The organism is Pyruvatibacter mobilis, assembly GCF_012848855.1.
Taxonomy (GTDB): domain Bacteria; phylum Pseudomonadota; class Alphaproteobacteria; order CGMCC-115125; family CGMCC-115125; genus Pyruvatibacter; species Pyruvatibacter mobilis.
Genome location: NZ_CP051630.1, coordinates 1648893 through 1764235, shown reverse-complemented (window position 1 = coordinate 1764235; position 115343 = coordinate 1648893). Strand labels below are relative to the sequence as shown.

Sequence of the window (115343 nt, the reverse complement as noted above, 5' to 3'; positions counted from 1 at the left end):
ATCATGTTGGCCAGCGTCATGATCAGCCACAGGCTCGCCGCCATGGCCGGCACGAAACTGGCGATCCCCGCCAGGAACGCCCGCGGGCTGATGTCGAAGCCGCGTGCGTCCAGCACCCGCCCAAGCTCGCCCGTATCAACAATGCCCGTATTGATCATCTGCATGATCGCTCCGCGCAGGCCGTTCTCGGTCACCGTCATCGACAGGATCGAGATCAGCAGCAGCGAGGCGGCAATCGCCGTCGTCCACACCACCAGCAGGCCCGGCGGATACCAGGTCACCTCGGGCTCGGGCAGGTCGTCCGGCGGCCCGTCGATCTCACCGGCAGCCACCGCCCGGTGATGCGCTTCCCGCGCCCGTGCCGCCCGCGCAGCCGCCGAGGCACCGCGGCCGCCCACGGCCCGCGAAGTCAGCGCCAGCCGCATCAGCCACAGGGGGGCTGCCACTTCCACGGCGAGATAGACCACGCCGCTTGAAATGCCGTTGAACAGGGAGGTGAGGACCAGGCCCGTGCCCCCGGCGATCAGCGCCATCAGGGAGCCCCAGCCGAGGCCTGCGATGAAAATGGGGAGCGGCGACAGGTAGAGAAGAACGATCGCCGGCGTCGCGCCGCCGGACGCAGCCGCATAGAGCGTGCTGCTGGCAAGGCCCGCCAGCACGCCGATGACCCAGGGTGGGATGTTTCCCATGCGCAAGGTAGCGGTCTCAGCCAGTGAACGGAAAAAGGGCCCGCGCGGTAAATGATCCGGCGGGCCCTCAAACGTCGTGTGTCTTAGTCGACCACGTAAGGCAGCAGCGCCATGAAGCGGGCGCGCTTGATGGCGCGGGCCAGCTCACGCTGCTTCTTGGCGGACACGGCCGTGATGCGGCTCGGCACGATCTTGCCGCGCTCGGAAACGTAGCGCTGCAGGAGACGGGTGTCCTTGTAGTCGATCTTCGGAGCGTTGGCGCCGGAGAACGGGCAGGTCTTGCGGCGGCGGAAGAACGGCCGGCGGGCTGCGTCGGAAGGAATTACCTTCATGCGTCTGCTCCTTCTTTCTTGGCTTCTGCCTCTTTGCGGGCCTCAGGGGCGCTGCGGTCACCACCGCGATCGCCACGGTCGCCACCACGGTCACCGCGATCACCACGGCCACCACGATCACCACCCCGGCCACCACGATCACCGCCACGACCGCCGCGGCGGTCGTCACGGCCGCGCGCCTGCATCATGGCCGACGGGCCTTCCTCGTGCTCATCCACCCGCAGGGTGATGAAGCGCAGGATGTCGTCATGCAGGCCCATCTGGCGTTCCATCTCGGCAACCGCGGCGTGCGGGGCGTCGATGTTCAGCAGGGTGTAGTGGCCCTTGCGGTTCTTCTTGATCTTGTAGGCAAGCGTCTTGATGCCCCAGTACTCGGCCTTGGCAACCGAGCCACCATTGCTCTCAAGCACGGTCTTGAACTCTTCGGTCAGAGTCTCGACCTGCTGCGCGGACACATCCTGCCGCGCAATAAACACGTGTTCGTAAAGCGCCATTGGAAATGGGCTCCCTTGAAGTCAGCCGGTCCGGGCGCGAAGCCCCGTTCTTCGTCCGGAAAAGGGAGGTTCTCCGTTAGACGAACCGGGCGGGAACACCAGGACCGTTGTACGATTTCACGTAAGCGCTAAAGCGCCGTCCCTTCAGCTCCCGGCTCCGGACCTTGAGCGAAGCGGGGAGATACGAGAAAACGCGCCCAAGCGCAAGGGCTTAGGCGCACTTTGCATCCGTCATGCGCGCTACCGGGGCAGCGGTGGCCGCCCCGGTGGGCTTGAAATCGATCATCACCTGTTGTCCAGCCGCGCCCGCACATGGGTCAGGCCCTTGCGGGAGATGCGGTAGGGCGAGCCGTTTTCCGAGAAAATGAGCCGTTTCCGGCGCAGCTTGTCGAAAATCGGCAGGGTGCAGTGGCTCAACAGCCAGCCGTCGCGGGTCATGCATTCGATATGGGTGATCTTCTGGCGTCGGCCGGAAGGCGAGATGGCCCTGAAATGGCGGATATAGCCGCCCTGCGCCAGGGCGTGCAGCACGCGCTGCTCGTCGCGGGAGAGGTTCATTGTGAGATGTGCCGTCAAACTAAGTCTGAAGGCACCGGCCGGCAGGTCGGCGGACGCGTCACGCCATCCGCCCACCGCACGCGCGAAGGCGCGCACGATCACGCGCCCGCAGCCGGTGCGGGTTCGTTGCAACGGGGTCTGATGGGGCAGGGGCCGCACGCCTCGGTCGAGGGAGGGCCACCCAAATCAGCGCCCGTTAGCCGAGCACAATCTCACTAGACATAAAGTCTCCAACTTTGACCGCTTCAAAGTCGGTCCGGATGCCCGCAAATGCAAGGGGCAATGGTGTCCGATGTCTTGACTCAACGCCTGCGGCCAGTGTCTTTCCGCATGAACGCCCCCAAGCGTGGCGAGTCGACAACACCGGACCCGGCTGCCCCGGTGGGCAGCAGGACAGCAGGCAGAGGTGACACAAGTGAGCGATACCCCGATCCGTGCTTTCACATTCCCCGGCCAGGGCGCCCAGAGCGTCGGCATGGGCAAGGACCTCGCCGATGCCTTCCCGCAGGCCAAGGCCGTCTTCGATGAAGTGGATCAGGCGCTTGGTCTCAAGCTCACCGACATTATGTGGAACGGTCCGGAAGAAGACCTGACCCTCACCATGAACACCCAGCCCGCGCTGATGGCCGTCTCGATGGCGGTGGTGCGTGTGCTGGAAGCCGAAGCAGGCCTCGACCTCGCAAAGCACGCCAAATTCGTCGCCGGTCACTCACTCGGTGAATATGCCGCCCTCTGTGCCGCCGGCGCCTTCGACATCGCCACCGCCGCGCGCCTCCTGCGCCTGCGCGGCGAGGCCATGCAGCGCGCCGTGCCGGTGGGGGCGGGCGCCATGGCCGCCACCCTCGGCCTTGAAAACGACAAGGTGAATGACGCCGCCGAACAGGCAGCCTCTGAAACCGGCGAGCCCGTCGGCGTCGCCAACGACAATGCCAACGGCCAGGTGGTCATCTCCGGCTCCAAGGCGGGCGTCGACCGGGCCTGCGAGATCGCCAAGGAAATGGGCGCCAAGCGCGCCATGCCGCTGGCGGTCTCAGCGCCGTTCCATTCAGCCCTCATGCAGCCCGCCGCCGACGAGATGGCAGGTGCCTTGAAGGACACCGCCATCAACGCACCCGTCGTGCCCGTCGTCGCCAATGTGCGGGCCGAAGCCGTCACCGATCCCGACATCATCCGCACACTGCTCGTCGAGCAGGTGACCGGCCGCGTCCGCTGGCGTGAAAGCGTCATCTATATGCGCGATCAGGGGGTCGAGGAGTTGGTCGAATGCGGCTCCGGCAAGGTGCTCACCGGCCTCACCAAGTGGATCGACAAATCCATCAAGGGCCAGACCATCAATTCCGCCGAGGCCGTGCGCGGCCTGATCGACACCGGCCTCTAGCATCTACATGTGATCCGCAAACGATCCGTACACCGCACAAGATCAACTGAGACACAGCAGCAGGGAGCTCCCCATGTTTGACCTCACCGGCAAGACCGCGCTTGTCACCGGCGCCACCGGCGGCATCGGCGGCGCCATCGCCAAGGCCCTTCATGCGCAGGGCGCAACCGTCGCCCTGTCCGGCACCCGTGAAAACGTGCTGGCCGACGTGGCTGGCGAGCTGGGCGAACGCACCCATGTGCTGCCCTGTAATCTCAGCGATCTCGACGCGGTGGACGCCCTGCCCAAGCAGGCCGAGGAGGCCATGGGCCAGCTCGACATTCTCGTCAACAATGCCGGCATCACCCGCGACAACATCTTTATGCGGATGAAAGACGACGAGTGGGACCAGGTCCTTGCCGTCAACCTCACCGCTGCCTTCCGCCTGTCGCGCGGCGTCATGCGCGGCATGATGAAGCGCCGCTGGGGCCGCATCATCGGCATCACCTCGGTGGTCGGTGTCATGGGCAATCCCGGCCAGGCCAACTACGCCGCCGCCAAGGCCGGCATGATCGGCATGACCAAGTCGATCGCCCAGGAAGTCGCCAGCCGCAACATCACCGTCAATTGCGTGGCCCCCGGCTTCATCAAGACCGCGATGACCGATGTGCTGGATGATGGCCAGAAAGAGACCATTTCAACGCGCATCCCGGCGGGCCGTCTCGGCACGTCTGAGGAGATCGCAGCCGCAGCGCTCTACCTCGCCAGCGAGGAAGCAGCCTACGTCACTGGCCAAACCCTGCATGTGAACGGCGGCATGGCCATGATTTGACCGCATTGTTACCCGGAGGGATGCTTCTAAAAGCCCGGAATACTTGAGTTTTTCAGAAGGATTGCCCTCGGGCTGACAATCTGGTCAAAGGAATATGATTGTGTTACCAAGCGACCGCTTTTCGGGACATGAGCAGGCGCTGGCTACCGGTAACACTGCAAATTTGTCCTTTCCGCCCTTGCCGCATTGAAGTCAGGATGGTGACATCCGGGTGAGTTGCGCGAGGCGGGACGTTGAGCCCCAGATCAAGACCGGTTATCCGGCTGATTGCACACTACGAGCTGAGAGAAAAAAGCATGAGTGACATCGCAGAGAGCGTGAAGAAGATCGTCGTCGAGCACCTTGGCGTCGAACCTGAAAAGGTCACGGAAAATGCCAGCTTCATCGATGATCTGGGCGCAGACAGCCTGGACACCGTCGAGCTGGTCATGGCCTTCGAGGAAGAATTCGAAGTCGAGATCCCCGATGATGCCGCCGAGACCATCCTGACGGTCGGCGATGCCATCAAGTTCATCAAGGAAAACGCCAGCAGCTAAGCTGCCCCGGCACATGCCTTGAATAATACAAAACAGTTTTGCGGACGGGTGTGCAGGGCGCATATCCGTCCGTATTACTATCTGGACGAAGAATCGAAAGAAGATCGGGCGCAGGGCCGTCCGGGCGAGTAACGCATCTGGGAGAGTTCGATGCCGATGATTGAGCTGAGACGCGCAGTGGTCACGGGTCTGGGTCTTGTGACCCCGCTTGGCACCGGTGTGGACACCACCTGGCAGCGCCTGCTGGAAGGCCAGTCCGGCGCCGGCCCCATCACCAGGTTCGATGCGGACGGCTATCCCTGCCGCATCGCCTGTGAAGTAAAGCGCGGCGACGGCTCCGACGGCACCTTCAACCCCGATGACTGGGTGGACCCCAAGGAACAGAAGCGCATGGATGACTTCATCATCTATTCGCTCGCAGCCTCAGCCCAGGCGCTCGACGATGCCGGCTGGCACCCCGAGACCTATGAAGACCAGTGCCGCACCGGCACCATCATCGGCTCCGGCATCGGCGGCCTGCCCGGCATCGAGGAAGGCGCGCTGACCCTCCACAATAAGGGCCTGCGCCGCCTGTCGCCCTTCTTCATTCCCGGCCGCCTCATCAACCTCACCTCGGGCTATGCGTCCATCCGCTGGGGTCTCAAGGGGCCGAACCATTCCGTCGTCACCGCGTGCTCGACCGGCGCTCACGCCATCGGTGACGCCGCCCGCATGATCGCCATGGGCGACGCGGACGTGATGCTCGCAGGCGGTGCCGAAGCGGCCATCTCGCCGCTGGGCATTGGCGGCTTCTGCGCCTGCCGCGCGCTCACCACCGGCTTCAACGACACCCCTGAAAAAGCCTCGCGCCCGTATGACAAGGACCGTGACGGCTTCCTCATGGGCGAGGGCGCCGGCGTTGTCGTGGTTGAGGAATACGAACACGCCAAGGCCCGCGGCGCGAAGATCTATGCCGAGGTTGTCGGCTATGGTCTGTCGGGTGACGCCTATCACATCACCGCCCCGGCGGAGGATGGCGACGGCGGCTACCGGGCCATGCGCATGGCCATCGAGCGCGCCGGCATCCAGCCGGAAGACATCGATTATGTGAACGCCCACGGCACCTCGACCCCGCTGGGCGACGAGATCGAGCTGCGGGCGGTCGAACGCCTGTTCGGCAATGAGCAGCCGGACGTCTCCATGTCCTCCACCAAATCCGCGGTGGGCCACCTGCTCGGCGCCGCCGGTGCCATCGAGAGCATCTTCTCCATGCTGGCGATCCGCGACAACGTGGTGCCGCCGACCATCAATCTCGACAACCCGTCGGTGGAGACCGCGATCGACCTCGTGCCCAACGTCAAGAAGGAGAAGGAGGTCAACGTGGCGCTCTCCAATTCCTTCGGCTTCGGCGGCACCAATGCTTCACTGGTCTTTAAGGCGGTCGAGGCATAAACAGGGGCTGACCCGACCCGTCTCCTGGCCCATCCGCCGCGTGAGGATTGCCCCATGGACCAGACGCCGCCAACTGACGACACGCCTGCGGCCCCGGTGCAGGGGCGCAAGCGCCGCGCGGCGCGCCGGGTGCTCTGGCTGCTGACGGCGCTGGTCATTCTGGCTGTCATCGTCGGCACACCCGCCTGGCTCGCTTGGCGCGGCTTCACCGGCCCCAGCGCCATCCCGGAGCGGACGACCGTTCTTATTGAAGAAGGCTCCGGCCTCGGCCGGATCGCCCGCCAGCTTGAGCGCGAGGGGCTGGTCGCCGACGCGCTGATGTTCCGCCTCGGCGTCCAGGCTTTCGGTGAGGCGTCGAGCCTCAAGGCCGGCGAATATGAAATCCCCCGCCACGCCAGCATGCGCCAGATCATGCGCATCCTGGTGGACGGCAAGCCCATCCTCCATCCCATCACCCTGTTCGAGGGCATGACCTCGTGGGAAGTGGTCGAGCATCTGAAGCTCCAGCCGGTGCTCACCGGCACGGTCCCCATCGTGCCCGCCGAAGGCACGCTGCTGCCGGAGACCTATCTCGTCACCCGCGGCACCTCCCGCCAGGAGGTGATCGACCGCATGCAGCGCGCCCAAGCGAAGCTGATTGATGATCTGTGGGACGAACGCGCCGAGGGTCTGCCCTTCACCACGATTGCCGAAGCCCTGGTGCTCGCTTCCATCGTCGAGAAGGAAACCGGCAAGGGCGATGAGCGTGACAAGGCCGCCAGCGTTTTCATCAACCGGCTCGAGCGCGGCATGCGCCTGCAGTCCGACCCCACCATCATCTACGGCATCACCAAGGGGCAGGGGCCGCTCGGCCGCCGCATCCGCCGCTCGGAGATCGACCGCGCCACCCCGTGGAACACCTACCAGGTGGACGGCCTGCCGCCGACGCCGATCTGCAACCCGGGTGCCGCTGCCATCGAAGCCGTCCTCAACCCGGCGGAGACCGAGTATCTGTTCTTCGTCGCCGACGGCACCGGCGGCCACGCCTTCGCCAGAACCAACCGCGAGCACGAGCGCAATGTGCGCAAGTGGCGCCGCATCCAGCGCGAGCGCGGCCTCCGCTAGGGGCGTCTGCCAGGAGCCTTGCCCGCGCTCAGAATCCGGTAGAATGAACCATGACCCTCAAGAGCATGACGGGATTCGGCCGCGCCGACGGATCTCATGATGATTGGCGCTGGCACTGGGAACTGAAGACCGTGAATGCCCGCGGGCTGGATGTGCGCATGCGCATGCCTCAGGGCTTCGAGGCCATTGAGCAGGATCTCCGCAAGGCGCTGCAGGCCCGGCTCAAGCGCGGTGCCGTCCAGATCTTCATCAATGTGGACCGCGACCGCGCAGGCGCCGACATCCACATCAATTCCGAGCTCGCCACCCACCTGATGAGCGAGCTGGACCGGCTGGCCGACGACATGGGCGTCGAGCCCCCGAGCCTCGACACTGTGCTCGGCATGCGCGGCGTCGTTGAAACCGCCGACACCTCTGAAACCGACGAGGAGGCCGAAGCCCGCCTCACGGCGGTGACCGCCAGCTTCATGGAGGCACTCGACAGTCTCGTCGCCGCGCGGGCGGAGGAGGGCGCCAAGCTCTTCACCATCCTTGAAAGCGTGCTGCTTGAAATTGAAACCCTCGTCACCCGTGCAGGCGACATTGCCGCCACCGCGCCCGAAAATCTCCGCGCCCGCCTCGAAGAGCAGGTGAAGGAGCTTCTCGCCAACCGCGCCGACATGCCTGAAGAGCGCATCGTGCAGGAAGTCGCGCTCCTGGCCGGCAAGGCCGATGTGCGCGAGGAGCTGGACCGCCTCAAGGCCCACATCACCCAGGCCCGCGAGCTTCTGGCCAAGGGCGAGGCGGTGGGCCGCAAGCTCGATTTCCTGGCCCAGGAGTTCAACCGCGAGGCCAACACCCTGTGCTCCAAGTCGTCGGACACCGAGCTCACCCGCATCGGCCTCGATCTCAAGGCCGCCATCGAACAGCTCCGCGAGCAGGTGCAGAACGTTGAATGAGATTTCCATCAAACGCCGCGGCCTGATGTTCGTCATGTCCTCGCCGTCCGGTGCCGGCAAGACGACCCTGTCCCGCGGCCTTCTGGATACGGACGAGGAGATCGTCATGTCGGTCTCCGCCACCACCCGCAACCCGCGCCCCGGCGAGGTGGACGGCAAGGACTATTACTTCGTCAGCGTTGAAGATTTCGGCTTGATGGTGAACCGCGGTGAATTCCTCGAGCACGCCAAGGTGTTCGACAATTACTACGGCACCCCGCGCGGGCCGGTGGAAGAGGCCCTGTCGGGCGGCAAGGACGTGCTGTTCGACATCGACTGGCAGGGCACCCAGCAGCTGAAGGAAAACGCCCGCGAGGACGTGGTCAGCATCTTCATCCTGCCGCCCTCGACCCAGGAGCTGGAACGCCGCCTGCACACCCGCGCCCAGGACAGCGCCGAAATCGTCGCCAAACGCATGGCCAAGGCTGCGGATGAAATGAGCCACTGGGCTGAATACGACTACATCATCGTCAACCAGGACCTCGACAAGAGCCGCACCCAGATTCGCGCCATCCTCGACGCCGAACGCCTCAAACGCCCCCGCCAGACAGGCCTCGGCGGCTTCGTCAAAGGCCTCCGCGAAGGCCTCTAGCCACACAGCTGCGCCATCGCCTCGCCACGCGCGGAGCCCTGCCGGGAGAGATCCTCCGGTCAAGCCGGAGGATAAGCGGTTGTTTTTCCCGCTATCCCTCCGGCTTGACCGGAGGGTCTCCCCGCACCGCTCCCCAATGTCACCCTCCCCTCAGATGGGGAGGGTCGGCGGCGCAGCCGCCGGGGTGGGGTGATAGCGCTGGCGATGTCAGACCGCCCGCACCCCGCAACGAAAAGGGGAGAAGCCCGCAAAGGCTCCTCCCCAATTCAAACCCGTCAGCAGGCGGAGCGCGTTACGGCGCCAGCACCACGCGGCCCAGCACCGAGCCGGTGCGCAGGTCATCGAGCGACTTGCTGGCCGCGTCCAGCGGTCGTTCCTCGACCGGGATCGGGTCCACCTTGCCGGCCCGCACCAGCTCCATCATGTCCGCGGCCTCCTGCGGCGAGCCCACATAGGAGCCGCCGATGGTGATCGCGCGCATGGGGAACATCGGGATCGGCATCGAGAAGCCGCCACCGAACAGGCCGACGACCACCACCTGGCCGCCCTTGCGGACAACCGACGTGGCGAAGGCCATCGACGCTTCCGAGCCCACGAAGTCGATCGCCGCATAGGCGCCACCGCCCGTGTCAGCCATCAGCTGCTTGATCGCGTTCTCGTCCTTGGGGTTGTAGACGGCGTCGGCCCCGGCACCCTTGGCTGCCTGCAGCTTGCCTTCATCCACATCCGCAGCCAGCGGCGCGGACGGCAGCAGCGCGCGGGCAAACTGGATGCCCATCATGCCCACGCCGCCGCAGCCGACGATCACCACCTTGTCCTCCGGCCCCGGATTGCCCAGCTTCTTGAGCGCCGAATAGGCCGTCAGGCCCGAGCACATATAGGTGGCCGCAAGACCGTCCGGCACACCGGTGCGGTCGAGCAGGTATTTCTGGTCCGGCACCATCACATGGGTGGCGTAACCGCCGGCCACATTGATGCCGAGAGCGCGCGGGCGCAGGCACAGATGCTCGTCGCCGCGCTCGCAGATGGCACACTCGCCGCAGCCGATCCACGGATAGACCACGTAATGGTCGCCCGGCTTGATGCCGTCCACATCCGGGCCCACGGCTTCCACCACGCCTTCGATCTCGTGGCCGAGCGTGAACGGAAGCTGGCGGCCGCCGCGCACGTCCAGCTTGTTGCCGCCGCCCATATCGAAATAGCCGTCATGCAGGTGCACGTCGGAATGGCAGACACCGCAATGGGACACCTTCACCAGCACTTCCTTGCCCTGGGGGGCCGGCGTGTCGGTGGTGGTTTCTTCCAGCGCTTCGCCGTAGGTAACAATCGCCTGGCTTTTCACGGGAATACTCGCTCCTTGAAATTGAACTTGGGGGATTTTCCGGGGCCCGTCGACAGCGTCCGGCCTCAGCCGATCGCCATTTCGAACAGGGTTTCGTAGTCCTTGGCTTCCAGCGGCCGCGGATTGGTGAAGGTGCACACATCCGTCGTCGCATTCTCGACAATGCCCGGCGTGTCCATGGAGATGCCCATCTCGCCGAGATTGGCCGGCAGGCCCAGCCGCTGGTTCAGCGCTTCGATGGCTTCGGCAAGGTCCGCACCGGCCGCAAGGCCCATGGCGTCGCGGATGCGGTCATATTTGTCGCCCACGAAATCGGCGTTATAGCGCAGCACCGCCGGCAGGATGACGGCGTTGAGCGTGCCGTGATGCAGGCGCAGCTCCTTGATACGGCCACAGGCATGGCTCATGGAATGCACCGCGCCCAGCCCCTTCACGAACGCCATGGCACCTTCAGACGCCGCCATCATCATGTTGTAGCGCGCGTCCTTGTCCTGGCCGTCAGCAACCGCCTTCTCCAGGTGGCCGAGCTGCACCGCGCGGCGCAGGCCATCGAGCCCAACGGCTTCGGCGGGCGGATTGTCCATCGGCGAGATCACCGCTTCGATGCAGTGGGTCACGGCGTCCATGCCCGTGGCCGCCGTCAGCCGCGCGGGCAGGCCCATGGTCAGGTCCGGGTCGCACAGCGCCACTTTCGGCAGCAGGTTGGGGCTGGCGAAAATCAGCTTGCGGCCGTCCTTGGTGATGATCACCGAGCCCACCGACACTTCCGAGCCCGTGCCCGCCGTCGTCGGCATGGCGATATGCGGGGCCACGTCGCCGATCAGCGCGCCGCCACCCTCAATTGCCGCGAACTTGGTCAGGTCACCCTCATGGGTGGCCAGCAGCGCCAGGCCCTTGGCAAGGTCCATGGAGGAGCCGCCGCCCAGGCTGATGATGCCGTCGCAGCCCGCATCCTTGTATTTGGCGAGTGCCGCCAGCGTCGCTTCCTCGGTCGGGTTTTCCGGCGTGTCGTCGAAGATCTCCGGCGAGAACTCGTTGCCCATCGCCTCGCGCACATTGTCGAGAATGCCCGCGGCCACGATGCCCTTGTCGGTCACGATCATCGGCCGCGTAATGCCAAGCTGCTTCATGGTGTCGGCCACCATGTTGCGCGAGCCGAAATCGATATGGGTGGTGTTAAGATAGTTGAGCGTTGCCATGGAACGGATCCTTCCCTGTAGGCGTCTCCGGCTGTCAGGGGAGGCCGGAGAGCGATGCCGACAATATGTCAGTCGTTGTTGGGCGTTACTTTGCCACCCGCTGCGCCGCGCTACAACATGCAAGCGGCACCACGACGCAGGCTAGCCCGCCCCGGCGTCCAGCAGCCGTGCCAGCGCAAGGAAGGCCGGCACATCCAGCCGCTCCGCCCGCTCCGTCGGGGCGATGCCGGCACTGGCGCAGGCGCCTTCCGGGTCCGCGAAAACCTGCTTCAGCGAGGCGCGCAGCATCTTGCGCCGCTGGCCGAACGCTGCCGCCGTCACCCGCTCGACGGATCGGAGCGTCGGGTCGTCCCCCGTCATCGCCCGCGGCGTCATGTGCACGATGCTCGACACCACCTTGGGCGGCGGCGTGAAGGCCCGCGCCCCCACATCGAAGGCAATGAAGGCCTCGCACCGCCATTGCGAGATCACCGACAGCCGCCCATAGGCCTTGGAGCCCGGCGCGGCGACGATCCGCTCCGCCACTTCCTTCTGGAACATCAGCGTCATCGACATGAGCCATGCGGGCCATGGCTCGATGCTCAGCCATTTGAGCAGCAGGGCGGTTGAAATGTTGTAGGGCAGGTTCGCCACGATGCGCGCCGGGCCGCTGATGTGATCGGCCTCGTCCACCTCCAGCGCATCCGCCTGCACAAGCTCGAGTTTGCCCGGATAGGCCGCCTGCACTTCCGCCAGCGCCGCAGCGGCGCGGTCATCGCGCTCGACCGCAATTATCCGCCTGGCGCCTTCCATCAAGAGCGCCCGCGTCAGCCCGCCGGGGCCGGGACCGATCTCGATCACGTCCTGCGAGCCGATGTCGCCCGCCGCCCGCGCGATCCGCCGGGTCAGATTGAGATCGAGCAGGAAATGCTGGCCGAGGGATTTTTTCGCCGCCAGCCCGTGCGCCGCAATCACCTCGCGCAGCGGCGGCAGCCCGTCTTCGCTTCCCTCGGCCGCACTCATTGGTCTGCCGCCATGCGGTTGTCCGCGCAGATGGCCGCAAGCTTCATCGCTTCAATCAGGCTCGTCGGATTGGCAATGCCCTGGCCCGCAATGTCCAGCGCCGTGCCGTGGTCGGGCGAACTGCGCACGATGGGCAGGCCCAGGGTCATGTTCACGCCGCGGTCGAAATCCAGCGTCTTGATGGGGATCAGTGCCTGGTCATGGAACATGCACAGCACCACGTCATAGGTCCGCCGCGCGGCCTCGTGAAACAGCGTGTCGCCGGGCAGGGGCCCCCGCACCTGGATGCCGTCCGCCCGCAGCGTGTCGATGGCGGGCTGGATGATGGTCTGTTCTTCCGTCCCGATGGTGCCGCCTTCCCCCGCATGCGGGTTCAGCCCGGCAATGGCCAGCCGCGGCTGGCGGATGTTGAAGTCGCGCCGCAGCGCCTCCGCCGCCACCCGGCCCGCATGGATGATCGCCTGCGTCGTCAGCAATTCCGGCACTTGCGCAACCGGCACGTGGATGGTCACCGGAATGACCTTGAGCTGGGGCGAGGCCAGCATCATCACCGGCCCGCCGGCGGCCCCCGTCAGCGCCGCCAGATATTCCGTATGCCCCGGATAGCGGAACCCCGCCTCATAAAGGCTCTGTTTCTGGATCGGGTTGGTCACAACGGCCCGCGCCTGGCCTTCGAACACCCATTGAACGGCGTTCTCGATGGAGCCGATAACAGCCTCCCCATGCGCCACGTTCGGCGTGCCCGGTGTCACGGGCGGGTCCAGCGGTTCATCAAGGGCCGCCACGGGCAGGGCGGTGGCAAAGGCCGTCGCCGCTTCCGCCCCGGTGCTGACCTGCCTGATCGGCACATCAACGCCCAGCGCCTCTGCCACGGCATGAAGCCGCGCCGGGTCATCGATCACCACGAAGGGCGGCAGGCTCTCGCTCACCCGGGCCTGCCATGCCTTCAGCAGGATTTCCCCGCCGATCCCGGCAGGTTCACCCATGGTCACCGCAAGCGGCAGCTCGGTCAAAGGATCTGTCCCGTCCGGCCGGCTCAGCGCATTTCCACCACGGCATTGCGCCGCAGGTCACGCAGATAGCGCCGCGACATCATCGCAAGCTCCTGGTTGAAGAGCTGGTTCTCGATGTCGTCACGGTCCGGCAGCTGGCGCTCCACGAACTTGCGGTCGCACAGCACCACGATTTCAAGCCCTTCCGGCGTGCGCTGGGGCTGGCCCCATTCGCCGGGCTTCATCTCCAGCAGCGCCGGGCGCGCCGGCACGGGGAAGGAGCGCATCGACCGGTCTTCCATCCGGCTGAACCGGCTTTCCGGGTCAATGCGCTGGCCCAGCGCTTCCACCTGGCCGCAGGCGATGGGGCGCGTCAGCGCTTCCTGCACGGCCTGGCCGGTCCGCGCCAGCCGCTCGCGCGGCATGTCTTCGGAATAGGGAATGTTCACTGCCTCGATGGTGATGACCGCGTCCATCGGGTCCTGCTGGTCACTGCTCAGGCGGCGGTCGCGCAGTTGCAGAATGTGATAGCCGGAAATGGTGCGGATCGGGTCGGAGGTATCGCCCACCTGCATCCGGCGCAGGGCAGTGTTGAGCGCGTCCGACAACTGCCCGTCAATGATCCAGCCGGCGTCACCGCCATTGGCCGCCGTCGGTGCCTGGCTGAACTGGTTGGCGATGGCGCGGATGTCGCCGCCCTGGCGCAGCTGCGCCACAAGCTGGCCTGCTGCGTCGCGCGCGCGGGCCTCGTCATCCGGCGTCTCCACCGGGATCAGCACTTCCGACACCAGGTAGGACGCCTGCTCGGACTGGTCGATGATGCGCTGGAGCACGGTGTCGATTTCCGTGTCCGTCACGCTCACGCGGGCACCGAAGCGGTTCTGCACCAGCTCGTTCCAGGCAAGCTCCGCATAGACCTGGTTGCGCAGCGTATCGATGTTCACATTCACCGACCGCAGGAAGGCTTCGATCTGCGGCATCGACATGCCGTTGCGCTGGCCCAGCCGCTCGATCGCCTGGTTCACCTGCTCTTCATTGATCTCGATATTGTTTTCCGACGCTTCCTGGATCTGCAGCCGCTCATCCACCAGCGCCCGCAGGATCTGCGGCCGGATGCGCTCGAGATTCTCGGGCGTCGGCGGCACACCGGCGGTGGCAACCACCAGCCCCAGCCGCTGCTCCAGGTCATAGGCAGAGATCACGCTGTCATTCACCACCGCGGCGATGCGCTGAACCATCTGCGCTGCGGCAGGCACGGCGGCGAGGGCCGCTGCCGCTGTCAGCATCAGCCCGCAGGCCATGGCGCGGGAACGCACAAATCGGCCGGGCTGCCGGCGCGGGTCGGAAATCTTCTTCATGGTCATAGACAACAATTCCAAGGGATCGTGCAGCAAGCCGTCACGTGAATTCAAAGGTGGGCCGTCCGCCGCACCCCCGCATCACGCAGGTTCAACAACACCCCCAGCCGCAAGCCGGACAATATCGCACCTGCCCGCCCGATAAAAGCGGCAGCATTCCTGCAATACAACGGAAGCAGAAGGTGGGCCGGGAAGTGGACGAGGGTCTAGTTGGGCTCCGGGCTCGACACATTCGTTGTGCCGGCGAACTCACCCAGTGTCACGAGCTGGATGCGGAAGGCCAGCGAGTTGGTCGGTTCGATGTCGCGATCACGGATGAAGCTCTGCTCGAAGGCCAGCGTGAACAGGAAGCATTCATCCTGATAGGTCACGCCCAGCGCGTCCGACACCATGGCCCCGCGCCGTAGATCGCGCCGCGCATTGCCGTGCAGCCACCAATTATCGGTGAAATTGTAGGAGAAGCCGCCATTGACTTCCTCGCCCTCGCGGTTGGTTGCCGTGTTGATGGATTCATCCAGGAACACATAATCCGCATAAAGCGCGAAAGGCCGGTCCTCGAAGACATTGAAGTTGGAGCGCAGCGATACCTCGTTGCGCAGCAGGGAGCCGTCGGACGGGTCGATGCGGAACCGGCTGATCGCGTTGAGATAGCCGCCGGGATTGATCTGCACACGGCCCACAATGTCGGATTCGCTCGACTGCAACCCGCTGCCCACCGGGAAGGCGGCGCTGTCCTCAAGCCGGTAGGACTGGCCCAGCAGCACGCTGCCTTCCGCCCCGTCATCGCCCACATAGGAATATTGCAGCCCGTAATTCACCCGCGCGCCGTCCTCGAAGCGGTCAAGGCCCGGATAACGGTTGCGGTCGAACAGATGCGTCGTGTCAAAGTCGATGGACGTGCTGTCGTCGTTCGGGATGTCACGCGGGTTCGAATTGCTGGGCGAATAGATCGCCTGCACGATCGGCTCGATCACGTGGGAGGCGTTCTCGCTGGTTGAAATCCACGGCCAGCGATATTCAAGCCCCACCGTCGGCAGCAGCCGTGTTTCCGTCGAGGTCTTGTTCTCGCCGATCCCGTTGGTCACGTCCTCATCCACGATGAAGACATCCCCGCGCACCTCGGCAAATGCGCCAAACACCTCGCCGGACGACGCGATGCGCCGCAGGTCCCAGCCGACATCGCCGGAGAAGCGCTGGAAGCTCGTGCCCTCCACCCGCTGCAGGTTGAGGGAGTTGAAGCCCGCCTTCACCTGCCCGCCGGCGATGAGGTCATCGAAGTAATATTCCGCGTCGATCAGCGGCGCGATATAGGGAATGCTCGCCTGGTCGTCCGTCGTCAGCAGGCCCTGGAAATAGAACGCTTCAGCGCGGGCGTAATTCCGCCCGTCGATGGTCTCCACATAGACATTCGAGATCAGGTCGTTCTCGTTGAAGATGTCATAGCGGCGCAGATAGGTCTCATCGGTGGCCAGCTGCACATCGAAGCCCGCCGCCGTCTTTTTGGTGATATCGAACTCGCCATTGGCAAACACATGCCCGCGGAACGGCTCGACGATATTGCCGGAGCGCTGGTCCTCGTCCGGCCATGTGGCCGATGCCTCGATCATGTATTCGCCGAAGCCCACATTGTGCCGGAACTCGCCCGCATAGACGTGCCCCACCTGGGTCTGCCAGCGCGGCCGGAAGGTAAAATCCGCGTTCGGCGCGATGTTCCAGAAAAACGGCGTGCGCACCGAGGTGCCGAAATCCTCCGACACCGCAATCGTCGGCGTCAGAAAGCCCGTCAGCCGCTTCACGCTCGGGTCCGGATGGCTGAAATAGGGCGTGTAGAACACCGGCACGCCGAAGAACTCGATAAACGCGTCCTCATATTCAACGCGCTGCTTTTCCTTGTCGTGGATGACCTTGAAGGACCGGATCTGCCACAGCGGCGGCGCATTCGGGTCCTCTTCACAGACATCGCAAACCGTATAGACGGCCTTGTTCAGCTCCGTCCGGTTGGCAGCGCTGCGGGTGCCTGAATTGGCTGCCACGCGCGCATTTTCTTCCAGCAGCAGCCGCACCGTCTCCGCCACACCGTCAGCGAAGTCATCCGACAGCAGCATGGAATCAGCGAACAGCACCTGGCCGTCGGGCTGCAGCAGGCTCACATTGCCGTTCGCCGTCACTGTCTTGGTTGTGCGGTCATAGACGATTGAGTCGGCCAGCAGCACCCGGCTGTCGGAGGTCACTTCCACATTGCCGGTGGCAGTCACCACATCCGCCTGCCGGTCGTGCACCATCTCGTCCGCCTCGATCAGCACATTGCCGTCGAGGGCTTCGCTCTGAGATCCGGCACTCTGGGCAAGGGCCGGGGCGGGCAGGGTGGCTCCCACAACGGACAGCGTGAGGCCGAGCACCAGCGACCCCGCAGCCACAAGGGCCGCTGCGGAAGAAATCCCGCGCGGGCCCGTGGTCAGGGGAGCGCCAAGGCTCCAAGGCGAATGGAAAGAGACCCCCGTGTCCCCCGTCGGCACCTAGCCGTCCTCCTGATGAAAGATCAACGCCCCGCCGAGCATGGCACTGATAAAGGCCGGTGACCACGCCGCCAGAACCACAGGCATAACCCCCCGGGCGCCAAGTGCAAGCGTCACATCCGTGAAAAAGTACAAAAAGAAGCCGCTCACGATGCCGGCCACGATGAGTTGACCGATACCCCCCAGCCGGGTCAGCCGCAGGCTGAAGCACGCCGCGATCAGCACCATCGCCGCCATCAGGAAGGGCCGCGACGCCAGCTGGTGCCAGTGAAGCTGATAGCGCAGTGCCGAGAACCCGGCCTCCTGTGCCGTGCGGATGAAGTCCGGCAGCTCCCAGAAAGACAGCGTATCCGGGGAGGCAAAGCTCTCCTGCACCCGCTCGAAGGTCAGCGTCGTCGGCAGGGAATAGGTCGGATGAAGCTCGCGCAGCTGGCCGGGCACCGTCACCTGGGCATTGGTCAGCGACCACTCGCCCTCCTTCAGCACCGCCTGGTCAGCATCGATCCGGCCCTTGAACTCCTGCTCCGTGCTGTAGAGGAAGATAATGACGTCCCGCAGCTCCACGCCCTGGTTCGTCACCCCCAGCGCATGGATCACCGACTGCCCCAGATCATCCGCCTGGCGCAGCCACAGCCCTGATTCGGACACCGCCAGCAGGCTGGCCCGCCCGCGGATGAACTTCGATTCCAGCGCTTCAAAGCGCGACACCATGGCCGCGGCCAGCGGGTTGTAGACCGTCACCGCACCCCCGCCGATCAGCAGCGCCAGGATGATGGACGGGGCGAGGAACTGCCACGCGGACACGCCGGAGGCCCGCGCCACGACGAATTCATTGGTCCGCGACAATTGCAGGAACGCCCACATGGAGCCGAACAGCACCGCGAAGGGCATCATCTTTTCCGAGATGCTCGGCAGCCGCAGCAGCCCCATGGACAGGACCGTGGTGAACGGTACCTCACGCGAGCCCGTGCGCCGCAGAAGCTCCACGAAGTCGATCACGAAGGCCAGCGCCATGCAGATGATGAACGACGCCGCAATCGCCAGCAGCGCCCGCCGCCCGAAATAAAGATACATCGTCCAGGGCAGCCGCATCAGCGTGTCCCCCCGGAGAGCGGTGCCGTCTGGGTGTTCCCCGCCACGCGCTTCAGCATCGCAACGGGCTTCCACCCGCCGATGATCGCGCACGCAATGGCAAAGGCCACAAGCGGGATCAGATATTGCACCGAGATCAGCATCGGCGTCCGCGTTGCCCAGCCCACGGCGGCAAGATCCAGCAGGCGCACCCCCAGCCCCAGCGCGATGGTGAGCACGATGCGCTGGCCATAGCCCCGGCGGCTGAACTCGTTTGGCAAGAGCCCCGCCATGGCAATCGCTGCGAAGATGAGGGCGTAAAGCGGCGAGGTGATGCGCGCATGGCCCTCTGCAATCAGCTCGTTGGCATATTGATTGTCATAGGCCAGCGTCCGGTCCGGCCACAGAAGCTCCGGCAGGTAGCGCTCATAGGCCTTGAAGTAGCGCTCCTCCGCCGGGTTCTCGAATTGGCTGAGATCGAAGGTGTATTTGTCGAAATACAGGAAGTCGGTCTTCTTCTTGGCGTCGCGGCGCTGGATATTGCCGTTCAGCATCACCAGCCGCGGGCCTTCCGGCGTGTCGATCAGCTGGCCGCGGTCGGCGATGTAGCTCACCGGCTTGTCCTTGTCGCGGTTGTCATGCACCAGCAGGCCCTCGAGGTCCCCGCCGGGCTTGCGCACTTCCACGAACACCGTCAGCCCCGGCGCCGGGGTGGTGAATTCGCCGGCCTGCAAAAGCGACGACGCAAATTCCGTCCGCATCTGCAGCAGCAGGTCGCGCATGTCGCGCATCGCCATCGGCAGCAGCAGCATGTTCACGAGATAGGCCAGCAGCATCACCCCGGCCGCGCACCCGAAGATCGCCCGCGCCACCTGCCAGCGACTCATCCCCGCCGCATACATCACCACCAGCTCGCTGTCGGTGCGCAAACGGTAGAGGCAATAGACCACCGCGAAGAACAGGCCGATCGGCAGCACGATCACCAGGATCGAAGGGATCACCAGCACCGACAGATAGAGGAACACACCCACATTCTGCCCCTGCTCGATCACGTCATTGAGCAGTTCCAGCGACTGGGTCAGCCACACCACGCCGGTCAGGATGAGCATGAAAACGAAAAACGGCCCCGTCACCAGCCGGGCGATATAGGCGTCAATCTTGAACACCTGGGAGCCGGCCGCGCTGGCACGGCTCATCCGCGCCTCGCCGTCCCGTGTTCCGGTGTCACTCGCCATGGGCCGCTCTGGTCCGGTTCCTGTTGACGCTGCCGGGCACGCGCAAGGGGCGGGCAGGCAGGCTTGGGAAGAGGTCCGCGCGGCAGCGCCGTCAGGCGCACCGGCTGCTCTCCCGGATTTCGAAATCCCATTCTAGGAAAAAACACCCGCGCAATGGTTAACGCGTGGATACCATTTCCCAAGGGGCCCCCAACCCCGCATCAGCAGGGGATTAACCTATTTTGGTGGTTTGGCGAAGACCTTTGGGCCATGTTAAGCGGCAAAAAGCGTCTTTTTGAGCGGCACCGGCGGGGCACGGCCCGGCAGCCGGGTCCCACATGTCCCCAACCGCTCGCCCCAAACCGCACATCTGACAGGAAACCCAGAGAACCATGCCGATGAATGTGACGATCGCCACCGCCACCCTGCCCAAGACCGGTGCCCTTATCCTGCCGGCCGTGGAGGGCACCTCGCTCCTGCCCACCGCCGAAGCCGTGGACAAGGCCATGTCCGGTGGCCTGAAGCGCGCCATGAAGGCCGCCGACTTCAAGGGCAAGGCCGGGCAGGTGCTGGATGTGGTGGCACCGGAGGGCGTCGGCGTCAGCCGTCTTTACATGGTCGGTCTCGGCGCGGCCCGCTCGGTCAAGCAGGCCGGTCTCGAGACCGCCGCCGGCACCATGGTCGCCCGCCTCAATGCGGCGCGCGTCAAGCAGGCCTCCATCGCCGCAGATCCCATCGCCGATGCTGACCTGTCCGACGCTGACATCGCCGCCCATCTCGCCATGGGCGCGCAGCTCGCTGCCTATCGCTTCGATGGCTACTTCACCAAGCAGAAGCCGGATCAGAAGCCGACCCTCACCAAGGTCTCGGTGATGACGAAGGCTCAGGCCCGCGCCAAAAAGGCCTGGGAGATCCAGTCCGCCATCGCCCAGGGTGTCTATCTCGCCCGCGACCTCGTCAACGAACCGCCGAACATTCTGTACCCGGAGAGCTTCGCCAAGAAGTGCAAGGCGCTCACCTCCCACGGCCTCAAGGTGGAAGTGCTTGGCGAAAAGCAGATGGAAAAGCTCGGCATGGGCTCTCTGCTAGGCGTGGGGCAGGGCTCCGTGCGCGAAAGCCAGCTCGTCGTCATGCGCTGGGAAGGCGGCGCGCAGAACGCCAAGCCCGTCGCCTTTGTCGGCAAGGGCGTGACGTTTGATACCGGCGGCATCTCGCTCAAGCCCGGCGCCGGCATGGAAGACATGAAGGGCGACATGGGCGGTGCCGCCGCTGTCACCGGCACCATGCTGGCGCTCGCGGCCCGCAAGGCCAAGGTCAACGCCGTGGGCGTCCTCGGCCTTGTCGAGAACATGCCCGATGCAGGCGCCCAGCGCCCCGGCGACATTGTCACCTCCATGTCCGGCCAGACCATCGAAATCCAGAACACCGATGCCGAAGGCCGCCTCGTGCTGGCCGATGCCCTCTGGTACACCCAGGACCGCTTCAAGCCGCGCATCATGATCGATTTGGCCACCCTCACCGGTGCCATCCTCGTGGCGTTGGGGGAGGAACATGCGGGCCTCTTCTCCGACAACGACAAGCTGTCCGAACAGCTCGCCGAAGCCGGCAAGGCCTCCGGCGAAACCGTCTGGCGTCTGCCGATGGGCGATGCCTATGACAAGCTGATCAAGTCGAAATTCGCCGACATGCGCAATATCGGCGGCCGCAATGCGGGCTCCATCACCGCCGCCCAGTTCCTCAACCGCTTCACCAATGGCGTGCCCTGGGCGCATCTGGATATCGCCGGCACCGCCTGGCAGTCCGGCGCCAAGCCCACGTCTCCGTCCTGGGGCACCGGCTGGGGCGTGCGCCTGCTCAACCGTCTGGTTGCGGACAATTTCGAGTAAGCCCTGATGGCCGAACTGCTGTTCTACCACCTCGAGCGCTCAACGCTGGAAGCCGTGCTGCCGCAGCTTCTTGAAAAGACGCTCGAGCGTGGCTGGACGGCAGTGGTCCGCGCGGGCTCGCCGGAACGTGTGAAAGCGCTCGATGCCCATCTGTGGACCTACCGCGACGACGCCTTCCTGCCCCATGGCGCGGAAGGCGAGGGCTATGAAGACATCCAGCCCGTCCTCCTGACCACCGGCACGGACAATCCGTCCGGTGCCAATGTCCTCTTTGCGGTGGATGGCGCGGATATCACCGGCGTTGAAACCTACCAGCGCTGCGTCCTGATGTTTGACGGAGCCGACCCCGCAGCCGTCGCCCGCGCCCGCGAGCACTGGAAAACCGTCAAGGCCGACGGCCACGACGCCACCTACTGGCAGCAAAGCGAGCAGGGCCGCTGGGAGAAAAAGGCCTAGGCGTCTTCCGCTGCAAGGCCCGCTTTCTCAACCGCGTCCTCATAGGCCACATGACAGGCTTCCCAGGCGGCTTCGGCCTTTTCGAGCTGGGTGCCGAGTTCGCCGCGCGCGCGGGCGATGAGGTCGGCCTTGGCGGGATCGCGCTCGAACAGGCTGCCATCGGCCAGCACAGCATCCAGCTTGGTGATCTTTTCCTCGATCTCGATGATTTTCATCTCCGCGGCATCCGCCTTCTTTTTCAGCGGCGCGATGGAGGCCCGTGCCTTGGCCGCTTCCTTGCGCGCCGCCTTGCCGCGCGCCTCGTCCTCGGCGGTCGGGGCAGGGGCACGGTCGGGGGCAGAGGCTTTCACAGCCGGGCGGTCGTCGCTTTGCGCGCCGGGGCGGCCGCGCTGGCTCAGCAGCAGGCGGCGGTAATCATCCATGTCCCCGTCAAAGGCCTCGACCCGGCCCCCATGCACCAGCCACAGCCGGTCGGCGCAGGAATCGATCAGGTGCTGGTCATGGCTGATCAGGATGACCGCGCCCGGATAATTGTTGATCGCATCCACCAGCTGGTCGCGCCCCTGCATGTCCAGATGGTTGGTCGGTTCGTCGAGCACCAGCATGTGCGGCTTGTCGAAGGTGGCAAGCGCCAGCAGCAGCCGCGCCTTCTCGCCGCCCGACAGGTCGCGCACCTTGACGTCCGCCCGCTTGCCGGAAAAGCCGATGGCGCCGACGCGGGTACGCACCTGCGCATCCGTCACTTCACCGAACTTCTCCATCCGCTGCCGCATGGTCTGATATGGCGTCAGCCCCTCCGGCAGCTCGTCCACCTGGTGCTGCGCGAAATAGCCGATGCGCAGCTTCGGCGAGCGCCGCACCTTGCCGTCCATCTGCTTCAGCCGCGCGGTAATGAGCTTGGCGAAGGTGGATTTGCCGTTGCCGTTGGCGCCCAGCAGCGCAATCCGGTCGTCCTGGTCGATGCGCAGGGTCATCCGCGACAGGATGGCTTTTTCGTCATAGCCGACGGATGCATCTTCCATGGTGATGATCGGCGGCGGCAGCAGGTCCTCCGGACCCTGAAGACTGATCGGCGCCGATTGCTCGTCCGCCAGCACCGTCGGCAGTTCCAGCTTCGACAGCGCCTTCATCCGGCTCTGCGCCTGCCGCGCCTTCGACGCCTTGGCGCGGAAGCGCTCCACGAAGGCGCTCATATGCTTGCGCTTGGCATCCAGCTTCTTGCGCAGGGCAATGTCGTGTTCCGCCTGCTCCGCCTTCAGCTTCTGGAAGCGAGCGAAATTGCCCGAGTAGAAAGACAGCCGCTGGTGCTCCAGATGCAGGATGCCCGTCGCCACCTGGTCCAGCAGGTCGCGGTCATGGCTGACGATCAGCAGCGTGCGCGGATATTTACGCAGGAAGTCCACCAGCCAGATCGTGCCTTCGAGGTCGAGATAGTTGGTCGGCTCATCGAGCAGCAGCAGGTCCGGCTGGGTAAACAGCAGGGCCGCCAGCGCCACGCGCATGCGCCAGCCGCCGGAAAAATCCTTTGTCGGCCGCGCTTGGTCCGCCTCATCGAAACCGAGACCCGCCAGGATGCTCGCCGCCCGCGCCGGGGCGCTGTGCGCATCAATGTCCGCCAGCCGCGTATGAATGTCCGCAATCCGGTGCGGATCGGTGGCGGTCTCCGCCTCCGTCAGAAGCGCCAGCCGCTCCGTGTCAGCCGCCAGCACGGTTTCCAAGAGGCTGATATCCGTCGCCGGCGCTTCCTGCTCCACCCCGCCGATACGCCAGTTCTTCGGCACCGAGATCGAGCCCGTCTCAGACGGGATCTCGTTGCGGATCAGACTGAACAGGGTCGACTTGCCGACCCCGTTGCGGCCCACCACGCCCACATGCTTGCCCTCGGGCACGCCTGCGGTGGCACCCTGCAGCAGCACCCGGTCACCGATCCGGTAGGTAATATCGTTGATTTGCAGCATGGCGTGCGGCTTTGCCTGATCCGGCGTGGAAAGGTTAAGGGCAGGGCGCAGCCTGGGGGTGCTTGCAGGGAAGCTGGCAGCGCGGCTATAACGCGCGCGACTTCACCTGAGCCTTATCCAAGGCCCTCTTGAAACCGCATTTCTAAGCGTCTCCCGTCAGATGTCCACCATGCTCTCGCGCATAGGCGCATTGCATGGTCTCTCCTCCCGCGGCACAGGCGGCAGCGCGACCTGCCAAGCTCCATAGGAAAGGCACACACCATGGCCCTCGAGCGCACCTTCTCCATCGTCAAGCCCGACGCCACCAAGCGCAACATCACCGGCAAGGTCATCGACCGTCTGGAATCCGCCGGCCTGCGCGTCATCGCTTCCAAGCGCATCCACATGACCAAGGAGCAGGCCGAAGGCTTCTACGCGGTCCATAAGGAGCGCCCCTTCTTCGGTGAACTGGTGTCCTTCATGACCTCCGGCCCGGTCATCGTGCAGGTGCTGGAAGGCGAAAACGCCATCGCCAAGAACCGCGAAGTTATGGGTGCCACCAACCCGGCCGACGCCGCCCCCGGCACCATCCGCGCCGATTTCGCCGAGAGCATCGAAGCCAATTCCGTGCACGGCTCCGACGCCCCGGAAACCGCAGCCGAAGAGATCAAGTTCTTCTTCTCCGACGACGAAATCGTCGGCTGAAGCCTCTCGCAAAACTGATCGAAAAAGGCGGATGCTCTGGCATCCGCCTTTTTTGTGCGCGAGTCTGTGCCCTGACCTTATCGGAGGAGAGGCTCAACCGGCTCTTCAGTTAGACCCGTCAGGCGCGAAAAGGCGAGGATGAACCTCGAGAATGACCCCAAGGTCTGTGTTGTCAGCGATCAGGTCGTCGGACATACGGGCAACCATTCCCGGTGTGACAAAGGCAAGTGACGGCACAAGGCGGCCCAGCATGACAGCGGCCTGAAACACGCCAAGTGGCAGCGGCAAGAGCCGGGGGGAGCGGTCCAGACTGTGGAAAATCGACCGCACGAATTCCGCATAGGTGAGGACCGATCCGCCTCCGATCTCAAAAGCCCTGTTCAACGCCCCCGGTTGGCTGATTGCTGCCACGCAGGCCGCAGCCAGGTCTTCTGCGTGAACCGGCTGGCGGAGGCCATGGGCGCCAGCAACGATTGGAAAAAATCCCACCCGTTTAATGACATCGGCGATGAAAGAGACGTTTCTGTCCTGTCCAGCGCCATAGATCATAGTGGGCCGCAAGATCGTCCAGGCTGCTCCTGCCGCCGCGGCTTTGTTCTGGACAATGTCCTCGCAGCGCGCGAGCTCGGCTGCGAATGCACGGTCAGCCGCATTTGGGGCATTTTCCTTGCTGATCCGGCTCATGCTGCTCACGACAATCACGTGACCGGGGCGCAACGTGTCTACGAGTCGGCAAAGGTCGTCGGTGATTGTGATGGGGGCCGTCGAAATCAGGGTATCAACAGGCGAAGGTGGCAGGCGGCGTCCGTCCGTGCCGGGTGTCGAGGCGTAGGTTGCGAAGCCATGGGCGGTTGAGGCACTGCGCGCAATCGGAAGTACCCGATGCCCGTTCTCTGCAAGACGGGGCAGGATAAACTTGGAAATCTGGCTGGTAGCACCGATGACGGCCACTGATTTCATATGCACGGCCTCCCTGCCGATGCCCGCAATCGTCAGCCCTGAAACAGAAACCGCTGTGGCGTCGCGCCTTCTGCCGTCACTACCCGACCGTCCTCAAAGCGCACCTCGCCGGTGACGATCATCCGCACCGCTTGTGGATAGAGCTGGTGCTCGGCTTTCAGGATGCGTGCTGACAGCGTGTCCGCGTCATCCCCCGGCAGCACCGGCACCGCCGCCTGGGCGATGATCGGCCCACTGTCCAGCGCCGGGGTTATGTAATGCACCGTGCAGCCGGAAATGGTCACGCCCGCATCCAGCGCCTGCTGCTGCACATTCAGCCCCTTGAAGGCGGGCAGGAGGGACGGGTGGATATTCACCATCCGGCCTTCCCATTTGGCGGCGAACTCATCGGTCAGGATGCGCATGAAGCCCGCATAGCAGACAAGCTCGGCGCCCGCGGCCTCCAGCGCGTCCCCTAGCGCCGCATCAAATGCGGCCCGGCTGTCGAACACTGTGTGGTCGATGATCTTCGTGGGAATGCCCGCCTCGGCGGCGATCGCAAGACCCTTGGCCTTCGGCCGGTTGGAAATCACGCACACGATCTCGGCCGGGAAATCCGGTGCCGCAACGGCATCGATCAGCCGCTGCATGTTGCTGCCGCGGCCTGAAATCAGGATGGCGATCTTCATGCGTCTTGGATCGTCCCGATGGCCCGCGTGTCGATCCCCAGGCCCGACAGATGCGCCGTCACGGCGTCCGCGTCATCCCCCGGTGACACCACGGCCACCATGCCGATGCCGCAATTAAACGTGCGGTGCAGTTCCGCATCCGTCATGCCGCCCAGCCCCTGCAGCCAGCGGAACACCGGCGGCAGCTCCCAACTCGTATAGTCAATGTCGGCGGCCAGCGTCTTCGGCAGCACGCGGGGAATGTTCTCAGAGAAGCCGCCGCCCGTGATATGCGCCAGCGCCTTGATGCGCCCGTCGCGGATCGGCTCCAGCAGCGGCGTCACATAAAGCCGCGTCGGCGTCAGCAGCGCCTCGCCCAGCGTCGCAGCGTTGGTGTCAAACGGCGCAGGCGCATCCAGCTTGGCGCCCGCATCGGCAATCAGCTTGCGCACCAGCGAAAAGCCGTTCGAGTGAAGGCCCGAGGACGCAAACCCCAGGATGATGTCACCGGCAGCGATATCCTGCCGCGGCAGCAGCGTCCCCCGCTCGGCCGCGCCCACGGCAAAGCCCGCGAGATCGAAATCATCGCCCTGATACATGCCCGGCATCTCGGCGGTTTCCCCGCCGATCAGCGCGCAGCCCGACTGCGAACAGCCCTCCGCGATGCCGGAGACAACCTGCGCCGCGGCTGCCACGTCGAGGTGCCCCGTGGCGAAGTAATCGAGGAAGAACAGCGGCTCGGCCCCCTGCACGATGAGGTCGTTCACGCACATGGCCACAAGGTCGATGCCGACAGTGTCCAGAATGCCCGTGTCGATCGCCAGCCGCAGCTTGGTGCCCACCCCGTCATTGGCCGCCACCAGGATGGGGTCGGTGAAGCCCGCGGCCTTCAGGTCAAACAGCCCGCCGAAGCCGCCGAGATCGCTGTCCGCGCCCGCCCGGCGTGTCGCCTTGGCCATGGGCGCGATCAGCTTCACCAGGGCATTGCCCGCATCGATGTCCACGCCCGCATCCGCATAGGTGATGCCGTTGGATTTGTCCGGTGAAGCGGGTGCCGCCATCAAATGCCTCTTCGCGCAGATCGGTGGTCGTTAAGTCAGCTTTTCGCCCAATTTGCCGGGCCACATGGTCCCCGGATCAGCCTCCTCGGCTTGCCTCGGGGCCAGCGAGCGCCTAAACGAGCCCAAAGCCCTCCCGAATGCAAGTGCATGGCGGTGCAAGGCAGGGCTGCCGGGGCGGAAATGCTGGCCCGGCAGAGAGTTAGGCACGGTCAGCAGGCAGGGGCAGGGCGCTTTTGCCGCACGGCCTGCGGCGGGGTGATATAGTCCCGCCGCCGCGCCGTCATAGGACGGTCACGGATATGTGGCGAGTGACAGAGTTTGGGGGCTTCGGATGCGGGAGATGACGGGTTTGCTTGAAACAGGAATGCACCGGCGCGTGACGGGATCAGCGGCACTGTCCGCAACTGGGTCCGCAGCACGGCGCGGGGCTGCGCTGCTGCGCGCTGCTACCCTCGCGCTCACCGTCGCCGTGGCGCTCGCCACCGGCCTCGGCGCACCCGCGCCCGCCGCGGCCCAGTCCTCCAGCGACATCTACACCGTCACCGGCATCCCCATCGACGCCACCGGCACTGACGCCTCTCAGGCCCGCGAAGCCGCTTTGGTCCAGGGCCGTATAAAGGCCGCCGATGAAGTGCTGCGCCGGTTCACGCTCTATGCGGACTGGCCGCGCCTGCCGGAAGTGGATGCGGTCACCGCTGATGCCATGGTCACCGGCATCGGTGTCGCCAATGAGCGCACCTCCGGCACCCGCTATCTCGGCGAAGTGACCGCCCGCCTTGATCCGGGCCGTGTCCGCAGCTTCCTGCGGCAATCAGGTGTCCGCTTCACCGAAAGCCAGGCGGCCCCCGTGCTGCTGCTGCCCGTGCTCGACACCCCCGGCGTCCGCGTCCTGTTCGATGAGCCCAACCCCTGGCGCGCGGCATGGGAATCAATCGGCCTGTCCAATTCACTGGTGCCCATCCGGCTCGCCCTCGGCGACCTCGAAGACTTCGCCGCCATCGACGCAGGCACTGCCATCGGCGCTGACTGGGCGGCGGTGGAAGCCATCGCCGGCCGTTATGGTGTGGATCAAGTGCTCGTCGCCCATGCGAAGGCGGACGAGGGTGCATCCTTCGATGTCACACTCTACCGGGTCACCCCGCGGGGTACGGAAGAAACCACCCGCAGCTTCCAGGGCGCCACGGTGGAGGACGCCTCCGCGACGGCGGCGCAGGAAATCCGCAATTCCATGATCGCCAACTGGAAGACGCAGAACGCCGTGGCCTTCGGTCTGGAACAGACCTTCCCGGCCTCGGTGGAGTTCGCCTCCCTCGGCGAATGGGCTGCCATCCGCAAGCGGCTTGAGTCGGTCTCCATTGTGCAGAGCTATGACGTGGTCGCCCTGTCGGCCCGGGGCGCTGAACTGAAGATCCGCGTTGCCGGCCCCATCGAGGCGCTGGCCGCCAACCTGTCCCAGCGCCAGGTGCGTCTGATTGACGAAGGCGGCTACTGGACCATGGCCCTTGCCCCCAGCGCCGCCCCGGCACCGGCCCCCTCGCTGGCGGACCCTGCCACCCTTGAGCCGGCACCCGCATCAGCCCCCACATCCACGCAGCCGCAGGCCGGTGCATCCGGCCTGCCCGAAGACGAGGCCATCGCCGACCGTCTGACCCGCCAGAACGCGGGCAGCCCCGCACCGTGAGCGCTGCATCGTGAGTTTTGTCCCCAACCTGATAACGCTCGGGCGGCTGATCCTCGTCCCGGTCATTATCTATCTGATCGGCCATCAGGAATTCGAGGCAGCCTTCTGGGTCTTCGTCGCCGCCGGTGTGTCCGACGGGGTGGACGGCTTCATCGCACGCCGCTTCAACGTCAAGACCACCCTGGGTGCCTGGCTCGACCCGGTGGCCGACAAGGCGTTGCTTGTCTCCATCTTCGTGTCACTCGGCATGCAGGATCTCATCCCCAACTGGCTGGTGATCCTGGTGGTCAGCCGCGATGTGCTCATTGTCGGCGCGGTGCTGATTTCATGGCTGATCGGCTTTTCCATCACCATGCGCCCCTTGATGGTGAGCAAGATCAACACCACTGTGCAGATAGCCTATGCGGCGGGCGTGCTGGCCGTGCTTGGCTTCGGGCTGGAAGCCTCGCTTGCCTCGGCGCTGGTGCTCGGCACCTATCTCACCGGCATGACAACGGTCGTGTCCGGCGCCAGCTATCTGGTGGACTGGGTGCGGGATGTCAGCGCTTGGGAAACCGATGAGGCGGAAAAGCAGCACACCGCGTCAGACAACTGACGCGCAAAGGCGGATTGGCGCGTCATACCGCTGACGCACCGGCAGGATCAACCAACCCGAAACGGGGCAGAACAGATGAGCGTTGGCAGACAGGCGGCAATCTGGGCAGCGGTGGCGCTGGCCTTCGGCCTCACCCTGCATTTCCTCAGCGGCATCATGCTGCCCTTCGTGGCCGGCATGGCCATCGCCTATTTCCTCGACCCGGTGGCCGACAGGCTGGAAGCAGCGGGTTTCAGCCGCATGGCCGCCACCACCGTCATCTCCATCATCGCCGTGCTGCTGCTCATCCTCGGCATCGTGCTGCTGCTGCCCGTGCTGCAGGACCAGTTCATCGCCTTCGCCAACCGGGTGCCCGGCTATCTCGAGCAGCTCCAGGCGCTCGTCGACCGCGTGATGGATGGCCGCCTGGCCCAGTTCATCTCGACCCTTGATACCGATTTCGAAGCCGCCTTCGGGGACCTCGCCAAGACGGCGGTGGGCTGGGTCGGCGGCGTCTTTGAGCGCGCCATCTCCGGCAGTCTCGCTTTCGTCGGCTTCCTGTCGCTGGTCTTCGTCACGCCGGTCGTCGCCTTCTACCTGCTGTTGGACTGGGACCGCATGGTGGCCCAGGTCGATAGCTGGCTGCCGCGCGACCACGCCGACACCATTCGCGGCCTCGCCCGCGAGATGAACGAGATGCTGTCGGGCTTTGTCCGCGGCCAGGTCACGGTCTGCCTCGTGCTCGGCACCTTCTATGCCACCGGCCTGTCGCTGGTGGGCCTCGAATTCGGCCTTGTGGTCGGCGTCATTGCCGGCATCGTCAGCTTCATTCCCTATCTGGGGGCGGCCACGGGCCTTGTCCTGTCGGTCGGTCTCGCCCTCGTCCAGTTCTGGCCGGACCCGGTGATGATCGGCGCCGTCGCGCTGGTTTTCTGGATCGGGCAGGCGATCGAAGGCAACATCCTCACCCCCTGGCTTGTCGGCTCACGGGTCAAGCTGCACCCGGTCTGGGTCATCTTCGCCCTGTTCGCCTTCGGCACCATGTTCGGCTTTGTCGGTGTGCTGCTGGCTCTGCCGCTCGCCGCCGTCATCGGCGTCCTCGCCCGCTTCGGCGTGTCGGAATATCTCAAGAGCGATCTGTATCGCGGCAGCGGCAGATATCTCAGTCCCGCGGCGGATGCACCGCCCACGGATGATCCCGGAAAAGACGAAGAACCTGCGAAGGGAGGGGAGGCGTGAGCGCACCCGGCCCCCAGCTGCCCCTGCCGCTTGCCCATCGCGCCGCCCAGGGACGCGAGGACTTTCTGGTGAGCGACAGCAATGCCGTCGCTGTAACCTGGATCGACCGCTGGCCGGACTGGCCCCAGCCCGTCGCCGTGCTGGTGGGCCCCGCGGGCAGCGGCAAGTCGCATCTGGCTGATGTGTGGCGCAGCAAGGCCCGCGCCTTGCCCTGCGAGGCACAGGCCCTGCGCAAGGAAGATGTGCCCGAGCTTCTGGCCACCAAGGCGCTGGTGGTGGAAAACCTGCACCAGCTACGTGACCCGGAGGCGCTGTTCCACCTGCTCAATTTCGCGCGGGAGACCGGTGCCTTTCTGCTGCTCACCAGCGCTGAAAGCCCCGCAGCCCTGCACTTCCCCCTGCCTGACCTCATGTCCCGACTCAACGCTGCCCCCACAGTGCAGCTGCACGCGCCGGACGAGATGCTTCTGCTCCAGCTCATCGCCAAGCATTTCGCTGACCGCGGGGTCCACGCCACGCCCACAATGCTGGAATATATTTCCAACCGCATCGACCGCTCGGCGCACGCCGCCCGCGACGTGGTGCAGCGCATCGACATGCATGCCCTCAGCCACGGCAAACGCCTCAATATGAGCGTGATTCGCGATGTGCTGAACGCTCCCGCCGACGCGGGCTGACAGACCCGTTTTCCCCGCCGCGCTGGAAGCTGTCACGCATCCGTCATAACTTGGTGCGATGCCTGCGCTAACTTGATGTTCGCGCTGCCCGATGGTGTCTCCGATGGATGCCGCCGCTTAAGGGCGCCATGATTTCCGGAACAGGTGTATCCATGACGCTAGAAGCCGAGAATACGGTCCAGACCAAGGCTACGACCCTGGACGACATTGCCGGCCAGTTCGCCGGAATCACGCTTGAATCGAACGACCGCTTCATCAACCGCGAGCTGTCCTGGCTGTCTTTCAACGGCCGCGTGCTGGAGGAAGCCGACAATACCAGCCACCCGCTGCTGGAGCGCCTGCGCTTCCTGTCGATCTCGGCCTCCAATCTCGACGAGTTCTACATGGTCCGCGTGGCGGGCCTGCACGGTCAGGTCCAGGCGGGCGTCGATACGCTCAGCCAGGAAGGGCTGACCCCGGCCCAGCAGCTTGAGCAGGTCAATGCCGCCGCCGGCATCCTCATGCGCGACCAGCAGGTCACCTGGCGCAAGCTGCGCGAGCTTCTCACCGGCGAAGGCATTGAGGTGGTGAAGCCCGCAGCCCTCACGCCCTCCGACATGGACTGGCTGGAAACCTTCTTCCTCGAAGATGTGTTCCCGGTGCTCACGCCGCTCGCCATCGACCCGGCGCACCCGTTCCCCTTCATTCCCAATCTCGGCATCTGCATGGCGCTTGATCTGCGCCGCATGTCGGACGGCCAGCCCATGTCCGCTTTGCTGCCGATCCCCAGCCAGGTGAAGCGCTTCGTCCGCCTGCCCAACGCCCAGGCCGACGGCGGCGAAATCATCCGCTTCATCACGCTTGAAAACGCCATCGGCCTGTTCACCAGCCGCCTGTTCCCCGGCTACGAGGTCAAGGGCTCCGGCGTCTTCCGCATCATCCGCGACAGCGACCTCGAAATCGAGGAAGAGGCCGAAGACCTGGTGCGGCTGTTTGAAAGCGCCCTAAAGCGCCGCCGCCGCGGCAGCGTGGTGCGCCTCAAGATCGCCAAGGACATGCCGGAGAAGCTGCGCAAGCTGGTCATCTCCGAACTCGAAGTGAGCCCCCGCGACGTGATCCTGGTGGATGGCCTCGTCGGCCTCGCCTCAACGTCCCAGCTCATCGTCGATGACCGCCCGGACCTCAAATTCACCCCCTACAACGCCCGCTTCCCCGAGCGTATCCGCGACCATGGCGGCGATTGCTTTGCCGCCATCCGTGAAAAGGACATCCTCGTCCACCACCCCTATGAGAGCTTCGACGTGGTGGTGCAGTTCGTCCGCCAGGCGGCCAACGACCCGGACGTGGTGGCCATCAAGCAGACGCTCTACCGCACCTCCGTTGACAGCCCCATCGTCCGTGCCCTGATCGAAGCAGCCGAGGCGGGCAAGTCGGTGACCGCGCTGGTGGAGCTCAAGGCGCGCTTTGATGAAGCTGCCAACATCAAGCTGGCGCGTGATCTCGAGCGCGCCGGGGTGCAGGTCGTCTATGGCTTCATCGAGTTCAAGACCCACGCCAAGATGTCCATGGTTGTCAGGCGCGAGGGCGGGGAGCTGCGCACCTATTGCCATTTCGGCACCGGCAACTATCACCCCATCACCGCCAAGATCTACACCGACCTGTCGCTCTTCACGGTCGATCCGGTGCTTGGCCGTGATGCTGCGCGCGCCTTCAACTACATCACCGGCTATGCCGAACCGGCGGACCTTGAAAAGCTCGCCCTGTCGCCGATGACCCTGCGCAACCTGCTGATCGATTACATCGAAAAGGAAATCGAGCACGTGCAGCAGGGCCGCCAGGGCGCCGTCTGGGCGAAAATGAATTCGCTGGTGGACGCTTCCGTCATCGACGCGCTCTACCGCGCCAGCCAGGCCGGCGTGAAGGTGGAACTGGTGATCCGCGGCATCTGCTGCCTGCGCCCCGGCGTGCCCGGCCTGTCCGAGAACATCGCCGTCAAGAGCATCGTCGGCCGCTTCCTCGAGCATTCGCGCATCGTCTGCTTCGGCAACGGCCACGCGCTGCCCAACCCCGGCGCCAAAATCTACATCTCCTCCGCCGACTGGATGCCGCGAAACCTCTACCGCCGTGTCGAGACGCTGGTGCCGGTCGAAAATGCCACCGTGCACGAACAGATCCTCGACCAGATCATGGTCGCCAATCTCGAGGACAACGAGCAGAGCTGGGACCTGATGCCCGACGGCTCCTATATGCGCACCGAGCTCGGCCCCGACGCCAAGCCCTTCAACGCGCATCAGTACTTCATGACCAACCCCAGCCTCTCAGGCCGCGGCAAGGCGCTGGAAGAAAGCCTGCCCAAGCAATTCCGTTTCCGTACTGCCACCGATTGATTTGGTGTATGACTGACAGCTGACTCGGCGTGCGTACCGGCGTAATCGGCCGCACCGGGTCAGCCTGTCACCTGAGTGGGAAGCGCGTATGCCCACGGCACTTCAATTGCGGCACACCTCCGACCTCAGCAAAGGGGTCGGCATCATCGACATCGGCTCCAACTCCGTGCGCCTGGTGGTCTATGCCGACCGTGGCCGCACCCTGCAGCCGATCTTCAACGAAAAGGTCCTGTGCGGCCTCGGCCGCAGCGTCGCCAGCACCGGCGAGCTGGATACCGAGGCGGTGGACCGTGCGCTTACCGCGCTCGCCCGCTTCCGCGGCCTCACCAGCGCGCTTGGCATCAGCGATCTTCAGGCTGTCGCCACCGCTGCCGTGCGCGAAGCCTCCAATGGTGACTATTTCATCGAGCGCGCCGAGCATCTGTGCGGCGGCCCAATCTCCATCCTCTCCGGCCATGACGAAGCGCGCTTTGCCGCTGAAGGCGTGATCGCCGGCTTTCCGGATGCGGACGGCGTGGTGGGGGATCTCGGCGGCGGCAGCCTCGAACTGGTGGATGTCGCCAATGGCCGCTACGGCGAGGGCATCACCCTGCCGGTCGGCCCCCTGCGGCTGATCGACATGTCCGGCAACAACATTGCCCGCGCCCGCGAGATCGTGGCCGAGGCTTTCGCGCAGGCGGACTGGACCACCGGCCGCCCGTGCGAGAATTTCTACGCGGTGGGCGGCAACTGGCGGAACCTCGCCAAGCTGCACATGTATGCCGAGGAATACCCCCTGCGCGTGCTGCAGGCCTACACCGTGCGCAAGCGCGAGGCGATTGACGTGTCCCGCCTGATCGCCGGCCAGAGCCCCAAATCCCTTGAGCGCATCCCCGATGTTTCCCGCAAGCGCCTGGACACCTTGCCCTTCGCGGCTCTCGTCATGGAAAAGGTGCTGGAAGTCACGGGTGCCGCGCGCCTCGTCATCTCCGCCTATGGCGTGCGCGAAGGTCTGCTTTATGCCCGCCTCGCCGAGCAGGACCGCCGGGCCGACCCGCTGCTCGCCTGGGCCACCGGGGTAGGGGAGCGGCTGGGCCGTTTCGCCGAACATGGGGAGGAGCTTGTGCGCTTCACAGCGCCCCTGTTCCAGTCAGGCCAGCTCATGGCGGCGGATGCGGGCGAGCGCCGCCTGTACCATGCCGCCTGCCACTTGAGCGACATGGCCTGGCGCATCCATCCCGACTATCGCTCCCAGCACGTGCTGACCGAAATCCTGCGCGCGCCTGTGGCCGGCATCGACCATCCCGGCCGTGTCTATCTGGCGATCGCCGTTGCCAACCGCTACCGCAAGGGCACCAATGGCGACCATGACGGCGCGCTGTCGCTGCTGGATGAAGACCGCGCCCGCCGCGCCGAAGCCCTCGGCCTCGCCCTGCGCCTGGGGCACATCATCTCCGCCGGGGCTCCACGCCTCGTCACGGGCTTCCGCCTTCAGCCGGAGGCCGACAAGCTGACGCTCATCGTGCCCTCGGCCCGCAAGGATCTGTTGGGGGAATCGGTTGCCAAGCGGCTCAACAATCTGGCCCGCGCGCTGGGCACCGAGCCGGACATCCGCATTTCAGACGCCTGAGAGGAATTTTCGCCGGGGACGCCTATTCGGCAGCCCGCTGCGGCATCTTCACCGGTTTGATGACCTGGTTCTCGATCGCCAGGCATAGCTGGCCGTTTTTCAGCGCCAGCGCGTCCTCGCCGAAAATCTCGCGCCGCCAGCCGCGCAGGGCTGACACATCCGCATTGTCGTCCGCCGCGATGCGTTCGAGGTCGGCCACGTTGCAGATCAGCTTCTGCGCCACGTCATGCGCTTCGCATTTGTATTTCAGCAGCACCTTCAGCAATTCCACCGTCGGGCCGATGCCCTGGGGCAGCTGTTCCGGCGCTTCCGGCATCATCACCTCGGAGGAGGGACGGTTGAGCCCGCGCGTCACTGCTTCCAGCAGGCTCTTGGCCCCCCGGCTCTGGGCAAAGCCCCGCGGCACCGCGCGCAGATTGCCCAGCGCGTCCGCCGTCGTCGGCGCCTGGGTGGCGATTTCCTGGATCGCATCGTCCTTCAGGATGCGCCCGCGCGGAATATTGCGGATCTGCGCTTCCTGCTCGCGCCAGGCAGCCGCCTCCTGTAGCACCGCCACGGCCTTGCGTGTGCGGTTGCGCAGCTTCAGCCGTTTCCAGGCGTCTTCCGGCTTCACTTCATAAGTGTCCGGGTCCTGCAGGATGGCCATTTCCTCGGCCACCCATTCCGCCCGGCCGGACTTGGTGATCCGCCGCGCCAGATGTTCATAGACCTGCCGCAGATGGGTCACGTCCGCCGCCGCATAGCGCAGCTGCTTGTCGGTCAGCGGCCGCCGGCTCCAGTCGGTAAAGCGCGAGGACTTGTCCACCTGGGCGCCCGTCACCCGTTTGACGATGTTCTCATAGCCGATCGAATCGCCGAAGCCGCACACCATCGCCGCCACCTGCGTGTCGAACAGCGGGTCGGGCAGGGTCTTCGCCTCATGCCAGAAGATCTCGATGTCCTGGCGGGCGGCATGAAACACCTTGATGACCGACCGGTTCGCCATCAGCGCGTAGAAGGAGGAAAGGTCGATCCCCTCCGCCATCGGGTCGATGAGCAGCGCATCCCCCTTCGGCGCGGCAACCTGGATCAGGCACAGGATCGGCCAATAGGTCGAGTCCCGCAGAAACTCCGTATCCACGGTCACATAGGTTTCGGTCGAAAGGCCGGTGCAGGCGGCCTCGAGGGCCTCGGTCGTCGTGATAATATCCATCTTGCGCATGCTATAGCCGAAGCCGCGCCCTTTGTCGCTAGTCCTTGCATGTCCTGATACCGCCCATCTCCTTGATTGGGGGGCGGAATCTTGACAAGACGGGCCCGCCCATGCGCTTCTCCGCCGCAACTCCCGCGCGCCCGCGGCCATCGGCCCCGCGCTATCCCGTAAGACCCCAAAGACCCAAGGCTTTTTACCGCCATGACCCGTTATCGCTCCCATACCTGCGGCCAACTTCGTGCGGAGGACGTCGGCAAGACCGTGCGCCTCTCCGGCTGGGTCAACCGCGTGCGCGACCATGGCGGCCTGCTGTTCGTGGATTTGCGCGACCATTACGGCCTCACCCAGTGCGTGGCCGACCCCGACAGCCCGGCCTTTGCCGCCGTTGATACCCTGCGCGCGGAATGGGTGGTGACCATCGACGGTGAAGTTGTGGCCCGGTCGGACGAGACGGTGAACGACAAGCTGCCCACCGGCGCGGTTGAAGTCCGCATCAAGTCCATCGAGATCCAGTCCGAAGCGCAGGAACTGCCTCTGCCGGTCTTCGGTGATCTCGACTACCCGGAAGAAACCCGCCTGCGCTACCGCTTCCTCGATCTGCGCCGCGAGCGCCTGCACGAGAACATCGTCCTGCGTTCGCGCATCATTGCAGACCTGCGCCGCCGGATGACCGAAGCGGGCTTCATGGAATTCCAGACGCCGATCCTGACCGCTTCCTCGCCGGAAGGTGCGCGCGACTTCCTGGTGCCCAGCCGCCTGCATCCGGGCCAGTTCTACGCCCTGCCGCAGGCCCCGCAGCAGTTCAAGCAGCTCATCATGGTCGCGGGCTTCGACCGCTATTTCCAGATCGCCCCCTGCTTCCGCGACGAAGACGCCCGCGCTGACCGCTCGCCGGGCGAGTTCTATCAGCTCGACATCGAGATGAGCTTCGTCGAGCAGGAAGACATTTTCCAGGCCGTCGAACCCATCCTGCGCGATGTCTTCGTCGCGTTCGGCAACGGCAAGAGCGTGACCGAGAAATTCCCGCGCATTCCCTTCGCCGAAGCCATGCGTAAATATGGCTCCGACAAGCCGGACCTGCGCAACCCGATCGAGATGTCGGACGCCACCGACACCTTCCGCGATTCCGGCTTCAAGGTGTTTGCCGGGCAGATTGCCGCTGACGACAAGGTCCGCGTCTGGGCCATCCCGGCACCGGGCGGCGGCAGCCGTGCCTTCTGTGACCGGATGAATTCCTGGGCCCAGAAGGAAGGCCAGCCCGGCCTTGGCTACATCTTCTTCCGCGAGGAAGAAGGCGAGCTCGTAGGCGCAGGCCCCCTTGCCAAGAATATCGGCCCGGAGCGCACCGAGGCCCTGCGCCAGCAGCTCGACCTCAAGGCGGGCGACGCGGTGTTCTTCACCTGCGGCATCCCCTCAAAGTTTGTCGACTTTGCAGGCCAGGCCCGCCAGCAGATCGGCCGCGAGCTGAACCTGATTGACGACAACAAGTTCGAGTTCTGCTGGATCGTCGACTTCCCCATGTATGAGTGGGACGAAACCGAACAGAAGATCGACTTCTCGCACAACCCCTTCTCCATGCCCCAGGGCGGGCTGGAAGCGCTTGAGACGAAGGACCCGCTGGAGATCAACGGCTACCAGTATGACATCGTCTGCAACGGCATCGAGCTGTCCTCCGGCGCCATCCGTAATCACAAGCCCGAAATCATGATGAAGGCGTTCGAGATTGCGGGCTACGGGCCGGAAGTGGTGGAAGAGAAGTTCGGCGGCATGCTGAACGCCTTCCGCTATGGCGCCCCGCCCCATGGCGGCATCGCCCCGGGCGTGGACCGCATCGTCATGCTGCTCGCCGACGAAGAAAACCTGCGCGAAGTCACCATGTTCCCGATGAACCAGCAGGCCCAGGACCTGATGATGGGCGCCCCCGCCGAGGCCAACGCCCACCAGCTCCGCGAACTTCACATCCGCACGGTTGTGCCCAAGGACTGATCCGTTTCCGGATCATCCCCACAGGCAATCAGCGCCAAGAGAAAAGGGCTCCTCGAAAGAGGAGCCCTTTAGTTCATCTTGGGGGTAATTGTTTGTGGGAAACCGCGCTTGGGGGGCTTGGTTTCCGCGCCTTCTTGTAGGTGGGCTATTCCTCCCGGTCCCGGCCGGAAACGCTGGGGGGCGAGTAGGCCGGGTCGCCGAAAGAGGGGGAGGGCGGCACCGGCCCGTCAGCCGGTGACACCACAATGTCGTAGGCGCCCTTCACAGCGCCGGTATCAAGAATGCCCGAGGCCGGACCCGCGATTGTCCCGTCCTCGTTCGAATTATCTGTATCAGTCGCCATATCAGCAGTCGTCGCTGGCAGGCGCGCCCCACCGGGCGTGCTGCGTGCAGGCTGCTGCCCCGCATGGCCGTGCTGCGCACCGTCCTGTGTCAGCGGGTCATAGCTCTCCGCCACACCGCCTGTCCGCGGCCGGGCCAGGAAACCTGATGCCATCTCGCGGATTGCGGCGCGCATGCCGGCGTCATCCATATCGACACCGATCTCCGCCAGTGCCTTCTCATAGGCTGAAAGCGGCACACCATTGGCAAGCCCCACCGACACCAGCGTCGCCAGCAGTGGCGGCATATCACCCGCGGAGGGCATGCCATCCGCCTGCGGATCAAACGCCATGTCGCTTTCAACAGCTCGCACCTGCACTGCCGCTTCGATGTCCCCGGCGGGCACGTCGCCGCTATCCAGCAGATCGTCATAATCCAGCGGGTCGCACAGGCTGGCCGCGTCCCGGTTGAGCCGCAGCCGCCGCAGGCCCAGCGTCAGCGCCTCGCCGTAAAGCGCCGCGATCTCGTCCGCGTCGCTGTCCGGCGGCAGTGTCACATCCAGCGCCACCGGCCCGGTCACAAACGACTGCACCGCCTGTGCCATCAGCAGCCGGTCGCGCGCCGCCACCTGCCGGGTGCCGATCTGCCCCAGCGGGGCTGCGCAGTCGAATACCTCGAGCTGTTCCACCGGCAGGTCGCGCGCGCCTTCCAGCGTCTGCGCGCCGCAGCAATAGAAATTGGCGTGCTCCACGTCCCAGTCCGAAAAACCCAGCCGCGAGAGAATGTCCGTGCTGCCCAGAATGGCGTCGTCCCACCCCAGCACATAGGGCGTGAACACCGCGCGGATGGTGGCGGCGGTGGCAAGGGCTGCCTCCGTCACGTCCATGTCGTCGTCGGTGAAGCCGCGCTCGCGCAGCAGGTCGTAATTGACGCCCGGCGCGCCCTCCAGCGTGCCGCGGCCTACCACGTGGTCCAGCAGCGCTTCGATGCTCGCATCGTCATGATGCAGCGCCCGCAGCGCGGCGGGCACCGAAGGGGAAATCGTCTTGTAGATGGCGTCCGGGTCGAGATCCGGCGTCAGGCGGCGGAAATGCACCAGCCGCGCCATGGGAGCGATGCCGGCTGATTCCGCCGACATCATCCGCGCGGCATCCTCGTCGGCGGGCAGGGCGGTCAGCGCGCCATTGCGCAGGCCCGTCACCGCCGCGCGGTCCAGCGCCTTGCCCATCAGCAGGCGGGCCCGGTCCAGCACCCGTGCCTGCTCCGCCGTATAGGGGAACAGCGGCATCGGCAGCATGGCGCCGCCATCCGGCGCATGGCCCAGCAGCGCCCGCTGCATGGCCGCAAGATCATCCGTCAGGTGCTGTGCGTCGCACGGCTTCTGCTGTTCAGCCAGCAGCGTGCTCGTGGCTGCCGTTGCGGCGGTCACCAGCGCGGACACCGTCGCCGCCAGCGCCCGGCCTTCGTCCGACCCATAGGCCATGCCCCGGCTCATCACGAGGCTTGCCAGGTTCATCGGCGCAACGGCAATCGGGCGGCCGGTGCGGCACGGAGCATCATCCCCGCCGCACGCCATCACCTCATGGGCCAGGTCCAGCGCCACCGCCAGCACATGCACCGCATGGCACAGCCCGTCCACATCCAGGCTGCCGCCCCGCGACGGCGCATCGAATTTCAGAACGTCCACGTGACCGCACGGCACATGCGCCCCGTCTGCAGATACATCCGCATCCGTCAGCACCAGCACCAGCTCCGGCGCCCGGCCCAGATAGCTGGCAGCCACCAGCTCATCCATCGGCGTGTCGCCTGTCAGCCGGGCAGGGGCGTCGCTGTCCTGCGGGGTGCCTAGCAGATCCCAGATATCGGAATCGAAATCCAGATGCGCGTCCCCGGCTGCAAGCGGCTCAACGCCCGCCGCGTGCTCATCCATCAGCCGCCGCGCAGCGGTCGCCGGCAGGCCCAGCTCCTCCGCCCGGCGCAACACCATGCGCAAGGCCCTGGTGGACGCATCGTCTTCAAGGGCGGATGCCATGTCCTCCGAGAGCTCATCCAGCAAAGCCCGGCCGAGCGCCAGTGCCGCCGCATCCCGGTCGCGCCCGCGCGATGCCCGCAGGCGCGCCGTCAGGTCATCGGCCTCCGTGCGCCTGTCACCGTCAGGCGCAGCAGCAGATGCGGGCGGCGCCCCGTAGGCCCAGTGTGCGCCGATGCCCTGCCACAGGGCAGGGGCCAGGGTAATCCGCCGCGACAGCAGGCAGGCTTCTAGCTCATCCCGGAAAGCAAGCGCGTCCTCGGCGCGGCGGAACAGCCGCGTCTCCATCCCCGCCCGCGCCAGCGCGCCGGCCACCCGGCTCACTGCGCTGCGGATATCGGTCTCCGCGCCGGTCGTCTCCCGGCTCGGCACCTCAAGCGGAGTGCAGGCCTGCAGCTCCGGCGGCACACCTGCCTCCGCCAGCCTCTGGCGGGCATGGGGCACGCCGGAGGGCAGCAGCCCATGCCGGGCAAAGGCTTCTACGGCCCCCAGCTCCCAGTCCGCCGGTGCCGTGACCTCGAACCCGGTCGCAGCCCCATTTTCGGCCGCCAGCGTCACCCGCACGCGCCGGAAGAAGCCCGGCCGCGCGGCGGCGGACCTGTCTGCTGAGAAATAGCGCTGGATCTGCATGGTCGCCCCCCAAACCGGACCATTGATGATCTGAACGCCCCGTCACGGCTGAATCGACGCCGCACGCAGGGCTACATCTTGTGCGCATGCAAAAATAGTTAACAAAATATGGGGTAGTTAACGGCGGCCGGTCAAGCGTTCTCTATGCTTTTCGTCCTGCCGGAACGGGGAAATTGGCCGGAAATCCGCCAATTCGGTCCGCGATTAAGCAATCATAAGGCGATTCGGGCCAGACTGGCGAAGCGTCGCACGGCCCATGTGGGGGCTGGCGCGGCCGGCCGATTCTCCGTCGCCGCGATGGCGGGACGGATCTCCGGCCCAGCGTGGGGAAACGGGCACGATGCCGTCGGAACAACACCGGAAAGCAGCCATTCTCAGCGGAATGCGCATTCTGGTCATCGATGACAGCGCCAATGCACGCCGGCTCCTCAAGAGCCTGCTGATGGCGTTCGGCGTCGGCGGCGATGAGGTGATCATGGTGGGCGATGCCCCCAGCGGCCTCGAGCTTCTCCACACCATTGAGCCCGACCTCATCATCTGCGACTGGAACATGCAGCCGATGGACGGCATCCAGTTCCTCCGCACCCTGCGCCTGCGCGACACGCCCGGCGCCTGCACCCCCACAATCATGCTCACCGCCCATACCAATCCGGAACTGGTCAAGGCGGCCATGGAGGCCGGGGCCAACCATTTCGTCGCCAAGCCCGTGGTGCCCGCCAATCTGCTCAAGCGCATCCAGTGGGTGCGGGCTGACAAGCGGGTCTATCTGCTCGAGGGCGATCACTATGTGCTGAAGGACCCCGGCGGCATCGCCCCGCCGCCGCCCAACGGCCCCTCCCGCCGCGCCCGTCCCGGGCAGGGCGGAACCATCTGGGAAGTCTAGGGAAAGTGTGCGCCCTCAGCTCCCCTGCTAGTCTCCTTGTTGGCCCGCTATTGGCCTTGGGATTCCCTGCGGCCACGCGATCTGTCGGCCCATTCAAAGGGTGGACGCTCCCCGGCGCGCAATGCCATATTGCGGCAACTTTTGGCGGTGACTCTCCCGACGGAGAAAGCGCCCCCTCCCGGCACGTATCAAGAGGTCGAGCGGCAAGTCCGATGATGTGGTTCAGACAGATTTTCACCTGGTGGAACGGCCAGACCTATGGCACCCGCCTGCTCACCTGGAGCCGCGGCGAACTCGTCGGCGAGGACAGCCAGGGCAACAAGTATTACCAGAGCCGCAAGGACCCGCAGCACCGCTGGGTCATCTATAACGGCCTTGCTGAAGCCTCTCGCATTCCGCCGGAATGGCATGGCTGGATGCATAAGACCGTGGACACCCCGCCGGCCAGCGCCGCCTACAAGCCGCGCGCCTGGGAAAAGCCGCACATGCCGAACCTGACCGGCTCCGAACATGCCTACCGCCCGGCCGGTTCGCTCGTCACCGGCACCCCGCGCGCCAGCACTGCAGGCGATTACGAGGCCTGGAAGCCCGAGTAAGCGCCTGACGCAACCACCATTCAAACAAGGGCAAGGGTCCGGTCGGACTGGAACGGCCTGCCAGGCTATCGAGGAAGCTAGGATGCAATCATCTGTCGTTGAGACCCTGACCGGCGCTGCGGTGATCGTGATCGCCGGCGTGTTCCTGTTCTTTGCCTACACCGCCACCGATACGGGCGGCGGCACGGGCTATGATCTCACCATCGATTTCGACCGCGTGGACGGTCTGGCCCCCGGTGCCGATGTGCGCCTGTCCGGCATCAAGGTAGGCACGGTCACCAATCAGGCCCTCGACGCGGCCACCTATGCGGCCCGCGTCACCATCTCGGTGAGCAATGACGTGCCGCTGCCGGAAGACACCTCCGCCAAGATCACGTCCGAAGGTCTCCTCGGTGGTTCCTACATCGCGCTCACCCCCGGCGGCAGCGAAACCATGCTGGAAGAGGGTGACGAGATCATGTTCGCCCAGGGCTCGATTGACCTGATCGGCCTCGTCAGCCAGGCGGTGTTCAGCGCCGGCGGCAGCGATTCAGGCGAGTGAGGCAGGGGCCCATGCATCGTCTTCTCAAGCGCAGCGCCCTGACAGCCGGCCTGCTGGCGGTAAGCCTGCTGCCGGTTCAGGCGCAAGACGCAGCTGAAGGCGAAGCCCCCGCGCCGGCGGAACAGGCCGCCCCGCCCGTGCCTGACACGGCCCATCTCATGGGCCTCAACAAGATCACCGCCCGCACCCATCCCATGCGCGTCGGCCTTGATGCGCCGCTGCGCTTCGGCACGCTTGGCATCATCGTGCGCGCCTGCGAGAAGGCACGGCCTGAAGACCCGCCCAAGACCATCGCCTTCCTCGAGATCCGCGAATACCCGGTGAACGAAAATCTGGAAGAAGAGCCGGAGCCGATCTTCTCCGGCTGGATGCTGGCATCCTCGCCGGGCCTCAACGCCCTCGAGCATCCCGTCTACGACGTCTGGCTCACCGACTGCAGCACGTCCGAAGGCTGAGCATCCAGCGGCAGCGCGAAGAAGTCCGACGGTTGCTCAATCGCCGCTGCCAGCATCTCCTTGTAGTCCGCACGCGGAATTTCCGTCGCGCCGAACTGTGACAGGTGGTCGGTGACGAACTGCGTGTCCAGCAGCCTGAAGCCGCCTGCCTTCAGCCGCGCCACGAGATAGGTCAGCGCCACCTTGCTGGCATCGGTCGCCCGCGAGAACATGCTCTCCCCGAAGAACGCAGCCCCCAGCGACACGCCGTAAAGCCCGCCCACAAGACGGCCCTCCAGCCAGCATTCAACCGAATGCGCATAGCCGCGCTCGAACAATTCGCAATAAAGATCGACGATCCGGTCATTGATCCACGTGCCCTCGCGCCCCGGCGCCGGTGTCGCGCAGGCCACCATGGTGGCGCGGAAGGCCGTGTCCACCGTCACGTCAAAAGGCTGCTGCCGGATCGTCCGCTTCAGTTTGCGCGGCACGTGAAAGCCGTCGAGCGGCAGGATGCCGCGCTCCAGCGGGTCCACCCAGTACAGCGACGGGTCGTCCCGCGACTCGCCCATGGGAAACACCCCATAGGCATAAGCCCGCAGCAGGATATCCGCCGTGATGTCGTGGCTGTCATCCACCATGGGCGATGCCAAGGCTATTTGAGACCCAGGAACTCTTCCAGCCAGTGGATGTTGTAATTGCCTGTCTGGATATCTTCTTCTTCCAGCAGCTTGCCGAACAGCGGGATCGTCGTGTTGACGCCGCCGACGACAAACTCCCTCAGCGACCGCTTGAGCCGCATCAGGCATTCCTGCCGGTCATCACCATAAACGATCAGCTTGCCGATCATGCTGTCGTAATAGGGCGGGATCTTGTAGCCGGAATAGGCCGCGGAATCGATGCGCACCCCCAGCCCGCCGGGCGGGTGGAAGTCGGTGATCGTGCCCGGCGACGGGGTGAAGGTCTCCGGGTGCTCCGCATTGATGCGGCACTCGATGGCATGACCCGTCATCGTCAGGTCTTCCTGCTTGAAGCTGATCGGCTGACCGGCGGCGATGCGGATCTGCTCGCGCACGAGATCAACCCCGGTCACCATCTCGGTCACCGGATGCTCCACCTGGAGGCGGGTGTTCATCTCGATGAAGAAGAACTCGCCGTTCTCGTACAGGAACTCGATGGTGCCCGCGCCAAGATAGCCAAGGTCGCGGATCGCGGTCGCGCAGGTCTCGCCGATGCGGTCGCGCTCTTCCTGAGTGATGACGGGGGAGGGGGATTCCTCCAGCACCTTCTGGTGGCGCCGCTGTAGCGAGCAGTCGCGCTCACCCAGATGCACCGCATTGCCGTGGCTGTCGCCCAGCACCTGGATTTCGATGTGCCGCGGCTCGCCCAGATAGCGCTCCATGTAAAGCGCGTCATCGCCGAAGGCTGCCTTGGATTCAGATCGCGCTGTGGACACCGCGTGGTCCAGCTCGCCGCGCGTGCGCGCCACCTTCATGCCGCGCCCGCCGCCGCCGGCAGCGGCCTTGATCAGCACCGGATAGCCGATCTCGTCGGCAACCTTGGCAGCCGCAGAGGCATCGGTGATCGCCCCGTCCGAACCGGGCACCACGGGAATGCCCAGCTTCTTCACCGTCTGCTTGGCGGCGATCTTGTCGCCCATCACGCGGATATGCTCAGCCTTCGGACCAATGAAGGTGATGCCGTGCTCTTCCACGATGGAAACGAAATTGGCGTTTTCCGACAGAAAGCCGTAGCCGGGATGGATCGCGTCCGCGCCGGTGATCTCGGCAGCGGAAATGATCGCGGGAACGTTCAGGTAGCTGTCGGCCGCAGCCGGCGGCCCGATGCACACGCTTTCATCCGCCAGCCGCACATGCATGGCGTCGGCATCCGCCGTGGAGTGCACCGCCACCGTGGCGATCCCCAGCTCCTTGCAGGCCCGCTGCACGCGCAGGGCAATTTCCCCGCGATTGGCAATCAGAACTTTTTCAAACATCCGGCCCGTTCCTGGATTTCGTGTGTGCCGTCTCTGCCAAAGGGCAGGGCGGCTTATTCGATGACGATCAGCACTTCGCCGAACTCAACCGGCTGGGCATCCTGGACGAGGATCTGCTTCACGGTGCCGCTCTTCGGCGCCGGGATCGGGTTCATGGTCTTCATCGCTTCAACGATCAGCAGCGTGTCGCCCTGGCTGACCTTCGCGCCTTCCTGAACGAAGGCGGCAGCGCCGGGCTCCGGCGCCACATAGACCGTGCCCACCATCGGCGAGGTCACGGCACCCGGATGGCTCGACAGATCACCACCGGCAGCTGCGGGCGCTTCGGCCGCAGCCGGGGCCGCTGCTGCGGGCGCAGGTGCCGCTGCGGCAGGTGCGGTGAAGGAGACGGCGGCTCCGCCGCCGCGGGCCACGCGGATCTTGAACTCTTCGGTCTCGACCTCGATCTCGTTGAGCTCGGTCTCCTTGAGAAGGTCCGCAAGCTCGCGGATCATGTCCTTGTTGACCGGGCTTGCGCCCTTCTTCGAGTCGCTCATCAGGGTCTCCGTATCGGCGGTACGCAAGGGGCAGGCCGCCCCAATGCGGATAGGGTTGGTCGGGCAGCGGCCTCAGCTACGGGGGCTGCTGCAAATCTCGGCAAGCGCATCAAGCGCCAGGTCATATCCCTTGGCCCCGAGGCCGCAGATCACGCCGCGCGCGACATCTGAGATGAAGGAATGATGGCGGAAGTCTTCACGCGCGAAAGGATTCGAAAGATGGACTTCGATAACAGGTTTTTCGCAGGCAAGCACGGCGTCTCTTATGGCCACCGACGTATGCGTGTAGCCCGCCGCGTTGAGGATCACGCCTGACGCTGCGTCACGCGCTTCCTGCAGCCAGGTCACAAGCTCGCCTTCATGGTTCGACTGGCGGAAATCAATTGCCAGACCCAGCTCAGCCGCGCGCGCAGCGCAGCGCTTTTCCACGTCGCCCAGCGTATCGGCGCCATAGATCTCCGGCTCCCGCAGCCCCAGCAGATTGAGGTTGGGGCCGTTCAGAATGAAAATCGGAGCCGTTGTCGTCGATGCGCTCATCGCGGCCTGCAGCCTTCCTGTTCCGTCCCGGCGGGCGTTTTGACGCAAAATGCCTGTGAAACAGGCCCGTTTGCGCCGTTTTGGTGTGACTTCTTATACGTGAGCAATCCCCAGCCGCAAAGGCAGGGCACCCCCATATCCGCCTGTTTCAGGTGATGCGCCGCGGATGCGGGCAAAATGTGGCAGTCACTCTGGCGCCGCAACATTGCAAAGCCGTTGACCGGATTGCTCCAATCCCGGATGACCGGCCTCCCCAATTGCGGGCAGACGTTGAAAAGCCGCGGACGCCACACCATTATCGCGCCCATGAGCACAGCCACCACATCCCAGGCGCCCGCATCCGGCGGCACCATCACCGTCACCGTCAATGGCGAGGCGCGCACCCTGCCGTCCGGCGCCACGCTGGACGCACTGCTCCAGCATCTCGGCCTTGAGCCGAAAAAGATGGCTATTGAGCGCAATCTCGAGATCGTGCCCAAATCGCTTTATGGCGAGACGGTGCTGGATGAGGGCGACCGCATCGAGATCGTGCAGTTCGTCGGCGGCGGCTAGGCGCCTGTTCAAGCCTCAGCCCCGTATCCCCGGCGGCCCTGCCGTCACACTATTTCCTCCCGCTTGCCCGTAACGGAGTATTCCCATGTCCGACGCCGCCCCCAGCCCTTCCGCAAGCATCGCCACGCCCGCCGATGCGCCGCTGGTGGTGGCCGGCAAGGAATACAAATCGCGCCTCATCATCGGCACCGGCAAATATGAGAGCTACGCCCTCAACGCCGAAGCCGCGCGCGCATCCGGTGCCGAGATCGTCACCGTCGCCGTGCGCCGGGTGAACCTCACCGACCCCAGCCAGCCGAAGCTCACGGATTTTCTGGACCCGGAGGAATTCACCTATCTGCCCAATACCGCCGGCTGCTTCACCGCCGAAGACGCGGTCCGCACCCTGCGTCTGGCGCGCGAGGCGGGCGGCTGGAAGCTGGTGAAGCTCGAAGTGCTGGGTGACCAGAAGACGCTCTACCCGGACATGCGCGAGACCCTGCGCGCGGCAGAGCTGCTCATCTCCGAGGGCTTCGAGATCATGGTCTATTGCAGTGATGACCCGATCATGGCCCGCGAGCTGGAGCAGATCGGCTGCTGCGCCATCATGCCCCTGGGCGCGCCCATCGGCTCCGGGCTGGGCATCCAGAACCCGGTCGGCATCCGCATCATCAAGGAAAACGCCAACGTGCCCGTCATCGTCGATGCGGGCGTCGGCACGGCCTCAGACGCGGCCATCGCCATGGAACTCGGCTGCGACGGTGTGCTGATGAACACCGCCATCGCCGAAGCGCGCGACCCCGTGCGCATGGCCCGCGCCATGAAGCATGCCGTCGAAGCCGGCCGCGACGCCTATCTGGCAGGCCGTATGCCGAAAAAGCGCTACGCCGACCCCAGCTCGCCGCTGGCCGGTCTCATCTGACCTGAAAAGAAGGCAAGGGCGGTTCAGCCCGCCTTGGCAGCGTCCCGCACCGCCTGGATACGCGCCTCGATCTCCTCGATGGACGCTGCCCCCGGGATAAGGCTGTCACCGATCACGAAGGCCGGTGTGCCGCGCACGCCGATCTCGCGGGCCAGATCGTGGTTGGTGTCGATGATCCGGTCCACCCGCGCGCTTTCCATGTCGCGCGCCAGCTTGTCCGTATCGAGCCCTTCCGCCTCGGCGATTTCCATCACCTTGGCCCGGTCAAGCGTGCCTTTGGATTCCAGCAGCGCGAAGTGGAAGTCGAGATACTTGCCCTGCGGAATAGCCGCGATGGCGGCTTCGGACGCGATGGTGGAGTTCGGCCCGAGGATCGGGAATTCCTTCAGCACCAGGCGCACATCGTCATGGCGCTCGATGAGCTTCGTCATGTCGTCGGCCACCTGCTTGCAGTAGGGGCAGCGATAGTCAAAGAACTCGACCACCGTGATTGCCCCGTCCGGATTACCGGCGACGAAGGAAAAACCGTCCTGCTCCAGCCCCTCGCGGTTGGCGGCAATGGCGGCGGCCTGCTGCTTGGCTTCCGCCTCGCTCTCATAGGCCTCCAGCGCGTCCATCACTTCCAGCATCAGCTGCGGGTTTTCAAGAAGATAGTCCCGCACCACCTCGCCGATCGCAGCCTTCTCCGCCTCGCTGAAGGTCTTTCCCCCCTCCTGCGCCAGCGCAGTCATAGGTGCCAGCGGCAGCAGCGCGGCAAGGCCGAGCGCAACAAAAGAGGCGCGTGCGGGGCGGAGGACGAAGGCAAGCGAAGACATCAGCATGGGACTATCCGGATATTCAGGTCGGGGTACTGGGTTAGGCAGGCTTACAGGCGCGGTTTTTCGATGCGGGAGATATCGTCGGCCCGCTGCCAGGCCGGGCTGCCTTGTGGCAGTTCCCGCTTGGCGCGCTCGGCCCACTGCTTGGCTTCAGGCAGCCTGCCGCCCGCGGCATATTGCTCGGAGGTGGACAGCGCCGCCATGGCGGTATTGCCCTCATCCGCATAGGCCTGCGCCAGTAGGCGGAAGGCGGTGGGGTAGTCGCGTTCAATCTGCGTGGCCCGCTCCAGCGTGGCGCGGGCTTCGGACACCTTGGCCTTTTCGCCGGTGCCCAGCAGCGCCTGGCCGAGCCCCACCAGAATGAGCGGCTGGTTGGGCAGCAGCCGTTCCGCCGCCGCATAGGCATCAGCCGCTTCCGCGGCGCGGCCTGATTCAAACAGGATCTGGCCCTTGAACTCGTGGAAATAGGCGTTGTCCGGATAATCCGCGATCAGCGCATTCATTTCCTGCACCGCCCGGTCCGTATTCGGAATCTTGTAGTACGCAATGGCGCGGGCATAGCGCGCGGGCTTGGAGGTGTCGGTCTCCGGGTAGCGCCGGAACGTCACCGCCGGCCGGTCGATGAAGCCGTGCAGCTTGGCTTTCACCAGCTCCAGCCGCTCCTGCCACTCCTTGGGGTCCTGCGCATCCTTGAAGGGCGACAGCGACACGCGGTTTTCCAGCGCCGCGATACGTTCGCGCGACAGGGGGTGAGTGCGCACATAGGGGTCCTGCGAGCGCTCCGACAGCGCTTCCTGGTCCGCAAGCTTGTCGAAGAAGGACACCAGCCCCTGGCCGCTCTGCCCCGTGCGCTCGAGGAAATCGAGCGCTGCCTGGTCGGCAGAGGCCTCCTGGGTGCGCGAGTAGGAAAGGAAGGTCCGCTGCGCCAGCGTCTGCCCGCCGGTAATCAGCGCAAGGCCAGCGTCACCCGCACCGGCAAACAGCGCGCCAATGCCCAGCAGATAGCCGATGATCGCCGGCGCTGTCGCCGTTGCCACCGCTTCCTGCGAGCGCGACAGGTGGCCGCCGGTGATGTGCCCGGTTTCATGCGCCATCACACCAATGATCTCGTTCGGCGTTTCCGCCTGCTGGATCGTGCCCGTATGCATGAACACGTTCTGGCCGCCGGTTACGAAGGCGTTGATGGACGACGCGTTGACGATATAGGTGTTCACCGCCTGCGGATTGAGCCCCGCCGCCACGAAGACGGGCTCGGAAATGTCACGCAGGAAGGTCTCGGTCTCCGCGTCGCGAATCAGTGAAATGGCCAGCGCCTGCTGCACCGGCAGCACCACGGCCAGCAGCACGGCGATCATCATCCGGGCCAGCCGCATGGGCCGCACGCCCCGCGATCCCCGCCGCCGGGCAGGCACGGGCGCCGTGGAAGTGGTGGCGGAATGGTGCATCGTCTGTTGCATGGTCAGTCCCCGGGGCCCGGATCTACGCCTCAATCATGGTCGTCGCGGTCAACGCTGCGGGCCCGGCTGAGGTTCGGCTGCGTAAGCCAGCCATGCATGATCCCCCGGGTCCCGCACTGATATGCGTCATGGTTAAACGACGCCCAATAAGGCTAGGGAGTAAGGCAGGGGAGAATGCCGACTTGCATCTCACGGTAGGCAGGGCGAAATTGCCCGTCAATCTAACGACAGCGAAGCTCGCGTGGTGTTGAACGAGATGACAGAACTACTCCGTCGCCATGGCCGGAAAAAGGCAAGCCTGACCGAAGGGGAGGGGACCGCAGGCGGTCATTCCCTGCGCCATTTGGCCACCATGGCGGCAACTGCCGCACTGACGCTCGGCCTCGCCGCCTGTTCCTCCGGCGCGGATGGCGGGCGCGATCTCGAGACCGCCAGCTTCCAGGCCGGCGCGGTGGATGATTTCGGCCTCCAACTCGCCGATCTGCCCGACCAGAGCGATTTTGTCGGTGCTATCGTGGCGGATGAGCCGCGCGCCGCCCTTGCCGCCCGCGAGGTGCTGGAAAATGGCGGCACGGCGGTGGATGCCATCACCGCGCTCTATTTCCAGCTCTCGGTCACCATGCCGCATGCAGCGGGCCTCGGCGGCGGCGGTCTCTGCCTCGTGCACGACCCCGACAGCCGCGAAGTGACGAGCTACAATTTCCTCGCCCGCCGCTCCCGCGCAGGTGGCCCCGTCGCCATTCCGGGCAATGTGCGCGGCTTCGCGCTCATGCATGCCGTCCATGGCAGCGCCCAGTGGTCGAGCCTTGTCACCCCGGCGGAAGTGCTGGCCGCCCAGGGCCATGAGGTCTCCCGCGCTTTCGCCCGTGAACTCGCGCCGCTCGCCCCCGCCCTGCGCACCCGCCCGGCGCTCGCCGGCATCTATCTGAAACCGACCGGTGCTCCGCTGCAGGAAGGCGACATGCTGGTGCAGCCGGAACTCGCCGCCGCCCTTGGCCAGGTCCGCGCCAATGGCGCCCGCGGCATCTATGCCGGCAACATGGCCGAGGCCTTTGCCGCCGAAGCCCGCCTGCTCGGCACCGCCATGTCGGTGGAAGAGCTGCGGGCCTACCGGCCGAGCTCCGAGCCCGCCCAGGCCATCAAGGTCGGCAACCAAACCCTGTCGCTGCCCGCCGCCAATACCGGCGCGGGCCGCTACATGGCGTCACTCTGGCCCGCCGCCCAGTCGTCTGACGGCGCAAGCCTCCTTCAGGCCGCCCGGAACGCGCTGGCCCAGGCAGGCGCTGAAACCAATCTCCCCGCCATATTCGGGTCCACTGCCTTCGTGGTCGCCACGGCAGGCGGTGATGCGGCCGCCTGCGCCGTCACCATGAACGGCCCCTTCGGCACCGGCCGCGTCGTACCCGGCTCCGGCATCGTGCCGGCCCGCGCGCCGGATGCCCCAGGCTTCGGCCTCGCCGGCGCCTTCCTCGCTCCCGCCCTCATCACCAACGACTTCAACGGCACCTTCTTCTATGCCGGTGCCGGTGCGGGCGGCCCTCAGGCCCCCGCCGCCGTGCTGGACCTGGCCGACAGCCTCATCGTCCGTTCCGCTGACATCAAGGCGGCGCAGGCGGCCACGGTCTCTGACGCACAGGGCAAGGTGAATGTGGTGGCCTGCCCGGACGGGGCCCCGCGTGACAATGCGGCCTGCGTCTTCGGCGCGGATCCGAACGGCGCGGGCCTCGGCGTGCTTGGCTTCCCGCCGGGCAGCTGACCGGTCCATGGAAAGCTCGAAGCGGGGGCAGGTCGCCCCCTTCATCGTCATGGATGTCATGCGCGCAGCCAATGAGCGCGAAGCGCAGGGCCACAAGGTCATCCACATGGAAGTGGGCCAGCCCGGCACGCCCGCGCCCGCGCTGGTGCGCGAAGCCGCAGTCCACGCGCTGGCGTCCGACAAGCTCGGCTATGCCGAAGCGCTCGGCCTTCCGGCCCTGCGCGCCCGCATCGCCCGCCATTATGAAGAGGCCTACGGGGTGGATGTGTCCCCCAGCCAGGTGGTCGTTACCTCCGGCAGCTCCGGCGGTTTCCAGCTCGCGTTCCTCGCGGCGTTTGATGCAGGTGCCCGCATTGCGCTCGCCATGCCCGCCTATCCGGCCTACCGCAACATCCTCAAGGCGCTCGATCTCGAACCGGTGCCGATCCGCACCGATGCGGAGACAGGCTACCAGCTCACCGCGACCGCCCTTGAGGAGGCAGCCTCCGGCGGCCAGCTCGACGGCGTGCTGATCGCCAGCCCCGCCAACCCCACCGGTGCCATGATCCCGCCCGCGGAGCTCAAGGCCATCGGCCGCGTGGCGCAGACGCGCAACCTGGTGCTCATCAGCGACGAGATCTATCACCGCCTCACCTATGGCACGGTGGACGAGGCAACGGCGCTTGCCGCCAGCCCCGACGCCATCGTCGTCAACAGCTTCTCGAAATATTACTCGATGACCGGCTGGCGCATCGGCTGGATGGTGGTGCCCGAACCCATGGTCCGGCCCATCGAGCGGCTGGCGCAGAACCTGTTCATCTCGGTGCCGACCTTAAGCCAGCTGGCCGCCATCCACGCCTTCGATGCGGCGGATGAACTCGACCGCAATCTCGACGTCTATCGCGCCAACCGCGCGCTGCTGCTCGACGGCCTGCCGCAGGCGGGCTTCGACAGGCTCGCACCGTCGGATGGCGCCTTTTACATCTATGCCGATGTCAGCGGCCTGACCGATGACAGCGAGGCTCTGTGCCAGCGCCTGCTGATGGAAGCGGACATCGCCGTCACGCCGGGCACGGATTTCGACCCCGAAGCCGGGCGCACCACCTTGCGTTTCTCCTTCGCCGGGCCGACCGACCACATGCGCGAGGCCGTGGCTCGTCTCAAGGCACTCAATCTCCGCAAGGGCTAGGGCAGGGCCACAGGTGCTCTTTCCACAATAGAGCAGGACCCAGACAAAAGGGGCGCTGGCCAAACCGGCCCGCGCCCCTCTGTATTTCCGACTGTGGATGCGGCTATTTGCGCCGCTGCCACCAGCCCCGCTTGGCGGGCTTCGACGATTCCGGTGCCGCATCCGCCGTTTCAAGAACCGGCTCAGGCTCTGGCTCCGGCTCGGATTCAGCTTCAGCTTCGGTTTCGCTCTCGGCCGTCTCTGCCTCGGGCTCTTCGGCCGCCTCGTCGGTTTCTGCTTCCGCTTCCGGCTCGGCGTCAGCCTGCGTCTCGGTTGTCTCCTCGGCAGCGGCAGGCTGGGCCACCACCACCGGATCTTCAGCATTGGAGGAATAGGCCACCAGGATCGGGGCCTCCTCGTCATCCGTGTCAGCGCCGCTTACATCAGAAGCATCATCCGCCGACGTGCCGGCAGTGGTGTCCTCTATGTCTTCGCTGTCGCTGTCAGCAGAGGCGTCGTTGCCGTCGGCATCATCGCCCTCGCCGGACGCAGCAGTGCGGCGGTGGCGGCGGCCACCCCGGCGGCCCCGGCGGCGGCGCTTGCGCGGCTTGTCGTCGCCATCCTCGTCCCCGTCGTCGGAGGTCTCGGCAGCAGAAGAAGCGTCATCACCTTCGTCCGACGCATCCGCGCCATCCTGGGTGTCCGCCTTGGTGTCGTTGCCATCGGCATCCTCGCCGTCGCCAGAAGGCTTGCGGCGGCGGCGGCGGCGGCGCTTGGGCTTCTGGCCGGCCTCGTCGTCCGATGTCTCGGCGCGCTCTTCGCGTTCCGCATCCCGGCGCTCGGCTTCCGCAGCACGGGCTTCGGCTTCCGCGTCCAGCGCGGCGTCCTCGTCCTCGTCGAAAGCGCTTTCCATGCTCAGCGCGTCCGTGTCGCTGCTGATCTCCGGCGTCCGGTCATCGGTGCGCTTGATCTGGTAGTCCGGCGCGATCATGCCTTGGTCCGCCACCAGGTAGATCGACACCCGGCACCGCTTCTCGATATCCAGCAGCGAAGTGCGCTTCTGGTTGAGAATGAACACGGCGATCTCCACCGGCACCATCACGTCCAGCGCCTTGGCGCGGCCCTTCAGCGCTTCGGCTTCCACCGCGCGCAGCACCTGCAGGGCGGCGGATTCCGTCGAGCGGATCATGCCCGTGCCCTTACAGTGCGGACACACTTCCGTCGAGCCTTCCAGCACGCCGGACCGCATGCGCTGGCGCGACATTTCCAGCAGGCCGAAGGAGGAGATGCGACCCACCTGGATGCGCGCGCGGTCCTGCTTCAGGCTGTCCTTCAGCTTGCGTTCCACCGCGCGGTTGTTGCGCGGCTCGTCCATGTCGATGAAATCGATGACGATGAGACCGGCCATGTCGCGCAGGCGCAGCTGCCGGGCAATTTCCTCGGCGGCTTCCATGTTGGTGGAAAGCGCCGTCGCCTCGATGTTGTGTTCCTTGGTGGACTTGCCGGAGTTGACGTCGATCGACACCAGCGCTTCCGTCGGGTTGATGACGATATAGCCGCCGGATTTGAGCGTCACCGTCGGCTCCAGCAGCGAGTCCAGCTCGCCCTGCACGCCATAGCGCTGCAGCAGCGCCTCGCGCTCCTTGTAGCGCTTCACGTTCTTCGCATGGCTCGGCATGAGCATGCGCATGAAGTCCTTGGCGTCCTTGTAGGCCTGGTCGCCGTCAACGATGATCTCGTCGATATCCTTCGTGTACTGATCGCGGATCGACCGCTTGATCAGGTCGCCTTCCTCGTAGATGAGGCAGGGGGCCGAGGACTTGAGCGTCAGGTCGCGGATGTTCTCCCACAGCCGCAGCAGGTAATCGAAGTCGCGCTTGATCTCGACCTTGGTGCGGTTGGCGCCTGCGGTGCGGACGATCAGGCCCATGCCTTCCGACACGTCCATCTCGCTCATCGCTTCCTTCAGGCGGCGGCGGTCGCTGGCATTGGTGATCTTGCGGGAGATGCCGCCGCCACGGGCGGTGTTGGGCATCAGCACGCAATAGCGCCCGGCCAGCGACAGATAGGTCGTCAGCGCAGCACCCTTGTTGCCGCGCTCCTCCTTGACCACCTGCACCAGCAGGATCTGGCGGCGCTTGATGACTTCCTGGATCTTGTAGTGGCGGCTGGCGCTGCGGCGCGAGGGGCGGCGGTCACCGCCACCGCGGCGTCCGTCACGGCCCCGGCCATTGCTGCGGCCCCGGCCGCGCCCGCGGCCCTTGCCGCGGCGATTGTCCGGGCGGTCCTTGCCGTCGGCCTTGGTCTCTTCGTCGCCATCCTCGGCATCGTCTTCAGAGTCGTCGTCATCATCCGACGCATCATCATCCGCATCCGCCGCGCTGGCTTCGGTGTCCCCATCGTCAGAGTCGTCATCGTCCGATGCATCATCATCAGCGTCGGTCTCGACCGCTTCGCTGATGCTCTCCGCCTCGGCGGCTGACGCGGCAATGCTGCCGGACGGCTCTTCATCGTCGGACGTAGCGTCGTCGGACGCGTCTTCCGCCTCCGCCGTCACATCCCCCAGGTCGTTTTCAGAATCGTCCTCAGAGTCTTCGTCGGTGTCGTCTTCAGCGTCGCCCTCGGCATCAGCGTCAAAGGCATTGAGGCCGATGTCATAGGCTTCGCCCGTATCGTCCTCATCATCGTCGCTGTCGTCGTCGTCACTGTCAGCAGCAGCCTCGATGTCGTCGTCGTCCTCGTCGTCGAGGTCGACATCGTCATCATCATAGGCCTCGGCTTCGGCAGCTTCCTCCGCCAGCAGCCGTTCACGGTCGGCCACAGGGATCTGGTAGTAATCCGGATGGATTTCGCTGAAGGCGAGGAAGCCGTGCCGGTTGCCGCCATACTCGATGAAGGCGGCCTGCAGGGACGGTTCTACGCGGGTGACTTTGGCGAGGTAGATATTGCCGCGAAGCGGACGCTTGGCTTCGGATTCGAAATCGAAATTCTCAACCCGGTTGCCCGAGACGATGGCCACGCGGGTCTCTTCCCGGTGGGCCGCGTCGATCAGCATTTTCTTGCCCATAGGCGTATTCTCCAGGCGCGCCGGCGCTGGCCGGTATGGGCCCGAGGATCAACTGCCGTCGGGCGGTCCGGGCGGGCTCGAAAGCCGCGCGGCGCGCAAATAGGGATAAGGGGGAGCCGCAGGACATCCGGGCGCAGGACTGCGCGCGTGCAGCCGCGGCGCGCAATGAAGCGTGCTGGCGGCTGGCGGTGGATGTCGAAACGGTCATCGGTTCAGTTTTCAACTTGGGCCGTGTGGGGCGAAAGGCCGCCACCGGTCCGGTACGTCTTCTCGATCCCAGGCATTGCCATCTCTGTGAGGGAGGCCAGCCTGAAACGGTCAAAATTCATGCTTTCGGCAGACCCGCTCACTTGCGGCCGTGCGGCCATCCCCTGCGAGTCATTCGAAATCGGGGCGTGCGGGTGGTTGAAACCGCAGGAAATCGGGGAAAATCTGCCCGGAACGCGGCCTTGGCGACCATCTGCACGACCTATGTTGTAGCCGGGGCGTTGCACAAAGCGCAAGCGGGACGATTGCCGCCGTAAACGCTTCAGGATTTCCCCTCGCAACGGGAGCTTGCGGCCCGGATGGTTTATGACCGGTTAATCAATTGGGGATTAAAGTGCCTCTCCGCCAGACCCGTCCCTTGCGAGGCCAGTGCCGCCGCCGGAGGGCAGGGGAGTGGTTGTCATCGGTCTAGGTGCCTGAACCAGAAGAGTTTTTGGAAACGATGCGTGTCTTCTCCGTCATCTCCCGCAGCCGGTATGTGAGCGGCCGTGGCCGGTCCGCGGGCCTGGTGGCGGCAGTGACGGCCCTGCTGGCCCTCATCCTCCTGCCCGCGATTGCCCAGGCTGCCGCCCCGTCGGTGCTGGATGTGCGCCTTGGGCGCAGCGGTGAAACCACCCGCTTCGTGCTTGAACTGAGCGGCAAGGTGGATGCCAAGGCCTTCACCCTGGCCGACCCGCACCGCCTCATCATCGACCTGCCGGCCCTTGACTGGGAACTCGGCTCTGATTTCGTGCCCACCGGCAAGGGCCTCATCGGCTCCTTCCGCTACGGCCTGTTCCGCCCCGGCAATGCCCGCGTGGTGATCGATCTCACGGGCCCCGCCGCCATCTCGCGCAGCTTCGTGCTGCCGCCGGACCCGGCCAGCAACCGCCAGTGGCGCATCGTGTTTGATCTCGTCGGCACCAGCGACCAGGCCTTCCGCGCCGCCGCGGGCTGGCCGGATGCGCAGCCCGCGGCGGCCCCCGCGCCCAAACTGCCGGACGTGCCGTCCCCGCAGCCCGCATCCAAGGCCCGCAAGGTGGTGGTGATTGATGCCGGCCACGGCGGCGTTGATCCCGGTGCCCTCGGGGCCCGCGGCACCCGCGAAAAGAACGTGACCCTTGCCTTCGCCAAGGCGCTGGGGGAGGCCATCCGCGCCACCGGCAAATATGATGTCCACCTCACCCGCGACACGGACATCTTCATCGAGTTGCGTGAGCGCGTGAACATCGCCCGCCGTCACGGGGCTGATCTCTTCATTTCGGTCCACGCGGATTCGATCGAGCGGCGCGAGGTGCGCGGCGCATCAGTTTACACCCTGTCCGAGAAGGCGTCGGACTCCGAAGCCGCCCGCCTGGCCCGCAAGGAGAACGCCGCCGACATCATTGCCGGTGTCAATCTCGGCGGCGACAGCGACGATGTGCGCGACATCCTGATCGACCTCGCCCAGCGCGAAACCAAGAACCTGTCGGTCCGCTTCGCCCAGACCGTCATCCCCAAGATGTCGAAGGTCACCCGCGTGCTGCGCAACACCCACCGCTTTGCGGGCTTCCGGGTGCTCAAGGCGCCGGACGTGCCCTCGGTCCTCATCGAGCTCGGCTTCCTCACCAATGCCGAGGATGAAAAGAACCTCACCTCCGCAAGCTGGCGCCGCGACACCGCGGCAGCCATCGCCCGGGGCGTCGATGCCTATTTCGCCGAGCGGACGGCGGAGGCCGCCGCCCAGTAAATCCATGATTGCTGGCACATCATCTGCACATGCAGGACGTGATTGGGTAAACCAGTCACGGACGTGCCACAATTGACCACTAATCCCGTCCATGGGTGCTTTCATGGGGGATGATGGCCCGCCTGGAGACAGGCCGGGCTGACGGCTTCGTGCCGACGAGGCGGCCAAACCGGCCAGCTTCGGCGCGCGGGGCGACTGATCGGGGACAGATTTGACCAGATGATGAGAATTCTTGCATACCTGGGCGTGGCGGGCGTGGTGCTTGTTGCCGGGGCCGCCCTGGGTGTCGCCTTCCTGCTGTGGAGCTACTCCCGCGATCTGCCGCCGCATGACCAGCTGGCCCATTACGAGCCGCCGGTGATGACGCGCGTGCATGCGGGCGACGGCCGGCTGATCGCGGAATTCGCCCGTGAGCGCCGCCTCTACGTCCCCATCAGCGCCATCCCCAAGGATCTGATCAACGCCTTCCTCTCCGCCGAGGACAAGAATTTCTATGACCACGAAGGTGTCGATCTCGTCGGCATCATGCGCGCGGTCATCGCCAACATTCAGAACGTCATCAACGACCGCCGCCTTGAAGGCGCCTCGACCATCACCCAGCAGGTGGCCAAGAACTTCCTGCTCACCAACGAGGTCTCCTTCGAGCGCAAGATCAAGGAAGCGCTGCTGGCCCGCCGCATTGAGCAGGCCTATTCCAAGGACCGCATCCTCGAGCTTTATCTCAACGAGATCTATCTCGGCATGGGCTCCTACGGCGTCGCCGCTGCCGCCCTCAATTTCTACGGCAAGTCTCTGGATGAGCTGACCCTGGGCGAGATGGCCTATCTGGCGGCACTGCCCAAGGCCCCAAATAATTACCACCCGTTCCGCCAGCGCGAGCGCGCCGTCGCCCGCCGCAACTGGGTGCTGTCGCGCATGAGCGACAACGGCTTCATCACGCCGTTTGAGGCATCCGTCGCCCGCGCCGAGCCATTCAACGTGACCCCGCGCACCGGCGGCACGCAGATCGTCGAGACCCAGTTCTTCGTCGAGGAAGTCCGCCGCCAGACAATTTCCATGTATGGCGAGGACCAGACCTATGACGGTGGCCTGTCGATCCGCACCACGCTGGATACAAGCCTTCAGGCCCTGATCCGCCGCGAACTGCGCGACGGCCTCGTTGCCTATGACCAGCGCCATGGCTGGCGCGGTCCCCATGCCCGCCTCGACAGCACCGGTGATTGGCCGACGGCCCTCGTGGCCCTCGACACCGCCCGCGATCTGGCGCCCTGGCGCGTCGCCGTGGTGCTTGAGGTCACCAACGACGGCGCCACCATCGGCCTGCGTCCGGACCTCGATGAAGCCGGCAACATGATCAACCCGGGCGAGACCGGCTATGTGCCGCTCTCCGAAATGACCTGGGCGCGCGATTCCAAGGACAACCGCAAGGTCGGCCCCGAGATCACCAAAGCCGGTGACCGGCTTGCCGTGGGCGACGTCATCTGGGTCGCCCCCGTCGCGGCGGAAGACGGCCAGGGCAGTGCCGCCCAGGGGCAATATGCCCTGCGCCAGATACCGGAAGTGAACGGCGCCGTGGTCGCCATCGACCCCCATACGGGCCGCGTCCGCGCACTTGTGGGCGGCTTCAGCTACCAGCTCTCCGAGTTCAACCGCGCCACCCAGGCACTGCGCCAGCCGGGGTCGTCCTTCAAGCCCTTCGTCTACGCGGCAGCGCTCGACAGCGGCTACACGCCATCGAGCCTCGTGCTTGATGCCCCCTTTGTCATCGAGCAGGGCCCGGGCCTTGCGCTGTGGAAGCCGGAAAACTATTCGCGCACCTTCTATGGCCCCTCCACCCTGCGGCTGGGCCTCGAGAAATCGCGCAACGTCATGACCGTGCGCCTGGCCCAGGCCATCGGCATGGACAAGGTCAGCGCCTATGCCCGCCGCTTCGGCATCATGGACGACATGATGCCCGTGCTCGCCATGTCGCTTGGCGCCGGCGAAACGACCCTGCTCAAGATGACCAATGCCTATGCCATGCTGGTCAATGGCGGCAAGAAGATCGAACCCGTGCTGATCGACCGCGTGCAGGACCGCTATGGCCGCACCGTCTTCCGCCATGACGTGCGTGAATGTGCAGCCTGCGCCGCCGACGAATGGACCGGTCAGGCCGCGCCGGAGATTTCCGACACCCGGGAAAATGTGATCGATCCGCGTACGGCCTACCAGGTGGTCTCCATGCTCAAGGGCGTGGTGGACCGCGGCACCGGCCGCACCATTGCGTCTGTCGGCAAGCCGCTGGCCGGCAAGACCGGCACCACCAACCGCGAGCAGGATGCGTGGTTCGTCGGCTTTTCGCCGGACCTCGCGCTGGGCGTCTTCATCGGCTTCGATGATCCAAAGCCCATGGGCCGCGGGGAAACCGGCGGCGGTCTGGCCGCGCCCGTCTTCCGCGACGTGATGAAGGATGCCCTGGCAGATCAGCCCGCCCTGCCGTTCCGCATGCCGCCGGGCGTGACCCTCGTGCGGGTGGATGCCAAGACGGGCCTCGTCGCAGCACCCGGCAGCGAAGGCACCATCCTCGAGGCCTTCAAGGCAGGCACCGAGCCGCGCGCGCCGAGCCAGGTTCTGCGCGGCACCACCACCGATGATTTCTCGCAGGATGTATCCGGCCCCGTGCGCCCGGTGCCCAGTCTGGGAACCGGCACCGGCGGGCTTTACTGATCCGCCCATCGGGCCTAGGTTCCGGCTCTCATATTTCCGTCACACGCGCACGCGGTCAGTCCTCCGGCTCCGTCGGAGGAAGGGGGAGCATCGCACTGCGCGGGCCGGACATCAGGAGTAGTGAAATGCGTGCCGAGATCCGTGATCTCGTCGATGAACTCCAGCAGTCGCTTGCACTGCTGAGGAGGCATCTTTGACCCCGCTTCCACGGAAGCCGAACTTGAAAAACTGAACGCCCGCGCGGAGGACTCAAGCCTCTGGGATGATCCCCAGAAGGCCCAGGACGTGATGCGTGAGCGCACCCGCCTTGAAACCGCGCTCAAGAACTATCGCGATCTCGAAGCTGCATTGAACGACAATGTGGAACTGATCGAGATGGGCGAGGCGGAAGGCGACGACGAAGTCGTGGCGGAGGCCGAAGAGGCCCTCAAGGCCGCCCGCGACCTCGCGGCCGAACGCGAGCTCGAGACCCTGCTGTCGGGCGAAGCGGATTCCAACGACACCTATCTGGAAATTCATGCAGGCGCCGGCGGCACTGAGTCCAATGACTGGGCGCAGATGCTGCTGCGCATGTATATGCGCTGGGCAGAGCAGAAAGGCTATTCGGTGTCACTCGTGGCCGAGACGCCGGGCGAAGAAGCGGGTATCAAATCCGCGACCCTGGAGATCAAGGGTCACAACGCCTATGGCTGGCTGCGCACGGAATCCGGCGTCCACCGGCTGGTGCGCATCTCGCCCTATGACAGCCAGGCCCGCCGCCATACCAGCTTCGCCAGCGTCTGGGTGTTCCCCATCGTGGATGACTCGATCGAGATCGAGATCCCGGAGTCAGACGTGCGCATCGACACCTACCGCGCCTCCGGCGCCGGTGGTCAGCACGTGAACACCACCGACAGCGCGGTGCGCATCACCCATATCCCCACCAATATCGTGGTGCAGTGCCAGAACGAGCGCTCCCAGCACAAGAACCGGGCTACCGCCTGGACCATGCTGCGCGCCCGCCTCTACGAGGCCGAGCTGCAGCGCCGCGAGGAGGAAGCCCAGGCCGAGGCCGCCAACAAGACGGAAATCGGCTGGGGCCACCAGATCCGCTCTTACGTGCTGCAGCCCTACCAGCTGGTGAAGGACCTGCGCACCAACGTGGAAATCGGCAACCCCCAGGCCGTGCTGGATGGCGGCATCGACCCGTTCCTCGCCGCGGCCCTTGCCAACAAGGTGGAAGCCAAGGCCGACGCTGAAGAAGCCGAGGCGGTGGAGTAGGGCAGCGCCCGCGCTCTTGCCACAAGCAACAACGAAAAAGGCCCGCCGGAGTGACCGGCGGGCCTTTTGTTTTCGGATGTCTTGAAAGGCTTACTGCGCGGCCGGGCGGCGCACCACGACGGCGCCATCCTTCACCACGACGCCGCCCTTGTCGTCTTCTGACGACTTGGCGTTGCCGACGGGCTTTGCCGGGCTGGCGGAAGCCGGGGCCTTGCTGTCAGACGAGGACGCAGACGCCTGGGCATCGGCGATCTTCAGGGACGCAGGCTCGGAGACCGGGGCCTTGGTCGGCAGGTCTTCACCCAGCGGGTCGTCGGAATGGCGGCAATTGCCTTCGAAGAAGGCGCCGGTTTCAACGGCGAGCGCTTCGTGCAGGATGTCGCCTTCCACATGGCAGGTGGTGGCCAGCTGCACGCGGCGGGCGCGGATCGAGCCGACGATGCGGCCGCGCACCACGATGTCATCCGCCATCACTTCACCGGTGATGGTGGCGTGTTCGCCGACGGTCAGCGACTGGCTGCGCACGTCACCTTCTACGGTGCCGTCAATCTGGATGTCGCCGGTGGCGATGAGGTTGCCGTGGACGACAAGGTCATCCGAGATGATCGACGGCGCGGAACGGCCGCGACGCGGCGCCGGTGCCGGGGCGGCCTTGGGTGCGCCGCCACTATCCTTCTTCGAGAACATACTGACCTGCCTTCAGAAATTTGGCGGGGTTGGTGACCTTGCCGTCGACCCAGACCTCGTAATGGAGGTGCGGGCCTGTCGAGCGGCCGGACGAACCTATCTTGCCAAGGGTTTCACGAAACTCAACAACATCACCGACTTTGACGTTAATGCTGGCGAGGTGAGCGTAACGGGTCTTGATGCCGTTTCCATGATCGAGTTCCACAAAACGGCCATAGGCACCGCGCCAGCCCGCATAGACGACCTTGCCGGCCATCGGGGCGTGGATCTTGGTGCCGTAGGGTCCGGCGAAGTCGATGCCGGAGTGGAAGGCCAGCTTGCGGTTGAACGGGTCAACGCGCGCGCCGAAATTGCTGGTGGTCTCGATACCGTAGACGGGCTTGGCCAGCGGCAGCTGGCGCAGGGCGTGGTTGAGAACCGAGATGCGGTCCAGATTGGTGGCCACGCGGAAAATCTGGCGATCGAAGCCTTCGCTGCTGTCGCCGTCCGGCGCCATGCTCTCAGCGAAGTTGATGAACGGGCCGCCTTCCGCCACGGCCGCCGCGCTCAGATCCTTGGTCATCTGATCCGGGTCGAAGCCCGTCATCCGGATGATGCTCTCGATCTCCTTGATTTCAAGATCGGTCTCTTCCTCGATGCGGTTCACCAGCTGCTGCTGGACGAGGTCGAGATTTTCGAGGCGGTGGTCCATGAAGGCCACCTTTTCCTCGTGGCGCATGCCGTCCGCGGCCTGGGCGATGGCGGTGAACGCGCCGCCGCGATTGCTCAGGTGACCATGCAGGTCAGGCGGGGAGACATCCACCCGGCTTTCCCGGAACGCACCTTCCACCGGCGCCGGACGCAGCATGATGCGCGTTTCCCCATCCGCCTTGTTGCGGCGGGTGCCCGGCAGGCCCGCGATCTTCTTGCGCATGTCATCAAGCTGGCTGCGCACTTCGCGGGAATGGTTGAGAAGGTCGGCGAGCAGGCCGTGCTTGGCTTCCAGCTCGGTCGTCTGGTCCAGGAAGCGCGACTGGGCGAGGACCATTTCGGTCGACACTTCGTCATAGGCCGCCTGCATTTCCGCGATGCGCTGCTCATAGGCGGACTGCATGCGGATGAATTTGCGATCCTTGGCCGCAATGATCTGGTCCTGGAAGACCACGTTCACCGAGGTGAAACCGACCCAGCCGAGGAAAAAGATAGCGCCCAGCGCCAGCACTGCCTGCGTCCAGCCGGACAGGGCCATGAACTGAACCTGACCGTGGCTTCGCAGATAAAACTGGCGTTCTGTGAACAGCCGGCGGATCCCCCGAACCACCGAACCCGAAAAATCGGAGCTTGTTGACACTTTACCCCTCTAAGCGCCTGTTACCCCCCAAGAGGGAGAAATAGAAACGTATTGCTGAAGCGATTTCAACCGGTTGGGGTTAATATTCCCTGACCTGGTTAATCGCCGGGACCGCCGGAACGTCTCAAAGCAGCACATCGCCGCCCTGTTGCCGTACCGCTTCAGTCAAGAGTGGTCCGATTCCGTCGCGTGCCCAAACAATTTGCAGAAAATTGTGCACGTCATGTGCCAGCCATCAGCTGTGCAAAACCGGCCTGGGCCCGGGCGTCTTCGTTGAACGGGCCCTTGAGGGTGCCGGTGTGATGGGTTTCGACCAGGGAGTCAAACAGCACCTTGGGCAAAACCTTGCGGCGGCTCGCCGCAGCCTCGAACCAGCGCACGCCCGCGGCCACATGGCCGATCTCATCCTGGTAGATCACGTCCAGTATCTGCGCGCTTTTTTCGTCACCCGCCCGGGTCAGCGCCGCCACGGTCTGCGGTGTCACGTCCAGCCCGCGGGCTTCATGCACCAGCGGCACGATGGCCAGCCGCGCCGCCAGGTCGTGCGCCGTCGCCTCCGCCGCCTGCCACAGCCCGTCATGGGCGGGCAGATCGCCATAGGCGGCACCAAGCTCCCCGAGCCGGGCCTGCAGCATCAGGAAGTGTTTTCCTTCTTCATCCGCCACCCTCACCCAGTCGTTAGCGAAGGCGCGGGGCAGGGGTGCGCCCTCATCGTCCGGGAAGCGCGCCAGCAGGTCACAGGCAAGGTCGATGGCATTGAGTTCGATATGCGCCAGGGCATGCAGCAGCGCCACCCGGCCCGCGAGACTGCCGGGACCGCGCCGCTTCATGGCGCGCGGGGGCAGGAGGTCAGGCTTTTCCGGCCGCGCTGGCCGGTCCGGCACCTCGACGCCATTGGACGGCCCCTCACCGGCAGCGCCGGGCCAGGCCAGCAGCCCCGCCCGCCAGTCCGCCGCCAACTGCCGCGCTGCCAGTGCCTTGTCCTCCGGCGGCGCGGTCAGCAGCACGCCGACCGCGCGCGTCCGGAGACTGTCTGGCGTGTGGCTCAAAGCGCCTTCACCGCGTCCAGCACCTCATCCACATGGCCGGGCACCTTCACCTTGCGCCACACCTGGGCGATCTTGCCTTTGCCGTCGATCAGGAAGGTGGAGCGCTCGATGCCCATATATTTGCGGCCATACATGCTCTTTTCGACCCACACGCCGTAAGCCTCCGTCACCGCGCCTTCCTCGTCGGAGCCCAGGGTGATGGTCAGGTCGTGCTTGTCCTTGAACTTGTCGTGCTTCTTCACCGGGTCGCGCGAGACGCCCAGGATGGCCGCCCCGGCCTTCTCGAAATCCTTGAGCCGCTCCGAAAAGCCGATCGCCTGTTTGGTGCAGCCGGATGTGTCGTCCTTCGGATAGAAATAGAGCACCAGGGGCTGGCCCTTGTAGTCCTTCAGCGCGGCGGTGCCGTCACCATCAGTGGGCATGGAAAAGGCAGGGGCCTTGTCGCCGGCGGCAGGTCCCGGTGCGTCCTTGGTGGCCATGGATCAATTCTCCTTCTGGGCGGTTGTGGGCATGGCGGTCATTGGGCAGGCAGGTGCCTGTCTATATCGTCTGAAAGCCATATTTCACCAATATGGTGCAAGTGGTGGCGGTGACAGGCTTTTCCATCGGTTATTTGCCGACGGTATTTGCCATTATGAACGTTGATTCGTCAGGGCCGCCGCCATTTTCCCTGGTGCCCGCCGGCCGCCTCCGCCCCGGTCCCCAATTCGCGCAAGAGACTGACCCCGCTTGATCCGCCCCGCCACCAAGATTGCCCTCGAAGTCGTCGCCGGCCTGCTTGCCGTCGCGTTGCTTCTGGTGGGGGCTGCGGCCTGGCGGCTGTCCGAAGGCCCGCTGCCGGTCAGCTTCCTGACGCCCCTGGTCAACCAGGTGGCAAATGACAGCCTGCCTGACAATGACGTGCGGATCAGCGACATGGTCATCGCCTGGACGGACGCCAAGGGCGGGCTCGAACTGCAGGCGGTGGATGTCACCATTCTTGATGCCGAAGGCGGACAGGTGGTCACCATTCCGCGGCTGGCGGTGGATTTCAGCCTGCGCTCGGCGCTGGCCGGACGCCTCGTGCCCAAGAAGCTGGCGGTCGCCGGTGCATCGCTCACCCTTGTGCGCCAGCGCGACGGCGGCATCAGCTTCGGCCTCAATGACGCGGGCCTCGGCACAAGACCACTGCCGGCGCCTGAACCCCAGGTCTCCGAGCAGAGCGATGCCCTCATCGCCACGCTGCTGGATGCGATCTCGGCGCCCGAGGAAGGCAGCGAGGACAGCGGCCGCAGTCTGCAGGGCCTCTCCATCCGCGATGCCGCCATCACCGTGTTCGACCAGCGGTCGGGCGGGCTGTGGCTCGCTTCCGGCGTCAGCCTCGAATTCCGCAACACACCCATGGGCATGGCCGGCGTCATCAACGCCCATGTGCTGTCACCCGGCGGCGAATGGGACCTGATCGGCACCATCCGCGCCAACGGCCCCGAAGACCCGGTGGTGATCGTTGCCAATGTCAACGAGATCCGCCTGCCTGATTTCGCCCGCACCATGGTGGCGCTGGAGCCCTTGGCGCTGATCGATGCTGCCGTCAGCGGCCGTGTCATCGCCAAGCTCAACCGGGATGGCCTCACCATCTCCGAAATGGAAGTGAACCTGGACGCGGGCGAGGGCAGGCTGACCCTGCCGGTCAACGAGCCGGAACCCTTCTACCCGCCCAAGCCCCTTGGCTATGACGGCAAGCCGCAGCCGGAAGACCCCAAGCCGCCCTATACGCCGCGCCCCTGGTCCTATGAAATCGACAGCGCCCACATCCAGGGCCGTCTCACCTGGCCTGAAGGCAAGGTGCACCTCACCGATTTCGCCGTGAAGGGGGACGCCATCGACCTTGCCGTCTCCGGCAGCGGCCGCATCATGGTGGATGAGGCGGGCGACGTGTCCGCCGTGCGCGTGGACCTCAAGAGCGGGCCGCTCGCCATCAACGTCCCGAAGGTCACCGTCGGCCTCTCGCGCATCGACGGGCTGGAAACCGCTCTCGACTACGACATTGCCGAAGGCCGCCTCGCCATCGAAAAGGCCGCGGTCACCCTCGGCGAAGGCCAGGTCAGCCTCTCCGGCGACATCGCGGACCTTGCAGGCGATGCCCCGGCAGTCAGCCTTGACGGCGAGATTACCGACATCCTGTTCAATGACCTGATGCAGGTGTGGCCGCCCCGCGTGGGTCATGGCGCGCGGGAATGGGTGAAAGACAATATCTCCAGCGGTCTCTTCTATACCGGCACGCTCACCATGCGCGCGGGCCCCGGCGACCTGTCGCAGACCCCGCTGCCGGATGACGCCATCAAGGCGGAACTGGCCTTCTCGGACGTTACCGGCCGCTACCTCAAGGAGCTGTCGCCGATCCGGGACGGCCGCGGGAAGATGCACCTCACCGGCAACAGCTTCCGCGCCGACATCACCGGCGGCTTCATCGAACCGGCGGCAGGCGGCCGCATCGAAATCATCGACGGCGGCTTTGCCACGAAGGATTTCCACATCCGCGGCAACAATGCCGACATCTTCGTCAATGCCCAGGCCTCCATGACCGCCATGCTGGCGCTGCTGGACGAGGAGCCGCTTGGCTATACCAGCGATTTCGGTCTCGACCCGCGCGACGTCGATGGCACGGCCAAGGTGCGTATCAGCACTGTCCTGCCCATGCGCAGCCTGCTCCAGTTCGAGGATGTGACCTTCCGCGCCGAGGGCAGGGCGCAGTCCCTGTCCATGCCGGACCTTGCCGAGGGCGTCACCCTCGACAGCGGCGACATGGCCTTTGACGTCAACAACACCCGCCTGCGCAGCAACGGCACCATGCGCCTTGCCGGCACGCCTGTGGCGCTGAGCTGGGTCGAGGATTTCAATGCCAATGGCGGCCCGAGCAGCACCTTCGAGATCGCAGGCACCGTGGATGAAGCCACGCGCGCCCGCCTTGGTTTCCTGCTTGCCCGCAACATCAACGGCGCGCTGCCGGTGGAAGCAACCCTCAAGGGCAGCGGCCCGGACATCTCGTCGGCCCGCTTCGCAATTGATCTTGGCCCCGTCACCGTCATGGAACCGCTCATCGGCTGGCGCAAGGAAGCGGGCATCCCCGCCACCCTGTCCGGCAGTTTCGATCAGGCGGGCGACGGCGCCGTTTCCCTGTCCGGCCTCAATCTGTCCGGCCAGGGCGTGCAGCTCCAGGGCAACGTCATGTTCGCGCCCGACGGGGCGCTCGCCCGCGCCTCCCTGTCACGCCTGCTGCTGGCCAACGGCACCGACCTGACAGCCACCGCCACCCGCTCGCCGGAAGACGGCATCCTCCGCGTGGATGTCAACGGTGCCACCTTCGATGCCCGTGACTTCCTCGACGGCCTGTTCGACGGCGATGACACGTCCGAGGATGACGGCACCGAAGAAGCCGCCCAGATCATCATCGCCAATGCCACTGTGGACCGGGTCATCCTCCACAATGGCGAAGAGCTGTCGCGCACAGCAGCGCATCTGGAACTCAAGGGCGGCAGCATGCGCCAATTGTCCGTGGACGGCGCATTCGCCACCGGCGGGGCACTGACCCTTGAAATGAAGCCCACCACCTATGGCACCCGCACGGTCACCGCCAGCTCCGGCAATGCGGGCGCGGTGCTGCGCGGGCTCGACCTCTACAACAATGTGGACGGGGGAGACGTGGATTTCGACGCCGAGATCGACGACCGCCAGGCCGGCAGCCCGCTTGAGGGTGAGCTTACCGGTGAGAACATCCGCATCCGCAACGCGCCCGTGCTGGCCAGCATCCTGACGCTCGGCTCTCTCACCGGCATCCGCGACACGCTGCAGGGCGACGGCATCCTGTTTACCCGGCTCGAAGCGCCCGTACGCGTCAACCAGCGCGCCATCGACCTCAAGGACGCGATCTTTTCCGGCCCCGCCATCGGCGCCACCATCAAGGGGCATGTCAATCGGGACACGGACGAGATTGATCTCGGCGGCACCATCGTGCCCGCCTATACGATCAACAGCTTCCTCGGAAACATCCCGGTGCTGGGCGATATTCTCGTCGGCCGTGAAGGCGAGGGACTGTTCGGCGTCACCTACCGCATTTCCGGCGTGCAGAGTGATCCGGAAGTAACGGTGAACCCGCTCGCAGCGCTGGTGCCCGGCATCTTCCGCCGCCTGTTCGAAATGGGCGGTGCACCAAGCGACGGTGGAGCCCAGCGCAGCGAGGCTGATACGTCAGATGCAGGTGCTACGGCAGACACGGGTGAAACGGAAAGCGCCGGAGCCCCGAGATTCCCCGTGCCCCGGCCCATCCCATCGCCCGCAGCGCCTGCCGCGGAAGGCAGCGCCGGCGACGAAGGCTGACGCAGCCCGCGCCAGTCAGCCCTTGCGGATCAGCACGTGCCGCTTCTTGCCGGCAGACAGCTTGGCCGCCCCGTCCTTGAGGTCGGCATCGCTCAGGGTCGCCCGCCAGTCCGAGACAGCTTCATCATTGATCCGCACACCGCCGCCCTGCACCAGCCGCCGGGCTTCGCCGGTGGATTTGCTCAGCCCCGCTTCCACCAGCGCCGTCAGCACGCCGAGACCCTCAGCCCACTGATCAGCGGCGATGTCGACGCTCGGCAGGTCCGATGCAGCAACGCCTTCCTCGAAGGTCTTGCGTGCGGTCTCTTCGGCGGCCTCCGCCGCCTCGCGCCCATGCGCCATGGCGGTAGCTTCTGTTGCCAGCACCTTCTTGGCGTCGTTCAGTTCGGCACCGTCCAGCGCTTCCAGCCGGGCAATCTCATCAAGCGGCAGATCGGTGAACAGGCGCAGGAGCTTGCCGATGTCGGCGTCTTCGCAATTGCGCCAGTACTGCCAGTAATCATAGGCCGACAGCATGTCTTCGTTGAGCCACACGGCCCCGTCCGCCGTCTTGCCCATCTTGGCACCAGAAGCCGTCGTCAGCAGTGGCGAGGTGAGGCCCACAAGCGCGGCGTCATCCATGCGGCGGCCGAGATCGATGCCGTTGACGATATTGCCCCACTGGTCCGAGCCGCCCATCTGCAGCGTGCAGTCATAGCGGCGGGCCAGTTCGGCAAAGTCATAGGCCTGGATGATCATGTAGTTGAATTCCAGGAAGGACAGGTTCTGCTCGCGTTCCAGCCGCGTCTTCACGCTGTCGAAGGAGAGCATGCGGTTGACCGAGAAGTGCCGGCCAACGTCGCGCAGGAAATCCACATACTGAAGATCATCCAGCCATTCCCGGTTATCGACCATGATCGCGCCCGTCGGGCCGTCATCGAAGGACAGGAACTTGGAGAACACCTTCTTGATGCCTTCCTTGTTCCTGGCAATCGCCGCGTCATCCAGCAGCGGCCGCGCGGAATCCCGGAACGACGGATCACCGATGCGCGTGGTGCCGCCGCCCAGCACGACGAGCGGGCGGTGGCCTGCCTTCTGCAGGGCACGCAGCATCATGATCTGCACCAGCGAGCCCGCGTGCAGGCTCGGCGCCGTGCAGTCAAAGCCGATATAGCCCGTCACCACACCGTTGCTCAGGCTTTCGTCCAGCGCGTCGAAGTCCGAGCACTGGGCGATGAAGCCGCGGTCGTTGAGGTGGTTCAGGAAGTCGGATTTGTAGGTGGCCATGATCCGGTCGCTTGCTGGCTTGAAAGGAAGGGCAAAACTGTTGCCCGCGGAGCATTGGTTCCGCGGATGCGGGGGATTAGCATGTTGGTCCGCGCGCCGCAAAGGACCTGCACCGGCAGCCAGGACGGCGCGCCTGAAACCGCGTGCCGATCCCGATCCGCCTCATGGTAAGGAGCCAGACTGCCCATGGCCGAGCGACAGCGTATCCACACGGCCATCGGCCTGATGAGTGGCACCTCCATGGACGGGGTGGATGCCTCCCTCCTGCGGACCGACGGCCACACGCTGGTGGAGCCTGGGCCGTCCCTCGCCATTCCCTATCCCCGCGCCCTGCGCGACCAGGTGGCTGCCGAGCTTCCCGGCGCCATGGCGCTGACTGCGCCGCGCCCCCTGCCGCCGTCGCTGGTCGAGCTTGAGCGTGAGATCACCCACATGCAGGCGGATGTGGTGCTGCAACTGCTCGAGGAGGCGGACATTGCGGCAAGCGAGGTGGATGTGATCGGCTTTCACGGCCAGACAGTCGCCCACCGGCCGGACGCAGGCTGGACCCTCCAGCTCGGCGACGGGCGGCTGATGGCGGCAGAGACGGGCATCGATGTCGTCAACGACTTCCGCTCCGCTGACATGGCGGCTGGCGGCGAGGGCGCGCCTCTGGCGCCGCTCTATCACCTGGCCCTGACGCATGAGATGGAAGGCCACCCCATCGCCGTGCTCAATCTCGGCGGCATCGGCAACGTCACCTATATCGCAGGGGGCGATGCACCGCCGCTGGCTTTCGACACCGGCCCCGCCAATGCCCTCATCGACGAATGGGCGCTGGCCCGCGTCGGCGAACCGTTTGACCGCAATGGCGCGCTGGCGCGCTCAGGCACTGTCGATGAGACCGTGCTGTCAGCGCTGATGGACAATCCCTATTTCACCCGCACCCCGCCCAAATCGCTGGACCGGCTGGACTTCTCCTATGCCCCGGCTGATCACCTGCCGGACGCGGATGGCGCGGCCACGCTGGTGGCCTTCACGGTGGAAAGCATCGCGCGCGCCATCGACCATCTGCCGCAGGCACCGCGCCTGTGGATCGTCGTCGGCGGCGGTCGGCGTAATCCGGTGCTGATGGGGGAGTTGCAGCGCCGCCTGAGTGTGCGTGTGATCGCCGCTGAAGAAGCAGGCTGGCGGGGCGATACGCTGGAGGCGGAGGCCTTCGCCTATCTCGCCGTGCGCAGCCTCATGGGACTGCCCCTGTCGCTGCCCACCACCACCGGCGTCGGCACGCCCACGCCCGGCGGCACCCGCCACCGGGCTGGGGCACAGGCAGCCTGAAGCCGCCTGAAGCAGCCAACAGCAAAAGGTGGCCTGGGCGTCAGTCCTTGGGGGTGACGATATTGTCTTCGGCGAGGCGGCGGTCGAGATAGGCCGCGGCCAGTTCCAGCATTTCCTTGCTGCCGGTCTCGAAGAAATGGTTGGCACCCTTCACCACTTCCTGGTCGATGGTGATGCCCTTCTGCGCGCGCAGGCGCTCCACCAGCTTCTCCACATCTTCCACCGGTGACACCTGGTCCTGGTCGCCGGAGACGAACAGGCCCGAGGACGGGCAGGGGGCCAGGAAGGAGAAGTCGTAGGAATTGGCGGGCGGGGCCACCGAGATAAAGCCGTCGATCTCGGGCCGGCGCATCAAGAGCTGCATGCCGATCCACGCCCCGAACGAGAACCCGGCCACCCAGCAGGTGCGCGCATCCACATTATAGGTCTGCAGCCAGTCGAGTGCCGCTGCGGCATCCGACAATTCGCCCACGCCGCCGTCAAAGCCGCCCTGGCTGCGCCCCACACCGCGGAAATTGAACCGCAGCACCGAGAACCCACGATTGGCAAACATGTAGAACAGCTCATAGACGAGCGCGTTGTTCATGGTGCCGCCGAACTGCGGATGCGGGTGCAGGATCAGCGCGATGGGGGAATTCGGTTTTCCCTGGTGATGGTAGCGGCCTTCGATTCGGCCCGCCGGGCCGTTGAAAATCACGTCGGGCATGGATTGGTGATAGACGGGAAGCTGCGCCTGCCGGGCCCTGTTTCCGAGTGGATTGATTGGAAATCAGCCATCCATCCGCCGAAAACGCCCGATTAGCAGGCTTTTCCCGCATCCCTTTCTTGACTAAAACACTCGGGTTTATTACTTCTGACAGCAACAGCGTCAGATCTGCGCCTCTCTTAGCACAAGCGCAGGACGCGATTGCAAGCATTCCATGCCGGGGCAGGGCCAGGTCAGGGCCCGAATGTCCCGCAGGCGCGGAAAACCACCCGGAATACGGTCTCTCATGACCAGTCCGGTGAGGCCGCCCGGGAATGCAGGCGGGCACCGGTGCGGGAGGCACCGGCAAAGACCGTGGCAGGCCGGGTGACCCGGCTGCTGCGCATGACGTCATCAGGGGGTCAGACAGCGCCGCGCGGGCCGGAGGGGTCTTGCGTCAGGCGCAACAAGCAGGTCCGGCAACGTCCCATGGCGATCCATGGGCAGGCCGGCGATGGAGAGACCTTATGAAGCTGAGCACCAAAGGCCGCTACGCCGTCATGGCCATGGCCGATCTGGCGCGGTTCGGCGGCAAGAAGCCGGTATCCCTGGGCGAAATCGCCGGGCGCCAGGAAATCTCGCTGTCCTATCTCGAGCAGCTCTTCGCCAAGCTGCGCAAGGCCGGCATCGTCAAGAGCGTGCGCGGGCCGGGCGGCGGCTACCATCTGGCGCGCGACCCGGACGATATCCTGATTTCCGACATCATCCTGTCGGTGGACGAGCCCATCAAGGCCACCCGCTGCCGTCCCGGGGCGGGCGAGGGCTGCCTGGGCAACGGCACGCGCTGCATCACCCATGATTTGTGGGATGAGCTGAGCCGCCAGATTCACCTGTTCCTGAGCGCGGTCACCCTGGGCGACGTGATCAACCGCCGCGTCCTCGGCCGCAGCGGCGTGTTCGGCGACATGACGCCGGAAATCGCCGGCCGAGACGGGGCGGATGCGCCGGTCTCCGGCAAGCGGCCTGCCGCACTGGCGACCGGCATCGCCGCCGCCGGCGAATAGCTCCGGGAGACGACAGACCCCGTGCCCCAGGCCGCCACATATCTCGATTACAACGCGACGGCGCCCCTGCGCCCGCAGGCGCGTGACGCCATGCATGCGGCCATGGACGTGCTGGCGGGCGGCGGCAACCCGTCCTCGGTCCACCGTGCCGGGCGCATGGCGCACCGGCTGGTCGAGGATGCGCGCCGCGACGTCGCCGCCCTGGCGCTCGCCGTGCCGGATGAGGTGGTGTTCACCTCCGGCGGCACCGAGGCCAACAGCCTCGCGATCCTCGGCACGCTTGCTTCTGGTGCCTGCGACCGGCTCATTGTCGGGGCGACGGAGCACCCAAGCGTGCTCGACACCGCAAAGGCTGCGGGCGTGGACCTGACGATCCTGCCGGTGGATGCCGATGGCGTTGTGAGCCTTGAGGCACTGGATGACACCCTGTCGGCGGACCCGCGCCCGGCGCTGGTCTGCGTCATGGCGTCCAACAACGAGACCGGCACCGTCCAGCCATTGCCGCAGATCATTGAGCGGGTGAGCGAGGCAGGCGGGCGTGTCCATGTGGATGCGATCCAGCACGCGGGCAAGATGGGTCTGTCTCCCCTCATCGGTGCCCACACCATGGCGCTCTCCGCCCACAAGATCGGCGGGCCGCAGGGCACAGGGGCGCTTATCATCCGCGGCAAGGGGCAGGTTGACCCGCTGCTGCGCGGCGGCGGGCAGGAGCTGCGCCGCCGGGCCGGTACTGAGAATGTGATCGGAATTGCCGGGTTCGGAGCCGCTGCAAGGGTTGCAGCCGACGACGTGCCGCGCCATCTGTCGCTAGCGCCGCTGCGGGATGATCTGGAGGCGCGCAGCCTTGCCATTGCGGCAGCCACAGGCCATGCAGCTGCGGTGATCTGCCCTGCCGCCGACAGGTTGCCAAACACCGCCTGCCTTGCATTTCATGGGGTGAAGGCGGAAACCCTGCTGATGGCGCTGGACCTGTCCGGCATCTGCGTCAGTTCTGGCTCCGCCTGCTCCTCCGGCAAGGTGGCCCAGAGCCACGTTCTTGCCGCCATGGGCGTCCGCGACGGCCTTGCCGCCGGCGCGATCCGCGTCTCCATGGGGTGGCACACCGAGGCTGAGGATGTGGACAGGTTTTGTGCGGGCCTAGAGCAGGCCCTGAAGAGAATTCGCCCGAATGAACCGGGTGCGACAGCCACGGGCAGCGATGCGGCCGCCCGGGCGGAACGATAGCCAAGAGGCAAAGAGTAAGATGGCAGCGGTTCAGGAAACAGTGCGCGACGTCGAGAATATCGGCCAGGGCGACAAGTACAAATATGGTTTCTACACGGACATTGAATCCGAGAAGGCTCCCAAGGGCCTGAACGAGGATACGGTCCGTTTCATCTCCGCCAAGAAGGGCGAGCCCGAATGGATGCTGGAATGGCGTCTTGAGGCCTTCCGCCGTTGGCTGGAGATGGAAGAACCCGATTGGGCCAAGGTCAATTACCCGAAGATCGACTATCAGGACGCGTATTACTATTCAGCGCCCAAGAGCCAGGCCGACAAGCCCAAGAGCCTGGACGAAGTCGATCCGGAATTGCTGAAGACCTATGAGAAGCTGGGCATCCCGCTCAACGAGCAGAAGATGCTGGCCGGCGTCGCGGTGGATGCCGTGTTCGACAGCGTGTCTGTCGTCACCACCTTCAAGGAAAAGCTGGCGGAAGCCGGCGTCATCTTCTGCCCCATCTCCGAGGCGCTGCACTCGCACCCGGAGCTGGTGAAGGAATATCTCGGCAGCGTTGTGCCGGTGACGGATAATTACTTCGCAGCCCTCAACGCCGCGGTGTTCTCGGACGGATCGTTCGTCTACATCCCCAAGGGCGTCCGCTGCCCCATGGAGCTGTCGACCTACTTCCGCATCAATGAGCGTGACACGGGCCAGTTCGAGCGCACACTGATCATCGCGGATGAGGGCTCCTATGTGAGCTACCTCGAAGGCTGCACCGCGCCCCAGCGGGATGAGCATCAGCTCCACGCCGCTGTCGTTGAGCTCGTCACCCACAAGGATGCCGAGATCAAATATTCGACAGTGCAGAACTGGTATCCCGGCGATGAGAACGGCAAGGGCGGCATCTTCAATTTCGTCACCAAGCGTGGTGATTGCCGCGGCGACAATTCGAAGATCTCGTGGACCCAGGTCGAGACCGGCTCCGCCATCACCTGGAAATATCCAAGCTGCATCCTGCGCGGCGATAATTCGTCGGGCGAATTCTACTCGATCGCCATTTCCAATGGCGCGCAGCAGGTCGATTCCGGCACTAAGATGATCCATCTGGGCAAAAACACGAAGAGCCGCATCATCTCCAAGGGCATTTCGGCGGGCAAGTCGTCCAATGCCTATCGCGGCCTCGTCAGCGTCTATCCGTCTGCGGAGAATGCGCGCAACTTCACCCAGTGCGACAGCCTGCTGATCGGCGACCGCTGCTCGGCGCATACGGTGCCCTATATCGAAAGCCGCAACCCGTCAGCCGTGCTGGAGCACGAGGCGACTACCTCCAAGCTGTCGGAAGATCAGCTTTTCTACTGCCAGGCCCGCGGCCTGCCGGAGGAGGAAGCCGTGGCGCTGCTCGTCAACGGGTTCTGCCGCGAAGTGCTGCAGCAGCTGCCAATGGAATTCGCCGTCGAAGCGCAGAAGCTCGTCGGCATCTCCCTTGAAGGCAGTGTGGGGTAACGCGATGTCGGAAGAGGTCATCACGCTTTTTCGGCCGGTCGGAAAGAACGAGCTTAAGCTCATCGAGGACATGAACTTTCGTGGCTTTCCCCCTCGTTTGCCGGAGCAGCCGATTTTCTATCCGGTCACCAATGAGGCTTATGCAACTCAGATCGCGCGCGACTGGAACGCAAAGAAGCCCGGTGACCACGGATATGTCACGCGCTTCAAGGTGCGGAAGGCCTATCTCGATGGGTTCGAGAAGCAGGTGGTCGGTGGCCGCATGCACGAAGAATACTGGATTCCGGCGGAAGACCTGCCCGAGTTCAACGACAATATCCTTGAGCCTATCGAAGTCATTGCCGAATTTGCCGGGCCGAGCCAGTAACGGTCAGTACGAGAGAAGACAGAAATGCTTGAGATTAAAGACCTGCATGTGGAAGTCGGCGGCAAGGAGATCCTGAAAGGGATCAACCTCGTGATCCAGCCGGGCGAAGTGCACGCGGTGATGGGCCCCAACGGCTCGGGCAAATCCACCCTGTCCTATGTGCTGGCAGGCCGGCCCGGCTATGAGGTCACCGGCGGGTCCATCCTTTACAAGGGCAAGGATCTGACCAAGCTGGAACCCAATGAGCGGACCGCCGCCGGCGTTTTCCTCGCCTTCCAGTATCCGACCGAAGTGCCGGGCGTCACCACCATGACCTTCCTCAAGACGGCGCTGAATGCTGTGCGCGTGGCACGCGGGGAAGACGAGCTGGACGCCGTCCGCTTCCTCAAGCTGGTGCGCGGCAAGGCCAAGGATCTGAACATTACCGACGACATGCTGAAGCGGCCGCTCAATGTCGGCTTCTCCGGCGGTGAGAAGAAGCGCGCCGAGACCCTGCAGATGGCGCTGCTCGAACCCTCGCTCGCCGTGCTCGATGAAACCGATTCCGGCCTCGACGTGGACGCCATGCGCGTGGTGGCTGAAGGCGTTAACGCCCTGCGCTCGCCGGAGCGCTCCATGCTGGTCATCACCCACTATCAGCGGCTGCTCGACCACATCGTGCCCGACCATGTGCACATTCTGGCCGGTGGCCGCATCGTCAAGTCCGGCCCCAAGGAGCTGGCGCGCGAGGTGGAAGAAACCGGCTATGCCGATATCAAGACGGATGCAGCGTAACCATGGCCCGACCCGCACCAGAGCGTCTGGAGGTTGAAACCGGCTTCGTGACCGGCCATGCCACAGCGCGCGACAGCCTGCCGGGCACAGCCCGGCTGGGCGAGGCGCGTGATGTCGCCATCAAGGCCTTTGCCGAAGACGGCCTGCCCCATCGGCGTGTCGAGGACTATCGCTATTTCGACCTGCGCCAGATGCTGGGCAAGACAGGCCCGCTGGCGCTGGCCCCGCAAACCTCCGCATCCGGACTGGCCGCAGCAGATGACCCTTTCGCCGGTGTGGACCGCATCCGCGTGGTGCTGGTCAATGGCCGCATTGATCGGGATGCGTCCACGCTCGACAGCCTGCCCGAAGGCGTGGAGCTTCTGAGCTTTGCCGACGCCGCAGAGCAGGGCACCCAATGGCTGGATGATGCCCTGGCAGATCAGGACGGCACCCGTGATGCGGTGGCCGCGCTGAACCTGGCCTACGCGTCGGACGGCGTCGCCTTGCGCGTTGCCAAGGGCGTGACCGTCAACCGGCCCATCGAGCTGGCCTGGCGCTCCACCGGTGAGACCAACACCCATTACCATGCCCGCAGCGTGGTCGTGCTGGAGGAGGGCGCGTCTCTCACCCTGCTCGAGACCCGCAGCGATGATACGGCAACGCCCGTCTTCGCGACCCAGTCCATGACGCTCAAGGTGGCGGACAAGGCGCGCCTCACCCACACGGCCATCTATGCCGATGGCGGGCCCGCCGTGCGCGTGGCCAACAAGCGCGTGACGCTGGGCGCCGGCACCACCTACAAGACCCTCGGTCTTGCCATCGGCGAGGGCCGTGCCCGCACCAGCGAGCGCGTGCACTTCAATGGTGAAGAGACGAAGGCCAGCATCAACGGGCTGACCCTGCTCAAGGGCAAGGCTGTGATGGACAACACCCTGTTCGTCGATCACGCCGTGCCCAATTGCAACAGCGAAGAGACCTATCGCTACGTGCTGGACGAAACTGCCCGCGGTGTCTTCCAGGGGTCGATCCTGGTGCGCGAACACGCCCAGAAGATCGACAGCCAGATGCAGGCCCGCGCGCTTCTGATGTCACGCAAGGCCGAGATGGATGCCAAGCCGATGCTTGAGATCTATGCGGATGATGTGCAATGCGCGCACGGCTCGGCCATCGGCGAGCCCGATCAGGACGCGATCTTCTATCTCATGAGCCGCGGCATCGACGAACCCACGGCCCGTGCCCTGCTGATCGCGGGTTTCCTCGATGACGTGGTCGATGGTTTCGACGACGGCGACGTGGCGGCAGCCCTCAAGCACCTGTTGGCCCAGCGCCTCGGCGCGCCGGACCCGGCGGAGGATGCAATCGGGGAGGACGCCTCATGAGCGACGCAGCCATCCTGACCCAGGACGCACACGCAACCTTCGACGTGGAGCGCATCCGCGCCGACTTCCCCATCCTGTCGAGGGAAGTCTATGGCAAGCCGCTGGTCTATCTCGACAATGCGGCGTCTGCGCAGAAGCCCGTGCAGGTGCTCGACGCCATCCGCGACGCCTACGCCCATGACTACGCCAATGTGCATCGCGGTCTGCACTTCCTTGCCAACGCCTCGACGGAAGCGTTTGAAGGCGCGCGCGAAAAGGTGCGTGCCCTGATCAACGCGCCGACCGTTGAAGAAGTGATCTTCACCAAGGGCGGCACAGAGGCGATGAACCTGGTGGCGCAGGGCTATCTCGAGCCGATCATCCAGCCGGGTGACGAGATCATCCTGTCGGTGATGGAACACCATTCCAATATCGTGCCCTGGCATTTCCTGCGCGAGCGCTATGGCGCGGTCCTCAAATGGATCCCGGTGCTGGAAGACGGCGCGCTGGACATGGACGCCTTTGAGGCGGCCCTCGGCCCGAAGACCAAATTCGTGACCCTCACCCACATGTCCAACGTGCTGGGCAGCGTGGTGGATGCCAAGACGATCTGCGACAAGGCGCACGCGGTTGGCGCCAAGGTGCTGATCGATGGCTGCCAGGGCGCCGTTCATCTGGACGTGGATGTCGAGGCCATGGGCTGCGATTTCTACGTCATGACCGGCCACAAGCTCTATGGCCCCACCGGCATCGGAGCGCTCTATGGCCGTGCGGAATTGCTGGCGGAGATGCGGCCCTATCAGGGCGGCGGCGAGATGATCCGCGAAGTTCGCATGGACGAGATCACCTATGGCGACGCGCCCCACAAGTTCGAGGCGGGCACGCCCCCCATCGTGCAGGCCATTGGCCTGGGGGCTGCGATTGATTATGTGAACGGCATCGGCCGCGCCGCCGCGCGGGCACATGAGGAAGACCTCATCACCTATGCCACCCAGCGCGTGCGCGACCTCAACTGGATCACCATCCACGGCACCCAGAAGGGCAAGGGCGCGATCATGTCCTTCTCCATGGAAGGCGCGCATCCCCATGATGTGGCCACCATCGTGGACCGTTCCGGCATCGCCATCCGCGCCGGCCAGCATTGCGCCGAGCCGCTGATGACACACCTCAACGTGCCGGGGACTGCACGCGCCTCATTTGCGATGTACAATACGCGCAGCGACGTGGACGCCTTTATCGCGGCGCTGGAAAAAGCCCGCGAGTTTCTCGGGTAGTGGACGCAAGATGACCGAAGAGATGACAAACGGACCCGCCGACGATCCGGGCGCTGCCGAAGCAGCCGCCCCGGCCGACGCTGTGACCCAGACCTCCGCCATTCCGCAGGCGGAGCTGGATATGCTGACCGATGACCTCATCGGCGCGATCAAGACCGTCTACGACCCGGAGATCCCGGTCGACATCTATGAACTCGGCCTCATCTACAAGATCGACGTGTCCGATGACCGCGACATCGACATCGACATGACCCTGACCGCCCCCGGCTGCCCGGTTGCCGGTGAAATGCCCCAATGGGTCAGCGATGCGGTAAGTTCGGTGGACGGCGTCGGTGACGTGAAGGTGAACCTTGTCTTCGACCCGCCCTGGACGCCGGAGCGCATGTCGGACGAGGCCAAGGTCGCCCTCAATATGTTCTAGGGGCCTTTGGCCGCGCCCTTAACGGAGGTTGAACCCCGCCCGGGTCATCCTCATCTAAGATACTGAACCCTTTAGGAACTTCGCGAGCACACCATGCCAGGAAACGTCATCACGCTGACAGACAAGGCGGCAGACCGGATCAAGGCGATCATCGCCAACTCCGACAATCCGATCCTCGGCGTGCGCCTGGGGCTCGAAAACGCGGGCTGCGCCGGCATGGCCTACAAGCTGGACTATGCCGAGGAAAAGGCGCCGCTGGACGAAGTGGTGACCGACAAGGGCGTCACCATCCTCGTGGACCCGAAGGCCATCCTGTTCCTGCTCGGCACCGAGATGGATTACGAGGAAACCAAGCTGCGCTCGGGCTTCGTGTTCAACAACCCGAATGAGACCGACGCCTGCGGCTGCGGCGAAAGCGTGACCCTGAAGGCCGCCGAAATGCCGGTGACAGAGCAGCCCCCGCGCTAGGCCACTCGATTTTGCGGGCGTAATGCGGCAGGCTCGCCGCCATGCCTGTCTCCGCCGACTACACCGATTTCCTGATTGAGATGCTGGCACCCCTGGGGCCGGTCACGAGCCGCCGCATGTTCGGCGGGGCGGGCCTGTTCGCCGACGGGCTGATGTTCGGCCTCATCGTCGATGATGTGCTCTACTTCAAGGTGGACGGCGAAAACCGCGCAGCTTTCGAGGAGGAGGGCATGGAAATCTTCTCCTATGCCCGCAGCGGCAAACAGGCCTCGCTCTCCTACTGGCGCGTGCCGGAACGCCTGTTCGACGAGCCTGATGAGTTTGTAAACTGGGCGCGTGATGCCATGAGCGTGGCGCTGCGGGCTGATGCCGCAAAGCCGCCGAGCCAGCGCAAGAAACACTCAGCATAGGGGCACACCATGAGCACACCTGCCCATTGCCGGATGATGGCCCGTTACAACCGGCTCGCCAATCAACGCCTCTATGAGGCTTGCGCGGCTTTGAGCGACGAAGAGCGCAAGGCCGACAGGCACGCCTTCTTCCGCTCGATCCATGGGACACTCAACCACATCATGGTCGGCGACCGCGTGTGGATGGCACGCTTTGAGGGCGGCAGCGCGCCGCTTGGCGGATTGGATGCCATTCTCTACGAGGATTTTGATGAGCTGCGGGCGGCGCGGGACGCCGAAGACGCCCGCATCGACGCCTATGCGGCCGCCATCACACAGCCAGAGCTGGACGCCGATTTTGCCAGCGTCAGTTCAGCCGGTGTCCGGTTCGTCGATCCGCTGAACCAGCTCGTGACCCACATGTTCAACCACCAGATCCACCATCGCGGCCAGGTGCACCACATGCTGTCGGACGCGGGCCTCGATCCGCCCAGCCTCGACATGCACCGCATCCTGAACCCGACCCCGGCAGCATAAAGCCGCCGCCCCGTCAGGCGGAGCGGCGGCTTTGCGTCGTGTGCGGAGGAATGCGAAGTGGTTATTCGCCCTTGAACTGGGCAGGGCGCTTTTCAAGAAACGCCTTCACGCCTTCCTTGAAATCTTCCGTGCGGCCCGCTTCACGCTGTAGCCAGCGCTCCTTGTCGAGCTGCTCTTCATAGGTGTTGTCGAAGCTGTCCGCATAGGCTTCGCGGATCAGGCCGAGGGTGCGGGTCGGGCCGGCGGCGAGCTCCGCCGCCAGCGTCTTCGCTTCACCCATCAGCGCATCGTCCTCATAGACGCGGTTGATGAGGCCCCATTCAAGCGCTGTTTCCGCCGGCAACTTCTCGCCCATCAGCGACAGCTCCTTGGCGCGCGCCATGCCCACAAGCCGCGGCAGCAGCCAGGTGGAGCCGCCATCCGGCACCAGGCCGATGCGGCGGAACGCCTGCAGGAAGTAGGACGACTTCGCCGCCAGCACCATGTCGCCCATCAGGGCAAAGCTCATGCCCACGCCTGCCGCCGGGCCGTTCACCGCCGTGATGAACGGCATCTTCAGCTTGCGGATCTTGCGCAGGATCGGGTGGTACTTGGTCTCCAGCGCCTGACCCGCATCCGGCAGCGCGTTGGCCCGCGCCTCACCGGGGCGCTCGCCTGGACGGCCGCCCGCGAGGTTGGCACCGGCGCAGAAGCCGCGGCCTTCACCCGTCATGATGACGCAGCGCACGCCATTGGCCGGCGTGTCGATCCATTCCAGCGCCTCGGCCAGGCCTTCCAGCATGTCCGGCGAAACGGCGTTAAGCGCGGCGGGGTCGTTTAGGCGCAGGGTGGCGACATCGCCATCCATGTCGACCGTGACCTTGTTGAATTCCATTGGGTGTCTCCTCGTTGATCGTGTCGGGTCGTCAGCGGACGAAATTAGGCGCGCGCTTCTGCAGGAACGCGCTGACCCCTTCCGCGAAATTCGGGTGGTTGCCGCGCTTGCGCTGGGTTTCCTTTTCAAGGTCCAGCTGGGCGGCAAGATCATTGTCGAGCGACGCATCAAGCACCGCCTTGATGTCGCCGAAGGCTTCAGTCGGCCCTGAGGCAAGCTTCTCGGCATAGGCCATCGCCTCGTCCATCAGCTTGTCGTCATCGACGCAGGCCCAGATCAGCCCCCAGTCGGCGGCCTGCTCGGCGGACAGCTTGTCGCCGCTCATCGCCAGCGCACGGGTGCGGGCCATGCCGATCAGGCGCGGCATGAAATAGGTGACACCGCAATCCGGCACCAGCGCCAGCTTCGGGCCGAATACCTGAACGAAGCTTGCGGACTTCGCCGCGAACACCACGTCGCCCGCCAGTGCAAGGCCAACGCCGCCGCCCGCAGCGATGCCGTTGACCGCGCACACCACCGGCTTCGGCAGTTCGGCGATCTCGCGCACCATCGGGTTGAAACCGATCTCCATGCCATGCGCCACGCCGTCGCCGACGGTAGACGCATCAGGTGCCTTGAAGCCGGCCGCGAGGTCCGCGCCCGCGCAGAAGCCGCGCCCTGCGCCGGTCAGCAGCACCGCGCCGACCTTGCTGTCATCGCGCGCCATGCGGATGGCGGCGCGGACATCGTCCAGCAGTTGCGGGTTCATGCTGTTGAGCACATCGGGCCGGTTCAGCGTGATGACGGCCACGCCGCTGTCGCGCGTCTCGTAGGTGATGGTATCCATGGAAAGTCGCCTCGCTCGGGAATGCTTTGCGAGCGACAATACCGGCGCCAAGCCCCCCGTCAAACGCTGTGACAGGGCAAAAAGACAGGTGATTTGCGCAAGGCTGCATGCCCGCCGCGGTTGACGTAGGGGCGGGGGCGCATAAAGCGGTGTCGGGGAGACATCCGGCCTGGGACGAGCCAGGAAAGGAAAGGGAAGGGTGAGCGCTGCGGCTAGCTCGCCATCTTGCGCACGTCTTCGGAAATCTCGCTGCGCACCTGATTGCGGCCGTGCCGCTTGGCCGTATAGAGGCAGGCATCCGCGCGCTTGATGAGGTCGCGGATGGTTTCACCCGGCTCGAACAAGGCTGCGCCGAAGGACATGGTGACCGCCCCGAGATTTTCACCGGTGGACTTCTTCACCAGCTCCTTGCTCTCGATCATCCGGCGCACCTGATCGGCAATGCGCACCCCGGCCTCGAGATCGGTAAACGGCAGGATCAGGGCAAACTCTTCACCGCCATAGCGCGCCGGTGTCAGCGGGTCGCGCACATGGTGGCGCATGCACTGGGCCACCAGCTTCAGCACCTGGTCACCGGTCTGGTGGCCATAGGTGTCGTTGAACTTCTTGAAATGGTCGATGTCGCCGAGGATCAGCGTGAACGGGGTTTCGTTGTCTTCGGCTGACTTCATGCAGGCCGCGACCGTGTCGTCGAACTTGCGCCGGTTGGCCAGCCCCGTCAGCTGGTCGGTCATGGCCTCGGTGCGGATCTCTTCCATGTTGCGCCGAAGCTGGGTGACCTCTTCCTTGCTTTCCTCCAGCCGCTGTTCCAGCTGCTTGCTGCGGCCTTCCATGGTGCGGGTGGCGGCCACCAGCGTTTCCATTAGCACGCGCAGTTCCGCCGGCGAGCGTTCCGCGTCCAGCGCGGCGGTCACATTGTTCAGGCTGTCGCCATAGGCACCGGTGTCCTTGGAGGCTGTTTCCAGCATCTGCATGACGCCGGCCAGTTCCTTTTCGAGCCTGCCACCCACATCCAGCATCGCGCTGTCTTTGTCGGCCTGGGTGATGTAGCGCTCGCGCAGGGTGTTGATCTGCCCGGCATCCTTGACCTTGCCGTTCTGGGTAAGAAGGTCCACCTCGCGGCTGAGGTCCGGATTGGTGCCGGACAGGTGGGTGAACCAGAATTCGTAATTGTCGGGCGTGGGCGCGACCCCGTGCGTCTCCATCTCCTTGATGGCCATCTCGGCCACGAGATTGGGATCAGTCATGGTACTCGCATTGCTCACGGCTTCTGCCTCTAAGCTCGCCCGGAACCCGGGTATCTCCCAAATGATCGAGATAGGGGGCCGGTATGCCAGCCTGCCGCAACGTCGCTCTCAATCCCTGCATGACCGGTGTAGCCCGCAGGCGCTTAAGGCAGAGTTAAACGCCGTACTACTTTTCCGCGAACCCAGCGCGAAAAATCGCGCAATGCTGCGAAAAATCAATCCGCCTCGCGTGGACGTGAAGGGATGGCTATACTGCTGGTCACATTAAGATTTGAGCAGGCCGCGATGGGCGCGGTCCTGCATAAAAAGATCAACCCGGCCGCCGGTTTACGGACCAACAGGTCCCCAAGCGGACCCATGCCGGCAACAGCGAGGAGAACATCATGAGCGTTGTGGAAACGTCCCCCGAAGCCACGAACGCCGACGCCATTTCCGATGGCATCCGCGCCATTCTCGACAAGCAGAAAAAGGCGCATATCGACGAGGGCCCGGCCAGCGTCAAGCGCCGCAAGGACTGGATCGACCGCTCGATCGCCCTTTTGGTCGACAACAAGGATGAAATCGTCGAAGCGCTGATGTCGGATTTCGGCAACCGCGCCCCGGTCGCGTCGCTGATGACAGACGTCATGGGCTCCGTCGGCCCCCTCGAGCACGCCAAGAAGAACATGGAAAAGTGGATGCGCCCGGAAAAGCGCAAGCTGCAATTCCCCCTCGGCCTGCTCGGTGCCAAGGCGCATGTGGAATACCAGCCGCTCGGCACCATCGGCATCATCAGCCCGTGGAACTTCCCGTTCAACCTCACCTTTGCACCGCTTGCAGGCGTCTTCGCCGCCGGCAACCGCGCCATGATCAAGCCGTCGGAATTCACCCCGGCCTGCTCCGAGCTCATGGCCAAGATGTTCCGCGCAGCCTATGACGAGACCGAAGTGGCCGTGGTCACCGGCGGCCCCGCCGTGGGTGAAGCCTTCTCCAAGCAGCCCTTCGATCACCTGCTGTTCACCGGGGCCGGGTCCATCGCCAAGCATGTGATGCGCGCGGCATCGGAAAATCTGGTGCCCGTGACGCTCGAACTCGGCGGCAAGTCTCCGGTGATCGTCAGCCGCTCCGCCGACATGGAGGATGTCGCCGCCCGCGTGATGACCGGCAAGACCCTCAATGCGGGTCAGATCTGCCTGGCACCCGATTATGTGATGGTGCCGGAAGAAAAGGCCGACGACTTCGTGGCCGGTGCCCAGAAGGCGGTGACCAAGATGTTCCCGACCATGAAGGACAACCCGGACTACACCTCCATCATCAACGACCGCCACTATGACCGCATCACCGGCTATATCGAGGATGCCAAGGCCAAGGGCGCCGAGATCGTGGAGATTAATCCGGCCAATGAGGACTTCTCCCAGCAGCCCTACAACAAGATCCCGCCGACCATCATCAAGAACCCGACCGAGGACATGAAGGTCCTGCAGGACGAGATCTTCGGCCCGGTGCTGCCGATGAAGACCTACAAGGATGTGTCCGAGACCCTGGACTACGTGAACGCAAACGACCGTCCGCTCGGCCTCTATTATTTCGGCCAGGACGATGCCGAGGAACGCCGGGTGCTGGACCACACCACCTCCGGCGGTGTCACGGTCAATGACGTGATCATGCATGTGTCGATGGAAGACCTACCCTTCGGTGGCGTCGGCCCGTCCGGCATGGGCTCCTATCACGGCATCGACGGCTTCCGCACCTTCAGCCACGCCAAGGCGGTCTACCACCAGGCCAAGGCCCAGATGGTGGCAGAGATGTTCCGTCCGCCCTACGACGCCAAGAAGCGCAAGCGCGTGCTGTCGATGATCAAGAAGTAGGCGGCGCCAGTCGCAACGCGATAGAAGGGCGGCACCTGCGTGCCGCCCTTTTTTGTTTGAGGCGATGATGGATATAAGGCTCGAAACCGACCGGCTGATCCTGCGGCGGTACCGTGAGGATGACTTTGACGTCTATGCCGCCATGCAGGGTGACCCGGAGGTGGCGCGCTTCCTCGGTGGCGTCAGGGACCTGGCCGGCGCGCGTGAGCACTTTGACAAGGCGCAGGCGCACTGGCGCAGCAAGGGGTACGGCAAGTTTGCCGTCGAGGAGAAGGTGAGCGGCCTCATGGTCGGCCGCGTTGGCCCGACCCTCCATGGCGATGAGCCGGAAATCGAACTCGGCTGGACCATGGCGCGCGCCGCATGGGGCAGGGGCTATGCGACCGAAGCGGCCCGCCTTTGCGCCGCATGGATGTTCAGGGCACTTGGCCTCAACGAGGTCGTGTCGTTTATCGACCCGGCCAACACGGCCTCGATCCGCGTGGCTGAGAAGCTGGGCCAGATCCATACCCGCGACATGCTCTATGACGGTGAGCCGCTTCGCGTGTATGCCGTTTCCCGGTCCGACTTTATCGGTGTGTAAAAAAGAGCCGCCATCCCCCGAACATCGTTCGGGGGACCCATGGGACAGGGTGGACTGACGGTACCCCCATGGGCTGGCCTGCATTCTGCGGCCAATGGCGGCGTGGGGAAGGGCGAACGGGAGCCCTAGCGGCCCAGCGTGCGGATTGTCTGCGGCGTGTAACGGCGTTCCTCAAGGTGGTCCGCATAGAAATTGACCGGCTCTTCCTCGTTGATCAGCCCCACGGCGATGTAGCGCCCATTGGTGAAATCATAGGCAGCACCCATGCTCGAGCCGCACACCGGCACCTCGTAGAAGGTCACCGGATATTGCTCCTGCACGCGCCACAGTTCCCCGCGTGCGTCATAGAGCTCGGCCGAAACGATGCCCCAGCTGTCCTCGTCCTGATAGAAGACGCGCCGCGAATAGACATGCCGCGTGGACGGCTTGAGATTGGCCTCAAGCTGCCAGACCCGGTGCAGCTCGTAACGCACATGATCCGTATTCAGATGACGCGGACGGATGACGTCATCATAGGTCAGCTTGTCTGAATACAGCTCGTAATTGTTGTAGGGAATGTAGGCTTCCTGCCTGCCCTTGAGCGTCCAGGTGTAGCGGTCCGGCGCGCCGTTGAAGCCGCCGAAGGAATCCGACGTGGTGGCGCCGTCGGAATTCGTGCCCGGATTGTCATAGGCAATGTTCGGTGCCCGGCGCACGCGCCGCGTGCCGGGCGAATACTGCCAGGCCTTGCGCGGGTCGGAGAGGCGGTTGAGCGTCTCATGCACCAGGATCACATTGCCCGACACGCGCGTCGGTTCCAGCGTGTGCAGGATGTAGAGCGCCATGATGTTGTCGAGTTCGGCCGCTGTCTTGATGGCCGGATCATTCCACCGGATGATCGCGTCATCACGCGCGGAATATTTGGTGTAGTCGCCCGATGCCGTGGGGATCACCGCTGCGAACTGACGCTGCAGCTTGTGATTGCCGAAGCCCAGCAAATGGTTCCACAGCACTTCGTAGCCGGAATTGGGAACGGGGAACGGCTTGCCCATGATGGCCTGGTCCACCCCGTTGCCCTCATCGGTGATGATGCCCGTCAGCGCGTTCTTGCGGTTCGCCTCATAGACGAAGTCCGGCTGCGCGCAGCTGCGGTGCGACGGATAGACATTCATCTTGAAGGTGTCGCCGTAGTTCTCCAGCAGCGCCTTCTGCGCGCCGGTCAGACGGTCCGCATACTGGCCCATATTGTCGCGCGTGATGGTGAAGAGCGACTGGTCCGCCGAGTAGGGATTGGGGTGGTGCATGCCCCGCTGATAGCCGAGCCCCGCGGGCGGCGACTGCAATCCGCCCGTCCAGGCGGGGATCGTCCCGTCTTCATTGCCGGCCCGCTCCGAGCCGAGCGGCGTCAGGTCCGTGTCCAGACGTGCAGCCATGTCGGCAGGCACGGCGGCCTGCGCTGCGCCGGCGGCCAGAAGGGGAAGGGTGGAATAAGCCAGCGCGGCCAGAGCGCGCCGAAGACCGGAACTCACCAAGACATCAACTCCCTGCAATACGGGGCATCGGGCCGCGCCCGGCCCTTGCCTCACTCTTGTTGCGAGGGATCGTAAGGCAGACTTACCAAATCCGTCCAGTGAAGATTTGGTTAGGTTTCAAGCCAGTTGATGTGGCCTGATCAGCCGGATCAGGCTGCGTCGCTTTCCTGCGCGGTGTCGTCGGCGGAGGCGTCGGATGATGTTGCCTGACCATCGGTCTGGGCATCCGCGGGCTTCGCCTGGCTGCGGCGGATGGGGCGGAGAATGAAGGCAGGGACGTGGTCGCCCATGCCAATCACCCGGTCGTTGTCACCGCCATTGCGGCCCCCGTCGCGGCCCTTGTTGCGGCCGCCACGGCCACGGCCGCGCTTCTCACCCGACTTGCCGTCACCCGGCTTGCCATCGCCGGCCTTGCTCTCGGACTTGTCCTGGCGGGCAGGGCGGCTGTCGGATGTATCGTCTTCGGCGTCCGCGGCGACGGCATCCTGACCGGCATCGTCTGCCTCGGCATCCATCTCCGCGTCATCGCTCTTGCGGCTGCGGCCACGGCCCCGGCCGCCACGGCGGCGGCGGCGGCGCTTCGGCTGCTCATCGTCGGAGCCGTCCTCGGTTCCGGCGTCAGATGCCTTGGTTTCGGTGGCGTCAGTGGCTTCGGAAACTTCCGTGGCGTCAGCAGCCTCGCCATCTGCCGTGGCTGCAGCGGTGTCGTCTGTTTCGGTGGCGTCTGCCTCGTCGGCAGCCTTGGCCGGCTTGGCGGCATCATCCGCATCCGGCTTGGTGTCACCGTCCAGCGTGGCGCGCTCGATCTTCATGTCGATGAGCTTTTCCACCGCGTCCAGATACTTGCCGTCATCCGGCGTTGCCAGGGTGAAGGAGAAGCCCTTGCGGCCCGCGCGGCCGGTGCGGCCGATACGGTGCACATAGTCTTCGGCATGGGTCGGCACGTCGTAATTGAATACGTGGCTGACTTCGGGAATGTCGAGGCCGCGGGCGGCCACGTCGCTGGCCACCAGCACCTTCAGCTCGCCATCCTTGAACGCGCCAAGCGTCCGCGTACGGACGGACTGGTCGAGATCACCATGGATGGGGGAGGCGTCGATGCCGCTCTTCTTCAGGGCCTTGGCCACGCTGTCCACATCGCGCTTGCGGTTGCAGAACACGATGGCGTTCTGGATGTCTTCGCGGCGGATCAGCTCGGTCAGCGTCTTGCGCTTCTCACGGCTGCCGCAGGTCATCAGCCGCTGGGTGATGTTGGCATTGGTGGTCGAGGCGCGGGCCACTTCGATGCGGGCCGGGGCCTGCATGAAATTGTTGGCCAGGTTCTCGATTTCCGGCGGCATGGTGGCCGAGAACAGCATCGTCTGCCGGGTGAACGGGATCAGCTTGCAGATGCGCTCGATGTCCGGGATGAAGCCCATGTCCAGCATGCGGTCGGCTTCGTCGATCACCAGCGTCTGCACGCCCGTGAGCATCAGCTTGCCGCGCTCGACGTGGTCAAGCAGGCGGCCCGGCGTGGCGATCAGCACATCGACGCCGCGGTCGATCTTCTTGTCCTGGTCGCCGAAGGAGACGCCGCCGATCAGGAGCGCCATGGAGAGCTTGTGATACTTGCCGTATTTCTCGAAATTGTCCGCCACCTGAGCGGCCAGTTCGCGCGTCGGCTCAAGAATGAGAGAGCGCGGCATGCGGGCCTTGGCGCGGCCCTTGGACAGGCGCTCGATCATCGGCAGGGTGAAGGAGGCAGTCTTGCCGGTGCCCGTCTGGGCGATGCCAAGCACGTCGCGGTCAGCAAGCGCCTTGGGGATGGCCTGCGCCTGGATGGGCGTGGGCTCGGAATAGCCAGCTTCGTTGATGGCTTTCATCAGGTCGGCGTTAAGGCCGAAATCGTCAAAGGTCATGAAGTCTCGTTTTTTAAAGGACGGTCGGTTCGCAAATGGCGAAGCCGCTGGCGTCGGTCAGAGGTCCGGAGGGATGGCCGGGGCCCATTCCCCGGGACAGACCGCCGGACGGTCCAAATCAGCGCCGCGCTTCGGTTGCGGCGCGCGAACACAGGTCACCGGACCCAATCCGATACCTGAGAAACAGAAGCCGGCGCGCGAGAGGCCTCATGCCCCACCGACTGTCCGGGCGCGGGGCCAAGTTGCGGCGGCCGCAGCCAGACAGGCTTCTATTTGCGCTGCAACATAAGAAAAAGCGCTTGAAAGTCAACGAAGTGCAGCCCTGCGCAGGGGCATGGCAACGCGCTCTCACGCCGTTTTCGGCGCAATCCGGCGGGATTGTCGCAAAAAAAGCACATGGCTCGTGGGGGATTCCGGGCCGGCGCAGCGGCGCGTCCGGCTGCCTAGATGTCCAGATCGGTCGCGAAGGCGGCGTTTTCCTGGATGAAGCGGAATCGCAGTTCGGGCTTGGTGCCCATCAGTTCGCTCACCCGCTTCCTCGTCTCGTCCTGGTCCTCGTCCGGCACCATGATCTGCATCAGCGTCCGGTGACCGGGGCGCATGGTGGTCTCCTTGAGCTGCGCCGGCAGCATCTCGCCCAGACCCTTGAAGCGGCTGATCTCGACCTTGCGGGTGCCCTTGAAGTCGCTCTCCATCAGCGCGTCCTTATGGGCATCATCCACCGCATACATGGTCTTGCCCCCCTGGGCGAGACGGTAGAGCGGCGGCACCGCGAGATAGAGATGGCCGTTGCGGATCAGCTCCGGCATCTCCTGGTAGAAGAAAGTGATGAGCAGCGTTGCGATGTGAGCGCCGTCCACGTCGGCGTCGGTCATGATGATGACCTTCTCATACCGCAGGTCCTCGTCGCGGTAGCGCGTGCCCGTCTGCACGCCCAGCGCCAGGATGAGATCGGAGATCTGCTGGTTCTGCGCCTGCTTGGCGCTGGTGGCGCTGGCCACGTTGAGGATCTTGCCGCGCAGGGGCAGCACGGCCTGCGTCTTGCGGTCCCGCGCCTGCTTGGCGGAGCCACCGGCCGAGTCGCCCTCCACGATGAACAGCTCGGAACCCGAAGCGCTTGAATTGGTGCAGTCGGCCAGCTTGCCCGGAAGCCGCAGCTTGCGCGTCGCAGCCTTGCGGCTCACTTCCTTTTCCTGGCGGCGGCGCAACCGCTCATCCGCCCGGTCGATCACCCATTCAAGCAGCCGGTTGGCCTGCTGCGGCTTGGATGCAAGCCAGGTGTCGAAATGGTCGCGCAAGGTGGATTCCACCAGCTTCTGCGCCGACGGAGAGGAGAGCTTCTCTTTCGTCTGGCCGACGAACTCCGGTTCGCGGATGAACACGGACAGCATGATGCAGGCGGTGCCCATCACATCTTCGGCGGTAATCGAGGCGGCCTTCTTGACGTTGGTGAGTTCGCCATAGGCCTTGAGCGACTTCGACAGCGCCGCCCGCAGGCCCGCCTCATGGGTGCCGCCCTCGGGCGTCGGGATCGTGTTGCAGTAGGAATTGCAGAACCCGTCCGCATTGCCGAGCCAGGCGATCGCCCACTCCACCGTGCCGGCCGAGCCCTTGGCCTTCAGCTTGCCGGAGAAGGTCTCCGCCGTAACGGTCTCCTTGCCGTCGATCGTGGTGGCGAGATAGTCCGCAAGCCCGCCGGGGAAGTGCAGCACATCTTCCGCCGGGACAGTGCCGTTGCCGTCCAGCAGTTCAGGCGCGCATTTCCATTCGATCTTCACGCCGCCGAACAGGTAGGCCTTCGACCGCGCCATGCGGTAGAGCCGCGCCGGCTTGAAGGTCGCCCCCTTGCCGAAAATCTCCGCGTCCGGATGAAAAGTCACCGTCGTGCCGCGCCGGTTGGGTGCCTTGCCGACGGTTTCAAGCTTGCTTACCGGGTGACCGCGCTCGAAGCGCTGGCGATAGAGCTGCTTGTCGCGCGCGACTTCCACTTCCAGGAACTCCGACAGCGCGTTCACCACTGACACGCCAACGCCGTGCAGGCCGCCGGAAGTCTCATACACCTTGTCGGAGAACTTGCCGCCCGCATGCAGCGTGGTGAGGATTACTTCAAGGGCGGACTTGTCCTTGAACTTGGGGTGCGGGTCCACGGGAATGCCGCGCCCATTGTCCGACACCGACAGCGACCCGTCGGCTGCAAGCGATACCTCGATGCGCGTGGCGTGACCCGCCACGGCCTCGTCCATGGAGTTGTCCAGCACTTCGGCAAACAGATGGTGCAGGGCGCGGTCATCCGTGCCGCCGATATACATGCCCGGTCGCCGCCGCACCGGCTCCAGCCCTTCCAGCACCTCGATGTCGCTGGCCGAATAGCCGCTGCCATCTTTCGGCGCCGCCGCACCCGATGACTTTGCCGCGCTCTTGCGCGCGGGCTTCACAGCGCCCCTGGCGGCTGCCGGTTTCGGGGCGGAAGCCCCGCTGAACAGGTCGGGCGTGTCGGAGGAGGAGGTCTTGGTGGCGCGGGCCATGGAAATCCGGAACAGCTAGGGAACGAAGCGGGCAGCCTTGTTAGGCCACATCGCCCCGCGACGGAAGATGGACGTCGGGATGAAGTGTCTGATTCGCACCAAGTTTACACGCCGGAACGGCAAAATTGCGCCCCGCCGCGACAGCCGCCCGCTGCGGCCGCTTCCGCCATTGGGCAAAGCGCCTTGAATGTGCGGCTGACTGTGGTTAGCTGAATTGAACGGCAGTCATTTCCGACGGCCTGACTCATTCGTTTTTGCATGCTGGCAAAGAGGGGGCTTGCCACGGGCCTCCCGTCTGCGCCGGAATTCGCAGTCCACTCAGGAGGCCGACGCAGCCATGTCCGACACCACCATCAATTCGCCGCTGACCCTGCCATGCGGCGCCACCCTCAAGAACCGCATCGCCAAGGGCGCGATGACCGAGGGGCTGGCTGACCCGCAAAACCGCGCCACCGCGCGCCATGTGCGCCTGTATGAGCGCTGGGCGGATGGCGGCAGCGGCATGCTGCTCACCGGCAATGTGCAGGTGGACCGCCGCTACCTTGAGCGGCCGGGCAATGTGGTGATCGAAGGTCCCCAGTCCAACGAGCAGCGGGCCGCCCTTGCCGCCTATGCCGAGGCGGGCACCCGCAACGGCACCCATCTATGGATGCAATTGTCCCATGCCGGCCGCCAGACCCCGGCAGCCGTCACCCAGGAGCCGGTGGCCCCCTCCGCCATCGAGGTGGAAATGCCGGGCGGCCAGTTCGGCAAGCCCCGCGCGCTGACCGGTGACGAGATCGAGGACATCATCCAGCGCTTCGCCCATGCCGCCGGCATCGCCCGCGAAACCGGCTTCACCGGCGTGCAGATCCACGGCGCCCATGGCTACCTGATTTCGGAATTCCTCAATCCGCGCGTCAACCAGCGCACCGATGAATGGGGCGGCAGCCTCGAGAACCGCGCCCGCCTGCTGATGGAAACCGTCAAGGCCGTGCGCGCCAGGGTGGGGGCTGATTTCCCCATCTCGGTGAAGCTCAACTCATCCGACTTCCAGAAGGGCGGCTTCAGCCACCAGGATTCGATCCAGGTCGCCAAATGGCTCGACGATGCGGGCCTCGACCTGCTGGAGGTTTCCGGCGGCAATTACGAGCAGCCGGTGATGATGGACACCGAGGGCTTTGAGCCCGTCTACGAGGAAAAGGTCCGCTCCTCCACCCGCAAGCGTGAGGCTTACTTCCTTGAATATGCCAGCGACATCTCCAAGGCCGTCGGCAAGACGCCGCTGATGGTCACCGGCGGCTTCCGCACGATCGCTGCCATGAACGAGGCGCTGGCCTCCGGCGATACGGATGTGGTCGGCATCGCCCGCCCGCTCTGCGTCGATGCGGCCCTGCCCAACAAGCTGCTGGACGGGTCCGTCAGCGAAGTGCGCAAATGGGAAAAGGAACTGCGCCTCGGCCCGACGCGCATCTTCGGCCCCAACAGCCCCATCGACCTCATTCGCGGCCTCAATGCCTGGGGTGTGCAGGGCTGGTACTGCCTGCAGATCATGCGCATGGGCGACGGCCAGAACCCGGACACCCGCATGAGTGTGTTCAAGGCCCTGCGCAGCTACATGTCCAACGAGCAGAAAGCCGCAAAGGCTATGGCAAAGGCCGCCTGACCGCACCGGCTTCCAGCCACACGGAAACGACCAAACACAAACGGGAACATACAAAAAGCGACGGCCCCGCCTTGGTGGATGCAGCGCATCTCGCGGGGCCGTCTTTTTTCGGGAGTTTCAGCTCCCCGCCCTCAGCCTATGGGCCGGGCTTCTTTGGGTGTGGATCAACAGGGGCCGGTGCAGGGCGTCCGTCCGGGCCGCAACCGCGATGCGGGTGATGCATCGCCGGGGCGAGGGGCCGGTGGTTTACGCTGCGCATCAGGGGGGCGCCTTTCAGTCCATCCGGCTGCAGGCAATCGCGTCTCGGGCGGGCCTGCCAAACTGCACTTTGATCCTGTCTTTCCGTCTTCCAGTCCTGCGGGTGAAATCCCCCGCGCGGATTTTATGTATCCCCGGCACGGTGCCGGAGAGGTGAGGGTCTGCCGTATGCCGGCGGGTCCCGTGATGCGGAGGTGCCTCCTTGATCAGCCGATCGTGGTTCGCTGATCGTGGCGAGGCGATGGAGGGACGTCCCGGAACCTGGCCCGCCAGGGGCTGGATCGATCGTCCGGGATGACATCCGGAGGCGGGTGCTCCTCTCAAGGTAATCCGCCTGCGGATTATGTCTTTCTGCCGGTCTTTGCGGAAGCGGATGCCGCCACGCCTTCAGCGCTGTCTTGTGCATGGGTTAGCGATAAGTCGCGAGAGCGCACGTGGTAACGCACCGTTTCCTTGAGGGTCGTCAGAAAGTCCGTCCGGGTCATGCAGTGTTGCACTGCATGAAAGGCCCTGGGTCATGCGTCGGGTAGCTCTGCAAAGGGCCTTTGCCGCATCTTTTTCGAGACAAGCCGTCTCAGGCCGTAGTGCCCTGCGTCGGTGGGGTCATCTTCCAAACCTCCCTTTGTTATGGTCAAAGCTTGAATCTCTTTGCAGTGCAGCATCAAGCACAATCGAGTCAGCTTTGCTGACCAATAGATGTGCCAGAAACTCCGTAAACGGAAGATAACCCTAACCGCCCTGCGCCGCTGCGGGCGAAAGGTCCCGGTAGACATCCTCAACAGCGGGGATGACTGACACGAGGTCAAAATAGGGATGCGCGAAAATTTCGCTGTCGCGCAGATGGTCCATCAGCCGGCGATGGTCATCAAGGCGCGGTGTCTCCACCACCAGCACATCGCTGCACTGGGCGGTGAAGGCCTCCGCATCGAAATAGCGCACGGTCATGCCGTCAAAGCGCCGGGCAAAGGCGGCCCGGCCGATCGCCGCCCGCTCCGCATGGCTGAGCTTCAGCCACGCGGTCCGCGCCCGCAGCAGGATGAAGATCGTATAGACGTCGCCCATGGCACGGCCCTCCTACAGCGTGACGGCGGAGTGCGCCGGCCACCGGTCCGCCCAGGGCAAGGCGTCTTCAAGCGCATAGGCCATTTCCAGCAGCGTGTCCTCGCGGCCCATGGCGGCGGAAAACTGGATCCCGATCGGCAGCCCGCCGGTGCTTTGATAGAGCGGCACCGACATGGCCGGAGTCCCGGCAGCATTCTGCCAGGGCGTATAGGCGGCAAAGGTCATCACCCGCTCATGCAGAACATCGAAGGCAACCGTCGGCGCCATGTGGCCGATGGCAGGCGCGGGCTCGCTCTGGGCCGGGGTCAGAAGCAGGTCATAATCCTCGAAGAACCCGGCCATGGCCTCGGCCACATGGCGGAAATTCTCGAACGCGGCCGCAGCCCCCGCCTCGCCGCGCGGGCCGTATTCGGCTGCCAGACCCAGCGTCCAGGGTTCCAGCACCGTCGACAGGTCTGCGTCAGGGCCCAGCGCCGCCCGTGCCCTGGCCGCAATCGCCGCAGCCCCCAGCCCCCACAGGGTCAGGAAGTGATCCACGAAGGCCGGGCCGTCAAACGGCCAGGCCACCTCCTCCACCTCATGCCCCATCGCACGGCACAGCTCAGCCGTCGCCATCACAGCGTCCGCGGTGTCGGTATCCGGCAGGCTGCCCGTATAGCTTGCCACGGTGACGCCGATGCGCAGCTTGCGCGTGCCCGGCGCGGTGATGAGGGGCAGGGGGGTGAGCGGTGCGTCCGGCCCGCGCTGCTGCGTCTGGTGCAGGAACGCTGCGCTGTCGCGCACGGACCGCGAGAAACAGTTCTCCACGCCGATGGGGCTCGGCTCCCGGCGCGCCTCCACATTGCGTCCGCGGCTGGGCTTCAGCCCGAACACCCCGCAGCAGGCCGCCGGAAAGCGGATCGACCCGCCGCCATCACTCGCATGGGCAATGGGCACCATGCCGGAGGCGACCGCTGCCGCCGCGCCGCCGCTTGAGCCACCGGCAATGCGGTCCGTATCCCACGGGTTGCGGGTGGCCCCGGTCAGCAGCGGCTCCGTCGTCGGCAGAAGGCCGAACTCCGGCGTCGTGGTGGTGCCGAGCACCACCAGCCCGGCCTCCTTGACGCGGGCGCCGTAAGGGGACGCGAAGCTGCCCACATTCGACGCCATCAGCCGCGAGCCCGCCATATGCGGCAGCGGCGGAAACTCGATCAGGTCCTTGATGAGAAACGGCACACCGCTGAACACTCCGGCGGGCGGTCCGGAGCGGGCCAGGGCGCGCCCCGCCTCAAAGCCCTTGCTGGCAATCGCGTTTAGGGCCGGGTTCAGCGCCTCGATCCGGGCGATGGCAGCCTCCGCGAGATCGGACGCGGTCACGTCACCTGCGCGCACCAGCGCCGCCTGGGCGGTGGCATCAAGCCGGGCAAGATCCCGCGCTATGGCGGGCAGCTTTGCGCGCAGGGGTGTCGGCAGGGCGGCGAGGGCCGTGCCCGCCAGCGAAGTCTGGATGAAGGTGCGCCGGGATATGCCGGTTTCGGAGAGCGGTGCCATGTCATTTCCTCCCGCATGCTGGCCAGTGATCTGGTCCCGCAAAGCTAGGCATGGCAGCATGTTTGGAAAATACGGATAAAGCCGAAGATCATATTCGGATAATCAGAACAGGCCATGCATCCCAATTTTCTCGACCAGATCATCGTGTTCCAGGCGGTGGCGGAGCTCGGCAGCTACGCGGAGGCTGCCCGCAGGCTCAATCGCCAGGTCTCAGCCATCAGCTACGCCATCACCAATCTGGAGACCCATCTGGGCCTGACCCTGGTGGATCGCGGTGGCTACCGCGCCGGCCTGACGGAGGAGGGGCAGGCGCTGCTGGGCGAGGTGAGCGTGCTGCTGCGGCGCGTGGAGCGGCTGGAGGGCAAGGCCGCGGCCATGCGGGAGGCCAGCGAGACAACCCTGTCGCTGGCGGTGGAGCATTCCCTGCCGCCTGCGGTGTTGGCACACGGCCTTGCGCGGCTGGCTGACGCGCATCCCGAAGTGGCGGTCGATCTCAGCTACCTCACCGGCGGCGATGTCATTGCCCGGCTCACCGGCGGCGAGGTGCAGCTGGGCATCACTGCGCTGGAGCGCGGGCTGGCCTGGCAGGACCTCGATGGCCGGCAGGTGCTGGCGGAGGAAATGCCCGTGGTGATCGGCGCGCGCCACGCCCTTGCCGCCCGTAACGCGCCTGTGCCGCTCGAAACGCTGGAGCATCACCGGCAGATCTACCTGCCCTCGGGCCTTCCGCCCACGGATGAAAACACCCGCCCCGATTACCGGCAGCACAGGACCGATCTCTGGCATGTCAACGATCTCGCGACCCAGATCGCCCTGATCGCGGGCGGAGCCGGATGGGGGTTCGTCCCGGCAAGTGCCGCCGCCGAAGCCGTTGCGCAGGGACGGCTCGCCTATCTTGCCTGCGACGGCATCGCCCAGCTGCCCCTGCGCCGCTTCGCCGCTCTCTGGCGCACCCGAACGCCCCCGGGCCCGGCGGCCCGGTTCCTGATGCAAATGCTGGAAGCAGGTGGTAACGGCACCCTTGAAGCACCCTGACGCAAAGCTGCGCCCACGAAAAAGGCCGGGGACATGCCCCGGCCTTTTCCTTGTGTCTTGCGGCCGGCCGTTAGACCGAGAAGTACATGTCGTACTCGACCGGATGCGGGGTCATTTCGAAGCGCTCGACTTCTTCCCACTTCAGTTCGGCATAGGCGTCGATCTGCGCATCGGTGAACACGCCGCCCTTCTTCAGGAAGTCGCGGTCTTCGTCCAGCGCCACAAGCGCTTCGCGCAGCGAGCCGGCCACCGTCGGCACGTTGGCCAGTTCTTCCGGCGGCAGGGCGTAGAGATCCTTGTCCATCGGGTCGCCCGGATGGATCTTGTTCTCGATGCCGTCGAGGCCGGCCATCAGCATGGCGGTGAAGGCCAGATACGGGTTGGCGGTCGGATCCGGGAAGCGGATCTCGATGCGCTTTGCCTTCGGGCTTGTACCGTGCGGGATACGGCAGGAGGCCGAACGGTTGCGGGCCGAATAGGCCAGCAGCACCGGTGCCTCATAGCCCGGCACCAGACGCTTGTAGGAGTTGGTGGACGGGTTGGTGAAGGCGTTGATGGCCTTGGCATGCTTCAGAACACCGCCGATGTAGTACAGGCAGGTTTCCGACAGGTCCGCATAGCCCGACCCGGCGAACAGCGGGTTGCCGTCCTTCCAGATCGACTGGTGGCAGTGCATGCCCGTGCCGTTGTCGCCGAACACCGGCTTCGGCATGAAGGTGGCCGTCTTGCCGTAAGCGTGGGCCACGTTGTGCACCACATACTTGTAGATCTGCATCTTGTCGGCCACGCGGACGAGCGTGTCGAACTTGATGCCCAGCTCATGCTGCGCCGCCGCCACTTCGTGGTGGTGCTTCTCGGTGTCGACGTTCATTTCCTTGAGAACGGAAAGCATTTCCGAGCGCAGGTCCTGCGCGCTGTCGATCGGGTTCACCGGGAAGTAGCCGCCCTTGGTGCGCGGACGGTGACCGAGGTTGCCGATCTCGTATTCGGTGCTGGTGTTGGTCGGCAGCTCGACGGAGTCGACGCGGAAGCCCGTGTTGTACGGGTCTGCGGAGAACTGCACGTCGTCGAACACGAAGAACTCGGCTTCCGGGCCGAAGAACGCGGTGTCGCCGATGCCGGTCTGCTGCAGATAGGCCAGGGCCTTCTTGGCGGTCGTGCGCGGGTCGCGGTCATAGGCCTCGCCCGTGGACGGCTCCAGGATGTCGCACATGATGGCGAGCGTGGTCTGGGCGTAGAACGGGTCGATCACGGCGGTCTCGGGGTCCGGCATCAGAACCATGTCGGACTCGTTGATCGCCTTCCAGCCGGCGATGGAGGAACCGTCGAACATCGTGCCTTCGCTGAACAGTTCTTCGTCCACGAGGTCGATGTCGAAGGTGACGTGCTGCATCTTGCCACGCGGATCGGTGAAGCGGAGGTCGACGTACTTGACGTCCTTCTCCTTGATCATCGCCAAGATTGAAGCGGCATCGGACATAGGCGTCATTCCTTTCCTTGTGGTCTTAACGCTCAAGGGACCCTTGGGCCCCGTTTTCCTTTTGACGGATCGCAGGCAGCCGGGGGGCCGCATGCGGGTATCGAATTCTGTTGTCAGCCGGCGCGGCAGGCGCGCCGTGGCTTATTGGGCGCGCAAGGCGCTCCGGGGCGGCCGGTCAGACCGCGTCTTCGCCGGTCTCACCGGTACGGATTCGCACGACTTCTTCAACATTGGTGATGAAGATCTTGCCGTCGCCAATGCGTCCGGTGCGCGCAGCGTTCTGGATGGCTTCAAGCGCCGGCTCAACCCGGTCCTCGCTCAGCACCACCTCGATCTTCACCTTGGGCAGGAAGTCCACCACATATTCGGCACCGCGATAAAGCTCCGTGTGGCCCTTCTGACGGCCAAAGCCCTTGGCCTCGGTCACGGTGATGCCCTGCAGGCCAACCTCGTTGAGCGCTTCCTTCACTTCATCCAGCTTGAACGGCTTGATGATCGCTTCGATTTTTTTCATGCCCCTAAAGGTCTCCACACTGTCCTGCCGGTCATCCGCCCGGGATGGTCTGGCCCGCGAAGGGCCCGGGGATCGGGCAGCGGCACCGGCCGGATACCGCACATTCTGTTGCCCCGGCCATAGCACGCCTCATGCCAGTCCGAGACCCGTCTGAAAGCGCTTTGGATTCAAGCACTTCGTTAACCCGGCACCGAATTGCCCGGCCCAGCAGCACAGTCATTGCACAAAAAAGCGTCAGCAAGGTGAAAAAACAGGCAGCAATCATGCCTGTTGTTTGGTCAGTTTTATGCGCTCGGAAGAGCCGGGACCAGGCAAGAGGCGGGAATGGGTGGGGCAGGGTGGCGGAATTCAGGGGCGGGCCCGGGCCTGCGCCCGGAAATTGAGCACGGAACGGGACGTGCGGACCCTGCGCCAAAAAGGTAAACAGGATGCCGCTCAAAAGAGGGATAGCACGATGAAAGCCCCGAACCCGGTCTATGGCGCCCAGGGCACCACCATTTTCACCATCATGTCGGCTCTGGCAGCGGAGGCCGGGGCCATCAATCTCGGCCAGGGCTTTCCCGATGACGAGGGGCCGGATGATGTGCGCGCGGCGGCAGCGGACGCGATCATCAACGGGCCGAACCAATATCCGCCCATGATGGGCCTGCCGGATCTGCGCCGGGCCGTGGCTGCCCATGCCCAGCGCTTCTACGGCATGATGCTGGACTGGCAGAGCCAGGTGCTGATCACCTCAGGCGCCACCGAGGCGCTGGCCGCCTCCCTGTCCGCCCTGCTCAAGCCGGGGGATGAGGCAATCCTCATCGAGCCGTTCTTCGATACCTATCTGCCGGTGATCGAGGCGGCCGGCGCCAAGGCCGTCTGCGTGCCCCTGCATCCGCCCGCCTGGTCGCTGGACCATGATGAGCTCGCGGCGGCCTTCAGCGACCGCACCAAGCTGATCCTGCTCAACACGCCGCACAATCCCCTCGGCCGCGTCTTCGGTGACGAGGATCTCGACGCCATCGCCCGCCTGTGCCGGATGCATGACGTGGTGGCGGTATGCGACGAGGTCTATGAGCACATGGTGTTTGACGGCGCGGCACACCGCCCGCTCATGACCCTGCCGGACATGGCAGCCCGCACGGTGCGCATTCAATCCGCCGGCAAGATCTTCTCCCTCACCGGCTGGAAGGTGGGCTTTGTATCGGGCGCGGCTGATCTTGTGAGTCTCATCTCCAAGGCGCACCAGAACCTTGTTTTCACCACCCCGCCGGGCCTGCAGCTGGGCGTGGCCTATGGGCTGGGCAAGGAGGAAAGCTTCTTCCGCGACCAGGCCGCCGATCTCGCCGGGCGGCGCGACCTGCTGCGCGCGGGATTGGAGGCCGCGGGCTTCGCCATCAGCCCTTGCGAGGGCACCTATTTCCTGACTGCCGATATCCGCCCCGTCGCCGGAGATGAGCCGGATACGGAGTTTTGCCGCCGCATCACCACGGACGCGAAAGTCGCAGCCGTGCCGATCAGCGCCTTTTACGCGCCGGGCTCACCCAGCCGCGCCACCAATTTCATCCGCTTCTGCTTCTGCAAGCAGCCGACCTTACTGGAAGAGGCGGTCGCCTGCCTCTCCCGCTATCTGCAGCGATGATGAAACGCGTCCTCAGGGGAAGCGGATCGTTTTCAGATTATTGCGGCCCGCATTGCGGCCGCACATGGTGAAGTTCGTGCTATAGCCGGTGACGACCCATCCGGGCGGTATCGCGCTGCGCGTGCAGACGACCGCCGTCTGCCCGGGCGACGCGCCATTGAGTTCGATAAGGTGCCACTTGCTATCCCAGCCGCCGCCGCAGGCTGTGAAATCCGTGCTCACATTGTAAATCGCCCAGCCCGGAAGGCTCTGGCCAGCGCATACGGTGATGCGTCGCCCGAACCGCGGCGTGACATCACGCAGAGCTTCCAACTCCTCATATTCAAACGGCGCGGCGCCGATCTCGTCCGGCGTGTCTGCGGTGACGCCGGACAGGTCCGGGTCTGTTTCCGCAACGGCCGTCTGGGAAAATGCCGTGACAGCCAGAAAGGCCGCTGCCGCGGCAAGCGGCATGAGTAAGGTGGCGCCGGTTGAAGGGCCGCGCCGATGCCCTGTTGTGTCATTTGTCATGATGGTCCCTCCCGCAGCCATTGTGGACCGATGCGACATCAAATCAACCGTCAAGGGTGACAGGTTGTCGGGTGACAAGGCGCAGCGCTTCGTGCATCTATCCGGGCAACAAAATCCAAGGATACCTGCGAGGAGACCCGATGCCTGAAGCCAATACCCCCATTCTCGTCGGCGGCGGCCAGTTCACCCAGAAGGGCGTGGCGATCGCCGATCTGCTGTCGCCCATGCAGATCATGGCCGAGGCCGCCAAGCGGGCACTGGCCGACGCAAAGGGCGGGGACGCGCTGGCAAAGGCGCTCGATACGGTCGCGGTGGTCCGCTTCACGGCAGACAGCCCCGAAGCAGGCGGCCTGCCGAAGAACCAGTATCCCAACGCCCCGCGCACGCTTGCCAATGCCATCGGCGCCAAGCCCGCGCGCGAGCTTTACACCGCCACCGGCGGCAACACCCCGCAATGGCTGGTGAACCGCACCGCCGAAGAAATCGCCAATGGCGAGACGGACTGTGCGCTGCTGGCAGGCTCCGAAGCGCTGGGCGGTCTGCTGGCCGCCGTCACCCAGGGCCAGGTGCCGGACTGGGGTGACAATCCCGGCGGCGAGCCGACGCAGATCGGTGTTGAAAAACCCGGTGTGAACGAGATGGAGCATCGCCACGCGATGTATTTCCCCGTCAACACCTATCCGCTGTTCGAGAACGCGATCCGCGGCGAGCTTGGCCGCAGCGTGAAGGATCACCAGCTCGAACTCGGCAAGCTGTTCTCGCGCTTCACCGAGGTGGCGGCAACCAACCCCTATGCGTGGTTCCCCACCTTCCGCTCGCCGGAAGAAATCGCCACCGAGACGGACAAGAACCGTTATGTCGGCTTTCCGTACACGAAGTATCTCAACTCCATTATCCGCGTTGACCAGGCCGCCGCCCTCATCATGATGAGTGTCGGCAAGGCGCGTGAACTCGGCATCCCCGAGGACCGTTGGGTCTATCTGCATGGCTGCGGCGACGCCAACGACCTGTGGTACGTGTCAGAGCGGGTCAACTTCCACTCGTCGCCGGCCATCCGCACCATGGGCCGCAAGGCATTCGACATGGCCGGCATGTCGGTCTCCGACATCGACTATTTCGATCTGTATTCCTGCTTCCCGTCCGCCGTCGAAATCGGCGCGCAGGAACTGGGCCTCGCGCTGGATGATCCGCGCGGCTTCACGGTCACGGGCGGGCTTCCCTATTTCGGCGGGCCCGGCAACAACTACGTGATGCACTCCATCGCCACCATGCTCGACAAGCTGCGTGCCAAGCCGGGCACCAAGGGCCTGTGCACCGCCAATGGCTGGTTCGTCACCAAGCACTCCATCGGCATCTATTCGACCGAGCCGAAGGAAGGCGCCTGGGAGCGCGAGAACCCGGCCACCTACCAGGCCGAGCTCAACGCCATGGATCACCCGGTGGTGGACGACCTGCCGGAAGGCGAGGGCAAGATCGAGACCTACACCGTGGTGCATGGCCGCCAGGGCGCGCAGTTTGGACTCGTGGTCGGCCGCAAGACCGATACGGGCCACCGTTTCGTGGCGCATGTGCCGAACGACCCGGCCCTGTTCGAGACCATGAAGCAGCAGGAAATGCTCGGTGTCGTCGGCACGGTGGAACCGGGCAAGCCCAACGAAAAGGGCGCGCTCGGCCCCAATATCTTCACCCCGAAGATCTGACCGGATGTGCAGGCGGCTCCTGTCATCTGCGCGACGCGGGGCGGTGGCGGCACTGGCCGCCGCCGCTGCCGTCCTGACGCTTGCCGCCTGCGACATCGGCGACATCACGGAAGTTGCCGAAGCCCCCTGGGGCACCGAGGCCCCTGCCTCCTGGCAGGCGGTGGCGGCGGCCCCCGTGCCGCTCACCGTCACGGCCTATGTCACCGGGGAAGTCTTCGCCGGCGACGGCGTCCTCATCAACGAGGATGTGGCGGGCGTGCCGGAAGGCGCGGGCACCGAACAATGGGTGCCGTCCGTTGCCTATCTCGTGCAGCACCCTTCAGGAACCAATGTGCTGTTTGATACCGGCGTGCGGGCGGGGGAGTGCAGCTACGACATTCTCCTTGTGCTGAATTTTCCCTGCCGCAACCAGCCCGGCCAGGACGTGGTGACCCAGCTTGCCCGCGACGGCATCGACAAGCTGGACTATGTGGTGGCCACTCATTTTCATGGCGACCATTCAAGCGGCATCGGCCCGCTGCTGGCCCGTTATGACCCGGTGGTGATCGCCGCCGCTGATGAGATCGCAGCCCTTAAGAGCCCGCTGCGGGAGACCCAGGGCTATCGCTACGACCAGTTCAGCGCCGACATGCGCATCGAGGCCGCCGATGCAGGCTGGCTGCCCATGCCCCATGTGGCGCGCGCGGCGGATCTGCTGGGCGATGGGTCGATCTGGCTGCTGCCGACACCGGGCCACACGCCGGGCCACCTGTCGGCGCTGCTCAACGGCTCGGATGGCCCGCTGCTGCTCACCTTCGATGCCGCCCATCTCAAAGCCACATATCATCATACGGCCCCCGGCGGGCTGGGTGCTGACCTCGACAGGGCCGCGCAGAGCATTGAGCGCCTCAAGGCGCTGGAGGCCGACTTGCCGGGCGTCCGCGTTCTTTATGGCCATGAACCGGCCCAGTGGCCGCAGGATGCCATTCGTGTCAGCCTCGCCCCGCGGGCCGACTAATTCTCGTACCAGTCAACGGAGTAACCCATGCCCCGCATTTACATGATCCGTCACGGCAAGGCCGCAGCAGGGTGGGGGGCTGACGCGGACCCCGGCCTCGACGCCGAGGGGCAGGCCCAGGCCGAGGCGGTGGCCAATGAGATCGTCAGCACCGTGGGGCCGGACATCACCTTCCCCCTGATGACGAGCCCGCTGAAGCGCTGCCGCGAAACCTCCATGCCGCTGGCGCGCCTCTGGTCCGCCGTGCCGGTGGTGGAGCCCGCCGTCAGCGAAATCCCGTCGCCGACGGACAATCTCGACGAGCGCGCCCAGTGGCTGCGCCGCATCATGCCCGGCACCTGGGCCGACATCGAGAAGGACCCTACCTCCACGGGCGTTGACTTCGTCGGCTGGCGCAACGCGCTGGTGGACCGGCTGAAACAGCTCGAGGAAGACACGGTGATCTTCAGCCACTTCATCGCGATCAATGCGGCGGTGGGGGCGGCTATGGATGATGACCGCGTGGTGTGCTTCCGCCCGGACAATTGCTCCATCACCTGCTTCGACGTGACGCCGGAACTGCTCAAGGTCGTCTCCCTCGGCCGTGAGGCGGACACTGTTGTCCGATAAAATTGCCGTCCGATAATTCTGGAACGCCGCCCATGCACCCAGACCTGCCCGCAGCCTACGGCACGCCGGAAAGCCCCGGCCCGGAACTTCTGACCACGGACGAAATGTACCGGGCTGATGCCTTCGCGGTGGAGCAGGGGATCGCCGGGCGCACGCTGATGGAAACGGCGGGCACGGCCCTGGCCAATGCCATCTGCGACCGCTGGAGCCCGCGTGCGTCAGTCATCCTGTGCGGGCCGGGCAATAATGGCGGCGATGGCTTTGTTGCCGCGCGCCTGCTGGCGGAACGCGGCTGGCCGGTGACGCTGTATCTGCTGGGAAAGCGTGATGCTCTCACCGGCGATGCGGCCCTTGCCGCTGCCGACTGGCAGGGCGACGTGCTGCCGCTGGCCGAAACCGCGATGGATGGCGCAGCGCTGGTGGTCGATGCCCTGTTCGGTGCAGGCCTCACCCGCCCCCTCGACGGCATCCCGGCAGCGCTGGCCGAACGCAGTTACGACGCTGACGCCGTCATCGTCTCGGTGGATGTGCCGAGCGGGGTGGACGGCAACACGGGCGCGATCCTGGGGACGGCCTTTGCCGCTGACCTCACAGTCACCTTCCACCGCGCCAAGCCGGGGCACTACCTGCTGCCGGGGCGCACGGCCTGCGGTGAACTGGCGGTCGCCGATATCGGCATCCCCGACCGGTCCATCGAAGTGGTGAATCCGTCCGCCTTCCACAACTCCCCGGAGCTGTGGGGCGATGCCTATCCGCGCCTTGAGGACGCGGGCCACAAATATGGCCGCGGCCACGCGCTTGTGGTGAGCGGCCCGGCGACGAAGACCGGCGCAGCCCGCCTTGCCGCCCGCGGCGCGCTGCGGGGAGGCGCGGGGCTTGTGACTGTCGCCAGCCCGGAGGACGCGCTGGCGGAAAACGCAGCCCACCTCACGGCGATCATGCTGGCTGAGTTCGACGGCGCGCCTGGCTTGACCGCGATCCTCGAAGACAGGCGCAAGAACGCAGCCCTCATCGGTCCCGGTGCCGGCGTCAGCTCCTTTACCCGCGCCCGCACCCTAGCCGTGCTGCGCAGCGGCGCGGCGGTCGTGCTGGACGCGGATGCGCTGACCGCGTTCGAGGCCGACCAGAAAATCCTGTTTGACGCGATCACCGCGCCGACCGTGCTGACCCCCCATGACGGCGAGTTCGCCCGCCTGTTCCCGGACCTTGCAGAGATAGACGGCGGCAAGCCCGCCCGCGCCCGCGCAGCAGCCACCCGGAGCAAGGCGGTGATGGTGCTCAAGGGGGCGGACACGGTCATCGCCGCCCCGGACGGGCGCATTGCCATCAACGACAACGCCCCGCCGACCCTTGCCACGGCAGGGGCGGGAGATGTGCTGGGCGGCTTCATCCTCGCCCAGCTTGCGCAAGGTGTGCCCGCCTTCGAGGCCGCCTGCATCGGCGTCTGGCTGCACGGCGAAGCCGCAACCCGCTTCGGCCCCGGCCTCATCGCCGAAGACCTGCCCGACATGCTGCCGGAGGTGCTGGAAGAGCTGGAGGCCTATCTGCCATGACCGCCACCACCGCCGTTACCCGCCACGCCCGCGACGCGGACCTCGCGCAGATCGTTGATCTCTACAACCACTATGTGCGCGAGACGGCGATCACCTTCGATATCGAGCCGTTCACGGTGGAGACGCGGGCAGCCTGGCTGGGCCAGTTCCGCGAGACCGGGCCGCACCAATTGCTGGTGGCCGAGCGGGGTGGCGAGATTCTTGGCTATGCGGGCACCATGCCGTTCCGCGCCAAGGCGGCCTATGACCGGTCGGTGGAGACCACCATCTATATCCGCGACGGCTTCGGCGGGCAGGGGCTCGGACGCGCCCTTTATGAAGCGCTGTTCCACGCGCTGGAAGGTGCCCCAGTCCACCGGCTGCTGGCCGGCATGACGCTGCCCAATGACGCATCAGACGCCCTGCACCGGCGCATGGGGTTTGAGCCCTGCGGCGTCTTCCCCGAAGTGGGCTTCAAGTTCGGCCGCTACTGGGACGTGCAATGGTATGACCGGCCCCTCCGGGCTGGATGAGCTATGTCGAGCCCGTGCCGGATGCGCCGCTGCTTTGCTCCCACATGACGTCGAACAGGGCGATCTGCAGATTGGCGAATTCGTGGCTTTCAAGGATCAGCCCGTAATTCTCCCGCCGCGAGGAGATGACGCCGATCTTGTTGTCGAACAGGAAGAGATTGCTGACAAAGGGCGCGTCCGCCCGCGCATAGCGCACCCGCCGCAGGTCCGCGGCACTGTCCGGCCAGATGTCGTCTGTTTCCTCGACCCGTGACCGCAACACGTTGAGCCACTTGCCCGCGGCCACCCGGCGCGAGGCGAAACGGTCGATCACGTCCAGCCCCGGCATCCGCATCAGTTCCTGCATCGACAGGATGGCGCGCACGGTCTGTGTTTCGGCGAGCAGCACCGTGTTGAGAACCGTCTCGATCCCCTCGACCCCCTCATAGACCTGAAAGCGCGGCGTCACGTCGCCTTCCTGGTAGAGCGCCCGCAGGGTGGGCAACATCCCCTCCAGCCGCTGCTTGCGGGTTTCGAGGTTGCGCGACAGCACATCCGGATTTTCCGCCACCACATGGGTGCGGCCGGATTTCTGCACCAGCGTGACCAGTCCCTCATCCCGCAGCCGCTCCACCAGCGCATAGGCCGTGGTGCGCCCGATGCCGGCCTCCCGCGCGATGGTGTGGACCGGGGCGCTGCCCATCTTCAGCGCGGCGATGTAATAGGCCCCCAGCCGGCCGCCCAGCCCCAGCGCCTCCAGGTCGCGCTCCAGACTGTCGAAAAACTTAGACATTACAGTTCCATTCATCCTGTGCAAACTGGGGCAATAGGGCAATTCTACAGGAAGGATTGTCGAAGGAAATGGACATACGGAAGATATCCGAACGAAAGGCATCCGAGTTGACTGGGGGGAATAATGTCTGAAGTGCTGATTACATCCGGGCTAATCCAGGTAACGCTGGCCGTGCTCATCGGCTGGCCGCTGGCCATGCTCTATAGCGGCATGGAGAAGGTGGGGCCGCTGCGCCACGCCAAACGCCTGCTGCAATACCATCTCGACAATGTCTTCATGGGCATTCTGCAGATGGTCATCGCCACCGTCTTTCCGGCCATTCCGGTGGGCGCGGCCATCCTGCTGCTGATCGGGTCATGGACCAATCCGTTTCCCTTTCTGCTCATGGCCATGTCGCGCAAACCCGTTGCCGAACAGACCGGCATGCGCCGTTTCTCGATCCTCTCCTTCCTGATCATCACGCCCGCCTATCTCTGGCTGCTGGCAGCCTGGCTCACGCGATAATCACCCAGGGAGCACCCCCATGACCGCGACCGACACCAACACCGTCAACGACACGAAACTCACCTGCGTTGCCGCCGTGCAGATGGAGGGCCGCGTCGCTGACGTGCCCTACAACATCGACCACGCGGCGCGCCTGATCGACGAAGCGGTGGCGCAGGGGGCAAAGATCATCGCCATCCCGGAGTTCTTCACCACCCGCATCGTCTATGACGAGCGCCTGTTCGGCTGCTCGCTGCCGCCGGATAACCCGGCGCTCGACATGCTGACGTCGAAAGCCACCCGCAATGGCGTGATGATCGGCGGCTCCTATCTCGAGATGCGCGATGGTGACGTCTACAACACCTATGTGCTGGTCGAGCCCGACGGCACCGTGCACCGGCACGACAAGGACCTGCCCACCATGGTCGAGAACGCCTTTTACGTGGGCGGCTGCGACGACGGGCTGATCCGGACCGGCATGGGCCGCATCGGCGCGGCCGTCTGCTGGGAAATGGTGCGCATCCAGACCGCCCGCCGCCTGCGCGGCGAGGTGGACCTCCTGATGACCGGGTCCCATTGGTGGTCGGAGCCGGGCTGGAAGATCCTCAAATCCTTCATCAAGCCGGCGCATGAGGGCAATGGCCGCCTGATGCGGGCCACGCCGGGCCGCCTGGCGGGCCTAATCGGTGCCCCGCTTATCCATGCAGGCCATGCGGGCATTCTCGAAGGCGGCTTCCTGACCGTGCCCGGCACGCGCCTGACTGTCGGCACCCGAACCCAGTTGATGGGCGAAACCCAGATCGTGGACGGGTCAGGTGAGATTATCGCCCGCCGTCACTACGGGGAGGGGGCAGGGATTGTCTGCGCGGATATCCGCCTCGGCGCCGTCGCCCCGCGGGAAGACATGGCAGACCGCTTCTGGATTCCGCGCCTTGGCGCCATGCCGGCGATCCTCTGGCACCACCAGAATGCCTGCGCGAAGCCCGTCTATAAGTGGGCAAAGCGCACCGGCCGCCTGCACACCTATGACTTCGGCCGGAATCAGCCTGCCTGATTGGCTTTGAGCCCGCCGGGCCGGCCTCCGCAACTCGCTGTTTGCGCTTTTGCCGTCATGGTGTAGAAAGCCCACCGCCCGTCAGGCGGGTCCGCGGGCGTGGTGGAATTGGTAGACACGCAAGATTTAGGTTCTTGTGCCGAAAGGTGTGGGGGTTCAAGTCCCTCCGCCCGCACCAACTCCTGACACTTGAGATCGGATTTGCTGCCTTGTTCCGGGGGCGCGCGTGACTGAGGCGCAGCACCCTGGAAAAGCGCAGCGTATCGGCATTGGAGCATCCTGCTCCGACGCCCAACATGAAACGGAATTGAGACGCGATGCAGGTCACCGAGACCCTCTCCGAAGGGCTGAAGCGCGAATTTAAGGTTGTTGTCGAGGCTGCGGATCTTGCTGCCCGCCTGGACGCCAAGCTGGACGAGATCAAGGGCCAGGTGCAGCTCAAGGGCTTCCGCCCCGGCAAGGTGCCCGTGTCCCACCTGAAGAAGACCTACGGCAAGTCCGTGATGACCGACGTCATCCAGGAGACCGTGGGCGAGACTTCCCAGAAGGCGATCGAAGAGCGCGAGCTGAAGCCGGCCCTGCAGCCGAACATCGAACTCGAGGGCGAAGTCGAGCCGGTCGTGGAAGGCAAGGCCGACCTCACCTACAAGCTCACCTTCGAGATCATGCCGGACTTCGACCTGCCGGACTTCTCCGCCATCTCCCTGACCCGTCCCGTGGTCGAGGTGTCCGACGAGGAAGTGGATGAAGCCATTTCCCGCATGGCCGAGCAGCAGCAGAACTTCGATGCCAAGGACGAGGGCGCCAAGGCAGAGGACGGCGACCGCCTGACCATCGATTTCGTCGGCAAGATCGGCGACGAAGCCTTTGAAGGCGGCACCGCTGAAGGCGTGACGCTGGTGATCGGCTCCGGCCAGTTCATCCCCGGCTTTGAAGAACAGCTCATCGGCGCCAAGGCCGGTGACGACGTGACCGTCAATGTGACCTTCCCGGAAGAATATGGTGCCGAGCACCTTGCCGGTAAGGACGCTGTGTTCGATGTGAAGGTGCAGGAAGTCGCCGGTCCGGCCGAGACCAAGATCGATGACGACTTCGCCAAGCAGATGGGTCTCGACAGCCTCGACGCCCTCAAGGAGGCGCTCAAGGAGCGCATCGGCCAGGACTACGGCAATGTCTCGCGCAACCGCGTGAAGCGGTCCCTGCTCGACGCCCTCGATGACCTGACCGACTTCGAGCTGCCGCCGACCATGCTGGAGCAGGAGCTTCAGCAGATTATCCAGCAGGCGCAGTCCGAAAAGGCCCACAGCGCCGAGGACTATGATTCCGAGCAGGATCACGACCACGATCACTCCGACGTCGAGATCACCGACGAAGAGAAGGAAGAGTTCCAGACCATCGCGGCGCGCCGCGTGCGTCTTGGTCTCCTGCTGTCGGAAGTCGGCACCAAGAACGAGATCACCGTCACCCAGGACGAAGTGAATCGCGCCATCGCCGAACAGGCCCGCAATTTCCCGGGCCAGGAACAGCAGGTCTTCCAGTTCTACACCCAGAACCCGCAGGCCCAGGCCCAGATCCGCGCCCCGCTGTTCGAGGACAAGGTCGTCGATTACATCCTCGAACTGGCCAAGGTGTCGGACGAGACCGTGAGCCGCGAGGACCTGCTGGCTGATCCGGATGCCCCGGCTGAGGAAGCCGCGGCGGAGGAAAAGCCGAAGAAGAAGACGGCAGCCAAGAAGAAGACGGCAACGAAGAAGACCGCTGCCAAGAAGAAGACGGCGGCCAAGAAGAAAGACGACTAGGGACACCCCGCGCAGCGCCCGCGCCGGGGCCTGACCCCGACAGCGGCACAAGCGCGGAAAATCCCGCCGTCTTTACGGTTTGGCCAGCAAGACCTATCTAATGTGGGGTCGCCCGTGAGTCGTCGCGGGCGACCCTCGTTTTCCTGCCTGCTGAACCCCACTTTCGCCGTGTGGGTTTGCCACTCCGACATTGACGTTCCCATATGAGACCCCATCCCATATGAGGAATGATCCGACACTGGCCCTAAGGACTTTTTCCCGATGCATGATCCCGTCGAGACCTACATGAACCTCGTGCCCATGGTGGTGGAGCAGACCAGCCGGGGTGAACGGGCCTATGACATTTTCTCCCGCCTGCTGAAGGAGCGGATCATCTTCGTGACCGGTCCTGTCGAGGACGGCATGGCCAGCCTCATCACGGCACAGCTTCTCTTCCTGGAGTCCGAGAACCCCAAGAAGGAAATCGCCATGTACATCAATTCGCCCGGCGGCATCGTGACCTCCGGCATGGCGATCTACGACACCATGCAGTTCATCCGCCCGAAGATCTCCACCCTGGTGATCGGCCAGGCGGCCTCCATGGGTTCGCTGCTGCTGGCAGCCGGCGAAAAGGACATGCGATTCGCCCTGCCGAATGCGCGCATCATGGTTCACCAGCCGTCCGGCGGCTTCCAGGGCCAGGCGTCCGACATCGAGATTCACGCCCGCGAGGTGCTGGCGCTGCGCGAACGCCTCAATCAGATTTATGTGAAGCACACCGGCCAGCCGATCGACGCTGTGCAGGACGCGCTGGAGCGCGACAACTTCATGACGCCGGAATCTGCCAAGGATTTCGGGCTGATAGATCAGATCATGGAAAACCGGCCTGACGCATCCGGGGACGGTGAGGGCGCGGCCTAAGGGCACGTCATCCCCGGTTTGAGCCAATTTTGCTCCGCTGCCTCAATTTGCGGCACCTTGACTAAGGTAAATGCGGGTCCACCTTGGTTTTAACCGGGTGTTGATTGCCCTTCGGCTATCGTGGTCGAATGTTTTGGCACGGGATTCGGCCCGCCGGTTGTCTGCCTTGCCCATCGTTGCCTCCCGTTCATCTTCGCTGGCGTAGCGTTTGCAAAGATCGGGAGCACCACCGCTAGAGTGGGAGCAGCACCGGGACGAAGGCCTGAGGCAGGCTGGCGGGGCACACCAATCGCAAGGCGCGGCTCGTCCGCAGCCGGGCACGAAACCAAGGAACCCTATTTGGGGAAGTTTTTATGAGCAAAGTCAGCGGCGGCAGCGGCGATTCCAAGAACACCCTCTACTGCTCTTTCTGCGGCAAGAGCCAGCATGAGGTGCGCAAGCTGATTGCCGGCCCGACCGTCTTCATCTGCGATGAATGCGTTGAGCTGTGCATGGACATCATCCGCGAGGAGAACAAGTCCTCGCTCGTGAAGTCCCGCGACGGCGTGCCCACCCCGGCCGACATCAATGAGGTGCTGGACGAGTATGTCATCGGCCAGGCCCACGCCAAGCGTGTGCTGTCGGTGGCCGTGCACAACCACTACAAGCGCCTCGGCCACGCCACCAAGAATTCGGACGTGGAACTCGCCAAGTCCAACATCCTGCTGATCGGCCCGACGGGCTGCGGCAAGACCCTGCTGGCGCAGACGCTGGCCCGCATCCTCGACGTGCCCTTCACCATGGCCGACGCCACCACCCTGACCGAAGCCGGTTATGTGGGTGAGGATGTCGAGAACATCATTCTCAAGCTGCTCCAGTCTGCCGACTACAATGTCGAGCGGGCCCAGCGCGGCATCGTCTATATCGACGAGGTCGACAAGATCTCGCGCAAGTCCGACAACCCGTCCATCACCCGCGACGTGTCGGGCGAGGGCGTGCAGCAGGCCCTGCTGAAGATCATGGAAGGCACGGTTGCAAGCGTGCCCCCGCAGGGCGGCCGCAAGCACCCGCAGCAGGAATTCCTGCAGGTGGACACGACCAACATCCTGTTCATCTGTGGCGGTGCCTTTGCCGGTCTCGACAAGATCATCGGCAAGCGCGGCCGGTCGACGTCCATCGGCTTCGGCGCGACGGTCGTCTCCGATGAAGAGCGGAAGACCGGCGAGCTCCTGAAGGAGATCGAACCGGAAGACCTGCTGAAATTCGGTCTGATC

General features: G+C 65.0%; 99 protein-coding genes and 1 tRNA gene (2 of these 100 cut by a window edge). 57 read left to right on the top strand and 43 right to left on the bottom strand.

The genetic code is table 11. The annotated features are described in order from the left end of the window. From HG718_RS08295 to HG718_RS08280, 4 genes are all read right to left on the bottom strand, one after another. Positions 1 to 689: the 5' portion of a DUF2232 domain-containing protein gene (locus HG718_RS08295; protein WP_160587477.1), read on the bottom strand. Its footprint begins 373 nt before the window's first position; 689 of the gene's 1062 nt are visible here — the first part of the coding sequence; its start codon is at positions 687 to 689; the stop codon falls past the left edge of the window. A gap of 83 nt (positions 690 to 772) precedes the next feature. Further along, positions 773 to 1021, bottom strand: a complete 249-nt coding sequence (gene rpsR, locus HG718_RS08290; protein WP_027840092.1) for a 30S ribosomal protein S18 — start codon at positions 1019 to 1021, stop codon at positions 773 to 775. After that, entirely contained in the window at positions 1018 to 1515 is a 498-nt protein-coding gene (rpsF, locus tag HG718_RS08285) for a 30S ribosomal protein S6 (protein WP_160587478.1), read from the bottom strand. The genes rpsR and rpsF overlap by 4 nt, the downstream gene beginning before the upstream one ends. Positions 1516 to 1800: 285 nt before the next feature. Continuing rightward, entirely contained in the window at positions 1801 to 2073 is a 273-nt protein-coding gene (locus tag HG718_RS08280; protein WP_160587479.1) for a YjhX family toxin, read from the bottom strand. A 415-nt stretch (positions 2074 to 2488) separates the two neighbouring features. Between HG718_RS08280 and fabD the strand changes: the two genes are divergently transcribed. The 7 genes from fabD to gmk all read left to right on the top strand — a co-directional run bounded on the left by fabD (position 2489) and on the right by gmk (position 8902). Beyond that, positions 2489 to 3451 (top strand): ACP S-malonyltransferase, encoded by a 963-nt coding sequence (gene fabD, locus HG718_RS08275; protein ID WP_280521614.1) that lies wholly within the window; start codon positions 2489 to 2491, stop codon positions 3449 to 3451. A 73-nt stretch (positions 3452 to 3524) separates the two neighbouring features. Beyond that, positions 3525 to 4262 carry a 3-oxoacyl-[acyl-carrier-protein] reductase gene (gene fabG, locus HG718_RS08270; protein WP_160587480.1) on the top strand — a complete coding sequence of 246 codons (738 nt, stop codon included), beginning with the start codon at positions 3525 to 3527 and terminating at the stop codon, positions 4260 to 4262. Between the two features lie 296 nt (positions 4263 to 4558). Next, complete coding sequence (locus HG718_RS08265; RefSeq protein WP_027840096.1) at positions 4559 to 4798, top strand: acyl carrier protein; 240 nt, start codon at positions 4559 to 4561, stop codon at positions 4796 to 4798. A gap of 165 nt (positions 4799 to 4963) precedes the next feature. After that, a complete protein-coding gene (fabF, locus tag HG718_RS08260; protein WP_160587606.1) occupies positions 4964 to 6229 on the top strand; it encodes a beta-ketoacyl-ACP synthase II in 1266 nt (421 codons plus the stop codon). A gap of 54 nt (positions 6230 to 6283) precedes the next feature. Beyond that, a complete protein-coding gene (gene mltG, locus HG718_RS08255) occupies positions 6284 to 7333 on the top strand; it encodes an endolytic transglycosylase MltG (protein WP_160587481.1) in 1050 nt (349 codons plus the stop codon). Between the two features lie 50 nt (positions 7334 to 7383). Beyond that, complete coding sequence (locus HG718_RS08250; protein ID WP_160587482.1) at positions 7384 to 8271, top strand: YicC/YloC family endoribonuclease; 888 nt, start codon at positions 7384 to 7386, stop codon at positions 8269 to 8271. Between the two features lie 25 nt (positions 8272 to 8296). Then, the gene (gene gmk / locus HG718_RS08245; protein ID WP_160587607.1) at positions 8297 to 8902 is read left to right on the top strand and encodes a guanylate kinase; all 606 of its coding nucleotides are present in this window, start codon (positions 8297 to 8299) and stop codon (positions 8900 to 8902) included. Positions 8903 to 9194: 292 nt separating this feature from the next. On the opposite strand, the gene HG718_RS08240 is transcribed toward gmk, so the two are convergent. The 8 genes from HG718_RS08240 to lptF form a co-directional block, all read right to left on the bottom strand. Next, positions 9195 to 10244 (bottom strand): alcohol dehydrogenase, encoded by a 1050-nt coding sequence (locus tag HG718_RS08240; RefSeq protein WP_027840101.1) that lies wholly within the window; start codon positions 10242 to 10244, stop codon positions 9195 to 9197. 65 nt (positions 10245 to 10309) lie between these two features. Then, positions 10310 to 11443, bottom strand: a complete 1134-nt coding sequence (locus HG718_RS08235; protein ID WP_160587483.1) for an iron-containing alcohol dehydrogenase — start codon at positions 11441 to 11443, stop codon at positions 10310 to 10312. A 141-nt stretch (positions 11444 to 11584) separates the two neighbouring features. Then, a complete protein-coding gene (gene rsmA / locus HG718_RS08230) occupies positions 11585 to 12445 on the bottom strand; it encodes a 16S rRNA (adenine(1518)-N(6)/adenine(1519)-N(6))-dimethyltransferase RsmA (protein WP_160587484.1) in 861 nt (286 codons plus the stop codon). Continuing rightward, a complete protein-coding gene (pdxA, locus tag HG718_RS08225; protein WP_160587485.1) occupies positions 12442 to 13458 on the bottom strand; it encodes a 4-hydroxythreonine-4-phosphate dehydrogenase PdxA in 1017 nt (338 codons plus the stop codon). Before pdxA ends, rsmA begins: the two co-directional genes overlap by 4 nt. Positions 13459 to 13481: 23 nt before the next feature. Continuing rightward, positions 13482 to 14801 (bottom strand): peptidylprolyl isomerase, encoded by a 1320-nt coding sequence (locus tag HG718_RS08220; RefSeq protein ID WP_160587486.1) that lies wholly within the window; start codon positions 14799 to 14801, stop codon positions 13482 to 13484. A 200-nt stretch (positions 14802 to 15001) separates the two neighbouring features. Beyond that, positions 15002 to 17311 carry an LPS-assembly protein LptD gene (locus HG718_RS08215; protein WP_160587487.1) on the bottom strand — a complete coding sequence of 770 codons (2310 nt, stop codon included), beginning with the start codon at positions 17309 to 17311 and terminating at the stop codon, positions 15002 to 15004. Further along, positions 17312 to 18403, bottom strand: a complete 1092-nt coding sequence (gene lptG / locus HG718_RS08210; RefSeq protein WP_027840107.1) for an LPS export ABC transporter permease LptG — start codon at positions 18401 to 18403, stop codon at positions 17312 to 17314. After that, positions 18403 to 19617 (bottom strand): LPS export ABC transporter permease LptF, encoded by a 1215-nt coding sequence (gene lptF, locus HG718_RS08205; RefSeq protein WP_160587488.1) that lies wholly within the window; start codon positions 19615 to 19617, stop codon positions 18403 to 18405. The genes lptG and lptF overlap by 1 nt, the downstream gene beginning before the upstream one ends. Positions 19618 to 19994: 377 nt before the next feature. On the opposite strand from lptF, the gene HG718_RS08200 reads away from it, so the two are divergent. After that, a complete protein-coding gene (locus tag HG718_RS08200) occupies positions 19995 to 21482 on the top strand; it encodes a leucyl aminopeptidase (RefSeq protein WP_160587608.1) in 1488 nt (495 codons plus the stop codon). Between the two features lie 6 nt (positions 21483 to 21488). Next, on the top strand, positions 21489 to 21938 hold the full coding sequence (locus tag HG718_RS08195) for a DNA polymerase III subunit chi (protein WP_160587489.1): 450 nt from the start codon (positions 21489 to 21491) through the stop codon (positions 21936 to 21938). Here the strand turns inward: HG718_RS08195 and HG718_RS08190 are convergent. Further along, positions 21935 to 23896 (bottom strand): ABC-F family ATP-binding cassette domain-containing protein, encoded by a 1962-nt coding sequence (locus HG718_RS08190; RefSeq protein WP_160587490.1) that lies wholly within the window; start codon positions 23894 to 23896, stop codon positions 21935 to 21937. The genes HG718_RS08195 and HG718_RS08190 overlap by 4 nt on opposite strands. Positions 23897 to 24157: 261 nt before the next feature. Between HG718_RS08190 and ndk the strand changes: the two genes are divergently transcribed. After that, entirely contained in the window at positions 24158 to 24580 is a 423-nt protein-coding gene (gene ndk / locus HG718_RS08185; RefSeq protein ID WP_027840111.1) for a nucleoside-diphosphate kinase, read from the top strand. A 105-nt stretch (positions 24581 to 24685) separates the two neighbouring features. Here ndk and HG718_RS08180 read toward each other — a convergent pair whose 3' ends face one another. Genes HG718_RS08180 through purM form a run of 3 tightly spaced genes read right to left on the bottom strand, consistent with a single transcriptional unit; the run spans position 24686 to position 27248 of the window. Then, positions 24686 to 25540: an SDR family oxidoreductase gene (locus HG718_RS08180; RefSeq protein ID WP_160587491.1), complete on the bottom strand. Its 855-nt coding sequence runs from the start codon at positions 25538 to 25540 to the stop codon at positions 24686 to 24688. Between the two features lie 32 nt (positions 25541 to 25572). Beyond that, positions 25573 to 26208: a phosphoribosylglycinamide formyltransferase gene (gene purN / locus HG718_RS08175; protein WP_160587492.1), complete on the bottom strand. Its 636-nt coding sequence runs from the start codon at positions 26206 to 26208 to the stop codon at positions 25573 to 25575. After that, entirely contained in the window at positions 26205 to 27248 is a 1044-nt protein-coding gene (gene purM, locus HG718_RS08170) for a phosphoribosylformylglycinamidine cyclo-ligase (protein WP_160587493.1), read from the bottom strand. The genes purN and purM overlap by 4 nt, the downstream gene beginning before the upstream one ends. Before the next feature lie 376 nt (positions 27249 to 27624). On the opposite strand from purM, the gene HG718_RS08165 reads away from it, so the two are divergent. The 6 genes from HG718_RS08165 (at position 27625) to HG718_RS08140 (ending at position 35394) form a co-directional block, all read left to right on the top strand. Continuing rightward, positions 27625 to 28929, top strand: a complete 1305-nt coding sequence (locus tag HG718_RS08165) for a DUF2066 domain-containing protein (RefSeq protein WP_170080194.1) — start codon at positions 27625 to 27627, stop codon at positions 28927 to 28929. Between the two features lie 10 nt (positions 28930 to 28939). Then, positions 28940 to 29524 (top strand): CDP-alcohol phosphatidyltransferase family protein, encoded by a 585-nt coding sequence (locus tag HG718_RS08160; protein WP_160587495.1) that lies wholly within the window; start codon positions 28940 to 28942, stop codon positions 29522 to 29524. Positions 29525 to 29599: 75 nt separating this feature from the next. Continuing rightward, the gene (locus HG718_RS08155; RefSeq protein WP_160587496.1) at positions 29600 to 30742 is read left to right on the top strand and encodes an AI-2E family transporter; all 1143 of its coding nucleotides are present in this window, start codon (positions 29600 to 29602) and stop codon (positions 30740 to 30742) included. Further along, the gene (locus HG718_RS08150) at positions 30739 to 31419 is read left to right on the top strand and encodes a P-loop NTPase family protein (RefSeq protein ID WP_160587497.1); all 681 of its coding nucleotides are present in this window, start codon (positions 30739 to 30741) and stop codon (positions 31417 to 31419) included. The genes HG718_RS08155 and HG718_RS08150 overlap by 4 nt, the downstream gene beginning before the upstream one ends. 152 nt (positions 31420 to 31571) lie before the next feature. Next, positions 31572 to 33785, top strand: coding sequence for an RNA degradosome polyphosphate kinase (locus tag HG718_RS08145; protein WP_027840116.1), 2214 nt, complete (start codon positions 31572 to 31574; stop codon positions 33783 to 33785). A gap of 88 nt (positions 33786 to 33873) precedes the next feature. Continuing rightward, complete coding sequence (locus HG718_RS08140) at positions 33874 to 35394, top strand: Ppx/GppA phosphatase family protein (protein WP_160587498.1); 1521 nt, start codon at positions 33874 to 33876, stop codon at positions 35392 to 35394. Between the two features lie 22 nt (positions 35395 to 35416). On the opposite strand, the gene rnd is transcribed toward HG718_RS08140, so the two are convergent. Then, positions 35417 to 36580 carry a ribonuclease D gene (rnd, locus tag HG718_RS08135; protein ID WP_244624806.1) on the bottom strand — a complete coding sequence of 388 codons (1164 nt, stop codon included), beginning with the start codon at positions 36578 to 36580 and terminating at the stop codon, positions 35417 to 35419. A gap of 207 nt (positions 36581 to 36787) precedes the next feature. Here rnd and aspS point away from each other — a divergent pair, with 207 nt between their 5' ends. Beyond that, positions 36788 to 38572 carry an aspartate--tRNA ligase gene (aspS, locus tag HG718_RS08130; RefSeq protein WP_160587500.1) on the top strand — a complete coding sequence of 595 codons (1785 nt, stop codon included), beginning with the start codon at positions 36788 to 36790 and terminating at the stop codon, positions 38570 to 38572. Between the two features lie 145 nt (positions 38573 to 38717). On the opposite strand, the gene HG718_RS08125 is transcribed toward aspS, so the two are convergent. After that, positions 38718 to 41552, bottom strand: a complete 2835-nt coding sequence (locus HG718_RS08125; RefSeq protein ID WP_160587501.1) for a hypothetical protein — start codon at positions 41550 to 41552, stop codon at positions 38718 to 38720. A gap of 340 nt (positions 41553 to 41892) precedes the next feature. Here HG718_RS08125 and HG718_RS08120 point away from each other — a divergent pair, with 340 nt between their 5' ends. The 4 genes from HG718_RS08120 (at position 41893) to HG718_RS08105 (ending at position 44027) form a co-directional block, all read left to right on the top strand. Beyond that, the gene (locus tag HG718_RS08120) at positions 41893 to 42435 is read left to right on the top strand and encodes a response regulator (protein WP_160587502.1); all 543 of its coding nucleotides are present in this window, start codon (positions 41893 to 41895) and stop codon (positions 42433 to 42435) included. Positions 42436 to 42647: 212 nt separating this feature from the next. After that, positions 42648 to 43031 carry an NADH:ubiquinone oxidoreductase subunit NDUFA12 gene (locus tag HG718_RS08115; protein WP_027840121.1) on the top strand — a complete coding sequence of 128 codons (384 nt, stop codon included), beginning with the start codon at positions 42648 to 42650 and terminating at the stop codon, positions 43029 to 43031. Positions 43032 to 43113: 82 nt separating this feature from the next. Beyond that, entirely contained in the window at positions 43114 to 43572 is a 459-nt protein-coding gene (gene mlaD, locus HG718_RS08110) for an outer membrane lipid asymmetry maintenance protein MlaD (protein WP_160587503.1), read from the top strand. An 11-nt stretch (positions 43573 to 43583) separates the two neighbouring features. Next, positions 43584 to 44027: a DUF2155 domain-containing protein gene (locus tag HG718_RS08105; protein ID WP_160587504.1), complete on the top strand. Its 444-nt coding sequence runs from the start codon at positions 43584 to 43586 to the stop codon at positions 44025 to 44027. Here HG718_RS08105 and aat read toward each other — a convergent pair. The 4 genes from aat to aroQ form a co-directional block, all read right to left on the bottom strand. Further along, positions 43985 to 44647 (bottom strand): leucyl/phenylalanyl-tRNA--protein transferase, encoded by a 663-nt coding sequence (gene aat, locus HG718_RS08100; protein WP_160587609.1) that lies wholly within the window; start codon positions 44645 to 44647, stop codon positions 43985 to 43987. The genes HG718_RS08105 and aat overlap by 43 nt on opposite strands. A gap of 14 nt (positions 44648 to 44661) precedes the next feature. Continuing rightward, on the bottom strand, positions 44662 to 46002 hold the full coding sequence (gene accC / locus HG718_RS08095; RefSeq protein ID WP_160587505.1) for an acetyl-CoA carboxylase biotin carboxylase subunit: 1341 nt from the start codon (positions 46000 to 46002) through the stop codon (positions 44662 to 44664). 53 nt (positions 46003 to 46055) lie between these two features. Then, positions 46056 to 46538 (bottom strand): acetyl-CoA carboxylase biotin carboxyl carrier protein, encoded by a 483-nt coding sequence (gene accB / locus HG718_RS08090; RefSeq protein WP_027840126.1) that lies wholly within the window; start codon positions 46536 to 46538, stop codon positions 46056 to 46058. A 72-nt stretch (positions 46539 to 46610) separates the two neighbouring features. Then, the gene (gene aroQ, locus HG718_RS08085) at positions 46611 to 47075 is read right to left on the bottom strand and encodes a type II 3-dehydroquinate dehydratase (protein ID WP_027840127.1); all 465 of its coding nucleotides are present in this window, start codon (positions 47073 to 47075) and stop codon (positions 46611 to 46613) included. A gap of 306 nt (positions 47076 to 47381) precedes the next feature. On the opposite strand from aroQ, the gene thiS reads away from it, so the two are divergent. Together thiS and HG718_RS08075 are read left to right on the top strand one after the other, a co-directional pair. Beyond that, positions 47382 to 47627 (top strand): sulfur carrier protein ThiS, encoded by a 246-nt coding sequence (gene thiS / locus HG718_RS08080; RefSeq protein ID WP_192928103.1) that lies wholly within the window; start codon positions 47382 to 47384, stop codon positions 47625 to 47627. Positions 47628 to 47712: 85 nt separating this feature from the next. Then, positions 47713 to 48528, top strand: coding sequence for a thiazole synthase (locus tag HG718_RS08075; protein WP_036263602.1), 816 nt, complete (start codon positions 47713 to 47715; stop codon positions 48526 to 48528). Positions 48529 to 48551: 23 nt separating this feature from the next. Here the strand turns inward: HG718_RS08075 and HG718_RS08070 are convergent, their stop codons facing one another. Then, the gene (locus HG718_RS08070; RefSeq protein ID WP_160587506.1) at positions 48552 to 49349 is read right to left on the bottom strand and encodes a DsbA family protein; all 798 of its coding nucleotides are present in this window, start codon (positions 49347 to 49349) and stop codon (positions 48552 to 48554) included. 44 nt (positions 49350 to 49393) lie between these two features. Further along, positions 49394 to 50803, bottom strand: a complete 1410-nt coding sequence (locus HG718_RS08065; RefSeq protein ID WP_160587507.1) for a M48 family metalloprotease — start codon at positions 50801 to 50803, stop codon at positions 49394 to 49396. A 256-nt stretch (positions 50804 to 51059) separates the two neighbouring features. Here HG718_RS08065 and HG718_RS08060 point away from each other — a divergent pair, with 256 nt between their 5' ends. Next, the gene (locus HG718_RS08060; protein ID WP_160587508.1) at positions 51060 to 52559 is read left to right on the top strand and encodes a gamma-glutamyltransferase; all 1500 of its coding nucleotides are present in this window, start codon (positions 51060 to 51062) and stop codon (positions 52557 to 52559) included. 7 nt (positions 52560 to 52566) lie between these two features. Then, a complete protein-coding gene (locus tag HG718_RS08055; RefSeq protein ID WP_160587509.1) occupies positions 52567 to 53727 on the top strand; it encodes a pyridoxal phosphate-dependent aminotransferase in 1161 nt (386 codons plus the stop codon). Positions 53728 to 53830: 103 nt separating this feature from the next. On the opposite strand, the gene HG718_RS08050 is transcribed toward HG718_RS08055, so the two are convergent. After that, the gene (locus tag HG718_RS08050) at positions 53831 to 56773 is read right to left on the bottom strand and encodes an Rne/Rng family ribonuclease (RefSeq protein WP_160587510.1); all 2943 of its coding nucleotides are present in this window, start codon (positions 56771 to 56773) and stop codon (positions 53831 to 53833) included. Positions 56774 to 57482: 709 nt separating this feature from the next. On the opposite strand from HG718_RS08050, the gene HG718_RS08045 reads away from it, so the two are divergent. From HG718_RS08045 to prfB, 3 genes are all read left to right on the top strand, one after another. Continuing rightward, a complete protein-coding gene (locus HG718_RS08045; RefSeq protein ID WP_160587511.1) occupies positions 57483 to 58748 on the top strand; it encodes an N-acetylmuramoyl-L-alanine amidase in 1266 nt (421 codons plus the stop codon). A 219-nt stretch (positions 58749 to 58967) separates the two neighbouring features. Further along, positions 58968 to 61454 (top strand): penicillin-binding protein 1A, encoded by a 2487-nt coding sequence (locus HG718_RS08040; protein ID WP_160587512.1) that lies wholly within the window; start codon positions 58968 to 58970, stop codon positions 61452 to 61454. 125 nt (positions 61455 to 61579) lie between these two features. Next, positions 61580 to 62714, top strand: a protein-coding gene (gene prfB / locus HG718_RS08035) for a peptide chain release factor 2 (RefSeq protein ID WP_188658405.1) whose coding sequence is annotated in 2 segments (ribosomal slippage) — positions 61580 to 61645 and positions 61647 to 62714 — 1134 coding nt in all. Because the reading frame shifts where the segments join, the coding sequence is not laid out codon by codon here. A 90-nt stretch (positions 62715 to 62804) separates the two neighbouring features. Here prfB and HG718_RS08030 read toward each other — a convergent pair. The 4 genes from HG718_RS08030 to bcp form a co-directional block, all read right to left on the bottom strand. Beyond that, positions 62805 to 63401, bottom strand: coding sequence for a bactofilin family protein (locus HG718_RS08030; protein WP_160587513.1), 597 nt, complete (start codon positions 63399 to 63401; stop codon positions 62805 to 62807). Next, complete coding sequence (locus HG718_RS08025) at positions 63382 to 64701, bottom strand: peptidoglycan DD-metalloendopeptidase family protein (RefSeq protein WP_036263609.1); 1320 nt, start codon at positions 64699 to 64701, stop codon at positions 63382 to 63384. The genes HG718_RS08030 and HG718_RS08025 overlap by 20 nt, the downstream gene beginning before the upstream one ends. Positions 64702 to 64952: 251 nt before the next feature. Then, positions 64953 to 65780: a ferritin-like domain-containing protein gene (locus tag HG718_RS08020; RefSeq protein WP_205345660.1), complete on the bottom strand. Its 828-nt coding sequence runs from the start codon at positions 65778 to 65780 to the stop codon at positions 64953 to 64955. Beyond that, positions 65777 to 66259, bottom strand: a complete 483-nt coding sequence (bcp, locus tag HG718_RS08015) for a thioredoxin-dependent thiol peroxidase (protein ID WP_160587514.1) — start codon at positions 66257 to 66259, stop codon at positions 65777 to 65779. The genes HG718_RS08020 and bcp overlap by 4 nt, the downstream gene beginning before the upstream one ends. Before the next feature lie 250 nt (positions 66260 to 66509). Here bcp and HG718_RS08010 point away from each other — a divergent pair, with 250 nt between their 5' ends. After that, a complete protein-coding gene (locus tag HG718_RS08010) occupies positions 66510 to 70136 on the top strand; it encodes a DUF3971 domain-containing protein (RefSeq protein ID WP_160587515.1) in 3627 nt (1208 codons plus the stop codon). 15 nt (positions 70137 to 70151) lie between these two features. Here the strand turns inward: HG718_RS08010 and tyrS are convergent, their stop codons facing one another. After that, positions 70152 to 71402, bottom strand: coding sequence for a tyrosine--tRNA ligase (tyrS, locus tag HG718_RS08005; protein WP_160587516.1), 1251 nt, complete (start codon positions 71400 to 71402; stop codon positions 70152 to 70154). Positions 71403 to 71588: 186 nt separating this feature from the next. On the opposite strand from tyrS, the gene HG718_RS08000 reads away from it, so the two are divergent. Then, complete coding sequence (locus HG718_RS08000; protein WP_160587517.1) at positions 71589 to 72719, top strand: anhydro-N-acetylmuramic acid kinase; 1131 nt, start codon at positions 71589 to 71591, stop codon at positions 72717 to 72719. A 40-nt stretch (positions 72720 to 72759) separates the two neighbouring features. On the opposite strand, the gene HG718_RS07995 is transcribed toward HG718_RS08000, so the two are convergent. Further along, the gene (locus HG718_RS07995) at positions 72760 to 73425 is read right to left on the bottom strand and encodes an alpha/beta hydrolase (protein ID WP_027843709.1); all 666 of its coding nucleotides are present in this window, start codon (positions 73423 to 73425) and stop codon (positions 72760 to 72762) included. 506 nt (positions 73426 to 73931) lie between these two features. On the opposite strand from HG718_RS07995, the gene HG718_RS07990 reads away from it, so the two are divergent. The 11 genes from HG718_RS07990 to HG718_RS07940 all read left to right on the top strand — a co-directional run bounded on the left by HG718_RS07990 (position 73932) and on the right by HG718_RS07940 (position 82742). Then, entirely contained in the window at positions 73932 to 74468 is a 537-nt protein-coding gene (locus tag HG718_RS07990; protein WP_160587518.1) for an Rrf2 family transcriptional regulator, read from the top strand. A 21-nt stretch (positions 74469 to 74489) separates the two neighbouring features. Then, positions 74490 to 75692, top strand: coding sequence for a cysteine desulfurase family protein (locus HG718_RS07985; protein WP_160587519.1), 1203 nt, complete (start codon positions 74490 to 74492; stop codon positions 75690 to 75692). Positions 75693 to 75711: 19 nt separating this feature from the next. Then, positions 75712 to 77172, top strand: coding sequence for a Fe-S cluster assembly protein SufB (gene sufB / locus HG718_RS07980; RefSeq protein ID WP_160587520.1), 1461 nt, complete (start codon positions 75712 to 75714; stop codon positions 77170 to 77172). A 4-nt stretch (positions 77173 to 77176) separates the two neighbouring features. After that, entirely contained in the window at positions 77177 to 77539 is a 363-nt protein-coding gene (locus HG718_RS07975) for a hypothetical protein (RefSeq protein WP_027843712.1), read from the top strand. A gap of 24 nt (positions 77540 to 77563) precedes the next feature. Beyond that, on the top strand, positions 77564 to 78313 hold the full coding sequence (sufC, locus tag HG718_RS07970; RefSeq protein ID WP_160587521.1) for a Fe-S cluster assembly ATPase SufC: 750 nt from the start codon (positions 77564 to 77566) through the stop codon (positions 78311 to 78313). Between the two features lie 2 nt (positions 78314 to 78315). Beyond that, a complete protein-coding gene (sufD, locus tag HG718_RS07965) occupies positions 78316 to 79674 on the top strand; it encodes a Fe-S cluster assembly protein SufD (RefSeq protein ID WP_160587522.1) in 1359 nt (452 codons plus the stop codon). Beyond that, positions 79671 to 80927, top strand: a complete 1257-nt coding sequence (locus tag HG718_RS07960) for a cysteine desulfurase (protein WP_160587523.1) — start codon at positions 79671 to 79673, stop codon at positions 80925 to 80927. The genes sufD and HG718_RS07960 overlap by 4 nt, the downstream gene beginning before the upstream one ends. A 22-nt stretch (positions 80928 to 80949) precedes the next feature. Further along, on the top strand, positions 80950 to 81348 hold the full coding sequence (locus HG718_RS07955; RefSeq protein ID WP_036265705.1) for an SUF system Fe-S cluster assembly protein: 399 nt from the start codon (positions 80950 to 80952) through the stop codon (positions 81346 to 81348). A 93-nt stretch (positions 81349 to 81441) separates the two neighbouring features. Then, on the top strand, positions 81442 to 81816 hold the full coding sequence (locus HG718_RS07950; RefSeq protein WP_160587524.1) for a HesB/IscA family protein: 375 nt from the start codon (positions 81442 to 81444) through the stop codon (positions 81814 to 81816). A 41-nt stretch (positions 81817 to 81857) separates the two neighbouring features. Then, positions 81858 to 82226 carry a TfoX/Sxy family protein gene (locus HG718_RS07945; protein ID WP_160587525.1) on the top strand — a complete coding sequence of 123 codons (369 nt, stop codon included), beginning with the start codon at positions 81858 to 81860 and terminating at the stop codon, positions 82224 to 82226. 9 nt (positions 82227 to 82235) lie between these two features. Beyond that, positions 82236 to 82742: a DinB family protein gene (locus HG718_RS07940; RefSeq protein WP_160587526.1), complete on the top strand. Its 507-nt coding sequence runs from the start codon at positions 82236 to 82238 to the stop codon at positions 82740 to 82742. Between the two features lie 61 nt (positions 82743 to 82803). Here HG718_RS07940 and HG718_RS07935 read toward each other — a convergent pair whose 3' ends face one another. The 3 genes from HG718_RS07935 to HG718_RS07925 all read right to left on the bottom strand — a co-directional run bounded on the left by HG718_RS07935 (position 82804) and on the right by HG718_RS07925 (position 85689). Beyond that, the gene (locus HG718_RS07935; RefSeq protein ID WP_027843718.1) at positions 82804 to 83616 is read right to left on the bottom strand and encodes an enoyl-CoA hydratase/isomerase; all 813 of its coding nucleotides are present in this window, start codon (positions 83614 to 83616) and stop codon (positions 82804 to 82806) included. A 31-nt stretch (positions 83617 to 83647) separates the two neighbouring features. Next, the gene (locus HG718_RS07930) at positions 83648 to 84442 is read right to left on the bottom strand and encodes an enoyl-CoA hydratase-related protein (RefSeq protein ID WP_027843719.1); all 795 of its coding nucleotides are present in this window, start codon (positions 84440 to 84442) and stop codon (positions 83648 to 83650) included. Between the two features lie 212 nt (positions 84443 to 84654). Beyond that, on the bottom strand, positions 84655 to 85689 hold the full coding sequence (locus tag HG718_RS07925; RefSeq protein WP_160587527.1) for a GGDEF domain-containing protein: 1035 nt from the start codon (positions 85687 to 85689) through the stop codon (positions 84655 to 84657). A gap of 383 nt (positions 85690 to 86072) precedes the next feature. On the opposite strand from HG718_RS07925, the gene HG718_RS07920 reads away from it, so the two are divergent. Then, positions 86073 to 87536 (top strand): coniferyl aldehyde dehydrogenase, encoded by a 1464-nt coding sequence (locus tag HG718_RS07920; RefSeq protein WP_036265696.1) that lies wholly within the window; start codon positions 86073 to 86075, stop codon positions 87534 to 87536. A gap of 67 nt (positions 87537 to 87603) precedes the next feature. Beyond that, the gene (locus HG718_RS07915; protein WP_160587528.1) at positions 87604 to 88119 is read left to right on the top strand and encodes a GNAT family N-acetyltransferase; all 516 of its coding nucleotides are present in this window, start codon (positions 87604 to 87606) and stop codon (positions 88117 to 88119) included. Between the two features lie 125 nt (positions 88120 to 88244). Here HG718_RS07915 and HG718_RS07910 read toward each other — a convergent pair whose 3' ends face one another. The 3 genes from HG718_RS07910 to parE form a co-directional block, all read right to left on the bottom strand. Continuing rightward, positions 88245 to 89627 carry a DUF1329 domain-containing protein gene (locus HG718_RS07910; protein WP_160587529.1) on the bottom strand — a complete coding sequence of 461 codons (1383 nt, stop codon included), beginning with the start codon at positions 89625 to 89627 and terminating at the stop codon, positions 88245 to 88247. Positions 89628 to 89779: 152 nt separating this feature from the next. After that, positions 89780 to 91528, bottom strand: a complete 1749-nt coding sequence (locus tag HG718_RS07905) for a DEAD/DEAH box helicase (protein WP_160587530.1) — start codon at positions 91526 to 91528, stop codon at positions 89780 to 89782. 443 nt (positions 91529 to 91971) lie between these two features. Next, positions 91972 to 94053, bottom strand: a complete 2082-nt coding sequence (gene parE / locus HG718_RS07900) for a DNA topoisomerase IV subunit B (RefSeq protein WP_160587531.1) — start codon at positions 94051 to 94053, stop codon at positions 91972 to 91974. Between the two features lie 337 nt (positions 94054 to 94390). Between parE and HG718_RS07895 the strand changes: the two genes are divergently transcribed. After that, on the top strand, positions 94391 to 95698 hold the full coding sequence (locus HG718_RS07895) for an NADH:flavin oxidoreductase/NADH oxidase family protein (protein WP_160587532.1): 1308 nt from the start codon (positions 94391 to 94393) through the stop codon (positions 95696 to 95698). Between the two features lie 987 nt (positions 95699 to 96685). Here HG718_RS07895 and HG718_RS07890 read toward each other — a convergent pair. Beyond that, positions 96686 to 97018, bottom strand: a complete 333-nt coding sequence (locus tag HG718_RS07890; RefSeq protein ID WP_027843300.1) for a darcynin family protein — start codon at positions 97016 to 97018, stop codon at positions 96686 to 96688. 12 nt (positions 97019 to 97030) lie between these two features. Next, the gene (locus HG718_RS07885) at positions 97031 to 98548 is read right to left on the bottom strand and encodes an amidase (RefSeq protein WP_160587613.1); all 1518 of its coding nucleotides are present in this window, start codon (positions 98546 to 98548) and stop codon (positions 97031 to 97033) included. A 114-nt stretch (positions 98549 to 98662) separates the two neighbouring features. Between HG718_RS07885 and HG718_RS07880 the strand changes: the two genes are divergently transcribed. After that, positions 98663 to 99583, top strand: a complete 921-nt coding sequence (locus tag HG718_RS07880; RefSeq protein WP_160587533.1) for a LysR family transcriptional regulator — start codon at positions 98663 to 98665, stop codon at positions 99581 to 99583. A 70-nt stretch (positions 99584 to 99653) separates the two neighbouring features. Here HG718_RS07880 and glnA read toward each other — a convergent pair whose 3' ends face one another. Together glnA and HG718_RS07870 are read right to left on the bottom strand one after the other, a co-directional pair. After that, positions 99654 to 101063, bottom strand: a complete 1410-nt coding sequence (gene glnA / locus HG718_RS07875) for a type I glutamate--ammonia ligase (protein ID WP_027843297.1) — start codon at positions 101061 to 101063, stop codon at positions 99654 to 99656. A 175-nt stretch (positions 101064 to 101238) separates the two neighbouring features. Continuing rightward, complete coding sequence (locus tag HG718_RS07870) at positions 101239 to 101577, bottom strand: P-II family nitrogen regulator (RefSeq protein ID WP_027843296.1); 339 nt, start codon at positions 101575 to 101577, stop codon at positions 101239 to 101241. Between the two features lie 454 nt (positions 101578 to 102031). On the opposite strand from HG718_RS07870, the gene HG718_RS07860 reads away from it, so the two are divergent. Beyond that, the gene (locus HG718_RS07860; RefSeq protein ID WP_160587534.1) at positions 102032 to 103201 is read left to right on the top strand and encodes an aminotransferase; all 1170 of its coding nucleotides are present in this window, start codon (positions 102032 to 102034) and stop codon (positions 103199 to 103201) included. A 12-nt stretch (positions 103202 to 103213) separates the two neighbouring features. On the opposite strand, the gene HG718_RS07855 is transcribed toward HG718_RS07860, so the two are convergent. After that, on the bottom strand, positions 103214 to 103789 hold the full coding sequence (locus HG718_RS07855; RefSeq protein ID WP_160587535.1) for a hypothetical protein: 576 nt from the start codon (positions 103787 to 103789) through the stop codon (positions 103214 to 103216). Between the two features lie 62 nt (positions 103790 to 103851). Between HG718_RS07855 and HG718_RS07850 the strand changes: the two genes are divergently transcribed. Genes HG718_RS07850 through HG718_RS07830 form a run of 5 tightly spaced genes read left to right on the top strand, consistent with a single transcriptional unit; the run spans position 103852 to position 109082 of the window. After that, positions 103852 to 105411: an acetyl-CoA acetyltransferase gene (locus tag HG718_RS07850; RefSeq protein WP_160587536.1), complete on the top strand. Its 1560-nt coding sequence runs from the start codon at positions 103852 to 103854 to the stop codon at positions 105409 to 105411. A 43-nt stretch (positions 105412 to 105454) separates the two neighbouring features. Continuing rightward, positions 105455 to 106408 (top strand): N-acyl homoserine lactonase family protein, encoded by a 954-nt coding sequence (locus tag HG718_RS07845; protein WP_160587537.1) that lies wholly within the window; start codon positions 105455 to 105457, stop codon positions 106406 to 106408. Positions 106409 to 106435: 27 nt separating this feature from the next. Beyond that, positions 106436 to 107017 (top strand): histidine phosphatase family protein, encoded by a 582-nt coding sequence (locus tag HG718_RS07840; protein WP_160587538.1) that lies wholly within the window; start codon positions 106436 to 106438, stop codon positions 107015 to 107017. Between the two features lie 32 nt (positions 107018 to 107049). Beyond that, a complete protein-coding gene (locus tag HG718_RS07835; RefSeq protein ID WP_160587539.1) occupies positions 107050 to 108570 on the top strand; it encodes an NAD(P)H-hydrate dehydratase in 1521 nt (506 codons plus the stop codon). After that, positions 108567 to 109082 carry a GNAT family N-acetyltransferase gene (locus tag HG718_RS07830; RefSeq protein ID WP_160587540.1) on the top strand — a complete coding sequence of 172 codons (516 nt, stop codon included), beginning with the start codon at positions 108567 to 108569 and terminating at the stop codon, positions 109080 to 109082. The genes HG718_RS07835 and HG718_RS07830 overlap by 4 nt, the downstream gene beginning before the upstream one ends. Before the next feature lies 1 nt (position 109083). Here HG718_RS07830 and HG718_RS07825 read toward each other — a convergent pair whose 3' ends face one another. Beyond that, the gene (locus tag HG718_RS07825) at positions 109084 to 109854 is read right to left on the bottom strand and encodes a TrmB family transcriptional regulator (RefSeq protein WP_036265390.1); all 771 of its coding nucleotides are present in this window, start codon (positions 109852 to 109854) and stop codon (positions 109084 to 109086) included. A gap of 132 nt (positions 109855 to 109986) precedes the next feature. Between HG718_RS07825 and HG718_RS07820 the strand changes: the two genes are divergently transcribed. From HG718_RS07820 to clpX, 6 genes are all read left to right on the top strand, one after another. Continuing rightward, positions 109987 to 110358: a hypothetical protein gene (locus HG718_RS07820; protein WP_170080192.1), complete on the top strand. Its 372-nt coding sequence runs from the start codon at positions 109987 to 109989 to the stop codon at positions 110356 to 110358. Positions 110359 to 110377: 19 nt separating this feature from the next. Then, positions 110378 to 111391 carry a carbon-nitrogen hydrolase family protein gene (locus HG718_RS07815; RefSeq protein WP_160587541.1) on the top strand — a complete coding sequence of 338 codons (1014 nt, stop codon included), beginning with the start codon at positions 110378 to 110380 and terminating at the stop codon, positions 111389 to 111391. Positions 111392 to 111484: 93 nt separating this feature from the next. Next, positions 111485 to 111569: transfer RNA gene (locus HG718_RS07810), tRNA-Leu, on the top strand. 139 nt (positions 111570 to 111708) lie between these two features. Then, entirely contained in the window at positions 111709 to 113190 is a 1482-nt protein-coding gene (tig, locus tag HG718_RS07805; protein WP_160587542.1) for a trigger factor, read from the top strand. A 261-nt stretch (positions 113191 to 113451) separates the two neighbouring features. Continuing rightward, positions 113452 to 114090, top strand: a complete 639-nt coding sequence (locus HG718_RS07800; RefSeq protein ID WP_027844959.1) for an ATP-dependent Clp protease proteolytic subunit — start codon at positions 113452 to 113454, stop codon at positions 114088 to 114090. 353 nt (positions 114091 to 114443) lie between these two features. Then, positions 114444 to 115343: the 5' portion of an ATP-dependent Clp protease ATP-binding subunit ClpX gene (gene clpX, locus HG718_RS07795; protein ID WP_027844958.1), read on the top strand. The gene runs 375 nt beyond the window's last position; only the first 900 of its 1275 coding nucleotides appear in the window; it begins with the start codon at positions 114444 to 114446; its stop codon lies beyond the right edge, outside the window.

Bases quoted from the DNA above. Each gene is read 5' to 3' on its own strand.
- rpsR (WP_027840092.1), bottom strand. From the start codon at position 1,021: ATGAAGGTAATTCCTTCCGACGCAGCCCGCCGGCCGTTCTTCCGCCGC.
- rpsF (WP_160587478.1), bottom strand. From the start codon at position 1,515: ATGGCGCTTTACGAACACGTGTTTATTGCGCGGCAGGATGTGTCCGCG.
- HG718_RS08280 (WP_160587479.1), bottom strand. From the start codon at position 2,073: ATGAACCTCTCCCGCGACGAGCAGCGCGTGCTGCACGCCCTGGCGCAG.
- fabG (WP_160587480.1), top strand. From the start codon at position 3,525: ATGTTTGACCTCACCGGCAAGACCGCGCTTGTCACCGGCGCCACCGGC.
- HG718_RS08265 (WP_027840096.1), top strand. From the start codon at position 4,559: ATGAGTGACATCGCAGAGAGCGTGAAGAAGATCGTCGTCGAGCACCTT.
- mltG (WP_160587481.1), top strand. From the start codon at position 6,284: ATGGACCAGACGCCGCCAACTGACGACACGCCTGCGGCCCCGGTGCAG.
- HG718_RS08250 (WP_160587482.1), top strand. From the start codon at position 7,384: ATGACCCTCAAGAGCATGACGGGATTCGGCCGCGCCGACGGATCTCAT.
- gmk (WP_160587607.1), top strand. From the start codon at position 8,297: ATGTTCGTCATGTCCTCGCCGTCCGGTGCCGGCAAGACGACCCTGTCC.
- HG718_RS08235 (WP_160587483.1), bottom strand. From the start codon at position 11,443: ATGGCAACGCTCAACTATCTTAACACCACCCATATCGATTTCGGCTCG.
- rsmA (WP_160587484.1), bottom strand. From the start codon at position 12,445: ATGAGTGCGGCCGAGGGAAGCGAAGACGGGCTGCCGCCGCTGCGCGAG.
- HG718_RS08220 (WP_160587486.1), bottom strand. From the start codon at position 14,801: ATGACCATGAAGAAGATTTCCGACCCGCGCCGGCAGCCCGGCCGATTT.
- lptG (WP_027840107.1), bottom strand. From the start codon at position 18,403: ATGCGGCTGCCCTGGACGATGTATCTTTATTTCGGGCGGCGGGCGCTG.
- lptF (WP_160587488.1), bottom strand. From the start codon at position 19,617: ATGGCGAGTGACACCGGAACACGGGACGGCGAGGCGCGGATGAGCCGT.
- HG718_RS08200 (WP_160587608.1), top strand. From the start codon at position 19,995: ATGAATGTGACGATCGCCACCGCCACCCTGCCCAAGACCGGTGCCCTT.
- HG718_RS08195 (WP_160587489.1), top strand. From the start codon at position 21,489: ATGGCCGAACTGCTGTTCTACCACCTCGAGCGCTCAACGCTGGAAGCC.
- HG718_RS08190 (WP_160587490.1), bottom strand. From the start codon at position 23,896: ATGCTGCAAATCAACGATATTACCTACCGGATCGGTGACCGGGTGCTG.
- ndk (WP_027840111.1), top strand. From the start codon at position 24,158: ATGGCCCTCGAGCGCACCTTCTCCATCGTCAAGCCCGACGCCACCAAG.
- HG718_RS08180 (WP_160587491.1), bottom strand. From the start codon at position 25,540: ATGAAATCAGTGGCCGTCATCGGTGCTACCAGCCAGATTTCCAAGTTT.
- purN (WP_160587492.1), bottom strand. From the start codon at position 26,208: ATGAAGATCGCCATCCTGATTTCAGGCCGCGGCAGCAACATGCAGCGG.
- purM (WP_160587493.1), bottom strand. From the start codon at position 27,248: ATGGCGGCACCCGCTTCACCGGACAAATCCAACGGCATCACCTATGCG.
- HG718_RS08155 (WP_160587496.1), top strand. From the start codon at position 29,600: ATGAGCGTTGGCAGACAGGCGGCAATCTGGGCAGCGGTGGCGCTGGCC.
- HG718_RS08145 (WP_027840116.1), top strand. From the start codon at position 31,572: ATGACGCTAGAAGCCGAGAATACGGTCCAGACCAAGGCTACGACCCTG.
- HG718_RS08140 (WP_160587498.1), top strand. From the start codon at position 33,874: ATGCCCACGGCACTTCAATTGCGGCACACCTCCGACCTCAGCAAAGGG.
- aspS (WP_160587500.1), top strand. From the start codon at position 36,788: ATGACCCGTTATCGCTCCCATACCTGCGGCCAACTTCGTGCGGAGGAC.
- HG718_RS08125 (WP_160587501.1), bottom strand. From the start codon at position 41,552: ATGCAGATCCAGCGCTATTTCTCAGCAGACAGGTCCGCCGCCGCGCGG.
- HG718_RS08120 (WP_160587502.1), top strand. From the start codon at position 41,893: ATGCCGTCGGAACAACACCGGAAAGCAGCCATTCTCAGCGGAATGCGC.
- HG718_RS08115 (WP_027840121.1), top strand. From the start codon at position 42,648: ATGATGTGGTTCAGACAGATTTTCACCTGGTGGAACGGCCAGACCTAT.
- mlaD (WP_160587503.1), top strand. From the start codon at position 43,114: ATGCAATCATCTGTCGTTGAGACCCTGACCGGCGCTGCGGTGATCGTG.
- HG718_RS08105 (WP_160587504.1), top strand. From the start codon at position 43,584: ATGCATCGTCTTCTCAAGCGCAGCGCCCTGACAGCCGGCCTGCTGGCG.
- aat (WP_160587609.1), bottom strand. From the start codon at position 44,647: ATGGTGGATGACAGCCACGACATCACGGCGGATATCCTGCTGCGGGCT.
- accC (WP_160587505.1), bottom strand. From the start codon at position 46,002: ATGTTTGAAAAAGTTCTGATTGCCAATCGCGGGGAAATTGCCCTGCGC.
- accB (WP_027840126.1), bottom strand. From the start codon at position 46,538: ATGAGCGACTCGAAGAAGGGCGCAAGCCCGGTCAACAAGGACATGATC.
- aroQ (WP_027840127.1), bottom strand. From the start codon at position 47,075: ATGAGCGCATCGACGACAACGGCTCCGATTTTCATTCTGAACGGCCCC.
- thiS (WP_192928103.1), top strand. From the start codon at position 47,382: ATGAGCACAGCCACCACATCCCAGGCGCCCGCATCCGGCGGCACCATC.
- HG718_RS08075 (WP_036263602.1), top strand. From the start codon at position 47,713: ATGTCCGACGCCGCCCCCAGCCCTTCCGCAAGCATCGCCACGCCCGCC.
- HG718_RS08070 (WP_160587506.1), bottom strand. From the start codon at position 49,349: ATGCTGATGTCTTCGCTTGCCTTCGTCCTCCGCCCCGCACGCGCCTCT.
- HG718_RS08065 (WP_160587507.1), bottom strand. From the start codon at position 50,803: ATGCAACAGACGATGCACCATTCCGCCACCACTTCCACGGCGCCCGTG.
- HG718_RS08060 (WP_160587508.1), top strand. From the start codon at position 51,060: ATGACAGAACTACTCCGTCGCCATGGCCGGAAAAAGGCAAGCCTGACC.
- HG718_RS08055 (WP_160587509.1), top strand. From the start codon at position 52,567: ATGGAAAGCTCGAAGCGGGGGCAGGTCGCCCCCTTCATCGTCATGGAT.
- HG718_RS08050 (WP_160587510.1), bottom strand. From the start codon at position 56,773: ATGGGCAAGAAAATGCTGATCGACGCGGCCCACCGGGAAGAGACCCGC.
- HG718_RS08045 (WP_160587511.1), top strand. From the start codon at position 57,483: ATGCGTGTCTTCTCCGTCATCTCCCGCAGCCGGTATGTGAGCGGCCGT.
- HG718_RS08040 (WP_160587512.1), top strand. From the start codon at position 58,968: ATGATGAGAATTCTTGCATACCTGGGCGTGGCGGGCGTGGTGCTTGTT.
- HG718_RS08030 (WP_160587513.1), bottom strand. From the start codon at position 63,401: ATGTTCTCGAAGAAGGATAGTGGCGGCGCACCCAAGGCCGCCCCGGCA.
- bcp (WP_160587514.1), bottom strand. From the start codon at position 66,259: ATGGCCACCAAGGACGCACCGGGACCTGCCGCCGGCGACAAGGCCCCT.
- tyrS (WP_160587516.1), bottom strand. From the start codon at position 71,402: ATGGCCACCTACAAATCCGACTTCCTGAACCACCTCAACGACCGCGGC.
- HG718_RS08000 (WP_160587517.1), top strand. From the start codon at position 71,589: ATGGCCGAGCGACAGCGTATCCACACGGCCATCGGCCTGATGAGTGGC.
- HG718_RS07995 (WP_027843709.1), bottom strand. From the start codon at position 73,425: ATGCCCGACGTGATTTTCAACGGCCCGGCGGGCCGAATCGAAGGCCGC.
- HG718_RS07990 (WP_160587518.1), top strand. From the start codon at position 73,932: ATGAAGCTGAGCACCAAAGGCCGCTACGCCGTCATGGCCATGGCCGAT.
- sufB (WP_160587520.1), top strand. From the start codon at position 75,712: ATGGCAGCGGTTCAGGAAACAGTGCGCGACGTCGAGAATATCGGCCAG.
- HG718_RS07975 (WP_027843712.1), top strand. From the start codon at position 77,177: ATGTCGGAAGAGGTCATCACGCTTTTTCGGCCGGTCGGAAAGAACGAG.
- sufC (WP_160587521.1), top strand. From the start codon at position 77,564: ATGCTTGAGATTAAAGACCTGCATGTGGAAGTCGGCGGCAAGGAGATC.
- sufD (WP_160587522.1), top strand. From the start codon at position 78,316: ATGGCCCGACCCGCACCAGAGCGTCTGGAGGTTGAAACCGGCTTCGTG.
- HG718_RS07960 (WP_160587523.1), top strand. From the start codon at position 79,671: ATGAGCGACGCAGCCATCCTGACCCAGGACGCACACGCAACCTTCGAC.
- HG718_RS07955 (WP_036265705.1), top strand. From the start codon at position 80,950: ATGACAAACGGACCCGCCGACGATCCGGGCGCTGCCGAAGCAGCCGCC.
- HG718_RS07950 (WP_160587524.1), top strand. From the start codon at position 81,442: ATGCCAGGAAACGTCATCACGCTGACAGACAAGGCGGCAGACCGGATC.
- HG718_RS07945 (WP_160587525.1), top strand. From the start codon at position 81,858: ATGCCTGTCTCCGCCGACTACACCGATTTCCTGATTGAGATGCTGGCA.
- HG718_RS07940 (WP_160587526.1), top strand. From the start codon at position 82,236: ATGAGCACACCTGCCCATTGCCGGATGATGGCCCGTTACAACCGGCTC.
- HG718_RS07935 (WP_027843718.1), bottom strand. From the start codon at position 83,616: ATGGAATTCAACAAGGTCACGGTCGACATGGATGGCGATGTCGCCACC.
- HG718_RS07930 (WP_027843719.1), bottom strand. From the start codon at position 84,442: ATGGATACCATCACCTACGAGACGCGCGACAGCGGCGTGGCCGTCATC.
- HG718_RS07925 (WP_160587527.1), bottom strand. From the start codon at position 85,689: ATGACTGATCCCAATCTCGTGGCCGAGATGGCCATCAAGGAGATGGAG.
- HG718_RS07920 (WP_036265696.1), top strand. From the start codon at position 86,073: ATGAGCGTTGTGGAAACGTCCCCCGAAGCCACGAACGCCGACGCCATT.
- HG718_RS07915 (WP_160587528.1), top strand. From the start codon at position 87,604: ATGGATATAAGGCTCGAAACCGACCGGCTGATCCTGCGGCGGTACCGT.
- HG718_RS07905 (WP_160587530.1), bottom strand. From the start codon at position 91,528: ATGACCTTTGACGATTTCGGCCTTAACGCCGACCTGATGAAAGCCATC.
- parE (WP_160587531.1), bottom strand. From the start codon at position 94,053: ATGGCCCGCGCCACCAAGACCTCCTCCTCCGACACGCCCGACCTGTTC.
- HG718_RS07895 (WP_160587532.1), top strand. From the start codon at position 94,391: ATGTCCGACACCACCATCAATTCGCCGCTGACCCTGCCATGCGGCGCC.
- HG718_RS07890 (WP_027843300.1), bottom strand. From the start codon at position 97,018: ATGGGCGACGTCTATACGATCTTCATCCTGCTGCGGGCGCGGACCGCG.
- HG718_RS07885 (WP_160587613.1), bottom strand. From the start codon at position 98,548: ATGGCACCGCTCTCCGAAACCGGCATATCCCGGCGCACCTTCATCCAG.
- HG718_RS07880 (WP_160587533.1), top strand. From the start codon at position 98,663: ATGCATCCCAATTTTCTCGACCAGATCATCGTGTTCCAGGCGGTGGCG.
- glnA (WP_027843297.1), bottom strand. From the start codon at position 101,063: ATGTCCGATGCCGCTTCAATCTTGGCGATGATCAAGGAGAAGGACGTC.
- HG718_RS07870 (WP_027843296.1), bottom strand. From the start codon at position 101,577: ATGAAAAAAATCGAAGCGATCATCAAGCCGTTCAAGCTGGATGAAGTG.
- HG718_RS07860 (WP_160587534.1), top strand. From the start codon at position 102,032: ATGAAAGCCCCGAACCCGGTCTATGGCGCCCAGGGCACCACCATTTTC.
- HG718_RS07850 (WP_160587536.1), top strand. From the start codon at position 103,852: ATGCCTGAAGCCAATACCCCCATTCTCGTCGGCGGCGGCCAGTTCACC.
- HG718_RS07840 (WP_160587538.1), top strand. From the start codon at position 106,436: ATGCCCCGCATTTACATGATCCGTCACGGCAAGGCCGCAGCAGGGTGG.
- HG718_RS07835 (WP_160587539.1), top strand. From the start codon at position 107,050: ATGCACCCAGACCTGCCCGCAGCCTACGGCACGCCGGAAAGCCCCGGC.
- HG718_RS07830 (WP_160587540.1), top strand. From the start codon at position 108,567: ATGACCGCCACCACCGCCGTTACCCGCCACGCCCGCGACGCGGACCTC.
- HG718_RS07825 (WP_036265390.1), bottom strand. From the start codon at position 109,854: ATGTCTAAGTTTTTCGACAGTCTGGAGCGCGACCTGGAGGCGCTGGGG.
- HG718_RS07815 (WP_160587541.1), top strand. From the start codon at position 110,378: ATGACCGCGACCGACACCAACACCGTCAACGACACGAAACTCACCTGC.
- tig (WP_160587542.1), top strand. From the start codon at position 111,709: ATGCAGGTCACCGAGACCCTCTCCGAAGGGCTGAAGCGCGAATTTAAG.
- HG718_RS07800 (WP_027844959.1), top strand. From the start codon at position 113,452: ATGCATGATCCCGTCGAGACCTACATGAACCTCGTGCCCATGGTGGTG.